A 115,343-nucleotide genomic window follows, 5' to 3' on the forward strand; every position below is an offset into this window, starting at 1 on the left:
TAAACAGCCGCTTTAACGAGTGCGTGAGAGAGGTGCGTGAAAATATCGACGCCTACCGCTTTAATGACGCGGCAAACACACTTTATAAATTCCTTTGGGATGAGTTTTGCGACTGGGGTATCGAGCTTAGCAAGGCTGATAAAGCGAGCGTAAAAGAGCTTGGAAGCATATTTAAAGAGGCGATGAAGCTGCTAAATCCTTTCATGCCGTTTCTTTCAGAGTATCTATTTCAAGAGCTTAGCGGCACACAGCTTGAAAATGCAAAATCAATAATGGTGATGAACTACCCAGAGATAAAAGAGCGAAATTTAGAGGTTGAGAAGAAATTTGAACTAGTTATCGAGGCGATCGTCGCTATTCGCCGTGCAAAAGCGACAATAGATCTAGGCAACTCAAAGATCGCAAAAGCCTTTGTTAAATTTAATGAAAAAATAGACCTTGACGAGGTAAAAGAGTATATCAAACTGCTTGCAAAATGCGAAGAGATCGGCTTTGTAGATGAAAAAATAGAAAACTCAATAAGAGATGTGAGCGAAAATTTAGAGGCATTTGTCCCGCTTGAAGGGCTTGATATGAGCGGCATCATCACAAGGCTAAGGTCTCAAAAGACAAAGCTTGAAAAAGAGATCGCCAAGCTTTCAGGTATGCTCAATAACGAGAAATTTGTAGCCTCCGCCCCGCAAGCCGTGGTTGAAGCCAACCGAGAAGGGCTGCAAAGCGCGCAGGAAAAATTCGCCAAAGTATGCGACGAACTAAAGGTGTTTGGCGAGTGAGTTGCTCGCTTAATTTTTAAATTTTAAATGAAGGAGAAAAAAATGTTAAAAACTAGTATTGGTGGATTCACCTTAGGTACAGTAATAGCCGTAGCGCTATCATGGGGAGCCAACAAAAGTATTTTGTGGGCGATAATTCACGGATTTTTAAGTTGGATATACGTGATTTATTATATTTTGATTAAGTAAAATTTTATCAGCGACGCGCCGTTTTACGCACTAAATTTTAAAATTTAAAGGATCAAAAATGAGTGAAAAAATAAAAATAGCAGTTTTAGGATATGGAAATTTAGGTCGTGGCGTAGAGTTCGCGGTGCGAAACAGTAAGGATATGGAGCTTGTGGCGGTTTTTAGCCGCAGAGATCCAAGAGAGGTAAAAACGTGTGGTGCGCCGGTGTTTAGCGTGGATCAAATTTTATCTCACAAGGGCAAATTTGACGTTTTAGTCCTTTGCGGTGGCAGCGCAACTGACTTACCGACGCAGACTCCAGAATTTGCAAAAGAGTTTAACGTAGTTGATAGCTTTGACACGCACGCTAAAATCCCAGAGCACTTTGCCGCAGTGGATGCTGCTGCTAAAAAAGGTGGCAATGTAGGTGTCATCGCTGTTGGCTGGGACCCGGGGCTATTTTCACTAAATAGATTATTTGGCGAGAGCGTGCTTGAAAATGGCAGCAGCTATACATTTTGGGGCAAAGGCGTGAGCCAAGGCCACTCAGACGCCATACGCAGGATAAAAGGCGTCGTGGATGCTCGTCAATACACAGTGCCCATAGATAGCGCCTTGGAGCGAGTTCGCGCTGGGGAAAATCCAAATTTAACCACAAGGGAAAAACATCTGCGTGATTGCTACGTAGTGGCGCAGGACGGCGCTGATAAGGCACGTATAGAGCATGAGATAAAAACGATGCCAAATTATTTTGCCGACTACGACACAAGCGTGTATTTTATCGACCTTGAGACGCTTAAAAAAGAGCATGGCGGTATCCCACATGGGGGATTTGTACTGCGAAGCGGAGTGAGCGGAGAGCATGGCGAGAACAAACACTTGATCGAGTTTTCTCTAAAACTTGACTCAAATCCAGAATTTACAGCAAGCGTGCTTGTAGCCTACGCCAGAGCAGCATATCGCTTGGCGCAAAGGGGTGAGAGTGGCGCATTTAGCGTATTTGACATAGCTCCAGCGCTTCTTTCGCCAAAGAGTGCAGATGAGCTAAGGCGCGAAATTTTATAAGATGACGCACTTTTAAAAATAAGGAAAATTTAGTGATAAAAATAGAAAATTTAACCAAATTTTATGGCGGCACACAGATCCTTTTTGATGTAAATTTAGAGGTTGCAAAGGGTGAAATTTTTGCTATCGTGGGACATAGTGGCGCTGGCAAATCAACACTTTTAAGGTGCATAAATGGGCTAGAGAGCTATCAAGGTGGCAGCTTAAAAGTCTTTGATCAAGAGATAAAAAATTTAGATGAAATGCAACAAAGAATTTTAAGACGAGATGTTGGAATGATATTTCAGCATTTTGCCTTGATGGCTAGAAAAAATGTCTTTGAAAACGTCGCTACTCCGCTTAAATTTTGGGGTTATAAAAGCGATGAAACTGAAAAAAGAGTGAGAGAGCTTTTAAATTTAGTCGGTCTTGAAAGCAAGGCAAAAAGCTATCCAAGCGAGCTAAGCGGCGGCCAAAAACAGCGTGTCGCTATCGCTAGAGCACTTGCTTTAAATCCTAAAATTTTACTAAGCGACGAGGCGACTTCGGCTCTTGATCCAAACACGACAAATCAAATTTTAGAGCTGCTTGAAAAGATAAATAAAGAGCTAGACATCAGCGTCGTCATCGTCACGCACGAGATGGAGGTGGTAAAATCTATCGCAAAACGCGCGATTTTGCTAGAAGGTGGCAAGATCATAGGCTCTGGAAGCATCGAAGAGCTATTTTTAAAGCCAGATGAGAAGATGAAAGAGTTTTTGGGTGAAGTTGAAATTCTACCAAGCACTGGCACAAATATCAGGCTATTTTTCCCAAAAGAAGTGGCTCAAAACAGCGTGATCACACACATGGCTAGAAGCCTAAATATCGACTTTAACATAGTCTGGGGCAAGCTTGAAAAGCTAAACGACAACGTCCTTGGCTCGCTTGTCATAAACATAGATGAAAAAGATAAAGAAAACGTGCTTAACTACATCAAGCAAAGTGGCGTTTTGTGGGAGGTTGCTTAATGTTTGGTATTGATTTTTCTAAATTTCCAGATGTTTTTTCTAGAATACTTTTGCCAGCTATCGGCGAAACGCTATATATGAGTATCGTCTCCACCCTGCTCGCTTTTGCCATAGGCCTTATACCTGCGGTTTTGCTCATCCTTTCAGACAAAAACGGTCTAAAGCCAAACAAACAGCTTTACTTTGTCCTTGATATCATTATAAACGTGCTTAGAAGCTTTCCGTTTATCATTTTGATCATCGTGCTATTTCCAGTCACAAAAATGATCGTAGGTACAAGTATTGGCACGACTGCTGCGATCGTTCCACTAACTATCGGAGCGGCTCCGTTTGTGGCAAGGCTCATTGAAAATGCTCTAAAAGAGGTTGATAAAGGCATCATCGAAGCTGCTCAAAGCTTTGGTAGCTCGAAATTTCAGATCATTTTCCGTGTGATGTTTGTAGAGGCGCTTCCTGGCATCATTTCGGCATTTACACTAACACTTATCGTAAATATCGGCTTTTCAGCGATGGCTGGTGCAGTTGGCGGTGGCGGACTAGGATCAGTCGCTATAAACTACGGATATCAGAGATTTCGCCCAGATATCATGCTCTACACCGTGGTTATTCTAATTATTATGGTGCAAATTTTCCAAGTTTTAGGCAACTATCTCTATAAAATTTCAAAAAAATGATTTTAAAAACATTGCAAATGCTAATGCCACACATAAGATAAAAGCGATAAAAATTGCCATAAATTTTGGCTTAAAAAACCTATTAAGAAGTATGATTTCCGGCAGGCTAACACCTGCCGCCGTTATTACAAACGCTCCAAATGCGGCCGCACTAGCACCAGAGGTAAGAAGCGCTAAGCCAATTGGCACTAGCGCTTCTACTCTAACATAGAGCAAAATTCCAAACAATGCCGAAATAAGTATCGAGGCGATGTCGCTAGAACCAAGATAGTTTGAGATAAGCTTTTGCGGAACAAATCCGTGTATAGCGGCGCCGATAAACATCGCAAGCAGTATGTAATGAAATAGTTTTTTATACTCTTTTACCGAGTTTAAAAGCGCCATTTTGTAAATATTTTTACTATTTTTTATATCCTTGCAAGAGCAAGCTTGTGTCTGATTAACGGGCGTAAAAACAAAGCCTTTGGTTGGATTGTATGGGCTAAATTTTGGTTTTAAAAAATCATCTTTTAAAAATAGATTTTGATCTGCTTTTGATAACAAAAGACCAAAAGCAAGCGATGAGATAAAAATGACCGTAAAATAAATAATGCTAAATTTAAACCCAAAGCTCATAAAAAGAAGCGTTAAAATTACAGGATTAACAAGCGGAGAGCTTAACAAAAATACGCTACTAACGCCAAGTGATACGCCGCTTTTTAAAAACCCATTTAAAAGCGGTATAGTAGAGCACGAACAAAACGGCGTAATAGCGCCAACCAAAAACGCCTTGATAAAGCTTGAAATTTTTGTGCTTATAAGGTGTTTTTTGAGTTTTTGACTAAATTTTTCAGATACGATGAATACCAAAAAAGAGACACAAAAAAATAGTAGTGAAATCTCTGTAAAATAAAGTATGAAAAATTTAATAAACTCAAATATATTGTGTTGATTAAAAAGATCGAGCATTTTTTACCTTTAAATTTTTATATGATTATATACTAATATAGGAATATAGTCAAGTATAAATTTAGCTCTTTTAAGTTAAAATCATAAAAAAGGTATAAAAATGCAATGTGTTGATATTCTTGCGCTAAAAAGCGAATTTATGAGAGTTTTGGCTCATCCTATTAGGATCGGAATAGTTGAGGTTTTAGGTGATAAAAAGATGAGCGTAGGTGAAATTTGCGAGCTTTTAAATAAAGAACAAGCAACGATTTCAAAGCATCTTGGGGTATTAAAAAATGGGGGAATTTTAAAAAGCGAGAAGTCCGGACTTAATGTTTTTTACTCGGTTGATATTTGCTGTTTGCCAAATTTTTTGGAATGTTTAAAAAATATTTTAGAGGAAAAAGCAGCCAAAAACTCAAAAAATGCAAGAGGTGTCATAAAAAGTCTAAGATAAATTTCTAAAATTTATTTTTTTTTAAAGTTTATTTATTTAGAATGCGCGAAATTAATTTAACCGAAAGGATCTAAAATGAAATCAGATATGTGCCAGATGTGCCGCCTACTAAAAAACGCGTCGTCGAAAGACTAATCTCTAAGCACAGAATTTCTTTTTAAGTGCTTAGAAAAAGCTTAAGCACTTAAAAAGAAATTTAATCTTCTAGCTTAAATTTATCCTTTTTTTGGTGCTTGGCAAATTTTAAAAAAGGATAACAAATGAAAAAACTACTTCTTACCTCTTTAGTTGCCCTAGGCCTTAGCGTTAGTGCAAATGCTGCTGACAAGTCAAAAACAATAATCGTCGGTGCTACACCTATCCCACATGCTGAAATTTTAGAGGTTGTAAAGCCTATTTTGGCAAAAGATGGCTACACACTTGAGATCAAAGAATTTAACGACTACACCACGCCAAACCTTGCGACAGAGGACGGCGACCTTGACGCAAACTTCTTTCAGCACATCCCATATCTTGAAGAATTTAACAAAAACAAAGGCACTCACCTTGTAAAAACAGTTGGCGTGCACCTCGAGCCAATGGGCGTTTATTCTAAAAAGATTAAAGATATCAAAGAACTAAAAGATGGCGCAGTGGTCTCTATCCCAAATGACCCAACAAACGAGAGCCGCGCACTTGACATCGTAGCTAGCGCTGGACTTATCAAACTAAATGACAACCCGCTAAAAACTCCGCTTGATATAGTTGATAACCCTAAAAAGCTTAAATTTGAAGAGATCGAGGCTGCTCAAGTGCCAAGAACGCTTGATGACGTTACTATCGCAGTTATCAACACAAACTACGCGCTAAATGCAAATTTAAATCCAACAAAAGACGCGCTTGTGATCGAGGGTAAAGATAGCCCATACGTAAACTACATAGTTGTAAAAGCTGGCAACGAGAACAGCCCTAAAACTAAAGCCCTTGATAAAGCTATCAACTCACCAGAAGTTAAGAAATTTATCGAGACAAAGTATAACGGCGCTATCATCCCAGCGTTTTAATTAAATTTATAAAAAGCGACGTAAAAGCTTTTACCTTTTTAGCGTCGCTTCAAATCAAACCAAAAAAGGAAAAACAATGAAATTTATCAAACTTTTAACCGCATCTTTAGTTGCTCTAAGCCTTCACGCAGCCGACAAAGACCACACTATCACTGTTGGCGTCTCACCTGTGCCACACGCTGAAATTTTAGAATTTGTAAAACCAAAGCTAAAAGATAAGGGCTATGATCTTGTTATCTCTGAAATTTCAGACTATTCGATACCAAATGTCGCCACAGAAGATGGTAGCTTAGACGCAAATTTCTTTCAGCATTTACCATATCTTGAGGAGCAAAACAAGGCTAGAGGCTTGCATCTTGTAAGCGTTGCGAGCGTGCATGTCGAGCCACTTGGCTTTTACTCTAAAAAGATAAAAGATATCAAAGAGCTAAAAGATGGCGCAAAAGTGGCGATCGCTTACGATCCGTCAAATGGCAACAGAGCGCTTAGGATTTTAGAAAAAGCTGGTCTTATAGAGATCAACAAAGGCGTCAAAACAGCTAGCGTAAATGACATAACGAAAAATCCTAAGAATTTGCAGTTTGTCGAGCTAGAAGGCGCTCAGATCCCAAGGACGCTTGATGATGTCGATATCGCAGCTATTAGTACAAATTTCGTCCTTGATCTTGGCATGAGCGTGGCAAAAGACGCACTTTTACTTGAGGACGCAGGTAGCCCTTACGCAAACATCATCGTTACAAAATCTGGCAATGAAAATAACCCTAAGATCAAAGCTTTAGTCGATGCGGTGCTTAGCCCTGATACTAAAAATTTCATCATCACTCGCTACAAAGGCGAGGTCATACCTGCGTTTTAAAACTGGGCGAGCTTTCGCCCTACTTCTTTATAAATTTTACTACCCCATTTAATTTAAATTTTATCACTCCATGTTAGTTACTATTAGTAAATAAAGCTTTGCTACAATGCCTCACTTTAAGATAAATTTCGGAGTAAAAATGCTACATGACATTATTGATTTTATCGTTTCAAGCGTGAGCAGCTGGGGATATGCTGGCATATTTGTGATGATGTTTTTAGAGAGCTCATTTTTTCCATTTCCAAGCGAAGTGGCGATGATACCAGCTGGATATCTAGCTCACAAAGGCGAGATGAGCCTAGTGCTTGCCTTTATCTCAGGCACGCTTGGCAGCCTGCTTGGAGCCATTTTTAACTACTATCTTTGCTACTTTTTTGGACGTGAGATCATCTTAAAATACGGCAAATTTGTCGGCATCACTCACGAAAAGATGGATAAATTTGAAGCATTTTTTAATAAACACGGCGAAATTTCGACCTTTAACTCACGCCTCATCCCAGGAATTCGTCAGTATATCAGCCTGCCAGCTGGACTTGCTAAGATGAATATTTTTAGATTTTGCCTATTTACCACGCTTGGCGCTGGGGTTTGGTGTGCGGTTTTGCTTGGAGTTGGCTACTTTCTAGGTTCAAATCCAGATAAACAGACGCTTCTAACGATCACGATCGCTCTTTTAACTGTGGTTGCGGTAATAAGTGCTATCTATATAGTAAAGCAAAGAAAGAGGTAAATACATATAAAAATACATAAAATTTAGTGTATTTAGCTAAATTTGGCTCAAGTTTTTAGCTAAATTTAGCCTAGCAAATCGCTCTCATTTTTTCTAGGCGAGCTAAATTTCTTGAAATTTTCTCTAGCTCGCTTTGCTCGCAAACCTCGTCGCCTGAGTAGAAAAATTTTACATTTGGAGTTAAATTTGAATTTGAAATTTGAAGTTTAAGCTCACTTATGAGGCGCTTTACCGTCCCTTCGTTGCCGTCTATTATGCTTATATTTGCTGGCAAAATTTCTCTTAAGCTATCTTTGAAATAGTTAAAATGTGTACAGCCAAGCACCAAAAAGTCAAATTTACTTAGATCAAATTTACCTAGCTCATCTTTTAGATATGACTTCACGTTTTCGCTCTCAAACTCAGCCTTTTCAGCGAAATTTACAAGGCGAGGCAGAGCTAGCAGCTCGGTTTTATCTTTTGCGTTTAAATTTGTGATCAGCTCTTTTAGTTTTGTGCCATTTACCGTGACTGGAGTGGCTATGACAAGCGTTTTTAGGGCGTCATCATGGCTTAGATCGTGAGCCTTTTTTACAGCTGGCTCCATGCCTATGATCGGCACGCTTAAATTTGCTCTAAGCTCTTTTATTGCAACACTTGTAGCTGTGTTGCAAGCTATCACGACAGCTTTTGCCCCATTTTTAACAAGAAATTTCACCGCATCAAAGCTAAATTTTAAAATTTCATCTCTGCTCTTTTGTCCGTATGGGACATTTTTCACGTCTGCGTAATATAAAAATTCATGCTCACTAAGCTTGCTTAAAGCTTCGTTTAAGACGCTAAGTCCGCCAAGCCCTGAGTCAAATATACCTATCTTCATGCCCATCCTTAAAGCCTGCAATTATAGCAAATAATATCTTTGTAAGCCGTTTTTTATTATACTTTGGCTCATTTTAAAGTTGGAGCTAAATTTGGCAGTTGATAAGGTTATTTTTTATCTTTGCGCGACTTTGATCGCCATAAGTATCATTTTCTCACTATCTTTGCCAGTTTTTACAGTTTTATTTTTTAACTACGACGAATTTCACTTTTTCATCCGCCAGTTTGCAGTCGGTTGCATAGGAATTTTTCTCATGTGGTGGCTATCAAGGCTAAATCCCGACAAAGCGCTCGTTTGGATAGGCTTTGGACTGCTTATCTCTTGCGGTATCGCTATGGGGCTCATGCACGCCTTGCCAGCTTCGATGGTGACTGACTCTGGAGGTGCTAGACGCTGGATCAGACTGCCTGGCTTTTCGCTTGCGCCTGTTGAGTTTTTCAAAGTCGGTTTTGTCTATTTTTTAGCATGGAGCTTTACTAGAAAATTTAGCGACGGTAAGAGAACTTTGATGGCTGAGCTAAAGATACTTTTGCCTTATATCATTCTTTTTGGTATCGCTATCTTTCTTATCGCCGTTATGCAAAACGACCTTGGTCAGGTTGTAGTTTTGGCACTTACTTTTGTGACGATGGCGCTTTTTGCAGGGGCTAGCGTTAGGCTCTTTGGTATCGGTATCTTGGGCGCTGCCTTTGTCATGACGGTGGCGATCGTTAGCTCAGAGCACAGAATTTTACGTATAAAATCATGGTGGGGCACGATACAAAACATGGTGCTCTCTTTCTTGCCAGATAGCGTAGCAAACGTGCTTAGAGTGGCAGACGCACCAGAGCCTTATCAAATTTCTCACTCACTAAATGCGATCAAGCATGGCGAGTTTTTTGGAGAGGGGCTTGGAGCTGGGATATTTAAGCTTGGCTTTTTAAGCGAGGTGCATACAGACTTTGTGCTAGCTGGCATAGCTGAAGAGGTCGGCGTTTTTGGCATTTTATGCATCACAGCGATCTTTATCACTCTACTTTATAGGATATTTAGAATTTCAGCTAGGAGCGAAAACAAGGTTTATCACCTATTCTCACTTGGTATTGGGCTTATCTTGTCGTTTTCATTTTTGATGAATAGCTACGGCATCACATCGATCACGCCGATAAAAGGTATAGCTGTGCCATTTCTTAGCTACGGCGGCAGCTCCGTGCTTGCTATATGCATCGGCATCGGCATGGTCTTGATGGTTAGTAAAAAGGCGAAACTATGATAGTTATTTGTGGTGGCGGCACTGGCGGACATTTGGCGATCGCTAGAAGCTTTTGCGAGGAGCTAAATAGACGAGGCATAAAGCCAATTTTCATCGGCTCAACTAGCGGTCAGGATAAATTTTGGTTTGAAAATGATGATAAATTTGCAAAAAAATTTTTCTTGCCAAGCAGTGGCGTAGTAAATAAAAGAGGCATAGCCAAGCTAAAATCACTAACAAACATCATAAGTCTAGCTCTAAAATGCAGGCAAATTTTTAAAGAAAATGGCGTTAAAGCGGTCATCAGCGTGGGAGGCTACTCAGCAGCGCCCGCAGCCATAGCAGCCATCATCTCAAAAACGCCACTTTTCATCCATGAGCAAAATGCCGTAACTGGCAAGCTAAATAAAATTTTAAAGCCGTATGCAAAGGGCTTTTTTAGCTCTTATGATGAGCTCTCGCCCTGCCCTTATCCTGTGGCAAATAAATTTTTTGAAAGCCAAAGAGTTAGAGATGAGCTAAAAACTATACTATTTTTAGGTGGCTCACAAGGGGCAAAGGCGATAAACGAGCTGGCTATAAATTTAGCCCCATATCTTAAAGAAAAAGGGATAAAGATCATTCATCAATGCGGCAAAAACGCCCTTGATGAGCTTGAAAAAAGATATGATGAGTTTGGCTTTAGCGAAGCAAATTTAGAAATTTTTGACTTTAGCAAAGAGATAGAAAAGAAGATGAGTGAGGCTGATCTTGCCATATCAAGAGCTGGAGCTAGCTCGCTTTGGGAGCTTTGCGCAAACGCCCTGCCTTCTATCTTTGTGCCATTTCCTTATGCTGCTGGCAATCACCAGTTTTATAACGCTAAATTTCTAAAAGATAAAGGCATAGCTGAAATTTGCCTGCAAAATGGCGAAAATTTAGACAAAGACGAAGTCATAAAAATGATCGAGAGCTTTGATCTAAACAAAAGCAGCAAAGCTCTAAAAGATATCCTTTTGCCAAATGGAGCAAAAGAGATAGTGGATAAAATTTTAAGCTAGATCCTCGCCTATGGCGTAAGCTTTTAGCTCTCGTAGCTCGTAAATGAGGTAGTGATAGATAAGCTCATTTGTCTTTAGGCTTTTGCCTGAAAGCACTGGTCTTATCATCTCGATGATCCTATCTGTGATGCCAGCGATCTCAACCAAAAGTAGCTCGTCGCCTCTTTGTTTGGCCACTCTTATGCAGTTATAAAAAAATGTATAGATAGTTTTAAAATTTTCCAAAACGACGTTTGAGACGATTTGAGAGTCGAGATGTAAAATTTTATTCATCCTATTTTGTAGCTCCATTAGCTCTGCAAGTAGCCCTCTTATCATCGCTGTGTCGCCACTTCTTGAGAAGATGCTCTTTTTCTTTTTTTTATTTTGTATCTGATACTCAGCGACTAAAATTTGCATGATATTTGAGATGCTTGTCAGGCTCTCCTGCAAATTTTGATTAGTCTTTAGGCTCACGCCAGCCTTTTCTATCTTGTAGTATAGGCTTTTGTTTGTCTGCTCGAGGTATGAGCTAATGTTTTCGTAGTAATCTTCAGTATTAAAGACATTTTTAAAAAAACTGCCCTCGTCTGTTGTGCTGTAAAGTCTTTTTTTGATCTCTTCGACATTTTTATTAAAAGTGAGCGCATCGATCTTTGTTTCTGGCTCGACAACGCCGTTGTTTTCGATAACTTCCAAGTTTTTCTTAAGCGTGTTTATCAGCTTTTCAATCTCATTAAAATCCATTTTGCCTCTTTGAAATTTTTGGCTATTTTACTATAAAAAACTGAAGTTTTCGCTTGCAATTCTTAAAAAGATATTTATACTTCTTTTAATAAAATATCTCAAAAAAGGAGCAAAAATGAATGGTGAAGTTTTTAACTCTTGCATTATCGTAGCCTCTATAAAGCAAGCATTAAAGTCAAATTTAGAGCTAAACTACAAAAGCGAAAAATATATAAAAAGCCTAGTTTTTGACTTTATCTTAGGTGATGAGCCAGAAAAAAAAGAGCAAGCTAGCATAAATGAGTGGTTTAAGCACGCCTTAAAGCTTGGGCTAAGCGACGTGAGATATGCCACAAATTTGAGCGTCACATCAGAGGAGCGCTCGCTGCAAGGCTTTTCAAACGTAAGCTACAAGTCGATTCTTTGCATTTATAAAGAGAAGATGAGCTACTTCGTGCCTCACTGGAGCTTTGAAGAAGACAAAAGGGGCTGGGATATAGTCTATAAAGAATTTAGTCTAGATGGCATGCCAGAGATTCAAAAATTTAGTGATAACACTTTGGAGTTTAAAGATATCCTAACAAGGATCTCTAAATTTGCAGATGAGATAGAGTGCGAGAATTTTGGCGACTGCTTTAGGGAAGGGCTAAAAGCGCTAAACGAGCCAGAAAAGATAGAGCAAAATGTCCTAAACGCACCACTTATGCCAAAGCTAAATTTGGCTCTTTTTAATGCGGCAAGTGCGGCAGATGTCTTTGGTGGTATGGGCTCATGGAACGACGACGCAGCAGGCTGGGCGAAGCGTAAAAAGCGTGACAAAGAGTACGATGAGCTTAGTGCAGAGCTTTTTACGCAGATGCATAAAGCCACACTTTTTGCCATAAATGAGTGGTAGCTAGCCGTTTATCTGATAGATCTTTTTTCGCTGACTTGAGCTGCCGATGTTTAGGATTTTGCGGTATTTGGTGATGGTTCGGCGAACTATTTGGATGTTAAATTTAGCTTGGATTAGCTCTTGGATTTTTAGATCAGAAAGTGGCTTTTTGTGGTCTTCATTTTTGATAAGCTCTAGCAAAAATTCCTTTATCGCGGCGTTTGAAGTCTCCTCGTCAAAGCCAGTTGCGAAGAAATTTTTAAGTGCGACCGTGCCTCTTGGGGAGCTTAGATATTTGTTCGCGATCGCTCTTGAGATGGTTGAAGGATTGCGTCCAAGCTCGTCAGCTAGGTCTTTTAGCTTCATAGGCTTTATGTCGCCACCCAAAAAGTAGTCATACTGATACTCAACTATCATGAGCCCTATCTTATAAAGTGTCGCCTTTCTCATCTCAAGGGCGTCTATGAGCTCACTAGCCTCTTTTATGCGCGAGCTTACAAAGGCCTCTTTCTCGTCTAGTCCCTCGGTGTCGATAGAAATTTCAGGATAATACTCGTCATTTATCTGCACGCTTATGCCGCTACTTGTGCTTAGCACGAAGATGTCAGGCACCGCCTCTTTTTCATCTTCAAGATACTCAATGGCCGGGGGATTTTTAAATTTCTTTATTATTTTTAGCGCGTCATCATAGAATTTAAGCTTTCTAAGTTTTTCTATATTTTCAAAATTTAAGATGATCTTTCTTGCGCACTCTATGATCTCTTCGCTTGACTCTACCTCGCCAAGCTGAAACAAAAAGCTCTCTTTCACATCCTTTGCGCCAACGCCACAGGGCTCAAGGTAGGCAAATCTCGCTCTAACTCGCTCCACCTCATTCTCATTAAAACCCGCAAAAATTTCATCATCATAAGAAAAATATCCCTCATCATCTAAGCACTCAATGATCTTATATGCGATATCTTGGGACTTTTGCGTGGGGAAAAGTGGTGGATTTATCTGGCTAATGAGCTTTTCATAAAGGCTTTCTTTATAGATGCTTAAAGCTTCTATGCTTTCGCTAACAGAATTTCTACTAACCTGCTCGAAAAAATTTCGCCTTTTTTCGCTTTTTTCTAAATTTTTATGCTCGATCGTAGCAAATGGGTTTTCTTTTATAAAAGGCTCAAGCGTCTCTTTTAGCTCATCAAGGCCGCTTTGAAGGATAGGAAGCCAGCTTCTTAGCGTTTGGTTTAGTTTGATCTTTGGCGCTAAAGTTTGCTTTTGCCTTAGCATCATCTACTCAAGTAGCTTAAATTCTTCGCCAAGATAGTGCGTTCTAACGAGCTTGTTGTTTGCTACTTCGCTCGCACTGCCGCTTGCTAGCAGCGAGCCATCTTTGATGACGTAGGCTCTGTCGCAAATGGCTAGCGTCTCACGGACGTTGTGGTCAGTTATCAAAACGCCGATACCTAGCTTTTTAAGGTCTCTAACGATGCTTTGTATGTCGCTAACTGCGATAGGATCAACGCCTGCGAATGGCTCATCAAGCAGCAAAAATTTTGGCTTTATGATAAGACTTCTAGCGATCTCACAGCGTCTGCGCTCGCCACCACTTAGGCTAACGCCCTTTCTTAGACGGATAGGCTCGATATTTAGCATATTTAGCATCTCATTTACTCTTTTAGAGATATCTTCTTTGCTTTGATTTAAAATTTCAGCGCCAAGGAGTAAATTTTCTTCTACGCTTAGCTCTTTAAATATGCTTGACTCTTGCGGCAAATAGCCAATACCAAGGTGCGCTCTTTTATGAAGCGGGACATTTGTGATCTTTTCATCATTTAAAAAAACATCTCCGCTAGTTGGCGAGATGAGCCCGCAGATCATATAAAAAGTGGTCGTCTTTCCAGCGCCATTTGGCCCAAGAAGCCCCACCACTTCGCCACTATTTACCTCTAAAGATATACCTTTTATGATCTCACTTTTCTTAATCGTCTTTTTTAGATCTTTTACTTCTAGTTTATGCACTTATAACCTCGTATTTTCTGCCATTTTTGCTAGGAGAAATTTTTACTAACGTATAGCTCTCGCCGTTTTTCTTTAGAGCTTTTTCTAAATTTTCATCGCCCCACTCTACTAGATGAAGCCCCTCTTCAAACAAATTTTCAAAAAGGCCGTTTTTTGCCATCCCGTCAAATCCAATCTGATAGATGTCGTAGTGGTAGATATCTTTACCATAAATTTGCATCAAAGAAAATGTGGGCGACGTCACGCTCTCGTCTATGCCGTGCGCCTTGATGATCGCTTTTACAAGCGTCGTTTTGCCACTTGCTAGATCGCCACTTAGTAGCACCACGCCACTTTTTGGCAGCACCTGCACAAGCCCATCAAGCTCATTTTCTAAAAGCTCAAAAACCATCAAAGCTCTTTTACATATTCGCTCTGGGCGCTTTTTGGTATGCTTTTTGTAGTTGGGATCGCTAGCACCTCATATCTCGCCTCACGAGCTAGAAATTTGATGGTGATCACGTCGCCGATCTTAACATCTTTTGCCGCTTTTGCCTGCACGCCGTTTATACTCACAACGCCGCTTTTGCACATATCTTCGCTAACGGCACGCCTTTTGGTGATATTTACTACGTTTAAAAATTTATCTACTCTCATGCGGCGGATTTTAACAAAAATAGCCTTAAATTTTTAATCCTTTAGATATTTTAAAAGCTCTTTTAAATTTAGAGGTATGACACTGCCATGGGTTTCATTTTTAAAAAACTCAAAGTGAGAATTTACCCCACTTTGCTTTAAAATTTGGGCTAGATCACTCGCCTTTAAAATGCCAGCTTTGTCAGTTTTGCCTTTTCTCTTTTCAAGCTCGCCAACGCTAAGAAAGACAAATTTAGCCTTTAGTTTCTCTTTAAATTTACCTTCGCTCACGTTTTGCTTTAAAATTTCAGACTCACCCCACCAAAGAGATGGTGAAGCGATAAAGAAATTTGAAAATATGCCCTCGTTTTTAAGCAAGGCATAGAGCGTAAAAAGACCGCCAAAAGAGTGTCCATAAAGGCTTTTTTGGCTATTTTGCACGTTAAATTTTTCATCAATTAATGGCACTAAATTTCTTGTTAAAAAGTGGTAAAACGCATCTGCACCCCCACCTTTGCTAAACTCCTCGCCCTCTGCCTTTGGCGTGAGATCTCTTGTGCGTTTTTCTACCTCGTAGCTTTTGTTGCTGTCATATCCTATGCCTATTATTAGTGGGGCAGCCTTGCCATCAAATTCATTTAAAAGCATGTTAAACTGGGCGTTTGCATCAAGCAAGAAAAGCACATTTTTAAACTTATCTTGCCCCTTTAGCTTGGCTGTGTAAATTTTATAAATTTCATCATTTGCGCTCATTTTAAAGGTTGAAATTTCAAATTTACTAGCAGCTTTTTGGCTAAGTGGCTCAGGCGTTTGGCTAGGTCCTGCATGCAAAATTTGCGTCACGCCAAGTGTAAAAAGTAAAAATTTAAAGGCTTTTACCATTTTGCAGCGACCTTAAACCAAAATCTCCTGCCCTCTTGCGGATACCAGTAGTAGTTGCCATCGTCTGCTAGCGTCTCATCGTATCTTACTTTATCAAAGATGTTGTAGGCATTTAGGCTAAGAGTTAGGTGCTTGTTTGCGTCCCAGCTGACGCCTGTATCAAAGGTGAGTAGGTCTTTTGTGTTCTCTCTTACTCTGTTGCCAGCACCAAAATTTACGCTTGTTAGCTTGCTCTCATAGTTTGCGCCAAAAAATGTCTTGACGCTTTTTACAGGCTTATATGTAAGCGTGGCGTGAAGTGTGTGCTCTGGCGTTGCTGTTAGGCTTTTACCATCAAGTCTAGCTAGGTCTGTCTCGCTAAATTTCATAGGACCTCTTGGCGTATTTATCGTTGGGTTGCCAGTTTTTATCTTTGACTTATTATAGGTGTAGTTTGAGCTTAAATTTAGATTTGAAAGGATGTCATAGTCGCCACTTAGCTCCACACCCCAAACGGTCGCACCTTCAATGTTAAAGTAAGTTCCCCAGCCAGGGCAAGTAACGTCTGGTGCATTTGTGCAAGTGCCAAAGGCTGGAATTTTATTTACGTTACTGCCGTCTGTGTCTAGGATCTTATCTTTAAATTCATTTCTAAAAAGCGTTACCGAGCCTCTAAAATCAGCCTGATTGTCATAATATGCCCCGACTTCATAAGTCGTGCTCTTTTCTGGCTTTAGGTCCTTGTTGCCAAAATCAACTATCCTCCAGCCACCTTGGATAGTGCCTACTTCTGGAGAAATTTGATTGACATTAGGTGTTTTATAGCCAGTCGCTACGCCACCTTTTAGGCTTAGCGTATCTGTGGCGTTATAGACTAGATAGGCTCTTGGCGAGAGGTGGTTACCAAAAAATTCGTTGTGTGTGAGCCTTGAGCCAAGCGTTAAAAAGAGCTTCTCATCTAAAATTTGCCACTCATCTTCGATAAATCCCGCATGTTCGCTCATCGAGTAGGTCTTTGGGTCTTTTAAGCCGTTTCTTGAAGCGTTTGAGACGATAAAGGTTGTACCGACATTTTGCTTACTAAAGTCATAGCCAAAAGTTAGAGTGTGTGCGCCAAAAAATGTTGTAAATTTTGAGTTAAAGTTGTGATTTTTAGCTTTTGCAGGTATGAGGCTGTCAAAAAGGCTCGTTCTTTGCGTCTCATCATAAATGTAGCTGATATCGGCATTTAGGCTATCAAATTCGCCAAGATAGCCCACGCCATAGCTCTTTTTCTCGTAGTCATAAGCGTTTAAAACCTTATTTGTCTTTATAGTGGCTGTTTTGCCGACTGTGCGCGAGTAGTCGTGCCTTTCGTTTGAACCAAGGATGAAAAATTTATTGTGTTCATCTGGCGTGATCCAAAGCTTTGCACTCAAATTTCTCTTATCGCTCTTTTGATAGCCGCCTTTGTAATTATCCTCATCTCTTAGCTTTTTGTATCCCCAAAGCTGAAGCGCGAAAAGGTCCTTATAAAGAGGTAAATTTAGATAAAAGTCGCCTTGTCTGCCGTCGCCTATGCCTTTGTGAGTGTTTATCGTGGTTGAGATGCCGACGTTGCCACTAAATTTTGAAAAATCCTTTTTGGTAATGATATTTATAACGCCTCCAACCGCGTCGCTACCATAAAGCGAACTCATAGGGCCACGGATGACCTCTATACGCTCGATAGCCTCAGCTGGCGGGATGAAATTTGAGTTCATATCCCCTGCTCCACCCTTTGGATTTGCGCTGCTTGAATTCACTCTTTTGCCATCAATTAAAACTAGCGTTTGAGACTTCTCCATGCCGCGTATCGAGATACCACTAGCTGGACCATCCTCGCCACCGACAACATTTACGCCTGGCACTTTTTGCGCGATTGAGTGAAGTGAGGTAAAGCTATCTTTTGTAAGCTCATCGCCACTTATCACGCTGATGCTTGCAGGGGCTTCTTTGATTTGCTGCGAAAAGCCACTCGCACTTACTACGACGCCATCTAGCTTAGTTTCGTTGTTCTCTTTCTCTACTGCATAGAGAGAATTTGCCACACAAGCACTAAGGCAAATGGCGATAAATTTTGATCTATTCACGGATATCCTTTTGTTAAATTTAATCATTGATAATGAAAGCGAAACGCAAATTTAACAAAGCAAGCATAAAAACAATATTAATTATCATAATTTTAAATGATAATGTAGAAAAAATTTATGAAAATAAAATTTAAATCAATCTAAGAGGAGCTAGACCCAAAGCGAGTCTAGCAAATTTGAAGTTATTTTGAAGCGACCATTTCGTTGTATGAGCTAAATATCTCTCTGCTAAGATCTTCAAGCTTTCTAAACTCAGTGACAAAATGTTTTAAATTTTTCTCGTTATAGCCCTTGCCAGCTTCTGTCAAGATGGCTTTGATGTTTTTGTTAAACTCATCCACTAAATGGCGTGATTTTTCGTAAATTTTAGTGTGACTAAAGCTCTTTGCGCACTCATTTTCATACCACGCTACAAGATCATCTGCGTCTTTTGCTATATCGTCGCCGTAACCCTGCTCATTTACAGTGTCTGAATAAACACCCACTTTATAAACGATGATAGCTATCTTTGCGATGATGCCAAAGGTCTTGTCTTCTACATATTTTGATCTTTGGGCTGTCTCTTTTGCATTTTGGTTAAAGCTAGCTAAAGTTTGTTTGAAATTTTCGACATTTGCTGTGGCGATCTTTGAAATTTCATCTATCTTTTTAGAGTTTTCATCTATATCTTTGGCTTCTTGCTGAAGTGTTTGGATATTTACGCCGATCTCGTGTGTCGCTTTTTGGGTATTTTCAGCTAGTTTTCTAACCTCATCAGCGACAACAGCAAAGCCGCGTCCATGCTCACCTGCGCGTGCTGCCTCGATGGCTGCGTTTAGAGCTAGTAAATTTGTCTGCTCAGCTATATCTTTTATCAAATTTACAACTGAAGTGATGTCGTCTGTTCTGCTATTTAGCGTGCTTATAGCGTGGCTTGAGCCCTCTATCAGCTCCTCAAGCGAGCTCATATTTACGCTTAGCTCATTGATGCTGTGCGTCGTATCCTCGGCGATTCTAGCCGTATCTTTTGCCATGAGTGCCATTTGGCTAAGGTTTTTGATACTCTCATTTAGATCGTTTCTAACATCTTCTATGCCGTCGTTGCCATTGCCAAGTGTATCAAGCTCTTTTGAAAGCAGACCTCTTACTTTACTTTTGTGACTATCTTTTATGCCAGTTACGCCATTACTCATAGAAATGGCATTTTGTTTAAATATACCGCGAAATCCCTCTGTAAAGATATTTCTATATGTTAGTCCGCTTTGAGCAGCATCTATTGAGGTTGAAATTTCTCTTTGAAGCGCCTCAACTTGATCAAGCAAGTCATTTATGCCAAGTGCTACTTCATAAAGTGGGTCATTTTCTTTTACATTTACTATCCTAGGCTCTAAGATGCCGTTTCTAGCTGAGCCTACTACGCTTAAAATTTCATTTATAGAGTCAAGTTTTTTTCCAAACATATTATAGCCTTTGTAGGTTATTTATAAATTCATCATAACTTATATTTTTTTCTTTTAAAAATTCAGTTAAAAATTTCATCGAAGCATCCATGCCACCGCTCTTTTCTACCGATAATAACTTTTGATATATAGGCTCTATCACCTCAATCGCCTTTGGATTTGGCTTGCGTCTAACTGAGTAGTAGCCAACTGGATTATTTTGTACATCAAGCGAAGTTGTGATATTTGCAAAAACCCAGTAATATCCACCATCAAAGCTTTTGTTTTTAACATAAGCAAAAATTTCTTCTTTATTTTTTATGCGCTCCCAAAGTAGCTTGAAAACTACTCTTGGCATATCTGGGTGTCTTATGATGTTATGAGGCTTACCCAAAACTTCAGCTTGTTTAGCTCCAACTATCTTTAAAAATGGCTCGTTACAATATGTAATACGTCCTTTTAAGTCGGTCTTTGAGACCAAAAAGGCGCTCTCTTCGACCATATGTTCTTTGTTTTCAGACATCTTCTCTCCTTTAAGATTTTAATTATTTTAGTTTTTAACGGCTTTTGATAGATCCCACATCGGCAAAAATATACCAAGAGCTAGTAAAAGCACCATGCCCGCTATAAAAACGAGCAAGATAGGCTCGATATAGTTTGAGATGTTATCAATAATATCGTTAAATTTCATCCTGTAATAGTCAGTAACTTTTCCAGTCATATCGTCTAAGCTACCGCTTTGCTCACCAGCGCTTATCATCTGTATGAGCATATTTTCATATAAATTTGTATCTCTAAAAGCCTCCGTTAGGCTAACGCCCCTACCAACAAGTATCTTAACGCCGCTTAGCTTCTTTTTGATATCCTTGTTTGAGACCGTTATCACAGCCGTATCAAGGGCATCTGCTATAGGCAAACCAGCTCGAACAAGCTCTGTAAAGATGAGGTTAAACCTGCTCATATTTGAATAAAATATGATCTTACCAATGAGATAGACTTTCAAAAGGTATTTATCGACCTTATCTTGAAATTCTTCACTCTCAAGATAGTATTTTCTAAGCAAATATCCGATAAATGCAAGTGCTCCAAGGATATAAAAGCCGTAGTTTGTCATGACATATTCGATATTTAGCAAAATTTTAGTTGGCAGTGGTAGCTCTGCATTTAACTGCTCGAAAATTTCTCTAAACTGCGGCACAACAAGTATCATAAGGATGACAAAGGCTATGATGATCGCGCAGATGACTGTTATCGGATAGCGGATAGCTTTTTTAAATTTTTGCTGATTGTCCCAGACCTCTTGCAAGATAGAGGCGAGCTTTGCAAGCGCGTCAGCCATATTACCAGTGCTTTCCCCTAGCCTTATCATCGCAAGCGTCACGTCGCCTAGCTCTTCTTTAAAATTTTCTATGCTATTTGTGAGGCTTGAGCCTTGATTTAGCTCCTCATCTATAGTCTGAAATATAAATTTCAGGCGCTTATCCTCGGTGGAGTTTGCAACCTCTTTAATGCTATCGTGGATAGAAATTCCAGCATTTGTCATAACGCTAAGCTGTCTTATGGTGGCAACTAAATTTGGGATTTTGACCTTTGGATTAGTAAAAGCCTTTGCGATCACATTTTGTAAATTTTCAAAGTTATTTATGCTAGAAGTTTGCGTCTCCTTGATCTTTACGATCATGCCAGTGACATTTGCTTTATCTTTGATCTCGCTTTTATTGTTCGCTCTTAGGCTCATCTTATGGCGTTTGCCGTTTTGGATGTACTCAACCTCAAAGTATTTCATATCTTAGCAACCCTATAAACTTCTTCAAGTGTGGTTATGCCATTTGCCGCTCTTATGACGCCATCATGAAACATATCTATAAAGCCCTCTTCGTAAGCTACGCTTTTAAGCTCATCTTTAGAAGCACCATTTGCAACCATACTTGCTATATGGTCGCTAATAGGCAAAATTTCACTTATCATCTCACGACCTAGATATCCTGTTTGTGAGCATTGCGGACATCCGACGCTTTTATAAAACTGATAGTTTTCAGGGACAAATTTCTTAACCTCGTCAAATGCCTTTTGAGATAGAGTAATCTTTTGTTTGCAGTGTGGGCAGAGCTTTCTAACAAGCCTTTGAGCCTCTATGCAAACGAGCGCGCCACTTACTAGATAAGGCTCGATGCCCATATCTATCATACGAGGAAGTGCGCTTATGGCGTCATTTGTGTGAAGTGTAGAAAAGACAAGGTGACCAGTAAGTGCTGCTTGTATCGCTATGCGAAGTGTCTCTTGATCCCTGATCTCGCCTATCATTATGACATCTGGGTCTTGTCTCAAAATAGAACGGAGCGCTGAAACAAAGGTAAGACCAGCCTTTTCATTTACATGCACTTGTTGGATCATATTTAGCTGATACTCAACCGGGTCTTCAACTGTTATGATCTTAGTTTTTACGCTTTTTATATCATTTAGCGCACCATAAAGTGTAGTAGTCTTACCTGATCCTGTTGGACCAGTGACTAAAATGATACCATAAGGCGCTTTCATGCTCTTTTTAAATTTGGCAAAGTTATCAGGATGCATGCCGAGGTCTTCTAAATTTATAATGACCTTTGACTTATCAAGAATTCTTAATACTATACTTTCACCGTTTAAGATAGGTAGCGTCGAGATACGAAAATCATACTCTTTGTCTAAAATTTGAGCTGAAAATCTACCATCTTGTGGGCGGCGGCGCTCTGCGATATCCATATTTGAAAGTAGCTTCATACGGCTAACCATCGGCGGATAGATATCTTTATCAAATATAAATGTCTCACTTAGCATGCCATCGATCCTGCTTCTTACGATGCAGTTTGTCTCGGTTGGCTCGATGTGGATGTCGCTGGCTCTGCTTTGGATAGATGTTTTTAAGATGATCTCGATTAGCTTTAAAATTCCAGAGTTTTCACTGTTTTGACCTTGGCTAGCCGAGCTTGAAAGCTCTCTTCTGATCTCTGTTATAACATCTTTTATGCTCTCATTTAGTGCTAGCTTGCTTATATATTTTTCTATCTGAGTTGGCTGAGCAATGGCAACTTTTAGTAGTTTTCTATTAAATAAATTTTGCACCTTATCTTGAGCGATAACGTCAAATGGATTTTTAAAAGCGACATATACGCTTATCTCATCTTCTTTTACTGGGATCGCGCTATATGTCTTTAGTTGAGCGGTGCTTAGCTTTTCGCTGATGCGATAGTCGATGTCGATATCATCAAGATCAAAGTATAAAACCTTAAATTTCTCGCTTATAAATTTAACAAAAGCCTTGATATCAAGCTCAAGGTCGTTTGAAATTTCATCGATATTTACATGCCCCCTCCTATAAATATCAGACAAAATTTCCATAAAGTCATCGTCATTTAGTAAATTTTCATCTCTTAAAATTTTAACAAGGCCTTTGCCTTCTTGCTCGCTTATCTGCTTTATCTTTTCTATATCTGATGTGCTTAGTTTGCCGTTTTGTTCTATATTTTTTAAGATTACATTTTCTACATTTTTCATTATCTATACTCTATTTGTGATTTCAGGTCGTTATTTTTAAAAATTTTAAGCACTAGCTTTGGTATTTGTCCATTTGTCGGACTGATCTCATACCTCGTGTCAGAGTTTGGCTCTTCAAAGATAAATGTACCAAGCTCTTCGACATACTCTTTTTTTACAAATTTATCAAACAAAAATGAAAGTATATAATCACTCTTTGGAAGCCTGATATAGCTTATATCAACGCCATCTATCATAGCGTGAAATAAGAGCTTTTTCTTAAACAATATATCGGCAAAATAGGCAGCATTTTCTCTTGATTTTTCGCTCTTTACTAGCTTATCGATCGGAGTTGCTAGCCTGTTTAGATCGTTCATCTTTATGCAAGCGATGCCAAACATAGAAATTTGCTCTTCGTTATTTTGTGTTTTTAAAAAGTCCTCAACCTTTTGGTTGCAGACTTTTGCGTAGTTTGCGCTGTTAAAGTCATCCCTAATCTCGGTTAGACTAACAGCAAAAACTTCACAAACAAAAACCAAAAAAATAGCAAAAAATCTCATAATGTTCCACTTTTTATCTTATTTATAAGCTCATTTATCGAAGCTTTGTTTAAGTTTTTATTATACTCCCTTAGAGCTTTTACGGCATCATCGCTTTGCTTTAGCTTATATTTTGACTTTGCAAAGATGATCCATGACTCCTCTAAGCTATTATCTATATCGTTTGCAGCAAGCGACCACTTTATAGCTTCTTTGAAATTATTATTTCTAAAATTTAATCTCGCAAGCTCGAGCGCAATAGTTGGATTATTTGTCTTTAAAAATTGTTCTCTTAGCACGCTCTCTTCATTTGATGCTGAAGTTACTTGTATATTTACACGCTTTCTAGCTGGCTTTGACTCAAGATCTATCACTTCATCTTGTGGCACGCTTATGCCATTTATACCATTTTGCTCGGTAAGTGGCTCTTCATCAGGGATGTTTAGCTTAAGCCAACCTTGTGAGTTTCTTTGCCTTTTTGGGTCATTTTTCGAAGTATCGTTTGTCTCGTTTATCTTTACAACCTCTTCAAGCTTTTTAGCTATCTTGTCAGCTAGCTCATCTTGCTTTTTACCCTCTTCAAATTTAGCCTTAGCAACCTCGCTCTTTTGCCTTAGCTCACTAAGAACGCTTACATTTGTCTCATTTTTTTCTACCATTTTTATTGTGGTTGCATTTTTGGCTAAAACTTTATCGCTTTTATTAGCAAGACTTGGAGCTTTTTCTATGCTAAGCACTATCAATGCAGCCAGCAAAATGATGATAAGCAAAAGCTCGATGATTAAAATTTTAGAGTTTTTGGCATTAAAAATTTTATGCAAAAAGCCACCATTTTTTTTCTTGTAGCTCTCATAAAGCTTTTCTAGTCTTTGAATTTCTTGTGGTTCAAGCATCGATTAGCCCCGCATCAAGTGCAGCCATGGTAAGTATCATGATATTTGCCTTATCACCGCTAAGCTTTGAAGGCTGATACTGCTCGTAGTATTCGCAAATTTCATAGAATTTATACATGATCTTGTTTAGCGTTCTTAAATTTCCACCGCAAAATGAGTAGGCGCATTCGTAGTCTTTTTTCTCAAATTTAAGGTATTTATCATAGTTTTTTTGACTAAGCTTTCTTTGCAAGTATATGATGATCTCATTTACATCAGCACTACTTAGCTCGATGCTCTCCCAAATTCTAGTCTGAAAATAATCTTTCGCCAAAATATCTTCATTTTCAGTTTTATGTATCGTAAAAAGAAATTTAAACATCCTAGTATCAGCCATAAGCCTTATCTTCTCGATAAGCTCAGTCGGATAGAGCTGTGCTTCATCTAGGATAACCGTCATTTGATTTTTTAAAATTTCATCTTTACTGCTAAAGTCTTTTGAATAAAATTTTATAAAGCTCTCAAAGTTGTTTATATCTTCAAGCTTTTTTCCATAAATTTGCTCACAAAGTGCCTCGATAAATGTCGCCTCGCTAAAAAATGGATGCGGAAAAAAGATGAGGCTTTTATCTTCTTTTAGATCATTTGCGATCTTGTTTAGCAAAAAGGTCTTGCCGCTACCTGGCTTACCATAAAACAAGATGAGCTTTAGTGGCTTTTTTAGAGCCAAAACTATCTTATTGTAGCAGCTTATAGAGTTGTCTAAATTTACGAAATTTAAACTCTCATCTTCATCTATGAAAACATCTTTTATATGCGTATAAATATTTTCGTTACTCATAGATCGATTTAGAAAATCCTAGATCTTTTAGCGACTGCTGAACTGGTTTTGCATCTTCAAGATCAACAACTCTTGGCGTGATGACAAAGATAAGCTCAGTAGTTCTTACGCCATCTCTTGTGCTTTTAAAGACACTTCCTATTAAAGGTATGTCGGCTAGAAGTGGCACAGCTGTGTTTTGCTTATCTTTGGTCTGTCCGATAAGTCCGCCAAGTATGATCGTATCGCCACTATTTACCTGAACTACGGTTGAGAGTTTTTTCTGAACTGTATCAGGGGCGATCTCTCTAATGGCTGTATTTTGTGATCTTGTGTCATCTTCTGCATACTTAAAGCTGCTTAAGCTTGGGTTGATGCGAAGCATGATCTTATTGTTATCTGAGACTTCTGGAAGCAAATTTAGCAAGATACCGATAAATACAGAGTATTGCTTATAAGTTGTTGTAAGCCTGTTGTTATTGTTATTGTTGCTACCATTATCTGTCTCTTCCATAACGCGGTAGTTTATATTATCACCCACAGAGATTAGCGCTTGTTGGTTGTTTAGAGTGGTTACTTTTGGACTTGAAACGACCTTTGTTTTACCATTTGTTTCAAGGAAATTTATCATGCCATCAAGGCTAAAGTTTAAATTTGCAGCGATGTTTAACGTGCGTCCAAAGCCATCGCTTAAGCTGTTACCCTTGTTTGTCCAGCTTGCATATGAGCTAGTACTAGAACCTGGGTTGCCGATATATGAGTTAAATCCAAGCTCAAATTTACTCCAATCAACGCCTTGCTTATACTCGTTATTTAGATCAACTGCGATGATAGAAACATCGATGATGACTTGCTTTTTAAGCCTTCTTTGCATCTCGGCTATATATTTTTCAACGCGTTTTAGCTGTGATGGGGTCGCTGTAACCGTGATAAGTCCAGCATTTTGGTTTATGATAGGATCTGGCGCCGTGATGTGCTCACTGCTATTATTCAAGATAGCTTTTAGCTCAGCATCAAGCTTCTCCCAGAAGTCAAATTTCTCAGTTGTTCTTATCAAGTTGTTTTCATTTTTTATGTCGTTTGAGCTAGTATCACTGCTTGAGCCACTACCTACTTCTGACGGAGAGGCATCAACAGAAGCTTTTGTAATGGCTGTGCCCTCACGGATAGAGGTTATATAGTCTATTTTAAAAATTTTTGTTTGAAGCGATGAGATTTTTAAGACATTATTTGAAAACTCATAGCTTAAATTTTTCTCATTTAAAAGCAGATCAAAGACTTCGCTTAGGCTCATGTTTCTTATATTTACGCCAAATACTTTATCATCAAGCTCTTTTTTGCTATAAGCATCTTTTGCGACGATACTAAAATCACACATTTCAGAGAGCTGATTTAAAACATCTCCAAGACTTATATCGTCTGTGATCTTCATACTAAAATTTTTACTCAAGCATGTGCTTGGTTTTGCCATCATAGGGGTAGCTAAAAATGAAGCTAACGCCACAGTTATAATAAATTTACTTAATTTTGATACCAACATTTTTACTTCCATTTTTAAGAGTTAGTTCTTGTTTTTCATCATCTTTTATGATGATAACCTTGCTGCCATAAACACTTGTGATATTGTAATCATCAATCATATCTCCCACCTTATACCACTTGCCATTTATATTTGCTTTATTTAGCAAAATGGCTTTTAGCATAAACCCCCTTGCAGAAGAGTATTTTGTAGTGTTTTGATCGCCTTTTGGAGCAACTGGCAAATTTAGCTTAAAAGGATCTTGCAAACTAGAAATTTCACTACCATTAAGCCCTTTTCTTTGCTCTTTTATCTTAATAAAAACTTCATCATAGTTTTTCATCTCGCCTTCAAACTCACTGCCAAATAGACCAAGAGATAAAATTAAAAATAAACCAAATTTTTTCATCAGTACTTCATACCCCACACTGAGATAGAGAGCTTAGCACCTAGATCTTTTTGAGTGGAATTTATATCCATTTTGTGAAGATCTACTACAAGTTTTGACTCTTCAAGTCCATTTATATAGCTAAGCATATCTTTAAAATTTCCAAGGCAAGTGACATCTATATTTAAAATTTGCTCTATCTTTTGGAAATTTGGCTCTTTTATATCACTTTTAAGCTCTAAAATTTTTATATTATTTTGTTTTGCCAAAAGCACGATGCTATCTATATAGTTTGCCCAGTTTTGATTGTCAAAAAGCAAAAATGAAAGCTCTTTAAGCTTTGAGTCAAAATAGGTATTAAATTTCAAAATATTCGTGTAGCGTAGTTTTAGATTGCTTAAATTTCTATTTTCTTCATTTATCTTGAAATCTCTATCGCCATCAGGGGAGCTAACTGAGGCTAGATAGTTTCTAGTGTTTTCTAGCTTTGTAGAAATTCTCGTATGTTTATCAAGCTTTTCATCAAAGAAATTTTGCGCAGGATCAAAGCATAGCATATAGACAAGATAAGCTATGATAAGCGCTGAGCCAAGAAAAATAAGGTTTGTTTCGTTTGGCTTTTTGCTATCGAAGTACTGATCTATTTTGCTTAAAATATCTTGTCTCATTGTCTAATCTCTATGCTTATATTGCTTTCATACTCGTGTTTAGCGTCATCTGAACGAATTTTTTTAGTATTTACCAAGTATTTTTCATCTTTGCTGATATCTTTGATCAACTGGGTTATCCTTTTTTCATTATCGCTAACTGCAGTTATAGTCAAATTTCTATCGTTATTTACGATGTTTGTGATATGAACTGCGTTTAGATTTAAAATATCGGTAATTTTAAAAAGATTTAAACCCTTCATAGCGTAATTATCTTTTTTATTTTCGATCTCAGCAAGCAAACCTTTTCTGAAATTTAGCTTTTCATTCTCTTTTTGAGTCTGCTCTTTTACCGCCTCTTGTTCTCTTGAAATTTTAGCTAGCGTCTCTTTTATCTGCATCTCTTGTGCGTTTAGGACGCTATATTCGTCATTTAGTCTTGCGCTGTCTTTTTCTAAAACAAGACCAGCTATGTAGTTGTAGGCTGGATATAACATACTTAGCGCAAATGCCGCAGCGCAAGTGAGCAAAAATTTGCCACTTTTTCTTTTGACAAATGGATCTGGGCGAAGCATATTTGAGAGGTTAAAATTCTCATAAAATGGCTCTTTGGTATAAAATCTACCAAATAAAGCCATAATGTTATAACGCTCGTTGATAGTGTAGTTTTTGTTGTTTATCGCAACTTTTATATTTATATACTCGGCATCCAAGCCAAGTTTGGTTGAGATAAAATTTGCAAAATTTTTGATCTCATAGTCACAATCTATGTAAATTTTCTTTATGGCTATGCCATTTTGGCTATTTATAATGTTTAAAATATCGTTAAAGTAAAAGATATAATCTTCAAAAACTGTGTTTAGATCGTAGTTAAAGCCATCATCGTCTTTATTTACAAGCCCTCTTTGAGACAAAACTTCGAGAAATTTATCATCGCTTAGGCGGTCGCCGCTTTGCTCTAAGAATTTATCTTTAAGATAGTTTAAGTTATAGCGAATTTCTCTAGCAGTAAAAAAATCACCATCTAAATATATGCTTAAAAATGATTCATCTTTTCTAAGCGCTATAAAGCAGTCTGCTTGTGTGCTAGGCAACAAGCCTTTTTTATAAATAGCAGAGTAGATCAAAGGCTCAGGCGCAAGGTAGTCGATATATGGGACCTTTTTTGCAACTGCTTTAAAGGTCGAATTTATATCTTCATTTGTGATAGCAAAAACAGTAAAAATTCTCTCTTGAGCTTTTGTAGTGCCTTCTGAAAAAAATATCTTATTATCAAGCGCTGGATCAAGTGAGAGCTCCGCATAGACCTTTGAGTAAAGCTCCTCATAAAGGGTGTCGTTATCAACGCTTCTAGGGATAAAAATAGTTGTTGTTTTTAAGTCTTTAAATTTTATGTATGAGATGAAAAAGTCGCGTTTATTGACTGTTTTTGAAAAGTTAAAAGCTTCTACATTGCTGTTGTGATAACGAAATCCTTTATAGTCATACGGATCTAGTGCAACTATAGAAATTTCACTATTTTTTTTAATATTCATCATGAATCAAAAAACCTTCCTAAACGCTTATATTTGGTATTTTAATATCTTTAAAATAAAAAATCAATAGCCGATTATCTGATTTAGGCTCTTTTCTTCTTTACTCCAGCCTTTTTTAACGACTACATCGAGCTTTAGAAAGACCTTTGTGTTGGTTAAATTTTGTATTAACTTTCTTGCAAAAATTCCAATTCTTTTAATAGTTTCACCATTTTTTCCGATGATCATACTTTTATGAATGTCACGCTCCGTGATAATGCTTGCATAAATTTCAGTTATGCCTGTTTTTTCTTTTACGCTTTTTATGATCGCGTCGCTAAGATAAGGGATCTCGTCGCTTAAATTTTCATAGATCGCTTCAAGTATAAATTCTCTAAAAATTTCCTTCTCGTTTGTCGGCGTAAGAAATTCTGGATCATAAAAGTACTCATGCTCTGGCAAAAGCTTGCAAATTTCATCAAGAAGTGGCTTTTTATAGGTAGGCTGCTTGGTACTAAAAGTAAGCAAAGCTGCAAATTTATCTTGAAATTTCTGATACTGAGTGATCTTTTCAAGCACTTTTGCATTTGAGCTCTCATCGACTTTTGTTAGCACTAAGATATGCAGTTTTTCTGGATTTAGAGCTAGAAATTTCTCATAGTCGCTTGTATCATCATGAATAGGCGCTAAAAATACGATGAGATCGCAGTCTCCCATCGATTTTATAGCTTGGTTTATTAGTAGTTGATTTATCGCCTTGTTACTCTCGTGAAGCCCTGGTGTGTCGGTGAATATGATCTGATCTTCACCGTTCATCACGATACCATTTATCTTTCTGCGAGTTGCATTTTGCTTGTGCGAGACAATGGCGATCTTTTCATTCAATAAGGCATTTAAAAACGAGCTTTTGCCAGCATTTGTGCGTCCTATGATGCTAACAAAGCCTGATTTCAAAGTATGTACCTCGCTAGATCTTGATCCTCAACCACGTCTTTTAGGCACTCTTTTACAAGCTCTTTTGTCACATTTATCTTCTCGCCGCTCTTTTCGCTAGCCTCAAAGCTGATATCTTCTATCACACGCTCGATCACCGTGTGAAGGCGTCTAGCACCGATATCCTCCATCTTTTCATTTGCTGCGTGAGCAATCCTTGCTATCTCTCTTATCGCTTCATCGTCAAATTCTAGCTCGACATTTTCGGTTGATAGTAGGGCGATATATTGTTTTAAAAGCGAATTTTTTGGCTGTGTTAAAATTTGATAAAGCGCATCCTCATCAAGGCTATCAAGCTCGACCCTTAGTGGGAAACGGCCTTGAAGCTCTGGGATGAGATCGCTTGGTTTGCTTATGTGAAAGGCGCCAGCTGCGATAAACAAAATGTGATCTGTCTTTAAATTTCCAAATTTGGTATTAACATTTGAGCCCTCAACGATAGGTAACAAGTCTCTTTGCACGCCTTCTTTGCTTGGGTCTTGCCTGTTTGAGCTACCTGAGCCAACGGCAACCTTATCGATCTCGTCTATAAAGATAATGCCCTCGTTTTCAGCTCTTCTTAAAGCCTCAGTTTTTACGCTCTCAAGGTCTAAAATTTTATCATTTGCTTCACTTTGAAGGGCTTTTTTAGCGTCTTTTACCTTCATCTCTTTTTTGATATTTTTACCACCGATGCCAATTATCTTTATAAAGCTCTCTTGCATCTGCGCCATATCAGGTGGCACATTTGAGCCAGCTTCAAGCGGGTTTTGCTGCACCTCTATCTCTATACTTAGCTCGTCAAGCTCGCCATTTCTTAGCCTATTTAGCATTTTATCGTAGCTCTTTGCATATTCTGCTTGCTTCTCTTCGCTTGCACCTTTTGGAAGTGGCGGAAGTAGCTTTGAGACGATCTTTTCTTCGATGTAAGCGTTTATCTTGTCTTGGTTTTTCTCGCTTTGCTCGTTTTTTACGAGATTATATGACGCCATAGCAAGGTCTCTTACCATACTTTCAACGTCACGACCAACAAAGCCAACCTCAGTATATTTGCTAGCTTCTACCTTGATAAATGGCAGCCCCATCATCTTTGAAAGTCGCCTTGCGATCTCGGTTTTACCAACGCCAGTTGAGCCGATCATCAAGATATTTTTTGGCATGATGTCATCTTGCAAACTCTTTTCAAGCTTCATGCGGCGATACCTGTTGCGAAGTGCGATCGCTATGATTTTTTTGGCGTCCTTTTGACCGATCACATAGTCATCTAAAAATTTAACAATTTCTCTTGGTGTTAAGTTCATTTTCTCTCTTATTCTAAAACATAAGTTTTGATGTTTGTATTTGTATAGATGCAAATTTCACCAGCGATCTTGAGACTCTCTTTGACTAGCTCCTCTTCATCGATATCGGCAAATTTATCTAAGGCACGGGCCGCTGAAAGAGCGTAGTTGCCGCCACTTCCGATAGCTGCTATCTTGCCATCTTCTGGCTCAACTACATCCCCAGTGCCACTAAGTAAGAAAATTTTATCCCTATCAAGCACAAGCATCATAGCTTCTAGCTTTCTTAGATACTTGTCTTTGCGCCACTCTTTGCTAAATTCTATCACTGCCTTTAGCAAATCACCCTTTGTATGCTCTAAATTTTTCTCAAACATATCAAAAAGGTTAAACGCATCAGCTGTGCTACCAGCAAAGCCAGCTAAGACTTTGCCGTTGTGAATTTTGCGGATTTTTACAGCATTGCCTTTTAAGACAGTGTTGCCAAAGCTCACCTGTCCGTCGCCACCGATGACCGCTTTATTTTTGCCTTTGTAGGCTAAGATGGTTGTCGCATGAAACATCTACTCTCCTTGCACATCAACCTTTAAGGTCGCATTTATCGAGTGTCCAAGCTTTATAGAGACATCATAAAGACCAACTGCTTTTAGGTGCGTGTCTAGGTCGATAGCCTTTTTCTCAACTACCAAATGATGCGTCTTTTCAAGCTCTGCTGCGATCTCCTCTTTTGAAACTGAGCCAAAAAGCGAGCCATTTGCGCCAAGAGTTTTCTTGACGACGACTGTCACTTTTGCAAGCTCTTCTTTTAGTTTTTCTAAATTTGCGATCTCATATTTTAGCTCTTCAGCCTTTCTTTTTTGAGCTGCCTCATATTGACGAAGGACATCTGGAGTAGCTGCTTTTGCAAAGCCTTTGCCGATTAAGAAGTTGTTACCGTAGCCATCTTTTACCTCTTTTATCTCGCCAGCTTTTCCAAGTCCTTTTACATCTTTTATTAATAATACTTTCATTTTTGTCCTTTTAAAATTTATTTTTAGTCAAATTTTCGCCCATTTTTGCGTGCAATTATAAAGCGAAGAGCATTTAGTTTAATAAATCCTTCCGCGTCTTTTTGATCATAAACGCTGTCTTCTTCAAATGTGCAGTATGCCTCGCTAAAGAGATTATCATTTTTACTGCTTCTGCCAAGGATAGTGACGTTGCCTTTATAAAGCTCAACTTTTACAGAGCCATTTACGTGCTCTTGGCTCTTGTCGATGAGAGCTTGGAGCATATTTCGCTCAGGTGACCACCAGTAGCCGTTATAAACTAGCTCGGCATATTTTGGCATGATCTCATCTTTTAAGTGAGCTGCACCGCGGTCAAGCGTGATGCTCTCTATAGCTCTGTGAGCTTTTAGCATTATCGTGCCACCAGGAGTTTCGTAGCAGCCGCGGCTCTTCATACCAACTGAGCGGTTTTCTACGATGTCAAGTCTGCCGATGCCATGTTTTGCGCCAAGGCGGTTTAGCTCGGTTAAAATTTCAGCTGGGCTCATTTTTTTGCCGTTTATGCTCACTGGATCGCCTTTTTCATAGCCGATCTCGATGATCTCGCTCTTATCTGGAGCATTTTTAGGATCAACGCACCATCTCCACATATCATCTTCTGGTGCGTGGCTCGGGTCTTCAAGCACTAGGCCTTCGTAGCTTATGTGGAGTAAATTTGCGTCCATTGAGTATGGGCTTTTGCCTGGTTTTTTGGTTATATCTATGCCATTTTTCTCAGCATATGCTAAGAGCTTTTCGCGGCTGTTTAGATCCCATTCGCGCCATGGGGCGATGATAGTTAGATTATCGCCAAGCGCGTAGTATCCAAGCTCAAAGCGAACTTGGTCGTTGCCTTTACCTGTTGCTCCGTGGCTCACGCCATCAGCGCCAACAAGTCTTGCGATCTCACTTTGGCGTTTTGCTATAAGTGGGCGTGCGATCGATGTGCCAAGCAGATATTCGCCCTCATAGATGGCATTTGCTCTAAACATTGGAAATACATAATCACGTACAAATTCTTCTCTTAAATCTTCAATAAAAATATTTTCAGGTTTTACGCCAAGCGCTAGGGCTTTTTTGCGTGCAGGCTCTAGCTCTTCGCCTTGTCCGATATCAGCTGTAAATGTGACTACTTCGCATTTGTATTCGTCTTGAAGCCACTTTAAAATAATACTTGTGTCAAGTCCGCCTGAGTATGCTAAAACAACTTTTTTTACATCTTTTTTCATAGCTGTCCTTTTGTTGAAATGGTCGTATTTTAGCCTAAATTGATTAATCTTTAATAAATTAATCTATTAAATAATGTAAGTAAAATTTTATTTTTCTGATAGTTTTTGTCTGCGAAAATTACAAATTTTAGTTTAAGTTAGATTTGCTTGCAAATTTTAAATTTACAAGCAAAGTGTTTTTTTTAAACGCCTAGAAATTTAGCAAGGGCAAAATAAAATATAGCCGATGAGATAGCAGCTGCAGGAAGTGTGATGAGCCAAGCTAATATGATAGGTCTTACCATTTTCCAGTTTGCATTTTTATTTACGATACCGATGCCCAAAACCGCGCCTATTAGGATATGCGTCGAGCTAACTGGTATGCCAAGCTTTGTAGCTAGAAGTATGACGATACTTGAGGCAAGCTCCGCGCTAAAGCCAGTCGTCGGCAAAATTTCAGCTAGTTTTGAGCCAATAGTTGTGATCACCTCTTTACCTAAAAACCAAAGTCCAACAACAAGTGAGATGCCAAAGGTTACCATTGCGATGCTTGGTATGGGTGAGCTTTCGTTTATAGAGCCAGTTTTTAGCACGTCAAGCACGGCAGCAAATGGTCCAACTGCGTTTGCGATGTCGTTTGCGCCATGTGAAAAAGCAAAAGATGAAGCGGTAAAAATTTGAAACCATGAGAAAATTCTATTGATGCTCTTTTCGCTATCGTTTTTGCTCATGACGTTTATGATAGCAAGGCTTGCAAGATACGCTAGAGCGCCGATGACAAAGATGATCCAGACTGTTTGGATGATACTAAAGGCTAAATTTATATGCTCAAGCCCTTTAAAAAGCATCATTGACGAGATGACCATCGCAGCAAATCCAGCGATGATAGGGATGTGCTTTTTCATCGCTTTAAAGGTATCTATCTCTTTTTCGCTATCTTTCATGATGCGAATTTTTGAGCGGTACTCGCTGTATTCAGTGGTTTCGATCTCGTCCTCATCGATAACTGCGATCTTTGAAAGAGTGGCTATCTGCTCCTCAGCTGGCTTTGTTTTAAGCGCTTTTATGAAGCTTTCTTTATAGGCTTTTCTCTCAGCCTTTAGCGCTTTTAAATTTGTCTTTAGTTCGTGCGTTGGCTCGATTATTTTGCTTTTTACATAGCCAAATATAATGTAAGACATCACGCCACCAAGCAGTGGTGAGATGACCCAGCTAACGGCGATCCTGCCGATCTCACCCCAAGAGACCATATTAAGTGGCTCAGGATCTTTTATCATAAAACCCATGGCAAGTCCTGCGCCAACGATGCCGCCAACGATCGAGTGAGTTGTCGAGACTGGCAAACCCTTTTTAGACGCATAAAATAGCCAAAGACCAGAGCTTAGAAGGGCGGAGATCATGATGATGACAAATTTCATCGGGTTTATGTCACTTGGAAATTTCACGATCTCGTTTCTAATGGTATTTGTAACCTCAGACCCTGCGAATATCGCGCCGCTAAGCTCAAAAATGGCGGCGATTACAAGAGCTTGTTTTAGTGTGAGTGTTTTTGCGCCGACGCTTGTGCCAAAGCTGTTTGCAACGTCATTTCCGCCGATATTAAACGCCATAAAAAGACCAAACATACCAGCGATCAAGAATAAAAAGTAGTTATTTGCCGGGATGTATTGATAGCCCCAAACGAAAAATCCAACGCTGCAAATCGCAAAAATAACTAACGCCAAGAAGTTATCTCGAAGCAATCAAGCCCCCTTGTAAGAGTTTTTAGCAAAATTATATCTTGAAAATTATTAAAGTTTTTAGAATTTTCTCACTTTAAATGATACTAAATTATCATATGTTAGAATTTGGCAAAAATATTAAGGATAAATTTTGGTTATAGCGATCGATCTTGGCTCAAACACCTTTCGCGTGGCACTTATAAAAAAAGAGCAAAATGGCTTTGGTAACGAGCAAATTTATGAAAAGATAGTTGGAGCTGCAAGGGGCTTAAACGAAAGTGGCAAGATAGGCTTGGAGGCTAAAAATAGGCTTTTTGAAGCGATAGTGGAGGCTAAAAGCAAATTTGACTTTACTAAATTTAAATGTGTGGCAGTTGCGACTGAAGCTTTTAGAGTGGCATCGAATAGCGAAGAAATTTTTAGCGAGATAAGAGAGAAATTTGGCATAAATTTTCATATCATTGATGGGCAAGCTGAAGCAAAACTTACATTTTTAGGCGTGCAAAATGCCTTAAGAAAGCTTGGCATAAATGATAAATTTAGCCTGATCGACATCGGCGGTGCAAGCTCCGAGATAGGCGAAGATGGAAAATTTATAAGCTTTAAATTTGGCATCATCACCTTTTACGAGAGGTTTAAAACGCTTGATCTGATGCAAGAAAATGCAAAAATTTATACAAAAGAGGCAAGTGAATTTCTAACAAGTCTTGACAATAGACTTATCGTTCTAACTTCTGGTGTGCCGACCACTATCGCAGCACTAAAGCTTGGGTTAAACTACGAGAGCTATGATCCAAAAAAAGTGAGTGGATATGAGCTTAAAAATGGCGATCTTGCTTGGTTTGTAAATGAGCTTTTAAAGATGGATGACAAAAGCGCTGACGTGGCGGTTGGAAGAAGCAGAAAGTATCCGCTCATCGCTGGGACACTGCTCTTAAAAGAGCTACTAAGCGGGCAAGAAGCGAAATTTATAGTTATCGACGATGGGCTTAGAGAGGGCGTTGGAGCGGCTTATTTAAAAGGCATATTTCAAGAAATTATCACAAAATTTTAGTTATGATTTCAAAAATTTAAAGGAGAGAAAATGAGTATAAGAGAGCAAATTTTAGCTGATATAAAAGAGGCCATGAAAGCAAAAGATGAGTTTAAAAGGGACACTTTAAGAACGCTAAATGCAGCACTTAAGCAAGTTGAAGTCGACCAAAGGATCGAGATGACCGACGAGGTCGTGCTCCCACTACTTCAAAAAGAGATCAAAAAAAGGGCTGACTCGGTTGAGCTCTATCTAAAAGGAGCAAGAGAGGATCTAGCCAAAAAAGAGCAAAGCGAGATTGAGCTTATCAAAGCATATCTGCCAGCTCAGCTAAGCGATGATGAACTAAAAGAGAAGATCAAAAGTATCATTGAAAAGGTTGGTAAAAATTTAGGTGCTGTGATGAAAATGGCAAAAGATGAGATCGGAGCGAGCGCTGAAGCAAAACGCATAAGCATGATCGCAAAAGAGCTTTTGGGTTAAAAACCAAATAGACCCATGCAAATTTTCGCATGGGTTTTAAAAGCTATAGTTAAATTTTATACGCTACAAAAGTATTTCATTTATTTTTAAATTTTAAAAAAGCTACTTTGAAAAATAAAATAAATTTACATATTTTTTTAAAAAACCTTGACAAATGGCATTAAAGTCTATATAATTACAACTCTTAAAAACATTGGGGTATCGCCAAGCGGTAAGGCAACTGGTTTTGGTCCAGTCATTCAGAGGTTCGAATCCTCTTACCCCATCCACCTTTAAAAATCCCAAATAACTCTTATCGCGGAGTAGAGCAGTGGTAGCTCGTCGGGCTCATAACCCGAAGGTCGGCGGTTCAAATCCGTCCTCCGCAACCAAATACCGATTTTATCGGCACTACGAGCCACTTTTTAAAACACTTAAATTAAACTGAAATTGAATTTAGTAAAATTTCGATAGTTTCTTGAGATTTTTTGACGTTTGCAGTAATGTATTTTTGAGTTGTAATTATATTTGTATGCCCTAGAGTAAAAGATACTTGCTCGATAGGAATTTTAAGATAATTAATTGAGTAAGTACCTATTAAATGCCTAATATCGTGTAATCTTATCTTTGGTAGATTATTTCTTTTAAGAAGTGAAGCCCAGCTTTTACGTAAATCTTTAAATTTATCATCAGTCATAGGATTGATAAAGACATAATCATTTAGACGTTTTTGCTCTTTAGCTACTATATACCTTTTATAAAGCCTAGTATATAGCTCATCGCTCATCTTGTAGATCATATCCCTTTTTGCCTTATTGATCTTAAAAGGGATAGTATAAGTTCTTGTTTTAAAATTTATATCACTAAATTTAAGGCTTAATACTTCATTTTTACGCCTACCGTGAAGTAAGAAAAAGAATATATCAGAATTATCATCAGTGTTTTCGCAAATAGCTTTTATAAAGCGTTTTTGAATAGCTATTGAATAATCAAAATATCTCTTATTGTCAAATTTTGGGAGCTCGATAAAATCACAAGGATTTTTATTTATTAGCTCCAGTTTTATACCAAGCTTAAAAATTACTTTAAGCTTAGCAACAATATTTTTAATTGTCTTTATCTTGTAATCTTGTTTGATAAGATCATTGCAAAACTTTTGAATATCGATGAAATTTATCTCTTTTATATCTCTTAAGCCAAGAGAGTTTTTAAAATGCTTGTTGTAGGTAGCTATATCACTTCTAAGAGTAGAAGGGCTCAAGATAAGCTCATAGTAGCTAATATAGTTATCAAAAAGATCATTTAAACACATTTTTAAAACTCATTACAAATCAAAAATCTATCTACAAAACTATCAATGTCAGGGGCATTTAGATCGTGCTTTTCGTGATAGCGCGTAAAATTGTCTAAATTTCTATCGAACATTAAATTTTCAACATAAGCCAAATGTTGAACATTGACATCACCACCCAAGCTTTGATAGTAATTTAATAGCTCGTAATCTCGCATTTTACTTACTGGCTTAACTCTTTTTTCGGTCTTAAATAATTCATCGCAAATTTTTAAAATTTGCCTTTGTTTTAAAGTGCTACCAAAATTCTTTATATCATCGCTTGCATCTTCATCGACTTTATTATTTATCTTAAGCCTATCGTAAAAATTCATTAGCCTACCACCAATGTAATGCTCCAACCTACCATTTAAATAAATGATCTCTTCTTTGTTGAAAGGCAAATTTATGTAAATATAATCATCTTTTTTATTCCACTCTATCAATGCCCTATGATCGTTTGTTAGGTCATTTAAGTGATAAAAGTCTTGCATTGAGCTAATAAAATTTATCTTCCTATACACCCATAAAGGCACTTTAGTGCGTGAGCTTAGAAAACGCCTAACCTTATGCTTTACATACCACGCCGAAAGCTCATCAAAATCCTGCGTTTCTTTTAAGTTGATGAAAGTTTTTTGAATATATTTCATTACATAGCCACTAGGATTATTAATTGAAGTTTGAAAGCCGTTTAATTCGCCGTTTTTCTCTTGCTCGCTTGTAATAGCATTTGTTTTTAAATTTTGCGGGGCGTAAAAGATATTTGTATAAATTCTTTTCATAAAATCCAAAGTGTAAGCTGGAACGTAAAATAAAGCGTGGATATGTGGCACGCCATCTTTTTTGTGTGGCTCAAAGCATCTTATATAACTTCGATCTATTTTTTTAAATCTTCTTGAATATCGCATAATAAACAAATGCCATTGATAATTAAGAACAGCCACTAAATCAGAAATAGACAAAGCAACGGCATTTTTAGCCTTATATTTAACTTCATTAGGCAGATATTTATAATCAATAGGCTTAAATTTAGAGTAATCGCCACTTAAAGCACCCCTAAAACACCCATTTAATGTAATAGTTAAAAATACTGGCACTTGAAAATTATCAATCGCAAATGAGCTAAACACATTAACGCGGTTCGAAACTTCAGCGTAATATTTGGGGCTAAAGTTTGCTGACATTGAAATATCAAGCAAATTTTTAACCTGCCCTAAGCTATTGACAAAAGAAAAAGAGCGCATATACTCCCTTTGACTATCAAGCTTTTCTTGACAAAGCTCTACATCAAAGGGCGAAACACCGTATAAATTCTTTGCTCGCATAGTCACTTCCTTAAAGGTAACAATTTTTTATTAATTTGACAAGAGCCACCATTTGGCGGACTTCGTCCGCACAAATGGTTGGCTTTTTGGCTGCGCCAAAACACACTTAGGCGAAAGGGGGCTTTTATGACCCCAGCTGGCTCGTTTGTTGCACGGCTCGAAAAGGCTGGACGAACTAAAAAGCTTATTACTCGCCTTTTGCAGGGGGAAAGCCCCTGCACCCCTTTAAACTTATAAAATTTGAATTGTGAGAGTTAAAACAGAGTTTATCTCGCTGTCTTGCTCTACTGAAAAAAGATACTTAAGAAGCCAAATATCTTTAAGGATAGGAACGCCGTTACGTTGCTTAGCAATAGTTTTTTTGTTGATGCCACTAAGCACAAGAACGTCGCCACGCTTTAAAGAATACGAACTTTTAAGCTCTTTCTTTGAAACAATGGGAGTAAGTGATGAACTTTGAGAAAGGATATCTTCTAAAATGAGATGTAGATCGAAATCAATATGATCGGATAAAATTATAGGTTTTAAATTTATCTTTAAACCAATGTCTTTATATTCATAGCTATCCGTTTTTTGGTAATTAACGTTTGATATATCAGTTTTTGAAACAAGATAAGGGATATTTTGGACAGAACTAAAATAAACTTCTGTGTGATTTTTAGCTGTCAAGACTGGCGAAGATATAATTTTTGTAATGCCGTTTGTATCAAGAAAATTTAGTATGCCAAAGAATGCGCTATCATCGTTTTTAATGACGTTTGAATTAGTAATGTAAGGGGAAGTAATTAAATTTATGTAATAGGCTAAATCACCGTGATTAAGTGGCTTAAGCAAGCCTTGTAAATTTGTACCTAAATCTTTTATATCTTTTAAATTTGTTTCGGTAATTGTAAGCTTAAATGTTACTTGCTCTAAGCTTTTATCTATCTTAGCGATAGCGTATTTAACTTGATCGAAAATATAATCATCAGCTCTAAAGAAAACAGAATTTGAAGCGGTCGCATAGGTAGCATTTAAGTCAAACTGGCTTAAAATTTTATTGACATCTTCAACAACGTAATTTTTTAGATCGATACGCCTAAGATCATAATCAGGCAATTTTTGAGAGCTTACGTAGTAGAAATTATCTTTTTTATATAAGTATAAATTCTTTGCTTCAAGCATCTTTCTAAACATCGAGATCGTTATCTTAACTTCGTCTTGATAGATAAAGTAGTATTCGCCTTGATGAATGCTCTCATCTGTAACAATAGCTATATTATTAGCCTTGCTGGTAAGACGTGCGAAATCTAGCAAATCAGTGTAAATTTCAGCAGAAAAAAGGCTATTTAATAGCAGACACGGAAGAATTAGAAATTTGATTAAACTTTTCATCGGAAACACCTTTGTTATTTTTTTGTAAATTTTGAAAAACTGGCTTGTCAAATACATAGTAGTATTTAACAAGCTCGTGAGATTTTGGCTCGAAATAAAAATATAATGGGGTATGCGTTGAAGAAATGTAAGAAATCAATGACAATGGGTATAAATGGTAATCATCGCTAAAATGGCAATTATTATTAAGGCAGGTAATATCATAAATGTAAATTTCAGGTAATTCAATATTATTATTTTTAGGCTTTTTGTTATCATAAAATAAGCTGGAGCTGGCTGGAGTTTGAGAAGCTGGAACGTGAATTTTTTCAAAGGCTGGGATATTTTCATCAACAGGCTTTTCAACTTCAAACATTGACATAACAATAAAATAAAAATAAAGTAAAAGCAAAACAAGAACTAATACAGCTAAAAAGAAATAGAAGCGAACAAATGATTTTTTATTTGAGCTTTGCCCTGAATGATAAAGATTAAATACTTCTTGAAGAAATGGAATATTTATAATTTCTAGTTGATCTTTTTTATATAGTCTAAAGCTGGCATATACTTCATAACGAAATTTTTTTGAAAATAATCTTCGAGAGCTATCAACAGCCCTATAAAATTTCTCGGCTATGCGTTTGTATTCATTATTTACGAGCGTTAGATCTTGAGTAATTAAATAGATATCTTGATATAAATGCCTATGATACGTAAGCCACCATACTAAAATTTCATCTTTTTTATCTTTAAAGAAGTTGTGGCACTCGTCAAGGACGAATACACAACCAAATAAATTTAACTCTTTGGCTTTCTCATTTACTTCGTTATCGGTCGCACCAGTTTTATAAAGAGCGTATAAATTTCTTAAGCCTAAATAAAATTCATCAAAATCAAACTTCTTAAATTTATCAGATAACTCAAACTTAAATTCATTAATATTAGTGTAGCAATATGAATAATTAGGCTTTTCTTTAGGTTTAACAAATTTAGTTAAAAATGTCTTCTTAGGCTCATAAAGAAAAAGCCTATATATCATAAAGACAGCGTAATAAGTTTTACCGCTTCCAGGGTTGCCAACTAAATACGTAATCATCTTTATAACTTCGCAATAATAAAAGAAAGTAAAGTATCTCTAGCGTTTTTAAACACAAAAATGCCAATTTTAGTAGCATAGATCACAAAAAAACTAAGAAGAACGGGCGAAAAGATAGCAAAAACATCACAAAGAGCATTCCAAGCGCCAAGAGATTTTAAAACCATCATAGAAGTAGTTACGATCTTATCATTGCCAATGGAGAGATTATTAATATAATCAACAATATAATTAAATTTAGTATAGATGAAATTTAAGATAACCAATACAGCAGCAACGTAAGCAAGTATTGAAGCAAATAAAAGCCCATTTATAATAACCATTTTTGCAAAGGTTATTCCACGAAGAACAAAATCAACAACCTTACCCCATTTAAAGAAACCAAATAAATTAACAATCATTGCGATAATAGCTGGCATATATTACCCCTTTAAAAAATAAATAAAAAAAGCTTAATAGTGACTATTAAGAACAAAACAAAAAACACTACATAAAAGAAATAATAAAGCGTTTGAGAAGCTGGAGCAATAACCTTACAAATATCAAAAGTTATATCTTTTCTAAAATAAGAAAAATCAACATTATAAGTTAAAGGGCAAGTGTTAGGAATAGCGCTTTGATTAAATTTCATCAAACCACCATCTTTAATTTTAGAAATAGTATCATTTAAACTATTCTTAAAATCTTGTGCTTGTGAAATGACACTATCCAAAGCATCTTTAAAATTTGAATTAAATTTATCAGAGTCCTTTTTAAGATCAACATAATCTAATTTTTGAGCTACAGCATCATCGCCCTTACCTTCTTCACCTTTGCCGTCTTCTTTACCGTTGCCGTTATAATTTGGATTTGGCTTCGTTTCTACACCAGTCCCACCGCCACCGCTAGAACCATTACCAGCAGAGCCACCACTATTATTATTTGAAGAGTTGCCACTCTCTCCGCTAGAGTTGTTTGAGTTTTCATTATTGTCCTTTTTATCAGGATTTGAATTATCTTTGTCTTTGTCAGGTTTAGGATTATCTTTATCTTTATCGCTTGAATTTGTAGAATTGTTATCATTTTTCTTATCTTTGTCTTTGTCAGGGTTTTTATCATCTCGTTGCTTAAAATAAATTTGACGACCAGATTTACAACTTCCCAAAACAAAACCTGGACTATCATGATCGTAAAGAAGAACACCAGGGTCATAAGTTGAACCAAAACCAGAGCAAGCACAACGCATTATTTGATCAACACTTAAAGCATTAGAGCAATCAACGCAACCGCCTTGAGCTGTGCCATTTGGATAGCCAAATTTATTTAAATCTTTATCTGAGCAATCAACATAACAAAGATTATTTTCAGTATCCCAAGACTGACCAGCTGGACAAGCTGGAACACATTGTTTTAAAGAAGTATTAAAATTCTCGCCAGCATTACAAGTAGTAAATTTTGAAAGAAAATAGCGCTCAAGATAAGAAAAAGTTATTTTTCTAAAATCACCCTGTCCAACATATTTTTCATATTCATCAGAACAACCAAGATTATCATCCTTATCAAACTGACAATAAGTATATTGTTTTTGGAAAGAAGGATTATAAAAAAATAAATAATCATTTTTAAAATCAGCACGAAAACCAGACCAAGAAATACCTAAAGAATAATTAAAACCGAAATAGGTTGGGGAAGTAGTTTGAAAAACATCATTATCTATTTTAATAAAATTATTAGATAAAAAAGAAGCATTAACAGAAGGTAAAGAACCAGCATAAAAATCTAAAGATGTATTTCGAAACCCAGAAAGACCACGTCCTGTATTTTCAGAAAAACCAAAAGAGCTTAACAAGCTAAGCAGACAAAAAAGTTTTAAAAGAAATTTCATAAGAAATCCTTAAAAAGCCTTTTTTGTAAATAAGACTAAGCCAGCGCAAATCGGCAGAGTTAAGATCATAAACCAAACAAATATAGAAAAGAAGTAGTCAAAAGCTGGGACACCTATAACACTAAACATTTAAACACCTTTTTTAAATTTTGGATAGAACTATAAAAATAAACATACAGAGCAAGAAACCGCACAATGCCCCAGTTAGGGACATCAAGAAGTTATATTGCTCTAATGTTAAATTTAGATAGACTTTATCCATAATATTTATATCCTATTCATAACTGACGCACTTCGTTTGTCGGCTTAAAGCTTTGCTTCGCACTCTGCTTTTAGCTATAAATTTAAGGGCTAATTTTTAAAAAGGCTAAGGGCTGAAGTAATACCAGTAACAAAAGCAAAGAAAACTATAACAGCACCAAAGAAAGAGTTTAAAAATATACCAAACTTCGTAACGTCTATAAAATCAAAATACATTTTTAACCTTTTTAAAAATTAGCCCCAATTAAGGGGCAAACACTTATTTCAAAGAGAAAAAAGCCTTTTATCTCAAAAGAGAGAAACCTTTTTTCACAGCGAAAACGACAGCAAGAACGCCGATAATAGCACCAGCAATCCCCATAAACGGACCAATGTCAGGAGTTCCGCTAACAGTGCCGTCAGCCGCCATTGTCATACCAGCAGCCAAAGCGTTACTTGAAAGAACGCTAACAGCCGCAACACCAGCTAAAACCTTAGATTTAGCAGAAGCAAGAAATTTCATCTGAAATCCTTTTTTTAAGAAATTTAGTAGTCTTTAACTACTTAAAAAAGGAAACACTCTTTTTTAAATAGTTAAAGGGGCTAAACCCCTTTAATTTATTGTTTCTTATCAGCTTTATTAGCTGGCTTTGTGTCAAATAAGAAATATTCAACTGGATTTGCTATTGTGATTATTCTTTGGTCGTTTGGGAAACCGCCTTCAACTGGTATCTCTTCGCCTTTACGAAATTTCTCTTTAATCGCACTTGCTACAAGACCAGCAGTGTTATTATCAGGGCAGATAATTTTAAAGATAACTTTTTGCTCTACTTCATCGGTAAAGCCAGTCTTTTCATTGACAACGTCATAGATATTTGATGAAGAAATACGCACTGAAGAAGAGTAATCATTACCTTCGAACTTGCCAGAAGCTGAACTTCTTACAAGACCGCCTTTTAGAATGTATTTTAAATCATAGTCAGATTTAACGATTTGCATTTTTAACACCTTTTTTAGTTTATTTATTTTTGAAACACCATTTAACATAGCCCCGAAAAGGTGTTTCGTCCAAACGGGGCTAGAATAGTTTAATGCCATATTCAGGGCAAAATTTACATTATTTCGATAAAATCGAAACATATGTAACATTTACATACTTTCAACACGTAAATATTACATAATATAAAATTAAACAAAGCTTAAATATGTAAATTTTACAGGTAAAAAAATGACAAATGCAGAAATCGCAAAAAAGCTAAAAATAGCCGAAAAAACAATATACAACTGGCGAAAAAATAGAAAAGAACTATTTGAAGTAATAGAAGATGGTCTAAATTTAAAGGAAAACAAAGAAAGTATATATGTAAATGATACATATAAAGAATTAATAGATCTATTAGAAAAACTATCGCAACAAGAAATTCAATACTACATATCAGACATAAAAACAAGAATTTTAAAAAAGGAAATCGACAAATGAGAAAATTATTAATTCTTATCATCGCTATAATAAATTTAAATGCAATAAATATAAGACCAGTACAAGAACAAAAATACTGCAAAGAAAATAAAGACAGATCAAAAACCGAACAAGAGAAAATTATTTATGAAATAAGATGCAAAGAAACACTAAGCGAAAAATTTATGAAAGAAATTAACAATAAAGTAAAAGAAGTAAAAGAAGAATTAAACAAAAAAGGCTTAGATACAAGCGAGAAATTTGAAATATCACTAAATGAAAAAGAAGCAGTAAAAAGCATAATTGAAGCAGAAATACAAAAAATATATCTGCAATACAAAGAACGCTACAAAAACAGCCCAGAAGTAATGGAAATAAATTTTTGGAAAATACAAATTGATGAACAAAAAGACCAAAAAAAGAAGCTAGAAATAATAATGAAATAGACTAAGCATAAACAAGCTTAATATCAAGAGCATTCACGACCTTAAATATACTTTCAAATCTAGGCTTTGAATTCTCTTTAAACATCTTATAAAAGCTTTCTCTATTTAAATTTGCCTTCTTTGCAACGTTTTCAATGCCTTTTGACTTTGCTATATAAAATAATGCTCTTTTAAACTCTTCAATATCGCCATCGGCTAAGACTTGATTTAAATACTCTTTTCTTAATTCATCAGTTGTTAAATAGTCTTCTAAATTAAATTTAGTAAATTCTTCTTTCATTTATAATCCTTTAAAATTTCTTTTGCTTTTTTAATGTCATCGCTTTGGCTATCTTTATCACCAGCATTTAACAATATAACTATTTCATTGCCATTAAAAGTAAAAAATATCCTTAACCCACCACGATTAAAAAACCTAAGTTCGTATAAGTCTGTATCAATAAATTTATAATCCCCTAAATGATCTTTTGTTTCTATCTGTTCCAATCTTCTTAATATAGAAACCTTGACAATAGGATTATTTAACTTATGTAACCACTTATCAAATGTTGAGCTTTTTAATACTTTCATAGGGCAAATTTTAACAAATGTAGCTTAATGGCTACTTATAAAAATAGCGCATAACACTCATAACCCGAAGGTCGGCGGTTCAAATCCGTCCTCCGCAACCAAATACCAAGGACTTTTACCACCTTTTAACTAAACACCAACTCCCATACCATCACGTATATCATCAACATTTAGATGGACGTAATGCAGGCTACTTTTAATATCTGTATGACCCATAAAAGCCATCAATTTATGAGCGTTAAATCCCTTCAAACTCACTAACCTAGAAGCCACCGTATGGCGTAATACATAAAGTCCGTGAGTGTTGCTAGTCCCTAAATATCCAAGATGGTTTCTCACAGCCCACCACATACGATTTGCTGTATCGTGATTTAGGTGAGTTATAGGACACTTATCTAGGGGTAAGTCTTTGTAGCTATAATAAAGTTAATTTAAGGCATCAAATTTATTTCGGCAGTGAGGTATTACTTTTTGCAGCTATAATAAAGCTCATTAAGGCATTAAATAGCGCGTATATGAGGTGCACCACTATTTTTACTCTAAAGAGTTTAAATATTTATAATTATGTTTTTTGCTGTTTCAAAATTTCGTTTTAAAATTTTTAACGATAATTTTAATTTGTAAAATTTCATTAACCATCAAATTTAGTAGATAAATTTAAATTAACACAAGGCTTTTTATATCTTATCCGCGACACATCTAGCAAGTTCATCTTCACTATCACCCGGATATTCACTCCAAAAATCAATCTTCAAAATTTTTCCTAATTCCTTTAAATTTTGCAAATAATCCAGCCAACGACCATCTATATAATCAACCTTTTTAACTTCTGAGAGTAGAATTTCTTGTGTTTTTAGCTCGTAAGATTTTCTAATAAATACTCCATCATAACCATCATCTTCTTGCGCATCATTTAAAGATTTATACTTTTCTATACACTCTTTGTATCTCTTGTGCTCTTCATTGCCAGGGTATAGCAAATTTGCACTTTTATCTAGCCTATGATTTACAAAGTCCATTTGCACTATATACTCTGGCACAGGACCATTATTAACATTACTCAAATACTTTACAAGCCTAAAATCTTTTCCGTCTAGCGCAAAAACATATTCCCAGTATCCGTACTTGCCATAACTATAGAAAAATTTTAGTTCGCTATTTTTTATCTCTACTGCAAGCTCTGGTGGAAAATAAGCTCCGCCATCTTCATTTGGGCTCTCAAATATATCTCGCTTAGTTACTACAGCCTCATATTTGTCGCCATTTGAGAGCAAGATCACGATACCACGACGATTTTTATTTACTATTTGACACCATTTATCATCTTTAGTGCTCCCATCACAACTATCACTAAAAGTTAAAAATTTATCCTTAAATGTTTCTTGAGTTACTACAACTGCATCCTCTATGTCATCTTTATTTAGATCACCCTTGATGGCATCATATAGTGCAGTTTGTTTTGGCAATGATGCTTTTACAGCCGCTAGCATCTTATCATCTAGCTTGGATAAATTCTCTATCTCATACTCATCACCAGAAAAAGGTATGTTCATCTGCTTTAAAGTTTTTAGCATAAATGTTGAGTTTTTCTCTACATTACTCGTACTAATATCTTGAGCAAAGGTAAAATTTAGCATTAAAAAAGGAATACAAACGAGAACTCCAAATTTAAACATTTTTATTCCTTTATCTTTATAAATTTAAACCAAAATTTCTCTTTGACCTTTTGCATTGACTGGGCTTAAAACGCCCATTTTCTCCATTTGTTCTATTATATTTGCAGCCTTGTTATAGCCTATTTTTAGGCGTCTTTGTAGGTAGCTGATCGAAGTTTTTTGCTCGCTTAAGATGATCTCTTTTGCCTCTTCATATAGCTCATCAAGCTCTTCTTCGCCTAGCACGCCAGTAGCCGAGCCTGCGCTAGAGCCCTCTTCTGCTAAGAATTTCTCGTCATATATCACATCTTGTTGCTCTTTTAAGAAATTTACGATTGTCTCGATCTCTTTTTCACTAGCAAATGGCGCATGCAGTCTGATCACTCCAGGACTTCCAGGAGGCGTAAATAACATGTCCCCGCGTCCTAGCAAGCTCTCAGCTCCCATTTGATCTAAAATAACCTTACTATCGATCCTCTGCCCCACTCTATAGCTTATCCTACTTGGTAAATTTGCCTTTATAAGACCAGTCACGACATCGACACTTGGGCGCTGGGTCGCTACTATCAAGTGTATGCCACTAGCCCTTGCCATCTGCGCTAGACGGCCTATATAAAGCTCCACGTCCTTGCCGCTAGTCATCATAAGATCGGCTAGCTCATCGATGATCACGACTATGTATGGGAACTGCTCGCCGCCCTCGCTCTTCATCTTTTCGTTGTAGCTCTCAATGTTTTTTGTGCGAGTTTGGCTCATTATCTTATATCTTCGCTCCATCTCAGCGACCATGTTTGAAAGCGCAGTGATCGCCTTTTTTGCTTCTGTGATAACAGGCGTCAAAAGGTGTGGAATGTCGTTATATATACTAAATTCAAGCATCTTTGGATCGATCATCATTAGGCGCAAAGTTTGTGGGCTATTTCTATAAAGCAAACTTAAAAGCATCGCGTTTATGCCCACACTCTTGCCAGATCCTGTTGTGCCAGCGATCAGCAAATGCGGGAGCTTTTTAAGGTCGGTTACAAAAGGAGCGCCCACGATATCCTTACCAAGCGCCATTGTTAGCGGACTGCTAGCGTTTTTAAAGACTTCGCTCTCTAAAATTTCTTTTAGATAGATCGTCTCTAAATTTTGATTTGGAACCTCGATGCCAACGACATCTTTGCCAGGGATCGGCGCTTGGATACGGATAGTTTGAGCCTTTAGCGCCATGGCTAGGTCATCTTGCAAAGTGAGAATTTTACTCACCTTTATGTGTGGGGCTGGGCGAAATTCAAATGTAGTGACGATAGGGCCAGTGTAGGTTCGCACCACGTCGCCATCTATCTTAAATTTACGCAGTTTATCGAGTAAATTTGAAATTTGCTGGTCGATCTCGGCCTCATTTATATTGTGCGAGCGCTTTGGAGGGTCGTTTAGAAATTTAAGCGGTGGCAAAACAAAGTCTTTTGGCTTTTCGACCTTGCCGCGTTCTATCTGATCAAGAAGTTTTTTGTTTTCAGCCACTTCATTTAGAATTTCAACCCCGCTTATAGTTGCAGGTCTGCTCTCTTGTGCCGGCTCCATCTCTGGCTCTGGCTCGCTCTCTAAATTTGGCTCATCATCATTTAGCACCTGAGCATCTATAAGCTCTTCTTCTCTTATCTCTTCGGCTTTTGGCTTTTTGCTCTCTATCTTTGGTATCTGCCTTGCCCTTACCTCTTTTACGCCTCTGCTTTTTTCTTCATAGCTATTTGGCTCTTTATCTACAAAAGCCTTTCTTAAAACGATGATAAAATTTTCTCTAAAAGCAAGCCCAAGCGAGATGATAAATATCATAAGTATAGCAACCGCAGTGCCGATAGCACCGATGACTTCTTTTAGAGCTGAGACTATAAAGCCGCCTATCACGCCGCTATTTGCTCCAGAAGTAGTTAGCGCTTGAAACATCAAAAATGCGACAAAAAATAGAAAAATCCCAACCACAAACTGGGCAAAATCAAAGTCAAATTTCTTAAAATTTTTATATACAAAATAGCCTAGAACGATAAGCAAAAATGGATAAACATAGGCGATAAGTCCAAAATATTTAATATTAAAAACGCCAAGGCTTTGTCCAAGTGAGCCTACAAAATCAGCAGTCGGAGCAGCCGTAGCGATACCAAAATATATAAAAAAACAAACAAAAATAGTAAATAATATATGTCGTAAAATCTTAGATCCTTTATAAAAAAGGCTTATTATAGCACGCCAGAGTTTAATTTTTAAAAAATCAGCAAGCCAAGCCTGCTGATTTAAATTTTAATTTAAGTAGTTTAGCAAGCTTAGTTGGTTTATCTTCGCGCTTGCTTGAAGTGTCGCTTGATATGAGAGTGTAAGCTGTGTAAATTTAAGATATGACTCCGCATAGTCTGCGTCTATGACGTCATTTTTAACGCTTAGTACATTTACTTTCATTATCTCTGCGCGCTCTTTTGTCGATGTCAAAAGCTTGGTTTGAGAGCCGATCTTTGTAAGCTCTTTGTTCGCGTGGTCTATCAGGTGATCAAGCCTTTTTAGAGCACCCTGCATGCCGGTATTTCGCGGATCGTGGTTCTCAGAGTCAGCTCTATAGTAGCCATTTCTAACAGCATATATCATATCATCAAGGTCTTGAAAGACGCTAGTGCTTGGCTCATCGATCGTTAAAGCGTTGTTTTCGTTAAAGCTAAAAACAGAGCCCTTTTCTTGAGCGTGACCAGCAACGCCAGCTGTATTCATACCAGTGCTATCTCCGTCAAATTTATCGCCATTTTTTGCGTCATACATAGTAACTTCGATGTTTGTGACTGATTTTGTCTTGTCAGTTAGCACCATTCTGCCACGATCGTCTAAATTTACCTCTACCGCACCCTTAGTCTTTGATAAGGCGTCTTTGTAGGCGTTGTAGTTTTGATCTCTTCTGACCTTTTCGATGTCTGTGTCGAAATTTGCATTTTCTACGTTTTGAGGGTCAGGGATGTTATCGCTTGCTGCCATCGCGACGATATCCATGAGCTGGCGGTATGTGAAGTCGCTAGCATAGGTTCTGTAGCTGCCAAACTCATCTGAATTATAAACTGTTAAATTTCTAGTTGGTGAGACCACGCCAGCAGTCGTTGTTGAAGTTATCTGAAACTGCACTGGGGTATTTACTCCACCTGCTTCACCCATTTTTACTTTGATGTCATACATTGTGCCAGTTATTGATTTTACTTGAAGACCTATCTCTTGATTATCTATATTGTAAAGCTCTCTCTTTCTTGCATCAACATCTTTTGGGTATAAATTTCTATTGTAACTCTCTTTTGTGCCTGAAACCTCGCTTAGCTTTGTCTGATCAGTTGCAAACTCGCCCGTTCTTCTAGCAACCTGAGGTAAATTTGCGATTAATTCATTGTCCTTTCGCTCAAATCTAACCTTGTCATAGTCAAATGCGTTTGTTAAATTTCCATCTTTATCAAGATATTTGCTCTTTGTAAATTCAGTTATATGAACCGTTTTTGGCACAGCATTTGCCATATTTTCAAGCGTTTGTAGCGAATTTATCGTATCAAGAGTATTGTTTGGAGCTATCGCACCACGATTTGCCGCCACAGAAGTAGCTGCAACCATGTGAAAGTCTATCGTTTGATTGCCTTTTGTGAGGTCTTTTATGTTAAATTGTCCGTCGTTATTTATGCTCACATCGACAACTTTTGTCGTCTTTGTGTTGCCAAATTCCATACCGATCTTCTCCATCAAACCAGCCATTGACGTATCGGCACTCATCTTAAATTTACTTGTAAATGTCGTGCCGTCTGGCTTTTTACCCTGCATAAAAAAGTATGTGTCAGGGAAATTTACATTTGAAGTATCCAAAAAGTCGAAATCTGGCTCGATCGTGCCTTTATAAGAGCCGTCACTACCCACGACTGAGTCGCTAGCGTAGTTTAAACCGATCATATTTTTTATCTTGCTATTTTCATTAAGATATTTTGGCGCATAGGAGATGTCGGTTCTAGTTTGATCAGCTAGCATCACGTTTGTTGTTAAAATTTTGTTGTAGTCGCCATCTTTTCCTAAAAATAGATCAAATCCCGGGATATTGTAAGGAAGCTCTACCTGCGCGCCAGCTGAAGTTTTCATATAGTCGCGGTTGCCTTGATATTTGCCTGAGCCATCTATCGGCTTAGTATCCACAGCACTTCCTGAGAATAAAAACTGCCCATTTATAGAGGTATTTGCGATATTTACAAGGTGGTTTTTGATGCCCTGAAGGTCGTTTGCTAAAGCTTCAAGAGAGGTTGTGCTATGCACGTCGCTAGCTGCTTGAACGACTTTAGTTTTAAAATTTTCAAGCTGTTTTTCAAATTCTTTCAGTGCATTGTCTGTGTTTTTTGCAAAATTTACTGACTTACCAGTAGCATCAGCCACTTGAGCGAGAGTGGTCGCTTCATAATCAAGCCTCATGGCATCGTTATAAACCGCAGCACCGTCGTATGGATCTTGTATTTTAAGTCCGTTTGAGAGCTGCTGGTAGCTTTTATTTACGCCAACCATATTTTTTTGATAGTCGTGCAAAGTCTGACTAAAACGTAGTTGATTTGTAATTCTCATAATTTTTCCCTAAATTTTTATTCACTCTAAGCAAGAATAATTCCGCTTTGTGATATATCGGTGAAAATTTGATTTTTTTTAGTGCAAAAAAGTTTTATTGTATAATCTGCCAAAATTTACATATATAAAATAGGAAAGAAAATGGCGTTAAAAATCCTCTTCTCACCAAGCGAAAGCAAAATTTCTCTAAACACAAGTGATAAATTTGATGGAAAAAATTTGATATTTCCCAAGCTTTTTAGCAAAAGGGCTGAAATTTTAAATAAATATGATGAGTTTTTAAAAAGTGCAAATTTAGACGAGATAAAAAAACTTTTTGGACTAAAAGAGCTTGAAGAGAGCAAGCAGCTACGAGAAAGTCTATCTCAAAAAGGCAGCATAAAAGCTATCTTAAGATATGACGGCGTTGCCTACAAGCACCTAAACTACCGCGGGCTAAGCGATGGAGCTCAAAAATATATAGATAATAATGTTTTGATTTTTTCAAATTTATTTGGGCCAATTTTAGCAAAAGATGAGATAGCTGAGTACAAACTAAAGCAAGGCGAAAAGCTTGCCGGCTTTGATATTTCAAAATTTTATGAGCAAAATTTTAGCAAGGCAGTCGATAGCTTTTTAGAAAATGATGAAATTTTAGATCTTAGGGCTAAATTTTATGAGAAATTTTATGTGATAAAAAAAGAATTTACGACATTTTGTTTCTTGAAAAACAAAAAGATACTAAGCCATCATGCAAAAGCTTATAGAGGCGAGGTTTTGCGCCAGATCGCAAATGCTAAAGTGACAAACAAAGATGAACTAATGGCTCTAAATTTTGAAAATTTAAAACTTGTGGATATGAAAAAGATAGGGCTAAAAAACGAGCTTACATTTGAAATTTGTGAGTGAGAGTTCAAAATTTGGTCTTTTTTACTAAAAAAATGCAAAAAAAGAGCTAAATTTAGGGAAAAAGTATTGTATTTTTTTTTAAAAGAGTGTAGAATTGCCGCATAACTTCTTAAAAGGATGGTTCATGAAAAAAGCTGAATTTATTCAAGCGGTTGCCGACAAGGCTGGTCTTTCAAAAAAAGATACTCTAAAAGTTGTTGATGCTACTTTGGAGACAATCCAAGCGGTTCTTGAAAAAGGCGATACAATTAGCTTTATAGGCTTTGGTACTTTCGGTACTGCTGACAGAGCTGCAAGGAAAGCTAGAGTTCCTGGAACTAAGAAAGTAATCGACGTTCCTGCTAGCAAAGCAGTCAAATTCAAAGTTGGCAAAAAACTTAAAGAAGCAGTTGCTGCTGGTGCTGCTAAAAAAGGTAAAAAGAAATAATTTTCTTTTTCGGGGAGCAAGTCTCCCCTTTTTCTTTCTTCTCACAAAAATAAAATTTCAATCTTAACTTAGCCCGAGTGGTGAAACTGGTAGACGCGTCAGACTCAAAATCTGATAAGGGCAACCTTGTGTCGGTTCGAGTCCGACCTCGGGCACCATTAAATTTCTCTTTCAACTACATCAAGTTTTAAGATCAAAAAGTACGAACGAATTTAGAATGGATGCGAATATAAATTTTATAGTGCAAGTTACTTCAAATTAAAAGACAAAAAATATAAATTTGTGTAAAAAGCTCTTTTTAACATAAAGCACATAATAAATTTTTGAAAAAGTTTATTGTAATTTAATCTTTTGGGGCATATAATCAACTCTTTGTAAATTCCAAACTTAAAAGAGACTGCTATGAATTTCACACCACTTTTTGCAATATTTTTCATAATCGCAACTGGTTTTTTTGCTAAAAAAGTCGGCATTGTTGAGCAAAAGCACTCGATCCCATTTGTGGATTTTGTCCTTTGTTTTGCAATGCCTGCGCTAATCTTTGATAAAATTTACCACGTAAATGTCGATGCCTCGCTTATAAACACGATCCTAATCGGCTTTGCATCAACCGCCATTAGTGCTGCTTTGGCATTTGTTATAGGCAAGGTTTTTAAATTTACCAAAATAACAACCATTAGTATGGTCATGCTAAGCCTTTTTGGCAACACCCTATTTGTCGGTATGCCTGTCATTCAGGGCTTCTTTGGCGATGCGATGGTAAATGAGGTCATCTTTTACGATCAAATAGCCACTGGTATCCCGCTTTCGATCCTTGGACCACTCATCCTATCTTTTGCCGCACCAGAGAAGGTCTCATTGTTTCAAAATACAATGAAAATTTTAAAATTTCCACCATTTATAGCGCTCATTATGGGTCTTATCTTAAAAGAAGTCCCGCTTCCAGATTTTATCTTTGCGCCACTTAGGATGTTTGAAGGTAGCGTCACCCCAGTCGCACTTTTTGCGATCGGCGTTGGTCTTAACTTTAGCAGTATCACAAGCTCATATAAAGGCGTTAGTGTTGTACTTTTGTGCAAGATGATATTGCCAGCTATCGTATTTTTCATCATATTAAAAGTCTCAGGCATCCAGATGAGCAAAACTTGGGTCGTCGGCCTCTTTCAATGTGCGATGCCAACATCAGCCCTTGCAAGTGCGATGGTCATAAAAGCTGGGCTTGATAGCTCACTAGCCATCTCATCAGTTGCCATTGGCGTGCTTTTTTCATTTATCACGCTTCCAGTTATCTATTTTGTATTTGCGTAAATTCACACTTATTTCACACTAAGTGACTACAATTGCAACATAATTTAATTTAAAGGAGACTTTATGAAAAAGTTAATCTTAGTTGCACTTGGTGCTATGTTTATGTTTGGCGGTCTTGCAAATGCTACTGAAATGATGCAAAAGGACAAGATGGGCAAAGATGAGATGATGAAGAAAGAGCAGATGATGAAAGATGATATGTCTAAAAAACATCCTGTCAAAAAACACGAAGCTAAAAAAGAAGACATGGGCATGAAAGACGAAATGAAAAAAGATGACATGGGTATGAAAAAAGACGACATGGGCATGAAAGACGAAATGAAAAAAGGCATGTAAAGGCGCTTGATGGTCAGAATTTTGCTTGTTGAAGATGATGAAACATTACTTGATCTAATAAGCGAGTATCTGGGCGAAAATGGTTACGATGTCACCACTACAAACAATGCCAAAGACGCACTAGATCTTGCATACGAGCGAAATTTTGACCTACTTATACTAGACGTCAAACTCCCGCAAGGCGACGGCTTCTCCCTACTTTCATCGCTACGTGAGCTTGGCGTCACAACACCTAGCATATTTACCACCTCGCTAAACACCATAGACGACCTTGAAAAAGGCTACAAAAGCGGCTGCGATGACTATCTAAAAAAGCCATTTGAGCTAAAAGAGCTACTTATCCGCATGCAAGCTCTCATAAAAAGAAATTTCTCACACCAAAACGGCGAAGATATCAAAATTTTAGATGATCTTTGCTTTCACCCACAGAGCAAAACTCTAAGTAAAAACGGCGAAAATGTAAATATCTCGAGCAAAGAGAGCGACCTGCTCGCCCTATTTTTGCAAAACAAGGGCAAAATTTTAACCAAAGATGAAATTTTTAATAAAATTTGGAAATTTGACGAGGAGCCAAGCGAGCTTAGCCTCCGTGTCTATATCAAAAATCTACGCCAGATTTTAGGCAAAGATGCCATTTTAAACAGGCGTGGAGATGGTTACATCTATGTCTGAAAAGACGCAAATTTTATTTAAAATTTTATCCCTCTATCTTGTTAGCTCCGTGCTCTTTCTGGGCTATTTTTTCATAAATGACTATAAAAATAAAAAAAATGCGCTCATCTTAAACGAGGTAAAAAGCCTAAAAGAGATCAAGATGGGCATATATATGAAAGCCAGGATGAATGGCCTAGACTCGGTCTCAAGCCTCACAAACGAAAAGGGCGTACATGCTTGTATTGTGCTAGAAAATGGCGAGAAAATTTATAAAGACTTTGACTGCCAAAAGATCGACAAAAGCAAAAATGTAAATTTGATAGACGGCAAGGTCTCGATATTTGAAAAGATCCAGTACATGGAGGACAACGCCACAGACGAGCTATCGCACGCTGATATTTTTCTAGTTGGCAAAGATATCAAGGTTGAAATTTTATCTTTGCAAATTTCAACCACGCTAAAGGCGCTCTTTTTCCTTTTTGCCCTGCTCTTTGTCGCCTTTTACCTAGCAAAACTAAGCCTAAAGCCACTTTATGAAAAGATAGATACGCTAAACCGCTTCATAAAAGACTCAACACACGAGATAAATACACCTCTAAGCGTCATTTCTATGAGCATAGAAACGGCCGATCTTGAAAACCTAAATGAGCGAAATTTAAAGCGTTTTAACAACATCAGCCTTGCCGCAAAGAGCCTAGGCAGCATCTACGACGCGCTTGTTCATCTAAGCTTCAACCTTGATAGGCCAAGCAAAAAAGAGCTCATAGATCTAAATTTACTAACCACGCAAAGGTTAAACTATTTTTCACCATTTTTTGCCAAACGCGGACTTAAGATAGATGCCAGCTTAAAACCAAGCTTCATAAATGCAGACCTTGAAGATGTGAGTAAAATTTTAGACAATCTCTTAAGCAACGCCTCAAAATATGCAGCACCAAATTCAAAGGTTAGCATCATTTTAGAGCCAAATTTCTTTAGCATAAGCAACACTGGACGTGGCATCAGTAAAGAGCAGCAGATGAAAATTTTTGATCGTTACACGAGATTTAACGACGATCAAGGCGGCTTTGGCATAGGGCTAAATTTAGTAAAAGAGTGCTGCAAGAAAAACGGCATCGCCGTAAAATGCCAAAGTGAGCTTGATGGCAAGACTACGTTTTCGCTCTCTTGGCAAAGTTAAATTTAAAACACCGCCCTATTCTAAACAATAAAATTTATTAAAAAATAGAATTTATACCAAAAATTTATTTTTGATAAATTTTATTAATATTATAATCCTTTTACAAAATCTTAATCAAGGAGAAAAGTATGAAACTACTTGAAAAATACGGGCTTTTCATAAATGGTGAGTGGCGTGACGCAAAAGACGGCGCTACCCTTGATGCTAAAAATCCAGCAAACGGCGAGCACCTTGCAAAGATCGCTGACGCTACCGAAGAAGATGTAAATGAGGCAGTTCGCGCTGCACGTGAGGCTTTTAAGAAATTTAAACACACCACAATTAGCGAGCGCGCAAAGCTGCTAAACAAGATCGCTGATATCATCGACGAGCACAAAGAGCACCTCGCAAAAGTCGAGAGTATGGACAACGGCAAGCCGATTAGAGAGACGCTAAATGTCGATATCCCCTTTGCAGCTGAGCATTTTAGGTACTTTGCTGGCGTTATCATAGGCGAAGAAGGCAGCGCAAATGTGCTTGACGAAAAACAACTCTCTATCGTTTTACGCGAGCCAATAGGCGTTGTGGGTCAGATCGTTCCTTGGAATTTTCCATTTTTAATGGCAGCTTGGAAGCTAGCTCCTGTGATCGCAGCAGGCGATGCGAGCGTGTTTAAACCTTCAAGCGAGACAAGCCTAAGCGTGCTTGAGCTATTTAGGCTGATAGATAAAATTTTGCCAAAAGGTTTGATAAATATAGTAACAGGCAGAGGTAGCAAGAGTGGCGAGTGGATCAAAAACCACCCAGGCCTTGACAAGCTAGCCTTTACTGGCTCAACCGAGATCGGCCGTGATATCGCCATAGCTGCGGCTCGTCGTATCATCCCAGCCACACTTGAGCTTGGCGGCAAGAGCGCAAATATCTTCTTTAGCGACGCAAATTTAGACAAAGCGCTTGACGGTCTTCAGCTTGGCATTTTGTTTAACCAAGGTCAAGTTTGCTGCGCAGGGTCTAGAATCTTCGTAGAAGAGAGCTTTTATGACAAATTTATCGAGGCTGCAGTTAAGAAATTTAGTACTATAAAAGTTGGCGATCCGCTTGATCCTAAGACTCAAATGGGCTCTCAGATCAATAAAAAACAAGCTGAGCAAATTTTAAACTACATAGAGATCGGCAAAAAAGAAGGTGCAAAAGTGGCAGTCGGCGGCAAAGCCTACACCGCAAATGGTTGCGACAAGGGCGCATTTGTCGAGCCAACGCTGCTAGTTGATGTGACAAACGATATGAGAGTGGCTCAGGAAGAAATCTTTGGACCAGTTGGTGTTGTCATTAAATTTAAAGATGAAGCCGAGCTTATCAAAATGGTAAATGACAGCGAATACGGCCTTGGTGGCGGAATTTTCACGCAAGACATCACAAAAGCACTTCGCGTTGCAAGGTCTATGGAGACTGGCAGAGTTTGGATCAACACTTACAACCAAATCCCAGCAGGAAGCCCATTTGGCGGATATAAAAACTCAGGTATCGGCCGTGAGACGCACAAGATCATACTTGAGCACTACACTCAGATGAAAAACATCATGATAGATCTCACCGGCAAGGTTAGCGGCTTTTACGCACAATGATTTTAGGGGGGCTTATGCTCCCTACTACTCTAAATTTCATAAATAAAATTTCTTTCTAAATTTATCAACAATTAACAATCTTTATTTTTAAGTTTAATAGACTAAAATTTGCACCAAAGGAGAAAATTTGAGCGAGCAAATTTACATTATAGGCGACGTTCACGGCTGTTTTAACACGCTTTTAGAGCTTATCAAGCAGTTTCCGAACAAAGAAAAATCTCAAATTTGCTTTGTTGGCGACGTGATAGATCGTGGGCTTTTTAGCTGCGACGTAGTCGAACTTATCATGCAAAATGACTATAAAATGGTAATGGGAAATCACGAGCGAAGGCTACTAAACAATAAATTTGAGTTTTTAAACAACAAAGTGCCATTTGACAGGAGCTGGTTCTTTGGAAACGGCGGCGAAGCGACATATAGATCATATCTTGGACAAAGCACGGAGTTTAAGCAAAGGCATGTGGATTTTTTAGAAAGCAGGCCAGTTTATCTGGAATTTAAAGATTATAAAACCCAAAATGGCGAGCATCTAGTCGTCTCTCACTCAGCCGTTGGCAATATGTGGGAGCTAAGAAACGATAAATATGCTAGCGAAGAGTTTAGAAGGCACCTGCTCTCAGGCAGAGGCGACGAGATGCAAGTTAGTGGTATATTTAACGTCTATGGGCACACGCCAGTAAGAGAGGTAAAATTTTATAAAAATAGCGCAGATATCGACACAGGCTGCGTTTTTAATGAAGTTGGTTTTGATAAACTAAGTGCGTTAGAGTTTCCATCGATGAAAATTTATACGCAAAGAAATATTGAAAATTTTAACAAAAAGGATAAAGATGTGGTTTTCTAAAAAGAGTTCTAGCTTTGCTAGCAGGGTTGATAAATTTTGGAGCGAGCTTGGTAAAAATTTAGACGTCATCAAGCGTAATTTAGAGGATAAAAATTACGAAACTGCAAGTAAAATGACTGAGGAGGCGCTAAATTTATGTTTAGTCGATCCAACTTTTATGATAGGTCTTGTTGATGGCAAGATCGATCTAGTGCTAACACCAGAAGGGATGAAATATAGGCTTTTTTGGCTTAAATTTACCAAATCACGCATGCCAAAAGAGTATGAGGCAAAACTTACTTGCACACTTGGCAAACCACGTGCACCGCGCGAAGTAGCCACTATACAAATGTATGGCGTGAGTGTTGATGCAAACGAGGTCATGGTCTATGCAAATTTTGAAGAAAAAAGCGTGGATATGTGCCTATACAACGAGACTTTGAGTAAGCTAAAAAGTGAAGATGAAAACAAGGCCTACACGCTAGCTTTCATACTTTGTGACAACGTTGTTGGCGAGACAGCGATGATAAACACGCTTGGCGACTTTGAGATCGTAGATGAGCCAAGAGAGAAAGGCGTCGCGCTTACCGACTTTGCCGATCTTATAGATGATAAATTTGGCAAAGAAGCCTCGAGTGAGCCGCTAAAGCAGTTTAGCTTTTACGAGCTTGAGCCTCGCTCAGACGAGCTAAGAGACGATGTTTTTATGGGATATACAAGCCTAATCTCACTGCTAAATGAATACTATGACGGCAAAAGCGATATCTATAATGAAGCTTATGAGCTTGGTATAAATTTCTGCTTTTTAGTATTGTATCACGGCGGCGACGTGCAGTTTGGCGTTGATAGCAAAACTAAGATAGAAGATGAGCTTGAAACTAGCACTTTTTGCGAGGGCATGGGTGCAGCGACTGGCACTAAGCACTCTTATGTTGATCTTATCTGCTTTGATAAAGACGAGCTTGAAAAGGCTGTTAGCAAATTTAGCAAAGAGCTTGATATCAAGATAGAAATTTGCGAATTTAAACGCTAGATACATAAAATTTCACATAAAATATTACATATTCTGCTAGCTGGTAAATTTAAAATCGCCAGCTAGCAATAAATTTATCCTTTAAATTTAGAGCTGTTTGAGAGATAAGCGCAAAATTTAAGCCCATATAAAAAGATGATCCATGAGATGTAGATCCACACAAAGAAGAAAAGCACAGCTGAAAACGAACCATAGACGCTTAGATATGTTTTGTTGTAAAGGACGTAATAGACAAAGGCTGACTTGCCAAGATACCAAACGAGCGATGCTGCAAACGAGCTAAAAAACGCGCTTTTAAATTTTATCTCGTCATTTACAGAGATGAGATATGTGACACAAAATATAACCCAGATGATGAGATATGGCACGATACTTAAGAAATTTATCGAGCTTGTGATCACGTTTGAATTTAACATCTCTTGAATGAGACTTGAGAGATAAAAACTGCCAGCAAGTCCGAGCGGTGCAAGCGTGATGAGCGTCCAGTACGAGCTAAGTGCCGACCAAAAGCCCCTAGCCTTGCTAGCTCTTGTCACTTTTAAGACTACGTATTCATAATCGCTAAAAAACATAGCCGAAGTAAATATCATCGCCACAAAGCCAACTATGCCTAAATTTCCGCTATTTTGGAGGAAATTTTGCAAGTAGTTTGAGATGATCTCTTGGTTACTTGGCAAAAGAGCTGAGAAGACAAAGTCCTGAATTTTGGCGTAATAATCCTCAAAGCTAGGCAGTTTTGTAAAGATAGAAAACGATATAAGAAGTATAGGTATGATCGATAAGATCGTGTGAAAACTAAGGCTTGCTGCGTAGTGAAAGAGCTCTTTGTCCTTAAGAGCAGCTAGCAAATTTAAACCACTCTTTAAATCGCTCTTGCTTAAGGACAAACGGCTCATTTATCAGTTATCTTCTTCGAAAAGTTTTTCGTAGTGAGCGTCGTAGTTGTTGATGTGCTCACTATTTAGCTTCCAAAACACAGTGTCTATGTCACTAACTCTTGTATAAAATGGTAGTTGATAATACTCAACTTCGCCAGTTTTAAACTCTTTTAGCACCTTAAAGCTTTGGCAATCAGCAAAAACGCTTCTGCCATCCATCGCGACAAAGATAAGACCAGCTGCACTTTGAGCGCACATCTTTCTAAAGTCGTCTCTGCTTGGATTTGGCTTGTATTCGTAGCTCAAGTATGCTCCAACAAGATCTGGGTGGATAAATATCATATTAGGAAATGCGCCCAAAACCTCTTCATAAATTTCTTTATTTGGCACGACGATTAGCGAGCGGTTATAAAGGTAGTTTAGCACGACTATATCGCCACTTGTAGGTGCGATGCCAGGGAGTGGAAGAGCCTTTTGCTCGAGCAGGTCAAACACCTCAAATCTAACCTTCGCAAAGCCGGCATTTTTAGAGACAACGCTCACTCTTGCGATGATAGAACTATCAGTGTCAAATTTATGAAGCACAACACCGCTTGATCCGATCAAAATTTCAGGACTATCAACTATCGTTGCCGTGCCGTCACTCTCGACGCTAATAAGAGGAGTTCTATACTCATTTAAAGAAAAATCAGCCCCAAAAGCAAAGCCAAAAAACAGCGATAAAATCACGATTATACGTTTCAAAAATATCTCCTAAGTTTAAATTTTTAGAGCGATTATAGCCTAAAATGCTTTATCTTTTGCAAAATTAAAGCAAGTTTTAGTTAAAATCCCCTCCAGCTTTTTAAAAGGATATCGATGCCTCGTATATTTGTGATTTTTGCAATATTATGTATAAATTTATATGCCATAAAACCAACTGTCGATGAGCTTAGTTGGCCAAATGGCAGCAGCTTTTTAAATTTCCTTGAAACAAATAAAATCCCACTTTCACTTTACTACAACCTAGCAAGCGAAGATCAAGAGCTAACAGAAGAGATCATCGCTGGCACAAAATATCAAATTTACAAAGACGATAACGGCGAGGTTAAACAAGCTCTCATCCCCGTTAGTGACGAGCTTCAGATACATATTTATAGAGACGACAAGGGTAAATTTCAGCTTGAGTTTATCCCGATCTTATACCAAAGCGAAGATAAAGTTTTAGCCCTAAAAGTCGATAAATCAGTCTCTGAAGATATCTTTGACTACACCGGCTCTGGCACGCTAGCACTTGGTTTTAAAGAGGTTTTTAGCGGCAGCGGGATCGATTTTAAAAAGATAAACAAAGGCGATACGATCGCTATTGTCTATAACCAAAAGCTACGCATGGGTCGCTCTTTTGGCACGCCAGAAATTTACGCAGCGATGATAGAAACTAAAAACAAACGCTACGTGATGTATAAATTTGAAGATAAATTTTATGATAAAAATGGCAAGAAAAATGACAAATTTTTGCTCGTTCGCCCTCTTGCAAACGCTAGGATCACATCAAATTTCACTCTAAAAAGATGGCATCCGATCCTTCAAAGATATAGAGCGCACCTTGGAGTTGATTACGGTGCTCCAAAAGGCACACCGATCAAGGCTGCAGGCGATGGCACGGTCAAATTTGTCGGTCAAAAGAGTGGTTATGGCAGAACCGTCATCATCTCTCACGCTGGCGGCTACGAGACACTTTATGCCCACCTAAACGGCTTTGCAAAGGGCATAAGAAGCGGTCTTAAAGTAAAACAAGGCACGCTAATAGCATACGTTGGCACAAGCGGCATGAGCACTGGCCCACACTTGCACTTTGGCCTCTATCTAGGTGGCAAGCCGATCAATCCAGAAAGTGCCATCAAGGTCGTAAAAAATATAGAAGATAAAAAAGAGTCGGCTAAATTTAAAGCAGTCATAAATAGAAATGATGAGCTGATAAGACAAGCTCTAAGCAATGACAAAGAGTATCACAAGGTGGAATTTTTCCCTAACGTAATAGATTTTTAAAGGTAAAACTTGAGCCAAGAACTAGAAGAAGCAAAAGAGCTGATAGATCAGCACTTAGATGAAAATTTAGAAGACGGCGAGCTCTCTGCTTACGAGCTTGCCCAGCATCTTAAAACACTTAAAAAGCACGATGAAGAGCTTTTTGCCAAGTACCTTGAAAAGCTAGATCCTGAAATTTTGGGTGATGTGGCGATAGAGTTACCTGATCACATGCTAAAAGACGTGATCGACACGCTCCCAGCTGAAAAGATCGTAGAAGCGCTTGAAGAGCTAGAGAGTGACGATGCGACAGACCTACTTCAATATATCGAGGATATCGATGAGGACAAGGCTAGAGAGCTTTTTAACGAGCTAGATAAAGAAAATCAAAACGAAATTTTAAGACTTAGAAGCTATGACGAAGATAGAGCTGGTGCGCACATGCAAACAGAGCTATTTTCAGCTCATCTTGAAGAGAAGCTTGGCAGCGCAGTCGCAAGACTAAGACAAGAGAAGCAAGAAGGCAAACTAGAAAACGTCTCACAGCTTTTCATCATCGATAAAAATAGCATCTTGCAATACGCTATCCCGCTTGAAGATCTCATTCTATTTGACTTTACAAAGACGCTAAAACAAAATATCGAATCAACCCAGATCGACCACTACAAGCCTCACATGGCAAACGATATGGATCTCATGCAAGATGTCGCTGATATGTTTCAAGAGTACGATCTAAACGTTATCGCAGTTACAAGTAGCACTGGAATTTTGCTAGGTCGTATCACGTATGATGATATCCACGACTACATCCAAGAGAGCGCAACAGAGCAAATTTATAACCTAGCTGGCGTTGATGACGAGTCAGAAGAGGACGATACGCTATTTAAAGCTGGTCGTGGCCGTGCGGTTTGGCTTGGTGTAAATTTACTAACAGCACTTTTTAGCTCATCTATCATCGGACTTTTTGATGAGACGATCGCAGCTTACGTCGCACTTGCCGTTTTGATGCCAATAGTTGCTTCAATGGGTGGCAACACTGGCACGCAAGCACTTGCCGTTACGGTTCGTCGTTTGGCACTTGGCGAGATAGAATTTAAAGATGCAAAGAGCGTTTTAAAGCGTGAGGTGACGATCTCACTCGTAAATGGCCTCATCTTTGGCGCTATCATGGGCGTCATAGCCGCTGTTTGGTTTGATAAAGGCATGCTTGGTGTGGTTATTAGCCTTAGTATGGTTACAAATTTATTCTTTGCTGGCTTTTTTGGCACGATCATACCTTTGACGCTAAGGCGCTTTAACATCGATCCTGCCGTTGGCTCGGCGGTCATTCTTACTACATTTACTGATGCGATAGGATTTTTTAGCTTTTTAGGACTTGCAAAATGGATACTACTATAACAAATTTAGAAATTTTACCTCTTGGTGAGTCAAAATACCTAAAGCCATTTAAGATGAAATTTAAACAAAATGGCATGCAAAGAGACTGGGACTGCGTCAAAGTGATGAATAGCGTCAGTATATTTTTATATCACGAGCAAAAAGATGCATTTTTGTTTGTCAAGCAGTTTCGCCCAGCTGTCTGGTACTCGCAAGAAAAAGAAGGCATCAAAACAAACGAGCAAGGCTTTACTTATGAGCTTTGCGCAGGGCTTATGGATAAGGGACTAAGCGAGGAGCAGACCGCTAGAGAAGAGGCGGTCGAAGAGGTCGGATACGAGCTAAAAGAGATGGAGCGCATCACGATGACGTATGGCGCTTTTGGCTTTGGTGGCAACATGCAAACGATGTTTTACGCGAAGATCGATGAGAGCATGAAGGTAAATGCAGGCGGTGGCGTAGATGGCGAGGATATCGAGCTAGTTTTTATAAAACGAGAAGATATGATGAAATTTGCCTTTGACGAGAGCAAGGTCAAGGGCTTTGGGCTCATCTTTGCCTACTTGTGGTGGGAGAAATTTAAAGGCTAAAAAGAGACCTTTTTGATAAGCGCAAAGACAACGACCGCCACAACAAAAATGCCAACTAATATAATATAATCCGACATAAGAAACCTTTACGTTTAAAATTTGCACTATTGTAACTAAATTTTTAACAAAATAAGAACTTTATAACCGCACATATCATAAAATAATCAAAAATTATAAGGAGAAAATGATGAGCGAAAATGAAACTCTTTTTATCAACCGTGAATTAAGCTGGCTACGCTTTAACTCAAGGGTGCTCGCTCAGTGTGAAAAGGATATACCTTTACTTGAAAAGCTAAAATTTTTAGCGATCTATATGACAAATTTAGATGAGTTTTACATGATCAGAGTGGCTGGTCTAAAGCAACTTTTCGCAGCTGGAGTGACGACAAGTAGCAGTGACGGCATGAGTCCGCTCGATCAGCTAAGAGAGATCAGAAAGTATCTGCAAGATGAGCAAAATTTAGTCGAGGCTCACTATAAAAACACCGTCGATGCGCTTAGCAAAGAGGGTCTTTTTATCAAAAACTACGACGAGCTTGATGATAGCTTAAAGCAAAAATGCGACGAATACTTTTTCTCAAACATCCTGCCAGTCATCGTCCCTATAGCCGTTGATGCGACCCATCCATTTCCGCACCTAAACAACCTTAGCTTCTCGCTTGCCGTTAAACTTGCTGACATAGAGCATCCTGAAATTTTAAAATACGGCATGATAAGAATTTCAAGAGTTTTGCCAAGATTTACCCAGCCAAGTAGCAACGTTTTTGTGCCGATTGAAACGATCGTGCACCGCCACGCAGAAGAAATTTTCCCAGGATATAAGCTTATCAGCTCGGCTGCTTTTAGAGTGACAAGAAACGCTGATATCGTCATCGAAGAAGAAGAGGCGGATGACTTTATGATGATACTTGAGCAAGGGCTAAAGCTTCGTAGAAAAGGGGCTTTTGTGCGTATGCAGATAGACAAGGATGCAGACGCTGATATCTTAGAGTTTTTAAATTTTCACATGAAAATTTTTCACAAAGATATCTATTTTTCAAGCATCCCGCTCACACTTAGCTCTCTTTGGGAGATAGCTGGGAGTAAGAACTTCAGCCACCTAGCAAACCCGCCCTACGCCCCAAAAACACTGCCTCCATTTGGCAACGGCATCTCAGTTTTTGACGCCATAGACAAAGAGGATGTGCTGCTAGTTCATCCATTTGAGAGCTTTGATCCAGTCGTTAGCTTTATAAGAGAAGCGAGCAAAGACCCAAAAGTGATCTCGATACGCATGACACTTTACAGGGTCGATAAAAACTCGCCGATCATTCAAAGTCTAATAGACGCTGCAAGCGACGGTAAGCAAGTAACCGTGATGGTCGAGCTAAAAGCTAGGTTTGATGAAGAAAATAACTTGCACTGGGCAAAGGCACTTGAAGATGCTGGCGCGCACGTGATATATGGCATCACAGGCTTTAAAGTCCATGCAAAAGTTAGCCAAGTGATCCGCCAGATCGGCGATAAACTTAAATTTTACATGCACTTTGGCACTGGCAACTACAATGGCAGCTCGGCAAAAATTTACACTGACGTGAGCCTATTTACGAGCAAAGAGGAATTTAGCCAAGATACGACCTCGTTTTTTCACATCCTTTCAGGATATAACAAAAACCGACGTCTAAACGCCCTTAGCATGTCGCCCTTTCAGATAAAAGAGCGCATCATCGAAAAGATAAGAGTGGAGGCTAGCAAAGGCAGCGAGGGCAGGATCATCGCTAAGATGAACGCACTAATAGACGAAGACGTGATAAATGAGCTTAGCCGCGCCTCAAATGCAGGCGTAAAGATCGATCTCATCGTTCGCGGTGTGTGCGGACTAAGACCAGGTGTAAAAGGCAAAAGCGAAAACATCAGAGTTCGCTCGATCATCGGCAAATACTTAGAGCACGCTAGAATTTTATATTTTAAACACGCCGATCCAAAAATTTACATCTCAAGTGCTGACTGGATGCCACGAAATTTAGAGCGCCGCTTGGAGCTCATGACACCTATCTTTGAGCCAAGACTTCAAGAGAGGCTGCTTGAAATTTTAGAGCTTCAACTAAGCGATAATGACTTAGCATTTGAGCTACAAAGCAGCGGCGAATACGCAAAAGTAGCTAGACGCGATGGCGAAAAAGTGATCTCTTGCCATGAAATTTTAGAAAACTACATCTCTAAAATTTATAAATCCGTCAAGAAAGACACCGACAAAGCCAAAGCAGATATGCTTGCGAGCAAGCTTTTAAAAGAGAGCTAAAAGATAAATGGCTTTTAAATTTAAGTTTAGAAGCCATTTTTACTATAAATCATAAATATTAAATTCAAATTTTTAAAATTTCATATACTTTAAATTTACATTCTAAATCTCTATAATGCTAACTTTTATCGCATAATAATTTTTATATATAAATTACTCATAAAATTTCATAATTAATTATCAAATTTTATATTTTAAATATTACATAAGCATAGGCGTTATAATATTTAAACAAATTCCAAATCAAAGGAGGCTTTATGAAAGAGAGTAGTGATACTAAAAAACTCGTCATCGGTACGATCACACTTGCAATTGCGATCGTTTTCTTCGGAGGTTTTTTACAAAACACCTATGGTGGCATCTTTGACTTTAGCAAACTTGCTGGTCAATTTCCAGAATGGTTTAAAACAGGAAGCGGCACTAGCGCAAAAGGCGGCTTTTTATTTGCCCTTAGCCTTGCTCCTGCCGTCATGCTCGCACTTGGTTTTGTCGCTATTTTTGAGAAATACCATGCGCTTTACGCAGCTTCAAGACTGCTAACGCCTGTACTAAAGCCACTTATTGGCATACCGGGATGTTGCTCTATCTCTTTGATAGCAAGCACACAAAGCACCGACGCAGGTAGCTCAACGGCTAAATTTTTGCGCCAAGATGGCCTCATCACACACAAAGAGCTTCTCATCTTTGCAGCCTTTCAGTTTAGCGCTGGTGCGATGATCACAAATTTCTTATCTTCATTTGCACCGGTTTTACTTGTGACTGACAAAGCTGGCAACACAGCCCCTGCTACCATAGCTATGGTGCTTGGTATCGTCTTTGTCTTTAAAATTTTGGGAGCAAATTTGATGAGACTTTATGTCAAAAAATTTGTCAAAGATGATGAGGAGTAAGAGATGACTGAAAATAAACTAATAACCGACGTATTTGTAGAGGGCGCTAGAAAAGGCTGGGACATCGCTGTAAAAAACACCATCCCAAACGTGCTTATGGCATTTGTCATCATCCACATCTTAAAAGTATCTGGCGCGCTTAGCGTGATAGGCAAATTTCTAGGATTTATCATGCTCCCACTTGGTCTTCCAGGTGAGTCCATAGCCGTTTTCATGGCTGCATTTTTGAGCTGGGGCGGCTCAGCAGGCGTGCTAGTCGCACTTGTGGGAGATGGTACGCTAAACGCAAACGATATCGCTGTCTTGCTCCCTGGCATGGCGCTAGTTGGCTCGACTGTGCAGTACATGGGACGAGTTCTAGGCGTGCTTGAAGTACCAGGCAGACACTATCTCGTACTTTTTGGAATTTGCATCCTAAATGCCTATTTAGCGATGTTTGTGATGAGCTTACTCGTATAAGGATAAAAGATGAAAGATAGTGAAATAAATGAATATTTAGCTGACTTAAAAGAGCTAACCGACATCGAAAGCCCAACTTCAAGCATCAACGGCGTAAATGAAGTTGCAGCTTGGTTTAAAAAAAGAGCTGAAATTTTAGGCTTAAAAAGTAGGAGCATAGAGCTTGACACCGACAAAGTTGCTCCTTGCCTTTTTATCTCAAACGACCTTGAGGCAAAAAGCTACGACTTTTTATTCATAGGTCACATGGACACCGTTTTTCCTGTGGGAACAAAGGCTGATGTGCTATTTAAAAAGATAGATGAGCGCATAAATGCACTTGGCGCAATCGACGATAAAGGCGGTAGCCTGCTCTCGCTCTACGTCATCAAAGAGCTTGATTTAAGCAAGCTAAAAATCGGCCTATTTTTAAACTCACACGAAGAGACTGGCTCAAATTTCGCCAAAGACGCCATAAGAGAGCTAGCCAAGAAGTCGCGCTACGCCCTAGTTGTCGAGCCTGCAAGAGAAGATGGTTCGATGGTGGCTACTAGAAAGGGCGTGGTCTCTTATGTGCTAAATTTCCGTGGTGTTAGCGCACACGCTGGTAACCACCCAGAGCGTGGCCGTTCAGCTGTCGTGGAGGCTGCAAATTTCATCGTTGAGCTTTCAAAACTCACTGATTTTAAGGCAGGACATACATTTAATAGCATAATGACAAAAGGCGGTGACGCCCAAAACGTCGTGCCAGACTTTGCTAGCGTGACATTTGAGATGAGATATCGCCACGCTAGCTCGGTGGAGTTTTTACGCAAGAAAATGGACGAAATTTTATCTCATCAGCTCGTGCCAGACATTACTTGCGAGCGCATACTCATAAACGAAGAAGCTCCGATGATAGACGAGATAAATTTACCAAATATCAAAAAGGTCTTTGACGAGGCTGCCGCAACAACAGGCACGAAGGTCACTTGGGTCGATGCTGGCGGACTAAGCGATGGCAACATCAGCGCATCAGCAGGCTGTCCTACGATAGATGGCCTTGGTCCAACTGGCGGCAACATGCACACGAAAAACGAGTATCTAGAGATAAACTCGGTCGTCAAAAAGTGCAACCTCATAGTTGAAGCTATCAAAAAACTTTCGTAGTTTAGGCAAGCTATATGCTTGCCTAATTTTAAATTTATAACGTTACAGCAGTCAAAACCTACCCAAATATCTCAAATTTATGAAAAAGCTTTGGCTCATCTTTCACCACACCACGCTTTACAAGCTCAGCCACCACCTCGCGGTCGCAGTCAGTTTGCATAGGCCAGCCACGAGTATAGCCCTCTAGTTCGTCCTTGCTCGTCGCATCCACGCAGAAATTTTCGCCCTCGATGTAAATATCACGCAAGGCGTCGATGTTATTTGTCACACGCCAAAGTAGCATATATGGGTTTTCTAGATAGTTTTGCATATCCACAACAACCAGTAGCTTGAAAAACTCCTTAAACGCCAAAAACTTGGCAAATAGCTCTTTTACAGGGCGATCTTTCTCAAATTTCAACACACAAATAGGCGTTTTACTCTGCTTTTTAAACTGCCTAAGCTCCCTGACATTTGGCGCAACGCTTTGAAATTTAGCCAAAAGTTCATCGTCGCTTAAGACCGTACATTTAACTCCAAATTTACTGCAAAGTTTTTGCCAAAGTAAATTTTCACATTGACACAAGCTCTAAATTTGCTACAAAAGCAAAACGGCCTAACAAACTGAGTTATCAGTAGTGACGGCTTGGCTATGCGCACACAAAAACTAGCACTCACGAGAAATTTATCCACAATAGCAACGTTGTTTTAGGGATTTTGTAAAGATCAGCGCTTGCGCAGGGTGATAGGACTGCAGCGTTTTTGAAAGCACGATGATTGCAAACTACACAAGGACATAAAGTCTCGTTTAAAAGCCCTCAACTAAATCAAATTTCTAAATTTCCACTCAAGTGGCTTAAATTTAAAACCGCCCTACTCCAAAGCCCTCAAAACTGGTTCTGGTTTTAGCTTTACGCTTGGGGCATTTTTGCTAAAGCTTATGAGATCCTCTGTTGTTTGTATGCTAAATGGCAGGCGAGTTAAGCAGACTTTGAAAATTTCAGCTGCTGCTATCGCGTCATTTAGGGCTCTGTGGTGAGTGTTATTTATGCCAAGAAGCTCTTTTAGCGAGCCAAGACCGTATTTTTGCGAGGCGATGGTGCGGCGGCTAAGATCGATGGTACAAAGTTTTCTATTTAGCAGTATGCCAAGGCCGATCTCATTTAGGCTGTGTGAGATAAATCCGTAGTCAAAATTTACGTTGTGTGCGATAAAAACGCTAGTCCCTAGAAAAATCTTAAACCGCTCAAGCACATTTAGCAAATTTGGCGCACCGACTAGATCGCTAGCCTTTATGCCAGTTAGCTCTGTGATATTTTCAGGCACCACAGGAGCTGCTATAAAGCTTTCAAAGCGCCCTATTTCAGCACCATTTTTCATTTTTATAGCACCAATTTCTATTATCTGACCATTTGTAGTGCCACCAGTCGTTTCGATATCTACAACGCAAAATTCCTGCTCGCTAATATCTCTAAATCTCGTGCCAAGCTCAATCTCGTTGCTTTCATTTCTAGTGATATCAAGCCCGAGAGTTCGCCACATATCAAGGTCACGCACGTCGATGAGCGATGAAATTTCCTCAATATCGCTAAATTTTAAAATAAACTCGTGATAGCCTAAATTTTGCCTAGCTAAAATTTCAATGCTATTTTCTAAACGCTGTTTTTTTGGTTTCAAAACTCAAGCTTTATGGCGCGAATGGCTTGTTCGTATGAATTTGATGAGAAGATATAGCTGCCAGCCACCAAGACATCAGCTCCAGCCTCTTCAAGATCAGGCGCATTTAGTCCATTTACACCGCCATCTACTTCGATGAGACACTTGGCGTTTTTGCGCTCTATTAGCTCTCTTAGTGCCCTTGTTTTCTCAAGCACGACTGGCATAAATTTCTGACCGCCAAAGCCAGGATTTACGCTCATTAATAGTACCATATCGACTTCATCGATGATATGCTCGATCGCGCTAACTGGCGTGTGCGGATTTAGCACGATACCAGGGCCAACGCCGTTTTTTCTGATGTGATCGATAAGTCTCATGGGGTGCTTCTCTTCTTCTATGTGAAAGGTTAGAAATTTTGGCTTTAGTGGCAAGAAAAGGTCAGCAAAAAATGAGTTATTTTCAACCATTAGATGTATGTCAAGTGGCTTTGTAGCAGCCTTTGCAACGGCACTTACCACAACTGGTCCGATGGTTAAATTTGGCACAAAATGCCCATCCATAACATCAACATGTACCAGATCGCACCCAGCCTCGCAAATGGCTCTTATCTCAGCTGCCAAATTTCCGAAATCAGCCGACAAAATACTAGGTGCAACGTACATTTTAAATCCTTATTTGCTTATAAAAATCACGCCAGTTTGGCTCTCTTTTGCATTTAATGTGGCAAAAATTCCACTGCTTGCTCTGTCAAAAAACATCTCATTTTCGTAAAATTTAAAGTTGCTAAGCTTTACCTTTAAATTTCTCTCGATGAAAATGTCTAAAATTTTGCTTGCAATGATACTAAAAATTTGAGAAAATCCGCTTAAACAGCCACACTCCAGATCGCCATTATCTGAAAAAATGGAGCAAATTTTGCTAAGCTTGTCCTTTTTAACACCAAGCAAAATTCTCATCTGTATATCGCCATAAAAGAGCACGCAAGCCCTCAGATAGTCATTTTCACCCTCTACGTTAAAGTTGCTAATCTTTGCATCAAGGCATAAAATTTCACTCTCTATCAAAGGCGAGAGCACGTCTGTGACACTTGAGATCACAAGTGGCAAAAACTCAACTAAGCTTTTATTCATCTTTGTAGGCTCAATGTCGATAAGGCGCTTTTTAAAATAGAGCGTCGAGTCATCTTTGAAAAAATCATCCATCTTTTTATATAAAAGTATCTTTGCTGCTTTTAAATTTGAGGCAAGTGTATCTGAGATGTTGCCCTCATTTAAGCCGCAAATCGCCAATATACCGCCACTTTTTTGGCTCAGCTCAGATAGCTTTATCAAAAAACTAGCACCTATGGTATTTAAAGCACCGACCGAATCAGACCAAAAAACAAAGAATTTAAAGCCTATCTTTTGTAATCTTTCGTGAAATTTATAGTCAAAATTCTGCACAAAAGAGCTATCTATGAGCCCTACTGTCTTGTAAATGACGACGTCGCCTCTTACAAAGGTGCTAAACTCTTTTTTGCCTAAAACGATGTGATTTAGGGTACTGATGGTGTATTTGTAAGCTTGCTTGGCCGCGTTAAATTCTTCCACGCTTTTTACAAATTTACACTTGTAACACTTTTGCTCCAAAAGCGAGTTGATGTAGTCTTTATACTGCTCATTTTTGTTATAAATCACGATGGCTTCGCTACTATCTGCTAGCGTATCGTTTAAAAATAGCGTCGCAACTTTTTCATTTTCAAAGAGTGAAAATCTCAAAATATTTTTTGAAGTCTTTGCCACAAGCTCGTAAAAAGTATCGTCATAGTCGCAAACTGCAAACTCAGCGCCTATCTGCTTAGCTATGCCTGAGAGATGCTCGCACGTGCTATTTAGCCAAAGCGGGCTAAAAAAGGTGACATTTTTTAATGAAAGCAAAATAGCACTTATCTGCCTTGCACAAATTTGCTCCACATCGGCCTTTTTGATACTTGAAGGGGTGATATTAACCTCCAAAAATCCAAATGGCCTAACAATGGCCAAAGAGCCCTCAAAAGTTACTTTCATTTTCTAAGAGCCTTTTTTAAATTTATAACCATATCAGCCGAAGCATGGACGCTAACATCGGTGATCCTATCGATGCCAAAGTCAAAAAATTTAGCAGTGCTAGCCTCATAGGAGAGCAAAATTTTAAAGTATTTTAAAACCAAAACCTCTTCTCTGGTGAGCCTATCGCTCTCCCATCCTGCAAGCTTTAAAAGCACTCCAAATAGCGAAATATCAAACCTTCGCTGCAATATCCTATCAAAGCTCATATCAGAAAAACCAACGATATGTTTAAGCGAGTGCGGATACTTTAAAAAGATCAGCTCGCAAAATATAAGAAGAATGAGCGCGTAGGCAGCTAGAAATAAATTTTTTTGATTTTTTAGCCCAAGGTAGTTTAGAAGCTTGCTCCAGTCAGATAGAAATTTGGCATTAAACTCCATCATCGAGTATAAATTTACACCAAAATTTTTATATCTTTTTGGAGATTTGATAAAAACAAAATAAGAGCAAATTATCATTTTTAGGTTGTCTATGCCTAGCGGATAAGCCATCGCATAGATATCTCTAGTGTGGTTTTGAACGCCAAAATCGCCTAAATTTACTATCGTTGCAAAGTACGCTTTAAAAGTCTCACTCCCCCTAAAAAGCTCCATAGCAGTAGTGATGTCGCCCTCATCCAAGTGCTTTTGGCACTCATAAAAAACATCGGGCATTGTATAGATAAAATTTGAAATTTCATCTATTTGATTTTTAGTTAGCATTTTTGTTTTACCGATTTTTTATTTTGGGGCTATTTTAGCCTTAATTAAATAAAAAATCAACAAAACTTATAAATATAAATCTTCATTTTAAGCAATACTTTGGTTTTGTTTAGATAAAATCAGCAGAAATTTTTGTTTATAAGGAAAAAAAATGTCAAAAAGATGTGCGATAACTGGCAAAGGACCAATGGTAGGCAACAACGTGAGCCACGCCAACAATAAAACTAAAAGAAGATTTTTACCAAATCTTAGAACTATCCGTGTTACTCTAGAAGATGGCACAACAAGAAGAATAAAAGTTGCTGCTTCTACTCTAAGAACCATGAAAAAACAGTCAAACTAAGAGATAAAATGAAGAGGAATTTATGTCTTTTCTCTCAAGACTTTTAAAATTCCTCAACTGGTCAAACTCCGCAAAACCAGAAATAAGCCTAGATACTGAGCTTTACGAACAACTAAAACCTTTTAGATTTCCACTAATTTCAGTCGTACTACTGTTACTTTTTGGAACACTTGGCTATATCTTTATAGATAACTTCTCTCTCATAGATGCCTTTTACCAAGCAGGCATGACCTTCACGACGGTCGGTTTTACCGAAGTTGCGTCTATAACTCCAAAGGGGCGAATTTTTACTATAACATTTATCCTTGTTGGCTTCATCATTTTCACGCTATCAATCGGTATCGTTGTAGAAGTTCTAAAAAGAGGCACATTAATTAGCATTTTAAAGGAAAGGCGCATGCTTTACAAGATCGCAAGACTAAAAAATCACTTCGTTATTTGTTATCACAACCTCTACACGATCGAGCTTAGCGCTCAGTTTCGTGAAAATCACATACCGTTTGTAGTGGTTGACGATAGAGAAGATATCGCAGAAATAGCTCAAATTTACAAGTATCCATACTTCATAAAAGCTCAGCCTCATACTCAAATCGCCTTTTTAAAAACGCATCTATCAAGTGCAAAAGGCTTAATCACTCTTAGCCCAAATATCGCTGATAATATCGCACTTATCGCATCTGTTAGACTTTATGAAAAAGAGATAGACCGCAAAAAACCTTACCACATCATCACAAACTCAGATAGCGAAGATGACACACAAAGGCTAAAAAAACTTGGTGCTGATAACGTCGTAAGCCCATCTCGCCTAGTTGCACAGCGCCTAAGTGCCATGAGCGTAAGACCTGATATGGAAAATTTACTCGAGCAATTTCTATACACAAAAAGCTCGCCTATTGACATAGAAGAAATTCTTGTGCCTGATTACTCTTGGATCAGGTTTAAAAGACTAAAAGAGACACACCTAAGAAATATCACGAATGCTGACGTGGTAGGCATTAGAGACATAAATAACAAATTTATCCCTATGCCAAATGGCGATACTCTAATCGGCACTGGCACAAAGCTTTTAGTCATCGGCACAGTTGATGGCATACGCCTAACCAAACGCCTAGTAAAGAGCAAACACAAGCCAGAAGAACTAAAATACGTTTAGTTTTTGCATTTGGTTTGTGGCATAAATTTGACTCAACCACTATATACTAGAAGCTTTTATAGATCTAAATTTAGATAGCCAAACATTTACAAAGCCTTGTTAGAATTTATAAATTTTTTACAGGAGCTACGTATGTTACACGAATACACTGATCTCATAAATGAGTTGAAAAAAGTAGATGTTCATTTTGCCGCACTTTGCAAAAAGCATGACGAGCTAAATGAAAAAATAGACAGTAAAGCTGCACAAGCCTCTGAGCTTGATGCCTTGAAAAAAGAAAAATTAAAACTAAAAGACGAAATTTACGCCCAAATTTTAAAATACAAAGAGCAAAAATAAGCAAAATTCAAACTAATAGTGGAGCCAAATTTCGCTTAGCTTGCATTATTTTGAGCTTTTACTAGACTACAAATTTAAAAAGCCCAAATTTCTTTGGGCTTACAAATTTTATATAGCTTTTATCATCACTTTTGTTAGAAGTTCTGAAAATTTAGCTGGATTTTCTAGGCTCATACCCTCATTTAGCCTTGCCATATCAAGAAGCAAAGGCGCTATATCATAAACCATCGCCTCGTTTTTCTCAAGTTTTGCGAAAATTTCATGATCAGCATTTATCTCCAAGATCGGCTTAACTTTTGGAGCATTTGCGCCTTGTCCCATCTGTTTTAGCATCTCTTGCATAGCGTAATCAGGATCGTTTTTGTCATATATTAGCACCGCAGCCGAGCTTGAGAGCCTTGAGCTTAGTCTAACGTCTTTTACCTCGTCTTTTAATATCTCTTTCATCTTAACAAGTGTGTTTGCAACCTTGCTCTCATCGACCTTCTCGTCGTTTTTGATCTCGTCGTTGATATCAGCGTGCGAGACTGATTTTAGAGGTGTTTTGTCAAATTCATTGACCATTGGCATGACGATCGTGTCGATCTCTTCATCCATTATTAATACTTCGATGTCGTTTTTCTTAAAGCTCTCAAGAAGCGGCGAATTTCTTAGCATATTTTCGTTGTTGCCGCTGATGTAGTAGATCGACTTTTGATCCTCTTTCATCGCCTCTTTGTACTCTTTTAAACTGATAAGCCCGTCTCTTTTTGAGCTTTTAAACAGGCAAAGATCTAAAATTTGCTCTTTTTCAGCATTAAAGCCATAAAGTCCCTCTTTTAAAACCTTGCCAAATAGTTTGTAAAATTTTATGTATTTTTCGCGGTCGTTATCTTTTACTTTTACAAGCTCACTTAAAATTTTCTTCACACTTTGCTCTTTAACAGTTCGCATTATCGCATTTTCTTGCAAAATTTCGCGGCTAACATTTAGCGGCAGATCCTCAACATCGATCACGCCTTTGATAAATCTTAAATACGGTGGCAAAAGCTCTTTTGCATCGTCAGTTATAAAAACCCTCTTCACATAGAGCTTCACGCCACTTTGATAATCAACCCTAAAGAGATCAAACGGCTCAGTGCTTGGCACATAAAATAGCGTCGAATACTCGATCTTGCCCTCGGCCTTTGTGTGGATATAAAGTAGCGGGTCGCTGCTGTCGTGTGAAATTTGCTTATAAAAGTCGTTGTAGTCTTGCTCTTTGAGGCTTGATTTGCTTACTCTCCAAAGCGCATTTGCCTTGTTTATCTGCTCATTTTTGCTCTCGTATGTGCCTTCTTTTTCGCCTTCTTTTGGTGCGACGTAGCTCTCTTTATCCATAAATATAGGATAAGGGATGTGGTTTGAATACTTTTTGACTATCTCCTCTATGCGCCAAGAATTTGCAAATTCATCGTCGTTTAAATGCAGGATTATATCCGTGCCAAAGCCATCTTTGCTAGCCTCTTCGATCTCGTAGCTTTTTGCGTCAGATGTCCATTTATAGGCTTTCTCACCAAGCGCACGTTTGCTTATGACTTCGATCTTGCTTGCCACCATAAATGCTGAGTAAAAGCCCACACCAAACTGGCCAATGAGCGAGCTATCTTTCTTTGCATCGCCGCTTAAGCTTTGCATAAAGCCCTTTGTACCACTTCTTGCAATGGTGCCTAAATTTGCGATAAGCTCATCTTTATCCATGCCGATACCGTTGTCGCTGATAGTTAAAATTTTGGCTTTTTCATCGACCTTTATGTCGATCCTTGGAGTATAGCTTAAGCTTTTATACTTTTCATCTGTCAAGCATAGGTAGTTTAGCTTGTCAAGTGCGTCGTTTGAGTTTGATATGAGCTCTCTTAAAAATATCTCTTTATTTGAGTAAAGAGAGTGGATCATTAAATTTAAAAGGTCATTGACCTCGGTCTGAAATTCAAATTTATCTGCCATTTTCTTTTTCCTTGTTTTTAAATTTCTTTGGCAGATTATAGCACAAAGTGATAAAAAAATACTCTTAGCATTGATAGTAATGCTATCAAGTTTTTTTATAAAAATTTTTAGACATATATGATAATTTTTTTTAAATAAAAATAAAAATTTATATTTAATTTTTTTATTATTAAAAAAATACTAGTTTGTATAGTATTTATTTAAAAATAATGCAAATCTTTTTATAAAATGTTGCTAGCTTGCTTTACAAAAATAAGAGACAAATATCTATATAAATAGATATCAAAAGAAAAAAACAATAAATTTAAGCCCTTTGGTTAAAAATTCAAATGTTTTATCTATATTTTCTAATACAAGAGGTTGTAAATTTAAAAACTAAAACATAACAGCCCTGTGATGTTTTTAGTTTTAAGGGCACTTAAGTCAAAGCTATTTTAAAAATTTAATTCACCAATAATCACTATGCAAGAAATCTTTAGCGCCATGCTTTGCAAAATTTTTCATCACTCTAGATTTAATCGCAAAATATGACATAAAAGCTATTCTTCATCAAATTTAACAACAATAACAAATCAAAATAAATAAGCAAGCTAAAAACTAGTCAAAAAAAGATACATACGAAAGCAAAAATTAAAATAATAGCTAAAAAGCATCAAATTTAAAGAGGTAGCAGTATATAAACCACCTCTTCATAAAAGCGGTGGCTATAAATTTCAGTGGTTTAACAAATTTTGTTTATGAAATTTTCTTTTGTTTAGGGCGGAAAACTTTCATCACGTTTTCATCAGTCTCGATAAATGCACCCTCTATAAGATCGATGCAGTATGGCACCGCTGGAAATACCGGCTCCAAGCACTCTTTTATCGCCTTTGGCTGACCTGGTAAATTTATGATGAGCGCATGGCCTCTGATGCCTGCTGTTTGGCGTGATAGGATCGCTGTTGGGACGTATTGCAAGCTTGCAGCTCTCATTAGCTCGCCAAAGCCTGGCATCATCTTCTCACAAACTGCCTCAGTAGCCTCTGGAGTGACGTCTCTTACAGCTGGTCCAGTGCCTCCAGTTGTTAGCACAAGGTCGCATCCTAGCACGTCTATCATGTGCACGAGCCTCTCTTTTATGAGATCAAGCTCATCTGGGATCACCTCGTAAAAATACTCTCTCTCGCTTACTATCCAACCATCAAGTACCTCTTTGATCGCTGGGCCTGATTTGTCCTCGTATGTGCCCTCACTTGCGCGATCTGACATAGTCAGAATTCCTATTTTTGCTTTCATTTTTTCTCCTTTATTAGTAGTTTTCATTTAAAATTTTAGCAAGCGTCTCTTTATCTACACTTTCATAAGCAAGCAGATATGAGCTTATCCTTGCGATTTGCTCGTTTGTGCCCTTTAAAAATGACATTATCTCATCTTTTGCTTGTTTTAAAATTTCTTCCACGTCGTTTGGATTTGGCACGAAAGAATTTCCCATGCCATACTCATAAACCATCTTTGAAGCGATCTCTTTTGCTAAATTTAGATCGTTACTTGAGTTTGAAAAGATGTCGTTCTCATCTATCTCAAGCTTGCACATGCCAGAGATAAGCACCTTTATGCGTGAGAGCATCTGCGACTTTGACTCGATCTCTTGCTCAGTCGCCATAAAGCGGTCTTCTATGAGCGAAATTTTTTCAAATTTCACATCAAACCAGTATGCACTTAGCGCTTTTGCGCCTTGATAGATGGCTTGAATTTTCTTCTCGCTCTCGCTGTAGCTTAGCACCTTTTTCTTGCCGAGCAAGACCTTGTTTAAAACAGCCTCAAAGTCCCTCATCCTAAGCACGCTCTCGCCGTTTCTTAGGGCATTTATCGCAGCTTCATTTACAAGCGTGCTAAGTGCTGCACCAGAAAAGCCAACGCTCATCCTAGCGATATCTTCAGCTGGCACTTCGCAATTTTTATCTTTTAGATATGTGTTTAGGATCGCCACCCTGTCGTTATAGTCAGGCATTGATAAAAATATACGCCTATCAAAGCGACCCGATCTAAGTAGCGCCTCGTCGATCATCTCTATCCTGTTTGTCGCAGCTATGACGATGACGCCTGAATTATCTTCAAAGCCGTCCATCTCGGTTAGCAACTGATTAAGCGTGGCTTCTCGCTCGTCGTTTCTAGCCCCACCCCTGCTCTTGCCAACAGCGTCTATCTCGTCGATAAAGACGATTGAAGGTGCGTAAGATTTGGCTCTGCTAAATAGCTCTCTAACTCTTTTTGCGCCCATTCCGACATAAATTTGCACAAAGCTTGCACCATTTTGGTAAAAAAACGGCACATTTGCCTCGCCAGCGACTGCCTTTGCCACAAGCGTCTTACCAACGCCTGGAGGACCTATCATTAGCACGCCTTTTGGCATTTTGATACCAAAATTTCTATATTTTTGCGGATTTTTAAGAAAATCAACTATCTCGCTAAGCTCACTTTTGACCTCACTAATGCCTGCCACATCGCTAAATCTCACGTTTGAGATAACTGGCATCGCATTTTGGTTTAGCACGCTTTCTATCTCTAAAGCGCCATCTTTTTTGTTTAAAAGGCTCTCCTCTTTTTTCTTAATAGCCCTAAAAATATAGGAGTACCAAAGCACAAGGCAAACAAAGATGATGCTTCCCCAGACCATGCCAGGAGTGATATACTGCACGCTTCGCTCGACTGGGACCTTTTTGATGAGCTCTTTTATGTCTATGCCCTCTTTTATGATGGCAAAGCGATTATTTTGCGCATAGAGGATGACCTCGTCTTCGTCGATGACCGCTTTATCGATGAAATTTCCATCCATTAGTTGCATATATTGCGAGTAGGTGATGTTTCGTGGCTCTTTGCTCACAGCAAAAATTAGCGCTATTATCAGAGCCACAGCGGCTATTATCAGGATGTTTTTCTTGTTAAATTTAAATTTTTGCATAATTGGCATCTGGCTTAATTTCATATTCGCTTACCTCCAACCACTCTTTTGTTATGTCGTTTTGACTATAAATTTTAGCTTTGTTGTAAAACTGGTCAAAGCCCTCGTAAAAGTCGCCGTTTTTTTGCTCGACTAAAATTTTTAAAGTCCCGTTATGTTTTTTTCTAAAATTTTCATTATTTTGCAAAGCAATGCCTTGTAAAATTTTGAGCCTACTCTTTGCCACGTCGCCGCTAACGTCGCTTTTTAGCGTCGCTGAGTGCGTATCACGTCTAGGCGAATAGACAAAAGCGTGCAGATGCGTGATAGGAAATTTCTTGAAATTTTCCACCGCCTCTGCCCAAATTTCCTCGCTCTCACCTGGATGACCCACGATATAGTCAGTCCCCAAAGCAAAACCAAGAGAGCTTAGCTCATTAAAAAGCTCTAAGTCGCTAAATGCGTTGTTTCGCCTGCGCATGATCTTTAGCATCGCCTCGCTCGTGTGCTGAAGTGCGATGTGTAGATGGCGCTCCAGCCACTCCTCTTTTAAAATTTCCCTAAAGCTCTCATCTATCTGGCTTGGCTCGATACTGCCAAGTCTTATGCGTCTGATGCCTGAAATTTTGCCTAAATTTGCTAGCAGTTTGCCAAGAGAGCTATTTGTATCATTGCCGTAACTGCCTATGTTTGTGCCAGTTAAAACGAGCTCATTATAGCCATTTTGAGCTAAAATTCTAGCTTCTTTTAATATCATCGCCTCGTCCATACTCCTAGCTCTGCCACGCACTGATGGGATGATGCAGTAGCTGCAGTTAAAGTTGCAGCCCTCTTGTATCTTTATAAATGCCTTTGTATGATTTTCGTAGTTTGTGACGATGTTTTTATCGACTGAGTTTAAATTTCCAAGCTCAAAAAATGGCTTTTCTTGTTTTAAAAGCTCGTTTAGATCACTCTTTTTGCTAGCTCCCAGCACTCCGTAAATTCCGCTTGCAAACAGCTCCTTGCCCTTACTAACCGCCCCACATCCTGTTAGTATGACCTTTGCCCCGCGTCTTTTTACGCCGTTTATATAGTTTCTAACGCCACTATCAGCCGAGTTTGTCACGGTGCATGAGTTTATGACTACGATATCAGCGGCCTCTTCGTCGTTTGTGATCTCGTAGTCTTTGATGTAGCTCTTTAAAAGCTCGGTATCATAGATGTTTGTGCGGCATCCAAATGTCTTAAAAAATATCTTTTGCATTAGATATTTTCGCCCTCTTGCTCAGCGTGAGCTACATGATCGCTTGGCGTTTCTTTCTTGCCTATAAACATAGTTTGTGTTGGGTAAGCTATCTTTATATCATCGTGAGCCAAAAATGCCTCGATTATCTCAGCGCTTATTGTGCTTCTTAGAGCGAGCGTGGCGTATGAGTTGGACATATACCAGCATGAGATGTTGATACCATAAGGCTCAAAAAATGTGTAAATTCTTGGCTCTACATTTGGATTTTTGATGCTGTACTGGCTCCTTAGCTTATTCATCTGGCGTTTTGCGATGTCAGTGTAGCCTTTTGAATATTTTTTTACTATATTTTTTGCTAGATAGGCGGCCTTTTTGTGATTGCTATCAAAGCTTATCACGACATCTATACCGTCCCAAACGGTCTTCATACCGTAGTGCGAGTAGTTTGCGATGAGGTCTGTAAAGATGTAGTTATTTGGCACAAATATGATCCTGCCTGCACGGCGGTTTGTCTTATAGGTAGAGTAGCTAACGTCTTCAAAAACTGTTAGGCGAAGCAGTGAAATGTCTATCACATCGCCTACAAATTCGCTCCCATCGTGATAGACCCTTACGCGGTCTCCCACGTGGATCGTGCCACCAAACATGATAACCATCCAGCCAAGCATACTCATAAACATATCCTTCATCGCGATGGCGATACCAGCTGAGGCAAAACCTAGCACGGTGACTAGATATGTGACGTTTTCGATGTATGAAAAGAGCAGGATTATGATGATAACTGTGATGTTTAGCACGTTTAAAAATTTATTGACCGTGTAAAATCTCTCGTTATCTGTGATCGTTCTTTTAACGATAAATTTAGCGATAAATGTTAATCCGATCGTTAGAAGTATGACGATGGCTGTGTAGCCCATGCTCAAAAACTGAGCCTTGATGTCAGAGGTCGTCAAATTTATCGCTTCATCAGCCCTTTTTTCATAGACGCTATAAGTGGTATCAGCGATCTGTTTTGCTGCTTTGAAGTCGCCTATCTCTTGTTTTACAAGGTTTAGACTTGCTCTATTTTGCTCGCTATCATCTATCAAATTTAGTCTATTTAGCAAATTTTCTTTTGCTTCAAGCTTTTCAAGCAAGGTGTCAAGCTCTTTGATGTGCCTTTGGTACTCGATCTTGTCGCTTCTTATCTTTTTGATGTATGAAAAGCCAGATACTAGCGCAACTGGGCTATTTATCCTAGGCGGCGTCTCCATTTCTGGTGCTGCTAGCATATTTGAAAATGGCGTTTTCTCATACTCTTTTAGCAAATTTATCTGCTCTTTTAGAGTTTGACTTCTCTTTATGAGATCGCCACCTCTTTTTGAGCCTTTATCAAGCTTTTTAAGCTCATTTTCATTTTGCTCTAGCTCATCAAGAAGCTTTTGATAGGTATTGTAGTTGGCGTATCTTGTGATCCAGATGTTGTTTTTTAGGGAGTTATCTAGGTTTGAAATTTCTTTTATAAGCTCGCTATTTTGTAAATTTTGTGAGACATTTTGCTCAAGCGTAGCGTTTTCTTCAGCATAAAGCGCAAAGAAAAAAAGTAGAAAAACTAGGATCTTTTTCATTTAAATTCTCTCAAAGTTTCTAAAACGTCCTCTTTTTTGACGTCATTTTTGATGACCGCACTGCCGATTTTATCTGCGATGATGAAATTTATCTTATCACCTTTTGTCTTTTTATCCATAAAAAACGCCTCGTAAAATGCATATTCATTTTCTATTTTGTAGCTTACAGGCAGATCAAACTTCACTAAAACCTGCTTGATCTCTTCTGCCTGCGCCTCACTCATGAGACCTAGTCTAACGCTTAGGCGATTTGCCATATTCATACCTATCGCCACTGCTTCGCCGTGTAAAAATTCCTTGTAATTTGTCTCATTTTCGATGACATGAGCAAAGGTGTGACCGTAGTTTAGGATAGCTCTTAACCCCTTTTCTTTCTCATCTTGCTCGACCACTCTAGCCTTTAAATTTATAGACTTTTCAACCAGCTTAGCTAAGTTTTCATCGTCTAAATTTACGCTCTTTAGCCAGTCAAACATCTCTTTATCAAAAGTTATTGCCATTTTTAAAGCCTCAGCCACGCCAGCTGCAAATTCTCTCTTTGGCAATGTTTTTAAGAAATTTATCTCACAAAAAACTGCCTTTGGCTGATAAAATGAGCCTATTAAATTTTTACCAAATTTGTTATTTACGCCCGTTTTTCCGCCCACACTAGCATCGACTTGTGCTAGAAGCGTGGTTGGGATATTTATGAAGTTTATCCCTCTTTCATAAATGCTTGCCGCAAAGCCGGTCATATCGCTTATGACGCCACCACCAAGGGCTATGAGCGTAGATGCGCGGTCAAATTTACTAATAAAAAGCTGCTCTAAAATTTGCTCTATCGTTGTTAAATTTTTATACTCTTCGCCGTCTGGCACGCTTATGATAAATTTCTCATCGCACTTTAAAACGCTAAGTAGTTTTTCAAGGTGAAGCCCAGCTACTTTGGCATTTGTGACGATGCCAACCTTGCCTTTTAGCTCCAACTTCTCAAGCTCATTTATGTAAATTTTATAGCTTGAGCCCTTTTCCTTAAGTTTTAGATTTATCTGCATTTTCTACTCACTTATTGGCACAAAAAGCTGTGCGTTTTGGCTTAGTTTTTTATAAAGTCTATTTAAATTTGTCGATAAGAAGGCAAAAGCACTACCATTTGCCACACTCTTGCTAAACATCACAAAATGAAGCAGATCATTTGTGCCTTTTAGCTTCACTAGCGGGTTTTTGAGGCTGTGATTTTCTATCTTTATGCGCTTTGAAAAAAGCGTGCTAATGCTCTCAAAGTGCTCTTTTAGCGCCTCATCATCGCTGTGTTTGTTATCAAAATAGTAAAATTTCATCTCCAAATCAAGCTGCGCGCAGCAGTCTGTGATGACAGCTGATTGATTTTCGACCTCTTGGCTTTGATCGCCAAGTATCACACCCTCTTTTACCTTTGAGAGCAAAATTTTACCCGTTTTTAGCACTGGGATTTTAAGCTCATAAAATAGCTTTTTAAATTTAAAAAAGTATCTATCATCGCTTATGATAAGCCCGATGTCGTGTTTTAAAACGTCATCTTTTATCGATTTATTGTCGCTATTAAAATAATCCATCAAAACAAGGATATTTTTCTCTTTTATCGCCTTTAGTGTCTCTAAATTTTCGCCTAAAGTTGGGTTTATCACCCTAAAGATAAGGCGTTTGTTATTTAGCTTTGAATGCACATATAGGCTATCCTCGATGAGTTTGCTAACGCGCTCTTTGCTCATCGACTTCATATCGATTAAAGTGTAGATGTTGCTACCAAATGGGCTTGGGAACTGCCCGCTCTCGCGTTTTATTGAGCGATAGACGTTTTGAAGCACGTTTGGATCGCCAACGATCAGCAAGATGTCGCTTGGCTGTATCATCAAATTTGGCTTTGGCAAGATGATCTCATTGCCCCTATAAATGAGCGCTATACGCCACTTTTTCTGCGCTACTGAGCTGATATGGCGATACATATATGAGCTGCCAATAGGCACCTTAACCTCCATGATCTCGCCCTCGCTAAAGCCGATATTATCAGCATATACAGGCATGTCTGGCAGATAGTCCATAAGCCTTGAAGCCGCGATATCTCTGATATCAACCACGCTTAGATGCTTATCGCTCGCGAAAGTCTCCTTGCACTTTTCATCTAGCTCCCACGAGTTCATGAAAATGGTCTCTGTCTTTGTGCTGATCTGTCTTAAATTTTCATAAATGACAACCGCCTCTTTTTCATTGTCGCTCACGATACAAAACTGGCTAAAATAGCCGTCGCTTATGCTCTTTAGCTTTGATAGGCTCGTTGAGTCAAACTGATAAAATGTGAAATTTTCATAATTTGCCTTTTGGCTAAGGTCTTCGCTCGAAACGACGATATAGTGGTGTAAATTTGATTTTGCTCCAAGAAGTCTATCTAAAAAATTTCTTGCAAAAGCTCCATCTGCGATTATTAAAATTTTCTTCATTAATTCTCCGTATTTTAAAGCCACATTATAACAAAAGGTCTTTAAAATAAGCTATTTTTGGCTGTAAATTTAAGCTTTCACAGCCAAAAAATTTAAGAAAATTTTAGTAGATTATTTCAGAGATTAAAGTATCGATAGCTAAATTTGCAGCCTTATTTATCGTCTCAAAAATGGTGCTTGAGCTTGGATCTGGGCAGAAAATTTCTTTTGTGATCATGCCTGATTTTAGCGAGGTGTTTGCATTAAATAGCTCATAAGCTAGCGAAACTTCGGCCTTATCGCCTCTTATTTGAAGTGAGATGATGCTAACTTTTAGCCTAAGATCCTTTGCATTTGGCGAAAATATCGGCTTTGCAGCGCAGTTTGAGTATAGTCCTTTTACGAGCGATTTATAGATCATCTCGCTTGGTTCAGAGACAAATTTAGCGTCTGTCAAATACCTTATCTTGTTGTTTTCAGCAACGATCAAAATTTTTCTAGTATCAACCATATCAAGGGCGCTCACGTTTTCTATGAAGACATTTTTTAGCTCTTTCTGCTTGTTTTCAGCCGAGCACTCCTTGTTTGAGTAGTGTATCTCATACATCGTGGCTTGTGGTACGTCGGTCTTTAGCGAGCAGCCAAAAAATAAAAATGCAGCCGCTAGAAAGATTAAATTTCTCATTTTTTGTCCTTTTTATCTATATTTGGCACTGGATTTGTGAAGAAGAACTCGTAAGGATTGTCCTCAAGCCTTTGAAGCGCACCCCTAAACTCACGAAGCGTCTTGTCAAATCCATTTAAAAAATCGCTAGCCTCTCTAAGCAGCGGAGAGACCGTGTTTCTAAGGTCATACTCGCCGTTTTTTACCTTTTTAGTGACGATATCTTGAAGCGAGCTATATCCAGTGACAGCCAAATTTACTGATTTAAAGACTGAATTTGCACTGGCGATTAGTGTGTTTAAATTTTTAGCAAGCTCTTTTGTGTCGGTTTTGTTTAAACTATCGGTGAAATTTTTTACATTTTTAACGATGCTATCAACCTCGCTTAAACCATTTTCATCGGTTAAAACCTGTGTAAATTTATCGATATTTCTTAGGATTGACTCGATGTGAGATATATTTTCAGCCGAGAAAAAGCCATCAACCTTATCAAGGGTTTGATTTATCTTTAAAGTGATGTTTTCTGCGTTGTTTCCGAGCTTTGAAAAAAGGCTCTCTTCAAGCTTTAAAATAGGCTTATCGCCTGGTTTAAAATCCTTTGTGCCTCGGCTTATATTGATACTAGCCACGCCACTAATAGCCTGAACTTCGATGCTTGCCACGCTATCAGCCTTGATAGGCAGATCCTCTCTTATCTTCATCGTGATGTTTATAAGAGCGTTTTTATCATCGACAAAATTTATATCACTGACGCTTCCTGCTGGCACGCCGATAAATTTAACCGTAGAATCCACCTTTAATCCGCTTGGCAGCTCGCTTGTGTGGATGTAATACTCCTTAAAATCAACTTTTGTGTTATTTTTGCTAGTCATCCACCAGATAAATATCGCAAATGCTGTAAGGCAGGCTATGAAAAACATGCCAACAATGGTGTAAGAATTTCTATTTTCCATCTATTTTTTCCTCATTTTAAATAGCTCTTCAAGCGGGTTATTTTCAAGATGCTCAAGCTCTTTTATATCTCCCTCAAAGGCTATTTTTTTGTTATCTATTATCAAAAATCTATCCAAAATATCAAAAATACTATCAGCATCATGAGTCACCATAACAACTGTTACGCCGATGCTATCACGAAGCTCTTTTATGAGCGCGTCCATCTGGCGCGAGCTAACAGGATCAAGACCACTATTTGGCTCGTCCAAAAATAGCACCCTAGGACTTAGCACCAAGGCTCTTGCAAGCGCAGCACGCTTTTTCATACCGCCACTTAGCTCGCTTGGATAAAGCATAGAAACTTCTTTTTTAAGCCCAACTTTTTGTATCCAAAACATCGCTATCTCATCGATCTGACGCTTGTTAAATTTAGAGTACTCATGCAGTAAAACGCCCACATTATCAAGTATCGTCATCGAGCTATAAAGCGCTCCAAACTGAAACATCGTCCCACTTTTTAGCTTTATCTCTTGCTGCTCTTTGGGGCTACTTTTCCACATATTGACGCCGTCAAACGTTATATCGCCCTTGCTTGGCTTTTTTAGATATATCATCGTCTTCATAAGCGTCGTTTTACCAGTGCCACTGCCACCTAAAAAGCCGTAAATTTCAGCCTCTTTGACGCTCCAGCTCACATTATCGTGCATTATCTTATCGCCATAACTTGTAGTTATATTTTTTCCAACTATTATCTCGTTCATATCTTTAGCCACATAAAAATTATCGCAAAAAATGCATCAAGCGCGATGACCCAAAATATCGCATTTACAACGCTAACGGTTGTCATCGCTCCAAGGCTTTGGGCGTTTTGGCTAACACCAAACCCCCTCATGCAGCCAATGATCGCTATTACAGCACCAAAAAACGGAGCCTTTATCATGCCAACAGCAAAGTGCCTAAGCTCGACCATCTCGCGAAATCTATTGAGATAGTCGCTAAAGCTGATATCAAGTATCGTTTGACAAATGATCATCTGCCCTAAAATGCTTATGCCGTCAGCTATAAAGATGATGACAGGCACGCAAAGCACCATGGCGATGATGCGCGGCAGCACCAAGAAGTTAAAGGGCTCAAAGCCCATCGTCTTCATCGCGTCTATCTCCTCAGTTAGCTTCATAGCACCAATTTGTGCAGTAAAGCTGGAGGCCGACCTGCCTGCCACGACGATAGCAGCGATGAGCGGTGCCACCTCTCTAAGCGTTAGCATGCCCATGATCTCTACTATAAATATACTTGCCCCAAAGCTTGCAAGCATCGCACTACCAAGATATGCAAGCACGACGCCTATCAAAAAAGCGGTGAGCGAGACGATGAAAACGGCATTTACGCCACCATCTTTTATGTAGTTGCTAAATTCTCTAAACCTTAAATTTGCAGGATTAAGGAAAATTTTGACGCTTTTTATCAAAAACTCACCCAAAAACGAGCCAAACTCAACTAAATTTACAAAACCTTCACAAATTTTCTCTCCCAAGCGTGAGAAAAAATTTAGGCTATTGTGCGGTGGCATATATCTAAAGTCGATCTTCTCGTCATTTAGCAGTTCGCTCATCGCCTTTATCTTCTCATCACTTGTAACGATCTCAAATTTCTTGCCATTTAGCGTGTTTTTTAAAAGGATCAAAACAGCGTAATCAATGCTCTTTAGCTCGCTAAAGTCAAATTTAACATTGCCGTTAAGCTTTTGGATTTTTTTAAAAATGCTTTGTAAATTTTTTGCGTCTTTATAGCTAAACTCACCTGCAAATTTTATGGTCGCAGTGCCGTTTGCTTCGGTAAAAACGATGTCATTTCTCTTTTGCAAAAAGTTCCTTTGCCTTAAAATTTCTGGATTATATTATAAATTTTGTTAAAATAAAAAATCAAAAATTTTAAGGACTTGGATGAAATTTGAAGTTATAAAAAAAGATGGTAACGCAAGGCGCGGCGTCCTAACAACCGCTCACAGCGTGATACAAACGCCAGTTTTCATGCCAGTTGGCACTGTTGGCGCAGTTAAAAGCCTAGACGCCTTTGATATGAGTGAAATTTTAGACGCAAAGATAATTTTAGCAAACACCTACCACATGTATCTGCGCCCTGGTAGCAAGGTCGTGCGTGAGTTTGGCGGACTTCATGGATTTTCTAAATTTGATCGCTCGTTTTTAACTGATAGCGGCGGATTTCAGGCATTTTCGCTTAGGTCAAACACCAAAAACGACGATGGCGGGATAAAATTTAAAAGCCACATCGACGGCAGCACGCACTACTTCACGCCAAGATCCGTCCTTGACACGCAGTATGAGCTTGGCAGCGACATCATGATGATACTTGATGATTTGGTTGCCTTGCCAGCTGAGCCAAAAAGGATAGATCTCAGCATAAAACGAACGATAAAATGGGCAAAAGAGGCGATTGATTATCACAAATTTATGCAAAGCAAGGGCGTTGGCTTGCAGCAAAATATCTTTGGTATCGTTCAAGGCGGCACCGACTATGAGGCACGTAAATTTTGCGCCGAGGCACTAACTGAAATGCCATTTGACGGCCTTGCCATCGGCGGTCTTAGTGTTGGCGAGAGCAACGAGGCGATGTATGACACTGTTGAGGCGGTTATGCCATTTATGGATGAGCTTAGACCTCGCTATCTAATGGGCGTTGGCACGCCTGAAGACTTGGTCGAAAACGTGGAGCGAGGGGTCGATATGTTTGACTGCGTGATGCCAACAAGAAATGCAAGAAACGGCACGCTTTTTACTAGCTTTGGCAAGATAAATATAAAATCAGCCAAATTTATAAACGACCACGCACCGATCGATCCAGCCTGCCAGTGCTACACCTGCAAGCGCTACTCAAGAGGCTATCTAAACCACCTTTTTAAGGCTAGAGAGCTCACGTTTTTTAGACTAGCAAGCCTTCATAACCTACACTACTATCTAAATTTGATGAAAGAGATGAGAGAGGCGATAGAGGCTGGCGAATTTGCTAAATTTAAGCGAAATTTCTACGCAAAAAGGAGCACATATGAGCTATAAAAACGCACTTAGCGGATATTTTTATGGAGATGAGTTTGACTACATAACACTCATCTCATTATCGCAAAAGCAAGTTTTTAAATTTTTATTTAAAGATGGCAAAATTTACAAAGAAGATCTTGAGCATGAATGCGACAAAAGCACATTTGAAGCAGCTATTAAGGGGATTTGTAACGAATATGCAAATAAAATTTTAGAGCATCAAGACGAGCTAAATGAATATGAGAAAATTTATGCTAGTCAGAGAAATCTTGAGAAATTTATAAAAAGGCACCACTTTTTAAAGTATGAGATCAGAAAATTTCAAAATAGCATCTCACACTTTTACGAAGCACTTGCGATCTGTCAAAGCGAACAACAAGGGCTTAAAAAAGAGCTTAAAAATAGCATCCACGAAGCAAGCGTCTTTAAAACCATAGCCAACGAATACGCCTATAGGGTCGATGACATCTACTTATTTATACAAAGTGACAAAAACGACAAGATAAATAGAAATATCTACCTTTTGACGCTGCTTTCGGTGCTATTTTTACCACTAAATTTTATCACTGGCTTTTTTGGCATGAATACAAACGGCATGTTTTTAAACTCATTTAAAGATGGCACGTTGATAGTCTTTGCCTTTATAGCGATGCTTTGCGTGCTATTTTTTATATTTTATTACAGATCAAATAAGGATATTAGTTAAATTTATTTATGCTTGGCAAGTTGATCCAACCTACCAAGTAAATTTGAAGTTATTTTTTCTTAATGATGATCTTCTCGCCATCGCTATCAATGGTGATCTCATCGCCACTTTCAAGCTCATCTTTTAAGATCATATCAGCGATCTTGTCTTCAACTAGCTCATAAAGTGCTCTTCTTAGCGGTCTTGCACCATAGACTATGTCAAAGCCAGCTTTTGCAATAAATTTCTTAGCCTCTTCGCTTAAAACTGCCTTGATACCGCGGTTGTGAAGAGTTTTTTCAAGCTCTTTAAACATGATCTCTACGATAGATATCAAGCCTTGCTCATTTAGAGGATTAAAGATGATGGTATCATCAAGCCTATTTAAAAACTCAGGTTTAAAGTAGTTTTTAAGCTCGTTTTTAACAGCTACATCGCGGTCTTCGCCCTTTAGCTCCATTATGAAATTTGAAGCGATGTTTGAAGTTAAAATGATGATAGTATTTTTAAAATCAACCGTTACGCCCTTGTTATCAGTCGCGCGTCCATCATCAAGTATGCCAAGAAGTATGTTAAATACGTCCTTGTGAGCCTTTTCAACCTCGTCAAAAAGTATGACTGAGTATGGTCTTCTGCGAACTGCCTCTGTTAGCTGACCGCCCTCATCGTAGCCTACATATCCTGGAGGCGCACCAAGTAGCCTGCTCACGCTGTGTTTTTCCATATATTCGCTCATATCAAAGCGGATAAGCGCCTTCTCATCGTCAAACAAGAATTTAGCCAAAGCCTTAGCAGACTGAGTTTTGCCAACGCCTGTTGGTCCAAGAAATAAAAACGAACCAATCGGCCTTTGACCTTCATTTAGTCCAGCTTTGTTTCTCTTAACAGCACGTGCAAGTGCGTGTAGTGCGTCATCTTGACCGACAACACTCTCTCTTAGATGCTCTTCGATGCGCAGATATTTCTCTTTTTCGCTTGTTAACATCTTTTTAACTGAAATTCCAGTCCATTTGCTCAAAATTTCAGCCACAAGCTCTTCATCGACTTGATTTTTAAGAAGTACGCCCTCTTTTTTCATGTACTCCCATTTTTCTTCAAGCTCGTGTTTGTGCTTTTTGGCGTCTGCTATCTTGCCGTATTCTATCTCGGCAGCCTTTTGAAGATCGCCATTTCTTTTTGCTATCTCAGCTTGTGATTTTAAGCTATCGATCTCTTTTGTTGCTTTTGAAATTCCGCCAAAAACGGCCTTTTCGTTTTCAAATTTAGTATCAAGCGCTAGCTTTTTCTCATTTAGATCAGCTATCTCTTTTTCGATCTCGCCAAGTCTTTCTTTGTTTTTATCCGCATCCTCCATCTTTAGAGCTTCTTTTTCTACTTGAAGCGTTACGACCTCGCGTTTTATCTTTGAAAGCTCGTATGGTTCGCTCTCTATTTGCATCTTAAGCTCAGCTGCTGCCTCGTCAATAAGGTCGATCGCTTTATCCGGCAAAAAGCGGTTTGCGATGTAGCGGTCGCTTAGCCTTGCTGCGGCAACTAGCGCGCTATCAGTTATGGTGATGCCGTGATGAACTTCAAGACGCTCTTTTATACCACGTAAAATTTGAAGTGCCTCATTTACGCTTGGCTCTTTGACGTCTATTGGTTGAAAACGTCTTTGAAGCGCTGCATCTTTTTCAAAGTATTTTCTATACTCTTTTAATGTTGTCGCACCAACAGCGTGAAGCTCGCCACGCGCAAGAGCTGGTTTTAGGATATTTGCAGCATCCATTCCACCCTCGCTCGCACCAGCTCCAACGATGGTGTGAATTTCATCTATAAAAAGTATGATATTGCCAGCTTTTTTGACCTCGTCGATGACGGCTTTTAACCTATCTTCAAACTCGCCTCTATACTTTGCTCCAGCTACAACTGCGCTCATATCAAGCGCGATGACACGCTTGTTTGCAAGGCTTGTTGGCACATCGCGAGCCACTATCTTTTGAGCTAGCCCCTCAACGATAGCTGTTTTACCAACGCCTGGCTCACCAAGCAAGATAGGGTTATTTTTGCTCTTTCTTATTAAAATTTGCATCATTCTAGTGATCTCTTCATCACGTCCGATGACTGGATCAAGCTCTTTATTTAGGGCTTTTTGTGTTAGATCGATACCAAATTTCTCTAAGCTATCAAGAGTATCATCGCCAGTTTGGCTATCTATCTTTTTACCACCTCTTATGCTCTCAAGATTCTTTTTGATCTCTAAGATGTCGCAAAATTTGCTTAAAATTTGTTTGATCTCACTAAGCTCAAGAGCCGAGATGATCCAAGTATCAACAGCTATGTAGCTATCGCCCATGCTTACCATTAAAGCTTTTGCATTTTCAAGCGAATTTATAAGCTCTCTTGAAACTGAAACGTTATCTTTTGTGACGTTTGAGCTGCTTGGGAGTGACGAGATCTTGCTTTTTATCTCAAGCTCGACTGCGTCTTTGCTTATATTCATCTTATTAAATACTTGATTTAAAATAGAATTGCTATCAGCGAGCAAAGCCCAAAAGACGTGAAGTGGCACAACTTGTGGATTTTTAGAAAAGATCGCTAAGCTAACGCCTTTTTCAAGTGTCTCTTGCATCTGCGCTGTTAAATTTTCTGTTATGTCAGCCATTAAAGCTCCTTAAGTTATTTTATAATGACGGCATTATATAACTTTAGTCTTATATTGTCAAGTATTTTTATAGCATTTGTCACTCTTTTTATATAATTGCTAAAATTTGCTGTTATAAATTTGTGTTAAAAATAGACAAAAGCTAAAAATATAAGGTTAAATTTATGCTTTTTTTAGCCAAATGTTAATAAAATTGAGCCAAAAAATATAGGAGATATTTTGAATAAATTTACTAGATCTTTTGCGCTAAAAATAACAGGCGCCATACTCATCTCAAGCGTAGCAGTAAATGCACTTTTTGCTAAAACTGAAGATGAGGCGAGTGCGAAACTTGAAGCACTTTCAAAACTTACAAAAACCATCTCAACTGTTGAAAAATACTACGTTGATGACATTAAATTTAAAGAGATAATCGACAAAGCCATCGCTGGTTTGATGCAAAATTTAGATGCTCACTCGAGCTTTTTAAATGAAAAAGCATATAAAGATATGCAGGTGCAAACAAGCGGAGAATTTGGCGGACTTGGCATAACAGTTGGCATGAAAGATAGCGCACTAACCGTTATCTCGCCTATCGAGGACACTCCAGCTGATAAAGCAGGCATAAAAGCAGGCGATATTATACTAAGAATCGATGGCAACTCGACTATCGGCACAACGATAGATGAAGCCGTAAATAAAATGCGCGGTAAACCAAAAACCCCGATAACAATTACTATTTTGAGAAAAGGCGAGCAAAAGCCATTTGACGTAAAGATCATAAGAGATCTTATAAAAGTTGAGTCTGTCTATGCAAAAATGATAGAAAATGAAAACATCCTTTATATACGCGTCACAAATTTCGACAAAAACGTCGTCACAAAGGTCAAAGATGCTATCAAAGAGCATCCAAAAGCAAATGGCATCATACTTGATCTTAGAAACAACCCTGGCGGTCTTTTAAATCAAGCTGTCGATCTAGTGGATCTTTTCGTAGATAACGGCATCATCGTATCTCAAAAGGGTCGTGATGCATCTGAAAATGTAGAGTATAAAGCAAGCGCTAGCAAAACTCTCTCAAAACTCCCGCTAGTTGTCCTTGTAAATGGCGGAAGCGCAAGTGCTAGCGAGATCGTCAGTGGCTCACTGCAAGATCATAAGCGTGCGGTGATAATTGGCGAAAACACATTTGGCAAAGGCAGCGTTCAGGTGATCTTACCAATAGACGACACTGAAGCGCTAAGACTAACCATTGCAAGATACTACTTGCCAAGCGGCAGAACTATCCAAGCAGTTGGCGTCACGCCTGATGTAGTCGTGCATCCTGGCAAAGTGCCACAAAGCGATGATAGTGCATTTAACATCAAAGAGAGCGAACTAAAAGCACATCTAAAGAGCGAACTAAACAAGATAAATCCAACAAGTGAAGGCAATAAAACTGAAGCAAAAGATGATAAAAACATAATCACACAGAAAAAAGTTGATGAGGATATTCAGTTAAAAACAGCGATTGATACGATCAAAATTTTAAAGATAAAACAACAATAATTTAAAGGAGAACAACATGCAAAAAAGAGAGCTTATCTACGAGGGAAAAGGCAAGAAAATGTACGCCACAGACGATCCAAATCTACTTGTGGCTGAATTTAAAGACGATTTAACAGCATTTGACGCTCAAAAAAGAGGCAACGAAGCTGGCAAAGGCGCACTAAATAACAAAATCTCTACTCAGCTTTTTAAACTGCTAGAGAGCAAAGGTATCGTGACTGACCTAGTTGAAACGATCAGCGACACCGAGCAAGTGGTCAAAAAATGCGAGATCATACCTCTTGAAGTTGTTGTGAGAAATATCGCAACTGGCTCACTTAGCAAAAGGCTTGGCATAAAAGAAGGCACAGTTCTACCTTTTACACTTGTTGAGTTCTACTACAAAAACGACGATTTGCACGATCCACTAGTTACTGACGAGCACTGCATCATCATGGGTCTAGTAAAAAGCGAAAAAGATCTTCAAACTCTAAGACACACAGCAAGAGAGATCAACTCTATCTTATTTAAATTCTTTGCAGAGAGAAATTTAAAACTAGTTGATTTCAAAGTTGAATTTGGTATCGACAAAGATGGCAACATCATCTTAGCTGACGAGATAAGCCCTGATAGCTGCAGATTTTGGGATGCAACAACAAATGAAAAACTTGATAAAGATAGATTTAGACAAGACCTTGGTAGCGTAAAAGTAGCTTACGAAGAAGTTTTAAGAAGAATTCTTTCTTAAGGACAAAGATGAAAGCTGTCGTAAATATAGCATTAAGAAGTGGGGTCTTAGACCCTGCTGGTAAGGCAGTGGAGCACGCGCTAAATTCGCTTGGATTTAGCGGTGTTTCAAATGTCAGGATAGGCAAACAAATCGTTTTAGACATCGACGAGAGCGATAAAAACAAAGCAAAAGAGCAGCTAAAAGTGATGTGTGAAGAGCTTCTAGCAAACACCGTCATCGAAGACTACGAGATCGTGCTATGAAAGTAGCGATCATACTTTTTCCCGGCACAAACTGCGAAGAAGACACAGCTCACGCTTTTAAACTACTTGGCTGCCAAACGCAGATCATCTGGCACAAAGAAGATAAGATCGATGCTGATCTAGTCGTTTTGCCTGGTGGTTTTAGCTACGGCGACTACTTAAGAACGGCTGCGATAGCTAAATTTAGCCCAGCTATGCAGGCTGTAAAAGAGCATGCGAAAAAAGGTGGCTACATATTAGGAATTTGCAATGGCTTTCAGATGCTTCTAGAGCTTGGACTTTTAAAAGGTGCGATGAGAAGAAATGAAAATTTAAATTTCGTCTCAAAATATCACCATCTAAAAGTGATCTCAAATAACAATAAATTCCTAGCAAATTTAGCCAAAAACGAAGTAGTAAATATCCCTATCGCTCACGGCGAGGGCAACTACTATACCGACGAAGATACACTAAAAAGCCTATATGATAACGAGCAAGTCCTGCTAAAGTACTGTGACAGCCACGGCAATGAGATAAATCCAAATGGCTCAGTTGATAGCATAGCTGGGATTTGCGATGAGAGTAAGAGGATTTTTGGTCTTATGCCTCACCCAGAGCGTGCTTGCGAGAAAATTTTAGGCACAGATGATGGCATGAAGATGTTAAAAGGGCTAGTTTGGTAAAACGAACACTTTTTATCGCCCTACTCGCGCTAAATTTATTTGCTGCAAACACTGATGAAGTCAGCGTTTTTGACATGATGGATGAGGCAAGAGAGGATAAATTTGTAAATAGCCAAGCATCAAAGCCACAAACAAAGACTCCAAGCGAAGAAGATATATCAAGAAAACTCGTCTCTCCACGCTCTATAGCCCCACAGCCAGAGCGTATCACTCCAGAGCAGATGCGAAATATCGTCCCGACAAACGAACCAGATATCAGCATCCCTGATAATCAAGTCTATGACAAGATCAAGATAAAAGACCTCCTTTTAAAAGCGACAAATATCCCTAAAAATGTCGTAGTAGGAGAAATTTTTAGCGTTGAGATCGTGGCTGATACGCAAAGTGACCTTGAGTTTGAGTTTGAGACACAGCTTGATGAGACAAATATCAAATGGTTAAATAAGAAGAATTTTCAATGGGTAAAAGGCGATGAGAACAAATATATCGGCACTTTCTACCTTGAAGCAACGAGCATTGACGCAAAGACTTTACGAGTTAGCTTGGATCTAAAAAGAAATGGTGAGAACTATCAAAACTCAAACATAAATATCTTTTTACCAAAGCTAAAAGAGCTTAGAAGTGACGAAAACTACAACCACATCGTCGCTGATAACCTTGAGGTAAAGAAATTTAAAACGACTAAATTTGATGATATAAACAACATCATGGTCGTTGAAATTTATGGCAACAATGTCGATCTAAGCGCCTTTAATATCGAAAATAAAACGATCCTAAAGCAAGGCGTAGATACGATAAATGGCGACTTTAACTCACAAAGTGCATATTATTTTGCAGTATTTAAGCCAAACAAAAAGACACTTGACTTTAACTACTACAACCTAAAAAAAGCTAAATTTGAGAGCTTTTCACTGCCTGTGAGCGTCGAAGAGGACGAGGTTAGCACGCAAATCGGTCTAAATCCAAAGCAAAGCGAATTTAGCACTTACAAAGATATCACGATCTACTCTTTGGTCGCTATCTTTATCTTGCTAGCGATCTGGCGAAGAAAGCTAAGCTACTTCTTTGTGGCAGCTGTTTTTATCGCACTAGGGATTTACACTTACAATCCTTTTGGCAAAGCAGTGCTTAAGCCAGATGTGAGTGTCACTATCTTGCCGACTAAAAATTCAACCGTTTTTTATACATCTCGTAAAAACGAAAATGTTGAAATTTTAGACACAAAAGATGACTACTCAAAAATTTTATTCGCAGATGGCAAAATCGGCTGGGTAAGAAAGGGTGATCTTGTCAAAAATTAGAGCTTTTTTCTTTTCTATTGAATTTGTGATAAGCGTTGTTATCGTCGTATTTTTTATGTGGCTCTTTAACTCTAAAAATAGAGCCATAAGAAAATTTTGGGGCAGATCGCAGAGATTTTTTGGCGGATATAAGCTAGAAGTTATCGGTAAATTTAGCGACGAAGCAAATATCTTGCTGATAAATCACCAAAGTATGCTTGATATCATCGTGCTTGAAGAGATTCATCCTAAAAACATCTGCTGGATCGCAAAGGCGCAGATAGGCAAGATCCCAATCATAGGTAAAATTTTGAGCCTCCCAAAGATGATAGCGGTCGAGCGAGAAAATAAGCACTCGCTAATAAAACTTTTAAGCGAAGCAAAAGACAGAGTAGAAAACGGCCGTGTTTTAGCGATATTTCCAGAAGGCACAAGGTCTCAAACTAAAGAGCTCTTGCCATTTAAAGGTGGCGCAAAGCTGCTAGTTGAAAAGCTAAATTTAAAGGTTCAACCTATCGTAATCGTCGGAAGCGATGCGATGAAAGTAAAAGAATTTAGCTTTAAAAAAGCTGACATCAAGCTCTTTTGTCTTGATCTAGTCGATACTTCAAAACAAAACTGGCTAGAGGCGACTAGAGAGAGCATGCAAAAAGTCCTAGACGAAAATAGAAAATAAATTTAGTTTTGTAAATTTACTATTAAAATTTCATATTTCTAAAGCAAATCACTGTAAAGGTTTAAAGTCATAAGGCTACAAAGCAGATGTTAGTGTGATATTACCTTGCAAGTTTAGGCAAATCATATTAGTAAAATTTTACTCGCCAGCGATTTGTTTGATATCTTTTATAAGTTTTTGTATATCAAAGCATGTGTCCAAATTTACTATATCTTACTAATACATTACCCATATTAGTTCAGCCATTTTGTTATGAGCATTAATTTTTTTTCATATACAAAAATTTGTTTTTACAATAAAAATTCAACCATTTAAACTAGAACTCTTACCGGCTACTTTTTATTAGCAGTGGGCTTTTATTTATCCATAAATATGGTTTATGATTTCAGTGAAATAAAAAAATAGAAAATTTAAATTTAAATTATAGAAGTATGACAACTATTTGGCGGAGAGCTCCGCCAAATTTAGTTTTTCTTAAAAAATCTCAATATCTTTGCTTGAAATTTAAACTGCTCTGAAAGCTCCATTATCGGATAAGCTCCAGCATATTTTTTGCCGCCAGGCAGGTCTTTGCTAACGCCGCCTCGTGCCGCGATCTGAGCGAAGTCTCCGACGCTTACGTGACCAGCTGAACCGCTTTGTCCGCCCATGACGACGTTTCTGCCTAGCACTGTTGAGCCAGCAAGTCCAGTTTGTGAGACGATGAGGCAGCCATTTCCAAGCTCGCAGTTGTGGCCTATTTGAACGAGATTGTCTATCTTTGTGTAGTTTGCGATCATCGTGCTTTCAAAAACGCCACGATCTATCGTCGTGCAAGCGCCGATCTCGACAAAATCACCCAAAACAACGTTGCCATTGTGATAAATTTTCACATGCTCGCCAGTTTTTGTATGCGCATAGCCAAAGCCGTCGCTGCCTATAACGCAGTTTGCTAGCAGGTGGCACTCATTGCCGATGACGCAGTCATTATAGATGACGACGTTTGGATGGATGATGCAGTTTTTACCGATAGTTACGTTATCGCCCAAAAACGCCCCAGCCATCACTATCGTATTTTCGCCCACGCTCACGTTTGAGCCTATATAGACATTTGGCATTATAGTGGCGCTCTGGGCGATATTTGATGGTTTTGGCTCGCAAAAAAGCGGCTTAGCGTAAATTTTACTAAGGATGGCAAATGCAAGGTGCGGGTTGTCGCACACAAGCACTACCATGCCAGCTGGTACTAAGTCTAAAAGCGATTTTGTCACCAAGATAGCTCCAGCGTTTGAAGTGCTTATAAATTTAGCATTTTTCTCGCCATCGCAGTATGTTAGCTCAGCTTTATTTGCATTTTTTAAAGAATTTAGAGCAAAAATTTCAAGATCTTCTCCACTAAAAGTAGCATCTACTTTTAAGGCTATTTCGCTTAGTTTCATCATATATCCATTATCACAGATCCGCCGCGCACGACATCAACTGGGTTAAATTTCTTTATCGATTTTAAAAAGCTCTCTACTCTGCTCGCATCGTCAGCCACCATGACGACGATGTAGTTTTCGTTTGTATTTGTGACGATGCCATTATATGTCTTTAGTATCGCCTCAAGGCCCGCAAAATTTTCACCAAGCGGGATTTTCACAAGAGCCATCTCTTTTTCGACAAATTCGCCACTTTCTATGACTTTGTATGTTGGGATTAGCTTGTGAAGCTGTTTTACGATCTGCTCTAAAACCCTCTCATCGCCGCTTGTGACTATGCTTAGTCTTGAGAAGTTGCTCTCAGGTATCGGAGCGACTGTGAGCGTGTCGATGTTGTAGCCCCTGCCCGCAAAAAGCCCAGAAATTCTAGCCAAAACGCCATGTTCATTTAAAACTATAACCGAAATCGTTCTTCTGATACTCATTTTTCTTCCTTGCTCTTTAATATCATATTATAAATCGCAGCCCCAGCTGGAACCATAGGAAGCACATCCTCAAAGCGGTCGATCCTCACGTCAATAAGAGCTGATTTTTTACTCTTGATCGCCTCTTTTAAAGCCTTTTTAAACTCATCTTTGCTCTTGCATACAAAGCCAACACCGCCAAATCCCTCAACGATCTTGACAAAATCAGGCTGAAGGCTAAGGTCAGTCGATGAGTAGCGCTTTTCATAGAAAAATGTCTGCCACTGGCGCACCATGCCTAGGAAGTTGTTGTTTAAGATGATGTTTATGACAGGGACATTTGTCTCATAAGCAGTCATTAGCTCTTGGATATTCATAAGTATCGAGCCATCGCCTGTAAAATTTACAACCAAATGTTCAGGCATCGCACACTTTGCGCCGATCGCTGCAGGGAGGCCGTATCCCATCGTGCCAAGACCGCCACTTGTGACAAGCTGCCTTGCGCGGTTAAATGGATAAAACTGCGCCACCCACATCTGGTGCTGACCAACGTCAGTTGCGATGATAGCCTCAGGACCAACTATCTTTGCGGTCTCTTCAACTACCCATTGAGGCTTTAAGACCTTGTCGCTATCTGTGTAACCAAGTGGATTTAGCTTTTGATATCTATCTAAAATTTCTCTCCAAGGCGCATAGTTTTTAGGCTCACCTTTCACCTCCTCATAAAGCTCGCTTAGCACGTTTGCAAGGTCGCCAACTATCGGATAGTGAGCATTTATGATCTTTGAGATAGAGCTTGGATCGATGTCGATATGAATGATCTTTGCATGTTTGGCAAACTCGTCAGTTTTGCCTGTGACCCTATCGCAAAATCTAGCTCCAAGCGAGATAAGAAGGTCGCACTCGCTAAGCGCCATATTTGAAGCGTAGCTGCCATGCATGCCTGCCATGCCTAAATTTAGCTCATCTTTTGCATCAAGTACGCCAAGAGCCATAAGTGTCTCGACCGCTGGGATGCCAGTTTTTTTCATAAATTTACGTATGATCTCGCTTGCTCCAGATGCGACTGCGCCGCCACCGATGTAAAGAAGTGGTCTTTTTGCTTCATTTATCGCAGCAGCTGCTTTTTTGATCTGCTTTTGGTTGCCTTTATAGGTCGGCTTGTAGCTTGGGATAGAAATTTCTTTTGGATAGACAAAGTCGCCAAGCTTTGAAGTTACGTTTTTTGGGATGTCGATATGAACTGGTCCTGGACGGCCTGATCTTGCGATGTAAAACGCCTCTTTTATGATGCGAGGTAGCTCCTCGACACTATTTACTAAGAAGTTGTGTTTGACACAGGGGCGTGAAATTCCGACCGCATCGATCTCTTGAAAGGCATCTGTGCCGATCATAAAGGTTGGTACTTGACCGCTTATAAGCACAACTGGGATGCTGTCGCTGTAAGCCGTAGCAAGGCCTGTCACTGCGTTTGTAAAGCCAGGACCGCTTGTTACAAATGCAACGCCCACTTTTCCGCTAACCCTAGCGTATCCGTCTGCTGCGTGCACGGCCGCTTGCTCGTGGCGAACCAAGACATGCTTAAAATAAGTTTGTTTATATGTCTCGTCGTAGATATTTAAAGCTGCACCGCCAGGATAGCCAAAAACTATCTCAACGCCCTCTTCGTGCAAGGCTTCGCTTATCATCTGCGAACCAGAAATTTGTTTTATCATCACTTTAGCCTTTTGATAAATTTATCGCAAATTATATCCCAAAGCATTTTAAATCCATTTTAACTTTTTAGCGAAATTTGGGCGTTATCTTAAATTCTTTGAAAAAATTTTAACGCTGGAGCAAGGATATTACAAAGTATTTTACATATAATTTAACGTAATATTTTTAGTATTTTAAGAAATTTGAGCGGTAAATTTTTAAATTTGAGTTTGTCGGTGTAAATTTTGGCGTGGCTTTTCAGCCAATTCAGCCAATTCAGCCAATTCAGCCAATTCAGCCAATTCAGCCAATCCAGCCAATCCAGCCAATCCAGTAACCAAATTTAACCCAGTAACCCAGAAAATTTGGCTAGAAATTTCACAAAAATAGCAAGAAATTTTATATTGAAGTATAAAAATAGCCTTAAAATAAGCCATTTCTAAGTGCAAAAACCAATATATTTTAAATTTAAAAGTAAATTTGACCAAGCCAAAGAGAGTAAATTTAAATTTATAGATGAAATTTAGCCCAAACAAAGCGTCAAAAGGATTTAAAATTTAGCCTCATCTCTTATCAAATTTAGCTTTTTTACAGCCTCGTCAAGATTATCAGAGCTTACAAAAACATCAATCTTTTCATTTTTCTTATAGACCTTGTCGTAGTATTTTGTGAGTAAAATTTCAGCCACTTTGGCGATGTCGTTTTCGTTAAATTTGGCCACCGCCTCATCTCTGGCCTCTTTGTCGATAAAGGGCGAAATTTTCTTTATGCACTCATCAAAAAAGGTTTTATCCACACTTTCATAGTCGCTTGTGATGCAAGAAATTCTATTTTCCAAGCTCGCGCTAACCTCGACGCAGATGCCACTTCGCATCGCCTCATAAAGACTTTTTGGAAGTGTTAGTGAGCCGATCCTTCTGCTCTCGCCCTCGATAAAGCAAATTTGATCTTTTAGTGCAGAAAGCTCCTCAAACAACGCATCTTCAAAGCTTTTTTGGCTTGGTTGCGCGCCGTTTATCGCGCCAAAAACTGAGCCTAAGTGATTTGCCATCGCTTCAAGGTCTATTGATGGCGAAAGTGCCCTTATGAGCTTACTTTTATAGCAGCCAGTGTTGCCAAAAAGAGTGATAAATTTCGTACTTAAAGGACGCTCTAAAAACTCCAAAACATGGTTTCTATATGCCTTATAGCCACCATTTAGCCTATAAATTCTATATCCTATCATGCTTAGCACAAAGCCAACCGAGCTTGATCTAAGTCCGCCCTTTGCGCAGTATATCCCAACCGCTGAGCCAACCTTAGCCCTTTTATAGACCTCGTCGATGATATTTTGCAAATTTTTGCAGATGTATTTTGCACCAAGGCTCTTTGCTAGGGCTCTGTCGCTTTTGTAGATCGTGCCTACCTCTTTGTGCTCAGCATCATCAAGCGCGTATAAATTTAGAGCATCTTTTATGTGCGAGTAGGCATACTCATGCGGCGATCTAGCGTCTATTAGGACTTCAAACTCGCCTCTTTTTTCAAGCCACTGATCGATATCAATCTCAAATAACGCCACTAAAAGCCTTTTTTAGCTTTTGATAAAGCGGATGAAACGGCGTGCCATTTACCCTAACATCAGCGATCGTCGTGATGAAATTTGTATCCCCGCTCCACCTTGGCACAAGGTGATAGTGCACATGCTCAGCTATGCCAGCGCCTGCTGCCTTACCTAAATTCATACCGATATTTACGCCCTGAGCGTGAAGCTCACGCTTTAAAATTTCAACCCCAAGCCTTACAAATTTACTCATCTCAAACCACGTCTGCTCGTCAAGCTCCTCGATCTTGTCGGTGTGGTGGTTTGGTATGATCATAAAATGTCCTGGCGAATATGGGTATAAATTCATGATCCCAAAGCAGTGCTTAGCACGAAAAAGCACGCCATTTTTCTCGTCGTCTTCTTTTGAGTTTATGACCTCGCAAAAGACGCAACTATCTTTTTTTGCGCTGAAATACTCGCTTCTCCAAGGGGCACAAAGGTGCTGCATCACTCGCCCTCCTTTATCTTTTTAACGGCATTTTTTATATCATCTTGCCTCATAAAATGCTCTCCGATCAAGAAGGCATCAACTCCGATCTTACTTAGCTCGCGAAGCTGCTCATGCTCGTAAAGTCCGCTTTCTGCGACTATTATCTTGCCATTTGGCAAAAGCGGCACGAGCTTCTCGCAAAGGCTCATATCCATCGTAAAATCATCTAAATTTCTATGATTTATACCTATTATATTTGCTCCTGCAAAGACTGCCTTTTTCACATCGCTCGCGTCATGTGTCTCTACTAAGACCTCAAGCCCCAAGTGGTGTGCGTACTCAAGTAGCTCTTTTAGCTCGCCTTGTGTTAGCGCTTTAGCGATAAGCAGGATAAAGTCCGCTCCATAAACAAGAGCTTCTAAAATTTGATACTTATCAACGATAAAGTCTTTTCTAAGGATCGGCCTTGATGCGTAGCGGCGAACCTGAGTGATGTACTCGATGTCGCCCTTAAACCAATGAGGCTCAGTTAGGATACTAAAAGCGTTTGCGTGCTGCTCGTACTCCTGAGCGATCTTGATCGGCTCGAAGTCCTCTCTTATCACACCTTTGCTTGGGCTTGCTTTTTTTATCTCAGCTATGATCTTTATAGGCTCATCTTTACTTGATCTAAGTGCGCCCAAAACGTCTCTTGGCACGTATGGGTTGTATGCTAGAGAGCGACCTAGCCACTCCTGTGGATAGTCAGCTTTTCGCTTTTTTAGATCCTCTTTTGTCTTTTTTATGATCTCATCAAGTATCATTTTTTAAGCCTTTTGTTTAAATTTATTATGCAGCGCTCGATGAGGTGCAAGTGCTCTTTTGCCTCTTTTGAAGCCTTAAAATCAACATCTTTCATCGCGTGCATCATTATGCCCTTTGCCTTTTTGCACTCGCCAAGCTTGAAATAACCCCACGCTAGCGAGTCCTCATAGTAAGGCGAGTCTGGCGAGATCTCAAGCGCTTTTTGCACCATCTCTACGCCCTTTCTAGGGTCTATCTCATGATCAATTAGCAAATAGCCGTAGTAGTTAAAAAACATATCGTTATTAAGCTTTGGCACGCTAGCTTCAAATTTATCTAAGATATCAGCGATCTTTTTTTCATCCAGACTATCTTTGTTCATCTCGTACTCGTAAATGGCCGCCTTTGCTAAGAAATTTAGATCCCTGCTGTCGTTATAAATTTTAACCGCCAAAACGTATGCATCGCCAAAATTTCCAGTCGCAGCGTAAAGATCCATAAGCGTGGCGTCGTTGTAGCCATATTTTTTCAAAATTTCAATAGCCGCTTTGTAATTTTTATCATAGATAAAATACTGCACGATCTTATCAAGATAAGTGGTATCGTGAGTGATGTCGTAGATCTCTTCAAAAAGCTCGATCACCTTTGGGAAATTTCTTTGCTGAGAGTAAATTTCAGCTAAAAGCTCGCATGTTTTTTGAGTGCAGCCCTGCTCCTCGCGGAATTTCTCGAGGTATTTTGTCGCATCTTTTACATTATCCATGCGGTTTAAAAGGATATCAACTATGCGGAGTAAATTCTCCTCTTCAGGCTTTAGCGAGTATGCCTCCTCGAAGTATTTTAGCGCCGTTACCGTATCATTTTGCATCATACAAATAGTGCCAAGCATGAGCAAATTTTGAGCGTTTGGCTCTTTTGTGGCAAGCTCTTGCATCAGCTCTTTTGCATCGTTTAGCTTAGAGAGATTGACCAAATTTGCAACCTTGATCCTGATAAAATCGCTATCGTCTTTTAAACTCTTCTCGCCCTCACTCATAAGGCTATCTAAATTTTCATTTTTTGTGGCAAAAGCTAGCTTGATCGCCTCTTTTAGATAGGTCTTTTGATTTGTCTCTTTAAAAAGCCCTAGATAGGTCTGGATACTAGCATTTACGTCGCCACTATCTTGCGATATGAGAGCTTGCATTAGGCGTAAATTTACACTTTTGTTATCATCTGCAAGTAGATGCGTGCTAAAAAATACGCTTATAAAAATTATTAAAATTTTACGCCAATGCATTCTGCTCTTAGCTCCTTTAAGTTTTTTTTAAAATAATCCCAAAACGGAAATGTCCTGCACTGCTTAGGTCTTAGCTCATAAACCGAGCAGTTTTTGTTTTTCTCATCAAAAAATATGCAAGCAAAACCATCATCATAAGGCTTTTCTTTGATGCTTCGCCTAAGCCCAACACGTATTAAAAATTTGCTCTCAAACTCATCTTTTGAGATACCAAAAGCGGCGCAAAATTTTAAAATTTCACCCTCATCTATCCAGATATAGCCACTCTCGCCAGTGCAACACTTGCCCCCGCAACTCTCGCAAAAGCTAGGATCAAACTCATAGCTAAAACCATCAGCCCTCACGCGATCTCCTTGTAAGAGACGCTGTTTGTATCAGCTTTTTTAAAGATCTCGCTTGCCTCTTTCGTGTGTGAGCCATCTTCGCTCATCACAAGAGGTGGTAGGACTTTTAGCTTTGAATTTGAGTTGTTTCGCACTTCAAGTAAAGCCAAATTTGCTGGCTTATCCTTTTTGGTATGGATAAATTTTAAACTCACCAAATTTAGTTTATACTCTTTTAAGCATGCTACTATCTCGCTAAGATCATCTGGTGCATAGCAAAAAAACGCCCTTTTATGTGGCTTTAAATTTACGCTTATGCCTCTTATAAAATCCTTTAAATTTAGCGAGCTTGCATATCTGCTAACTTTTATGTGTTCATTTTGGCTTTTTGTAACACCGTCATGATAAAAGGGCGGATTTGAGATGATTAGATCAAATTTCTCACTATCTTTAAAATTTGCAAAATCAGCCGTTATGGCTCTAGCCTCTAGGCAGTTGCTCTTTGCGTTAAAGCTAGAAATTTTGCTATTTAGCTCTAAAAGATCAAGCATGCTTAGATCTATCTTTTTAAAGTCACGCTTAAGCAAAAGTCCAAGTATCCCACACCCTGCTCCAACGTCCAAAACTCTGCCAGAAATTTCGCCTACGCTAGAGCAGATAAAATCATAAAGAACGAGCGTATCGCTGTTGTAGCGATAGCCATTTTCAAGCTGGGCTAAGATCATCTATAAACCTTGATGATAAAGCCGCGTGTCACATCTTTTACGATCACTTCGGAGCTAAAGCTGATCCTTGCAAAGTCGCCAAATTCCTCTTTTATAAGCTCAGCAGCCGCCTTTGCACGCTCTTTGCCAACGCCGTAATTTACGTAGTTATTTAGCTTGCCAAGGTCATCTTTTTTGATATTTTGAGCGACATTTGATGGGATGACAAAATTTTTCTTATCCACGATCGGGATGATCTCATACATGTAGTTTGAGTTAAATCTCTGCAAAAACTCACTCACTCTGTTTTTGCACATTATGCTAACCTTGTCCTTTGCGTCCATATCGTCGCACTCGATGCTGGAGATGAGGACTAGCTTTGTTGGGGTTTCAGGCTTTGTCGTAGCTTGCAAGATATTTTTTAAATTTACATTTTCATTTTCAAGCTCATCTTGTCTGTTTAAATTTTGCTCGATATCTTTTTGGAGCTCGACTATCTGGGCATTTACACTACCGCTACCGCCTTTGTGAGTGGTTGAGCTTAGCTCACTTATCTTTGAATTTAGCCTCTCTATCGTCTTGTTACTCTCATTTAGCTTTTGCTTTGCATTTTCTAGTTCATTTTGCAAGCTTAGTAAATTTTTGCCACCACTTTTGTTGTTGTCTGTTAAAAATGTTGAGGTATCGACTATCTTTTTTTGTAGCATGTTTATTTGCTGGCGCAAAATTTCATAGTTTTGCATATCGATCTTTAGCGTTCTTTTTTGAGTTTCTAGCTCGCTTTGCTTAGAAAGGAGCATTTGGCTTGTCTTTGTGACATTTTCTTCAAGCTCTTTTATCTTTGCATCTTTTAGATCGAGCTTTGAGCTCAAATTTTTTAGCTCACCCTCGTTTGAGCCAAGTTTCTGCGACTGCAAAGAGATGGTTTGGTTTTGATCAAATAGCGTTTTTAGAAATTTAGTTGTCTTCGTATCAAACGCTTTTAGCTCTTCTTGGCTCTTTTTAAGGCTCTCTTCACTCAAACTTAGCTTTTTGCTTAGCTCACTTAGAGTTGAGTTTGCGTCTAAATTTTGCTTTTCAAGCTTTTTATTTAGGGCATTTGCCCTCTCAAGCTCTTTTTTAAGCGAGCTTATATTTTCATTTGCAAGTTTGTTCTCTTGCTCGCTTTTTAGACTCTTTTGTTTTAGATCGTCAAAACTCTTATGAAGTGCCGCAAGCGAGGCATTTAGCTCTAAATTTTTGCCATTATAGCTTTGTGCCATTAGATCTTTTGAGTTTAAATTTTTCTTGATCTCTTCAAGCTCGTAAATTCTATCTTTTAGTGCGGTCTTGTTTGACTCAAGAGCCTCCTGCAGATCGATTATCTTATTTGTCTTTTTAGAAAGCTCATCCTCCATAACGCTCTTTTGTGTCTCAAAGCCATCATTTAGCGCATTTATCTCTTTTTCGTAGCTAAATTTTTGAGTGTCGGCGTCATTTTTAACTCGCTCGATCTCCTCTTTTAAAAGCAAAATTTCTTTTTTTTCGCCTCTATCTTTTTCACTTTGAGCTTTTTCATACTCTTTTATAAGAGCCTCTTTTTGCGTAAGCGTCGCATTTAGCTCGTTATTTTGCTCTTTTAAAGCGGTGTAGTTTGCCTCAAAGCTCTCTTTAAATTTATTAAAGCCGGCCTTGGCATCTTTTAGCTTGCTCTCATCGCCATTTCTAGCGTCATTTATCGCATTTTCAAGGTCGATTATCTTTTTCTCATAAGCCTTTGAGCTCTCTATCATATCAGCTTGCGCTTCATTTAGGCGCTTTGTCAGAGCTTGGATATTTTCAAAGTGTTGCGCCTCAAGCTCGCCAAGAGCCTTTTGATTTTTTTCAACTATCTCGTTTTTTTCATTTTCGATATTTCTTTTCATCTCTGAAATTTTGCTTATAAAGTCTAAATTTTTCTCGCTCATATCGACATTATCAGCGGCTAAAATTTCATTTTTTTTGCTTAGCTCGCGCACTTGCTCTTGAAGCTCATTTACATTGTTTGATAAATTTAGATCCTTATCATCAACAAAATTTTGCATGTAGCTTTTTGGCGTGATGTAGCCGCCATACTCGTAAAGATCATCTTTGCTTACATATCTTTGCTTCTCTTCTTCGGGGAGATCATCAAAATTTATAGAATAAATCGTTTGATTAGTATCTTTTGGCGCCTCGTCCTCTTTTTGAAATTTCAAAAACGAGAGAGAAAAGCCAGCTATCAGACAAACAATAGCTAGTGCGATTTTATTTATCAAGCTTGTGCCTTGCCTTTTAAGATGTCTTTGATGACGCTATGAGCGTGATTTAGTGCGACCACGATCGAGCCGCCATTTTTTAAAACGATGTCGCCTCCCACGTATAGTCCTGGCACGCTGCTTTGGTAGCTGCTATCAACTATCGGAGTGCCTTTTTCATCAGTTTTTATCTGACATTTTTGTAAAAAATCAACCGGACTTGAGCCACCGATCGCATAAACAACCCTATCATAGACACGGATTTTGCCATTTTCATAATGCACTCTTACCTTGCCTGATTCATTATCGATCTCGGTTATATCGTGATTTAGCCTTACTTTTATCTTATTGTGCTTCTCAAGCTCCCAAAGAGCGCTTAAATTTGTCTCATTTACACGGCTAAATTTATCTTTTCTGTAAGCGATCGTCGTTTTGTTATACTGACAAAGCTCGATAGCATACTCAACCGCAGAGTTGCCACCACCCACAACTAGCACTTTTTCGCCGTTTGTGCAGTTATCTAGGTTAAAATTTACAACTGAATTTAATGACGGCGGGATCTTATAGTCAGGCTTGTTTGGACGTCCCATTTTGCCGATAGATACCATGACGTTTTTGGCTTTAAAGGTCGCTTTTGAGGTTGTTACTTTAAAAATTTCTCCCTCTTTTTTTACGCTTTCGACCTCTGAGTTGAAAAACGCCTCGATCTTTTCAGAGTCAAGCAGCTTGTCAAAATAATCAAGTGTGCTCTCTTTTGTGCCATCTTCAAACGAAACTAGCCCATGGATCGTGCTATCTTGCCCTTTATACTCTTTATCCACGCGTTTATTGTCTTTATAAAATTTTCTTATAGTCTGGCTGTGGTTGTCACCTTTTTCAAGGAGCAAAACATTACTTAAGCCATTTCTTTTAGCCTCCACTACACTAGCTATGCCGCAAGGTCCGCCGCCAACTACTATCAGATCATAAATATTTGCCATATTTTTCTCCAAATTTTATAAATTTTAAGCTGTAATAAATTGAACGTATTTTACTATCGAGATTCTAAAATTGAACTTTGAGGTAAAAAAAATGTGTGAAATGTCTTTCTATTTTGAGAAAGGTAATTTCGTGCTTAAAACCACAAGAGTCGCTCATATAGAAAGCAATGGAACGCTCGTTTTCCGTAATAAAATGAATTCTATATTGTTTCCAGTAAATTTTACATCTAGGGATTATGATATTTTCTTCACTATTTGCTGGTATGCAAAGCAATTGGGGTATTCGGATAGCAGAAATTATATTGAAATGCCGTATTCTAAGATATCACAATTCTTTGCTGAAGGTCTAAATAAAACTCGTTTTAATAACGAGGTGCTTGAGTTTTGTAAAAAGGTTTTAGGCGAAAACGGATCGGCAATCTACAAAAGTTTAGAGATTACAAATAATGATGAAATTATGACGGCTGGAGTTTTTTTCATTTCTATTAAAGCTTTTAGAAATACGCAAATTTTAAAATTTAAATTAAATACAGAAGCTCTCGATATTTTATTTGGTACTCTAAAATTTATGAGAATAAATTTACACGATTTTATTTCAATTCGAAGTAAATTTGCAAAGTCTCTTTATCGCCTCTTACTACAATATCAAAATATCAGATCCGACAAAGATGGCTTTAAGTGTGTAAATTTTAATAGACCTGATTTCGAAAGATTTATGAGCGTTCCTGAAAAATACGAAACGAGAGATTTGGATCGCCGTGTAATAAATCCTGCCATAGAAGAGTTAAACGAAAACTACTTTAAAAAGATTGTTCTCGAGAAGAAAATTGCTGAAGGCTCTAAAAAGAACGTTATCGGCTACTCTTTTAGGTTTATGTTAAATGAGGATGCTTGATTTTGCTTAGAGCTACGATCACTCTTACTTATCCTAATAATCTAGCTCTAGCTTTTGAACGTCAAAATTTATTTGCTCAGCTTTTGGGGTAGGTAAATTTTGCCTTTTACTATCGCTATCGTTATTTTTATTTTTAAACATTCTTACTAAAATTTTATGGATTTTTATAAGGTTATTTTTAATTTTTTTAGTCATTTTTGTTTCTTGGCTTATCAACCTCTTATTCTCATGGCTATGTACTCTTCCAGATCTAGGTCAAAGTTGTTCGCTTCCGCCTTAAATTGCATTAGTTCATCAAATGTGAAAATATCTTTTAGCTCGTATGTTGCTAGAATTTTAATGTCTGAATAGGTTAAAATACTTATTTCTAGGCTTTCTGCGATTTGTCTTATCTTTTTTTTCTTTGCTTCACTTACAAATACTATATAGTTTTGCTGATGCTCTTTCTCTTTTGCGTCATTTGGCTGTGGGGCTTCTATTAATCCCATTTTAAATCTTACAAATTCGCTCATGCTCGTATTGTGCCATTTTGCTTGGTCATAGATCGTTACAAGCACTTCATCTTTTATATATGGTATAGGTGTTGTTAATGCTAATTCTATAAATTTTGCTAGCGTATACGTTGGATATTTCTTGCGTATTTTTATGCCTAGTTCTTTAGAAAATTTAGTTCCAACCGATACCTTGCCTTTTTTTGTAGATTGCTCCTTTTGACTATCTGCTCCAGCTATAAATTCATCTAATTTGTCAGTAGAATTGCTTATTCTTTTAAAATCCATCTCTTTTTCCCTTTTATTTTTTTAAAATTCTAATCTCTTAATCTTAATAAAAAATAAAATATTAAAAATTAAGATAGCATTATTTTTAATTTTTCACAAAACTAAAAATAATAAATTTCCTAAATTTATACCAAAAAAGCGATAAAAATTATAAATTTTTATATTCTCTTAAAGGCTTCATAATATTTGCTTCCTTATCTCGTCAAGCCTTAGCTTTTCTTGAAAATCGACCTTTATCGTATCGCGAAAATCTGCCAAAATAGCTATATATTTATCTTCTGTTATCGACATCTCTGTTTTGATTATGTCGTTAAATTTGCGTAAGTACTTTGTCCTGTTTTTATCGTCGATCAAAAAATTAAACTCTTCGTCATTAAGTAGCTTCTTTAAATTTTCTATAAGTTCTTTATTCGCCTTTTCTATTTGCTTGGAGCTATAAAATATACAAAATAAGCCTATCGGTATAAATATGGATATTATATACCAGCTGTGTTGATCAAGCCAGCCCAAAATTTCTTTTATCGTCTCTATCGTCATTTTATCTCCTGTCGGTCGCTATCTTTTTTACATTTTGGTTCACCGATCGGCGCATAGTCGCTACCTTTACTATCCTTTTAAAATATCTCTTCGCATATCTGCTTCTTGCTATATTTTAACAATCCGCTGACTACCTTCTTATTGTCCAATTTGGAACACTTAATTCGCCATCGCCATCTACTTTAATGATAGACTTAGGAATTACCTGAGAGTTTTCTTCGTAGTAATCATTTCTCCAACTAACGGTTACATTTGAGCCTTCTATCTTACTAATTCTTACACTAAACTCTACGCCATTCTTTGACTCTATGTAAGCACCAACTTTTATTAGTTCATCTCTTGTGTTTTTTTCCATTTTGTATCCTTTCCTTATTGAATTTAGTTTATTATAGTGAAAATTTGCTTAAAAAATAATAAAATAAGCAAAAATAAACTAATAAATGATTAAAAAATATATAAAATTTAAATAATATAAAAAATATTTTTTTCAGTGAAAATTATAAGTAAAATATAAAAAATGCTTTTCTTCTTTCCCCTTTTTAAATTTACACATCGCTTTTGGCGATGCTACTATTATCTTCATTTCTTTAAAATATCTCACTGCATAAATTTTTGATTTCTTGTTCAGTTTTGTTGCCGTCGTTCATTTCAACTACGCTCAGTCCTAGCTGGGTCGCAATTTTATATCGCTCTCTTTCAAATATAATTGTTTCTGCTAGTTTTATATAGTCTTCTTGAATTTCTTTTATAAAATTCTTGAGACTTTCTACTTTTTTGGCTAAAAATGGATTTGTGGACGCTCTATTGATCACAATATATGTTTGCAGATTAGTGTTTTGTTCCTTTGCCATCTTGATTATATTTACCATTTTATCAAGGACGCTGACGTCAAACTGGCTTGGTATTGTCGGAATTATAACAATATCGCTTAGTGCTATCGCTATTCTCATTTCTCGACTATCTCGTCCGCCTGTATCGATTACTATATCCCTTTTTGTTTTGTTGTCC

At 38.3% G+C, this 115,343-nt stretch carries 118 protein-coding genes and 3 tRNA genes (2 of these 121 only partly in view); 46 read left to right on the forward strand and 75 right to left on the reverse strand.

Annotation, left to right across the window (positions count from 1 at the left end):
* From CVT08_RS04835 to CVT08_RS04850, 4 genes are all read left to right on the forward strand, one after another.
* On the forward strand, positions 1-773 hold the end of the coding sequence (locus tag CVT08_RS04835) for a valine--tRNA ligase (protein WP_107856181.1). It extends 1,849 nt beyond the left edge of the window; 773 of the gene's 2,622 nt are visible here — the last part of the coding sequence; its start codon lies beyond the left edge, outside the window; its stop codon occupies positions 771-773.
* A gap of 247 nt (positions 774-1,020) precedes the next feature.
* Positions 1,021-2,007, forward strand: a complete 987-nt coding sequence (locus CVT08_RS04840) for a diaminopimelate dehydrogenase (RefSeq protein WP_107856182.1) — start codon at positions 1,021-1,023, stop codon at positions 2,005-2,007.
* A gap of 32 nt (positions 2,008-2,039) precedes the next feature.
* Positions 2,040-2,996 carry a methionine ABC transporter ATP-binding protein gene (locus CVT08_RS04845; protein WP_107856183.1) on the forward strand — a complete coding sequence of 319 codons (957 nt, stop codon included), beginning with the start codon at positions 2,040-2,042 and terminating at the stop codon, positions 2,994-2,996.
* Entirely contained in the window at positions 2,996-3,670 is a 675-nt protein-coding gene (locus CVT08_RS04850) for a methionine ABC transporter permease (protein WP_103571991.1), read from the forward strand. Before CVT08_RS04845 ends, CVT08_RS04850 begins: the two co-directional genes overlap by 1 nt.
* On the opposite strand, the gene CVT08_RS04855 is transcribed toward CVT08_RS04850, so the two are convergent.
* A complete protein-coding gene (locus CVT08_RS04855) occupies positions 3,659-4,618 on the reverse strand; it encodes a permease (RefSeq protein ID WP_107856184.1) in 960 nt (319 codons plus the stop codon). The two genes, CVT08_RS04850 and CVT08_RS04855, sit on opposite strands and share 12 nt — an antisense overlap.
* Positions 4,619-4,718: 100 nt before the next feature.
* Here CVT08_RS04855 and CVT08_RS04860 point away from each other — a divergent pair, with 100 nt between their 5' ends.
* The 4 genes from CVT08_RS04860 to CVT08_RS04875 all read left to right on the forward strand — a co-directional run bounded on the left by CVT08_RS04860 (position 4,719) and on the right by CVT08_RS04875 (position 7,683).
* The gene (locus tag CVT08_RS04860; RefSeq protein WP_107856185.1) at positions 4,719-5,054 is read left to right on the forward strand and encodes an ArsR/SmtB family transcription factor; all 336 of its coding nucleotides are present in this window, start codon (positions 4,719-4,721) and stop codon (positions 5,052-5,054) included.
* 260 nt (positions 5,055-5,314) lie between these two features.
* Positions 5,315-6,097: a MetQ/NlpA family ABC transporter substrate-binding protein gene (locus CVT08_RS04865; protein WP_107856186.1), complete on the forward strand. Its 783-nt coding sequence runs from the start codon at positions 5,315-5,317 to the stop codon at positions 6,095-6,097.
* Positions 6,098-6,173: 76 nt separating this feature from the next.
* Positions 6,174-6,953, forward strand: a complete 780-nt coding sequence (locus CVT08_RS04870) for a MetQ/NlpA family ABC transporter substrate-binding protein (protein WP_107856187.1) — start codon at positions 6,174-6,176, stop codon at positions 6,951-6,953.
* Between the two features lie 139 nt (positions 6,954-7,092).
* Positions 7,093-7,683, forward strand: coding sequence for a DedA family protein (locus CVT08_RS04875; RefSeq protein ID WP_107856248.1), 591 nt, complete (start codon positions 7,093-7,095; stop codon positions 7,681-7,683).
* A 70-nt stretch (positions 7,684-7,753) separates the two neighbouring features.
* On the opposite strand, the gene murI is transcribed toward CVT08_RS04875, so the two are convergent.
* Positions 7,754-8,542 carry a glutamate racemase gene (gene murI, locus CVT08_RS04880; RefSeq protein ID WP_107856188.1) on the reverse strand — a complete coding sequence of 263 codons (789 nt, stop codon included), beginning with the start codon at positions 8,540-8,542 and terminating at the stop codon, positions 7,754-7,756.
* Positions 8,543-8,633: 91 nt separating this feature from the next.
* Between murI and CVT08_RS04885 the strand changes: the two genes are divergently transcribed.
* Together CVT08_RS04885 and murG are read left to right on the forward strand one after the other, a co-directional pair.
* Positions 8,634-9,794, forward strand: a complete 1,161-nt coding sequence (locus CVT08_RS04885; protein ID WP_009293817.1) for an FtsW/RodA/SpoVE family cell cycle protein — start codon at positions 8,634-8,636, stop codon at positions 9,792-9,794.
* Positions 9,791-10,813, forward strand: coding sequence for an undecaprenyldiphospho-muramoylpentapeptide beta-N-acetylglucosaminyltransferase (gene murG, locus CVT08_RS04890; protein WP_107856189.1), 1,023 nt, complete (start codon positions 9,791-9,793; stop codon positions 10,811-10,813). Before CVT08_RS04885 ends, murG begins: the two co-directional genes overlap by 4 nt.
* Here the strand turns inward: murG and CVT08_RS04895 are convergent.
* Entirely contained in the window at positions 10,805-11,539 is a 735-nt protein-coding gene (locus CVT08_RS04895; RefSeq protein WP_107856190.1) for an imidazole glycerol phosphate synthase, read from the reverse strand. The two genes, murG and CVT08_RS04895, sit on opposite strands and share 9 nt — an antisense overlap.
* 115 nt (positions 11,540-11,654) lie before the next feature.
* Between CVT08_RS04895 and CVT08_RS04900 the strand changes: the two genes are divergently transcribed.
* A complete protein-coding gene (locus tag CVT08_RS04900; protein WP_107856191.1) occupies positions 11,655-12,413 on the forward strand; it encodes a hypothetical protein in 759 nt (252 codons plus the stop codon).
* On the opposite strand, the gene CVT08_RS04905 is transcribed toward CVT08_RS04900, so the two are convergent.
* The 23 genes from CVT08_RS04905 to CVT08_RS05015 form a co-directional block, all read right to left on the reverse strand.
* The gene (locus CVT08_RS04905) at positions 12,414-13,664 is read right to left on the reverse strand and encodes an RNA polymerase factor sigma-54 (RefSeq protein ID WP_230855967.1); all 1,251 of its coding nucleotides are present in this window, start codon (positions 13,662-13,664) and stop codon (positions 12,414-12,416) included.
* 3 nt (positions 13,665-13,667) lie between these two features.
* Entirely contained in the window at positions 13,668-14,396 is a 729-nt protein-coding gene (gene lptB / locus CVT08_RS04910) for an LPS export ABC transporter ATP-binding protein (protein WP_002940487.1), read from the reverse strand.
* Positions 14,389-14,787: a tRNA (adenosine(37)-N6)-threonylcarbamoyltransferase complex ATPase subunit type 1 TsaE gene (gene tsaE, locus CVT08_RS04915; RefSeq protein ID WP_012001754.1), complete on the reverse strand. Its 399-nt coding sequence runs from the start codon at positions 14,785-14,787 to the stop codon at positions 14,389-14,391. The genes lptB and tsaE overlap by 8 nt, the downstream gene beginning before the upstream one ends.
* Complete coding sequence (locus tag CVT08_RS04920) at positions 14,787-15,032, reverse strand: RNA-binding S4 domain-containing protein (protein ID WP_002940508.1); 246 nt, start codon at positions 15,030-15,032, stop codon at positions 14,787-14,789. The genes tsaE and CVT08_RS04920 overlap by 1 nt, the downstream gene beginning before the upstream one ends.
* Positions 15,033-15,065: 33 nt before the next feature.
* Positions 15,066-15,893 (reverse strand): alpha/beta hydrolase, encoded by an 828-nt coding sequence (locus CVT08_RS04925; protein WP_048809815.1) that lies wholly within the window; start codon positions 15,891-15,893, stop codon positions 15,066-15,068.
* A complete protein-coding gene (locus tag CVT08_RS04930; protein WP_230855961.1) occupies positions 15,887-17,983 on the reverse strand; it encodes a TonB-dependent receptor domain-containing protein in 2,097 nt (698 codons plus the stop codon). The genes CVT08_RS04925 and CVT08_RS04930 overlap by 7 nt, the downstream gene beginning before the upstream one ends.
* Positions 17,984-18,165: 182 nt before the next feature.
* Positions 18,166-19,422, reverse strand: coding sequence for a methyl-accepting chemotaxis protein (locus CVT08_RS04935; RefSeq protein ID WP_012001753.1), 1,257 nt, complete (start codon positions 19,420-19,422; stop codon positions 18,166-18,168).
* A gap of 1 nt (position 19,423) precedes the next feature.
* Positions 19,424-19,924: a PAS domain-containing protein gene (locus CVT08_RS04940; protein WP_107856194.1), complete on the reverse strand. Its 501-nt coding sequence runs from the start codon at positions 19,922-19,924 to the stop codon at positions 19,424-19,426.
* A 27-nt stretch (positions 19,925-19,951) separates the two neighbouring features.
* Positions 19,952-21,187 (reverse strand): type II secretion system F family protein, encoded by a 1,236-nt coding sequence (locus tag CVT08_RS04945; protein ID WP_012001751.1) that lies wholly within the window; start codon positions 21,185-21,187, stop codon positions 19,952-19,954.
* Positions 21,184-22,935: a GspE/PulE family protein gene (locus tag CVT08_RS04950; RefSeq protein ID WP_107856195.1), complete on the reverse strand. Its 1,752-nt coding sequence runs from the start codon at positions 22,933-22,935 to the stop codon at positions 21,184-21,186. Before CVT08_RS04950 ends, CVT08_RS04945 begins: the two co-directional genes overlap by 4 nt.
* On the reverse strand, positions 22,935-23,474 hold the full coding sequence (locus CVT08_RS04955; protein ID WP_107856196.1) for a hypothetical protein: 540 nt from the start codon (positions 23,472-23,474) through the stop codon (positions 22,935-22,937). The genes CVT08_RS04950 and CVT08_RS04955 overlap by 1 nt, the downstream gene beginning before the upstream one ends.
* On the reverse strand, positions 23,471-24,346 hold the full coding sequence (locus tag CVT08_RS04960; RefSeq protein ID WP_107797149.1) for a CDC27 family protein: 876 nt from the start codon (positions 24,344-24,346) through the stop codon (positions 23,471-23,473). Before CVT08_RS04960 ends, CVT08_RS04955 begins: the two co-directional genes overlap by 4 nt.
* Positions 24,339-25,166 (reverse strand): ATP-binding protein, encoded by an 828-nt coding sequence (locus CVT08_RS04965; protein ID WP_012001747.1) that lies wholly within the window; start codon positions 25,164-25,166, stop codon positions 24,339-24,341. The genes CVT08_RS04960 and CVT08_RS04965 overlap by 8 nt, the downstream gene beginning before the upstream one ends.
* Positions 25,159-26,685: a pilus (MSHA type) biogenesis protein MshL gene (gene mshL / locus CVT08_RS04970; RefSeq protein WP_107856197.1), complete on the reverse strand. Its 1,527-nt coding sequence runs from the start codon at positions 26,683-26,685 to the stop codon at positions 25,159-25,161. The genes CVT08_RS04965 and mshL overlap by 8 nt, the downstream gene beginning before the upstream one ends.
* Entirely contained in the window at positions 26,663-27,073 is a 411-nt protein-coding gene (locus CVT08_RS04975) for a hypothetical protein (RefSeq protein ID WP_107856198.1), read from the reverse strand. The genes mshL and CVT08_RS04975 overlap by 23 nt, the downstream gene beginning before the upstream one ends.
* On the reverse strand, positions 27,073-27,720 hold the full coding sequence (locus CVT08_RS04980; protein ID WP_107856199.1) for a pilus assembly protein PilO: 648 nt from the start codon (positions 27,718-27,720) through the stop codon (positions 27,073-27,075). The genes CVT08_RS04975 and CVT08_RS04980 overlap by 1 nt, the downstream gene beginning before the upstream one ends.
* Complete coding sequence (locus tag CVT08_RS04985) at positions 27,717-29,237, reverse strand: C4-dicarboxylate ABC transporter (protein WP_107856200.1); 1,521 nt, start codon at positions 29,235-29,237, stop codon at positions 27,717-27,719. Before CVT08_RS04985 ends, CVT08_RS04980 begins: the two co-directional genes overlap by 4 nt.
* A gap of 60 nt (positions 29,238-29,297) precedes the next feature.
* Complete coding sequence (gene era / locus CVT08_RS04990) at positions 29,298-30,167, reverse strand: GTPase Era (protein ID WP_107856201.1); 870 nt, start codon at positions 30,165-30,167, stop codon at positions 29,298-29,300.
* Positions 30,164-31,486, reverse strand: a complete 1,323-nt coding sequence (gene hslU / locus CVT08_RS04995; protein ID WP_107856202.1) for an HslU--HslV peptidase ATPase subunit — start codon at positions 31,484-31,486, stop codon at positions 30,164-30,166. Before hslU ends, era begins: the two co-directional genes overlap by 4 nt.
* Before the next feature lie 8 nt (positions 31,487-31,494).
* A complete protein-coding gene (hslV, locus tag CVT08_RS05000; protein ID WP_002940451.1) occupies positions 31,495-32,028 on the reverse strand; it encodes an ATP-dependent protease subunit HslV in 534 nt (177 codons plus the stop codon).
* A complete protein-coding gene (rplI, locus tag CVT08_RS05005) occupies positions 32,029-32,475 on the reverse strand; it encodes a 50S ribosomal protein L9 (RefSeq protein ID WP_009293837.1) in 447 nt (148 codons plus the stop codon). It lies immediately after the preceding gene.
* Positions 32,476-32,498: 23 nt separating this feature from the next.
* Positions 32,499-33,722: an argininosuccinate synthase gene (locus tag CVT08_RS05010; RefSeq protein ID WP_107856203.1), complete on the reverse strand. Its 1,224-nt coding sequence runs from the start codon at positions 33,720-33,722 to the stop codon at positions 32,499-32,501.
* A gap of 182 nt (positions 33,723-33,904) precedes the next feature.
* Positions 33,905-35,443 carry an inorganic phosphate transporter gene (locus CVT08_RS05015; RefSeq protein ID WP_103615305.1) on the reverse strand — a complete coding sequence of 513 codons (1,539 nt, stop codon included), beginning with the start codon at positions 35,441-35,443 and terminating at the stop codon, positions 33,905-33,907.
* A gap of 130 nt (positions 35,444-35,573) precedes the next feature.
* On the opposite strand from CVT08_RS05015, the gene CVT08_RS05020 reads away from it, so the two are divergent.
* The 4 genes from CVT08_RS05020 (at position 35,574) to CVT08_RS05035 (ending at position 37,309) form a co-directional block, all read left to right on the forward strand.
* Positions 35,574-36,476 carry a disulfide bond formation protein DsbA gene (locus CVT08_RS05020; protein ID WP_107856204.1) on the forward strand — a complete coding sequence of 301 codons (903 nt, stop codon included), beginning with the start codon at positions 35,574-35,576 and terminating at the stop codon, positions 36,474-36,476.
* A 30-nt stretch (positions 36,477-36,506) separates the two neighbouring features.
* Positions 36,507-36,938 (forward strand): GatB/YqeY domain-containing protein, encoded by a 432-nt coding sequence (locus CVT08_RS05025; protein WP_103586352.1) that lies wholly within the window; start codon positions 36,507-36,509, stop codon positions 36,936-36,938.
* Positions 36,939-37,132: 194 nt separating this feature from the next.
* Positions 37,133-37,207: transfer RNA gene (locus CVT08_RS05030), tRNA-Gln, on the forward strand.
* A 27-nt stretch (positions 37,208-37,234) separates the two neighbouring features.
* Positions 37,235-37,309, forward strand: a tRNA-Met gene (locus CVT08_RS05035).
* 47 nt (positions 37,310-37,356) lie between these two features.
* Here CVT08_RS05035 and CVT08_RS05040 read toward each other — a convergent pair.
* The 8 genes from CVT08_RS05040 to CVT08_RS05075 form a co-directional block, all read right to left on the reverse strand.
* Complete coding sequence (locus CVT08_RS05040; protein WP_107856205.1) at positions 37,357-38,229, reverse strand: tyrosine-type recombinase/integrase; 873 nt, start codon at positions 38,227-38,229, stop codon at positions 37,357-37,359.
* Positions 38,230-38,231: 2 nt separating this feature from the next.
* Positions 38,232-39,572, reverse strand: a complete 1,341-nt coding sequence (locus CVT08_RS05045) for a rolling circle replication-associated protein (protein ID WP_107856206.1) — start codon at positions 39,570-39,572, stop codon at positions 38,232-38,234.
* 231 nt (positions 39,573-39,803) lie between these two features.
* Positions 39,804-40,946 (reverse strand): type II secretion system protein GspD, encoded by a 1,143-nt coding sequence (locus CVT08_RS05050; RefSeq protein ID WP_107856207.1) that lies wholly within the window; start codon positions 40,944-40,946, stop codon positions 39,804-39,806.
* Positions 40,897-42,021, reverse strand: a complete 1,125-nt coding sequence (locus CVT08_RS05055; RefSeq protein WP_107856208.1) for a zonular occludens toxin domain-containing protein — start codon at positions 42,019-42,021, stop codon at positions 40,897-40,899. Before CVT08_RS05055 ends, CVT08_RS05050 begins: the two co-directional genes overlap by 50 nt.
* A gap of 2 nt (positions 42,022-42,023) precedes the next feature.
* Positions 42,024-42,440, reverse strand: a complete 417-nt coding sequence (locus tag CVT08_RS05060) for a fatty acid synthesis protein (RefSeq protein ID WP_107856209.1) — start codon at positions 42,438-42,440, stop codon at positions 42,024-42,026.
* 11 nt (positions 42,441-42,451) lie between these two features.
* Complete coding sequence (locus CVT08_RS05065) at positions 42,452-43,885, reverse strand: hypothetical protein (protein ID WP_107856210.1); 1,434 nt, start codon at positions 43,883-43,885, stop codon at positions 42,452-42,454.
* Positions 43,886-44,429: 544 nt separating this feature from the next.
* Entirely contained in the window at positions 44,430-44,648 is a 219-nt protein-coding gene (locus CVT08_RS05070; RefSeq protein WP_107856211.1) for a hypothetical protein, read from the reverse strand.
* 95 nt (positions 44,649-44,743) lie between these two features.
* Entirely contained in the window at positions 44,744-45,124 is a 381-nt protein-coding gene (locus tag CVT08_RS05075) for a hypothetical protein (RefSeq protein ID WP_230855901.1), read from the reverse strand.
* Positions 45,125-45,353: 229 nt separating this feature from the next.
* On the opposite strand from CVT08_RS05075, the gene CVT08_RS05080 reads away from it, so the two are divergent.
* Positions 45,354-45,605, forward strand: a complete 252-nt coding sequence (locus CVT08_RS05080; protein ID WP_107856213.1) for a hypothetical protein — start codon at positions 45,354-45,356, stop codon at positions 45,603-45,605.
* The gene (locus CVT08_RS05085; protein WP_107856214.1) at positions 45,602-46,030 is read left to right on the forward strand and encodes a hypothetical protein; all 429 of its coding nucleotides are present in this window, start codon (positions 45,602-45,604) and stop codon (positions 46,028-46,030) included. Before CVT08_RS05080 ends, CVT08_RS05085 begins: the two co-directional genes overlap by 4 nt.
* 1 nt (position 46,031) lies before the next feature.
* On the opposite strand, the gene CVT08_RS05090 is transcribed toward CVT08_RS05085, so the two are convergent.
* The 6 genes from CVT08_RS05090 to CVT08_RS05115 form a co-directional block, all read right to left on the reverse strand.
* Positions 46,032-46,310: an addiction module antidote protein gene (locus CVT08_RS05090; RefSeq protein ID WP_009293986.1), complete on the reverse strand. Its 279-nt coding sequence runs from the start codon at positions 46,308-46,310 to the stop codon at positions 46,032-46,034.
* Positions 46,307-46,600 (reverse strand): type II toxin-antitoxin system RelE/ParE family toxin, encoded by a 294-nt coding sequence (locus CVT08_RS05095; RefSeq protein WP_107856215.1) that lies wholly within the window; start codon positions 46,598-46,600, stop codon positions 46,307-46,309. Before CVT08_RS05095 ends, CVT08_RS05090 begins: the two co-directional genes overlap by 4 nt.
* Before the next feature lie 129 nt (positions 46,601-46,729).
* Positions 46,730-46,984 (reverse strand): site-specific integrase, encoded by a 255-nt coding sequence (locus CVT08_RS10425; RefSeq protein ID WP_223227513.1) that lies wholly within the window; start codon positions 46,982-46,984, stop codon positions 46,730-46,732.
* A 293-nt stretch (positions 46,985-47,277) separates the two neighbouring features.
* On the reverse strand, positions 47,278-48,276 hold the full coding sequence (locus tag CVT08_RS05105) for a hypothetical protein (protein ID WP_107856216.1): 999 nt from the start codon (positions 48,274-48,276) through the stop codon (positions 47,278-47,280).
* Positions 48,277-48,300: 24 nt separating this feature from the next.
* On the reverse strand, positions 48,301-50,496 hold the full coding sequence (locus CVT08_RS05110) for an FtsK/SpoIIIE family DNA translocase (RefSeq protein ID WP_413784344.1): 2,196 nt from the start codon (positions 50,494-50,496) through the stop codon (positions 48,301-48,303).
* Between the two features lie 39 nt (positions 50,497-50,535).
* Positions 50,536-52,851, reverse strand: a complete 2,316-nt coding sequence (locus CVT08_RS05115) for a flagellin (RefSeq protein WP_107856218.1) — start codon at positions 52,849-52,851, stop codon at positions 50,536-50,538.
* A 141-nt stretch (positions 52,852-52,992) separates the two neighbouring features.
* Here CVT08_RS05115 and CVT08_RS05120 point away from each other — a divergent pair, with 141 nt between their 5' ends.
* The 10 genes from CVT08_RS05120 (at position 52,993) to CVT08_RS05165 (ending at position 61,104) form a co-directional block, all read left to right on the forward strand.
* Positions 52,993-53,739 (forward strand): YaaA family protein, encoded by a 747-nt coding sequence (locus CVT08_RS05120; RefSeq protein WP_107856219.1) that lies wholly within the window; start codon positions 52,993-52,995, stop codon positions 53,737-53,739.
* Between the two features lie 124 nt (positions 53,740-53,863).
* Positions 53,864-54,166, forward strand: a complete 303-nt coding sequence (locus tag CVT08_RS05125; RefSeq protein ID WP_012001719.1) for an HU family DNA-binding protein — start codon at positions 53,864-53,866, stop codon at positions 54,164-54,166.
* Positions 54,167-54,237: 71 nt separating this feature from the next.
* Positions 54,238-54,324 (forward strand) — tRNA-Leu (locus CVT08_RS05130).
* Between the two features lie 244 nt (positions 54,325-54,568).
* Complete coding sequence (locus CVT08_RS05135; RefSeq protein ID WP_103567496.1) at positions 54,569-55,474, forward strand: AEC family transporter; 906 nt, start codon at positions 54,569-54,571, stop codon at positions 55,472-55,474.
* Between the two features lie 63 nt (positions 55,475-55,537).
* Entirely contained in the window at positions 55,538-55,810 is a 273-nt protein-coding gene (locus CVT08_RS05140; RefSeq protein ID WP_103578618.1) for a pyruvate kinase, read from the forward strand.
* A gap of 9 nt (positions 55,811-55,819) precedes the next feature.
* Positions 55,820-56,482, forward strand: a complete 663-nt coding sequence (locus CVT08_RS05145; RefSeq protein ID WP_021089189.1) for a response regulator transcription factor — start codon at positions 55,820-55,822, stop codon at positions 56,480-56,482.
* Positions 56,475-57,644, forward strand: coding sequence for a sensor histidine kinase (locus CVT08_RS05150; RefSeq protein ID WP_107856220.1), 1,170 nt, complete (start codon positions 56,475-56,477; stop codon positions 57,642-57,644). Before CVT08_RS05145 ends, CVT08_RS05150 begins: the two co-directional genes overlap by 8 nt.
* A 128-nt stretch (positions 57,645-57,772) precedes the next feature.
* Positions 57,773-59,248 (forward strand): aldehyde dehydrogenase family protein, encoded by a 1,476-nt coding sequence (locus CVT08_RS05155; RefSeq protein ID WP_107856221.1) that lies wholly within the window; start codon positions 57,773-57,775, stop codon positions 59,246-59,248.
* Between the two features lie 127 nt (positions 59,249-59,375).
* On the forward strand, positions 59,376-60,092 hold the full coding sequence (locus CVT08_RS05160; RefSeq protein WP_107856222.1) for a metallophosphoesterase: 717 nt from the start codon (positions 59,376-59,378) through the stop codon (positions 60,090-60,092).
* Positions 60,079-61,104 carry a hypothetical protein gene (locus CVT08_RS05165; RefSeq protein WP_107856223.1) on the forward strand — a complete coding sequence of 342 codons (1,026 nt, stop codon included), beginning with the start codon at positions 60,079-60,081 and terminating at the stop codon, positions 61,102-61,104. The genes CVT08_RS05160 and CVT08_RS05165 overlap by 14 nt, the downstream gene beginning before the upstream one ends.
* A gap of 74 nt (positions 61,105-61,178) precedes the next feature.
* Here CVT08_RS05165 and CVT08_RS05170 read toward each other — a convergent pair whose 3' ends face one another.
* Both CVT08_RS05170 and CVT08_RS05175 read right to left on the reverse strand, forming a co-directional pair.
* Complete coding sequence (locus tag CVT08_RS05170) at positions 61,179-62,000, reverse strand: YihY family inner membrane protein (RefSeq protein WP_103639446.1); 822 nt, start codon at positions 61,998-62,000, stop codon at positions 61,179-61,181.
* 3 nt (positions 62,001-62,003) lie between these two features.
* Positions 62,004-62,726 carry a plasminogen-binding N-terminal domain-containing protein gene (locus CVT08_RS05175; protein WP_107856224.1) on the reverse strand — a complete coding sequence of 241 codons (723 nt, stop codon included), beginning with the start codon at positions 62,724-62,726 and terminating at the stop codon, positions 62,004-62,006.
* A gap of 114 nt (positions 62,727-62,840) precedes the next feature.
* On the opposite strand from CVT08_RS05175, the gene CVT08_RS05180 reads away from it, so the two are divergent.
* The 7 genes from CVT08_RS05180 (at position 62,841) to CVT08_RS05210 (ending at position 70,714) form a co-directional block, all read left to right on the forward strand.
* Complete coding sequence (locus tag CVT08_RS05180) at positions 62,841-64,010, forward strand: peptidoglycan DD-metalloendopeptidase family protein (RefSeq protein ID WP_087581705.1); 1,170 nt, start codon at positions 62,841-62,843, stop codon at positions 64,008-64,010.
* Positions 64,011-64,019: 9 nt separating this feature from the next.
* On the forward strand, positions 64,020-65,387 hold the full coding sequence (mgtE, locus tag CVT08_RS05185; RefSeq protein ID WP_107856225.1) for a magnesium transporter: 1,368 nt from the start codon (positions 64,020-64,022) through the stop codon (positions 65,385-65,387).
* Complete coding sequence (locus tag CVT08_RS05190; protein ID WP_107856226.1) at positions 65,372-65,956, forward strand: NUDIX domain-containing protein; 585 nt, start codon at positions 65,372-65,374, stop codon at positions 65,954-65,956. The genes mgtE and CVT08_RS05190 overlap by 16 nt, the downstream gene beginning before the upstream one ends.
* Before the next feature lie 163 nt (positions 65,957-66,119).
* Positions 66,120-68,237, forward strand: a complete 2,118-nt coding sequence (locus CVT08_RS05195; protein WP_265094272.1) for an RNA degradosome polyphosphate kinase — start codon at positions 66,120-66,122, stop codon at positions 68,235-68,237.
* A gap of 257 nt (positions 68,238-68,494) precedes the next feature.
* Positions 68,495-69,127: a nucleoside recognition domain-containing protein gene (locus CVT08_RS05200; RefSeq protein ID WP_103570668.1), complete on the forward strand. Its 633-nt coding sequence runs from the start codon at positions 68,495-68,497 to the stop codon at positions 69,125-69,127.
* 3 nt (positions 69,128-69,130) lie between these two features.
* Complete coding sequence (locus CVT08_RS05205) at positions 69,131-69,586, forward strand: YjiG family protein (RefSeq protein WP_002942766.1); 456 nt, start codon at positions 69,131-69,133, stop codon at positions 69,584-69,586.
* 9 nt (positions 69,587-69,595) lie between these two features.
* Positions 69,596-70,714 carry a M20/M25/M40 family metallo-hydrolase gene (locus CVT08_RS05210; RefSeq protein ID WP_107856228.1) on the forward strand — a complete coding sequence of 373 codons (1,119 nt, stop codon included), beginning with the start codon at positions 69,596-69,598 and terminating at the stop codon, positions 70,712-70,714.
* Positions 70,715-70,772: 58 nt separating this feature from the next.
* Here CVT08_RS05210 and CVT08_RS05215 read toward each other — a convergent pair whose 3' ends face one another.
* The 5 genes from CVT08_RS05215 to CVT08_RS05235 all read right to left on the reverse strand — a co-directional run bounded on the left by CVT08_RS05215 (position 70,773) and on the right by CVT08_RS05235 (position 75,140).
* Positions 70,773-71,279, reverse strand: a complete 507-nt coding sequence (locus tag CVT08_RS05215; protein ID WP_230855903.1) for a UbiD family decarboxylase domain-containing protein — start codon at positions 71,277-71,279, stop codon at positions 70,773-70,775.
* A gap of 287 nt (positions 71,280-71,566) precedes the next feature.
* Positions 71,567-72,370 carry a 3'-5' exonuclease gene (locus CVT08_RS05220; RefSeq protein ID WP_107856229.1) on the reverse strand — a complete coding sequence of 268 codons (804 nt, stop codon included), beginning with the start codon at positions 72,368-72,370 and terminating at the stop codon, positions 71,567-71,569.
* Positions 72,367-73,014: a ribulose-phosphate 3-epimerase gene (rpe, locus tag CVT08_RS05225; RefSeq protein ID WP_103567484.1), complete on the reverse strand. Its 648-nt coding sequence runs from the start codon at positions 73,012-73,014 to the stop codon at positions 72,367-72,369. Before rpe ends, CVT08_RS05220 begins: the two co-directional genes overlap by 4 nt.
* A 9-nt stretch (positions 73,015-73,023) precedes the next feature.
* Entirely contained in the window at positions 73,024-74,397 is a 1,374-nt protein-coding gene (locus CVT08_RS05230; RefSeq protein ID WP_107856230.1) for a prephenate dehydrogenase, read from the reverse strand.
* On the reverse strand, positions 74,394-75,140 hold the full coding sequence (locus CVT08_RS05235; RefSeq protein WP_107856231.1) for a hypothetical protein: 747 nt from the start codon (positions 75,138-75,140) through the stop codon (positions 74,394-74,396). Before CVT08_RS05235 ends, CVT08_RS05230 begins: the two co-directional genes overlap by 4 nt.
* A 151-nt stretch (positions 75,141-75,291) precedes the next feature.
* Here CVT08_RS05235 and rpmB point away from each other — a divergent pair, with 151 nt between their 5' ends.
* From rpmB to CVT08_RS05250, 3 genes are all read left to right on the forward strand, one after another.
* On the forward strand, positions 75,292-75,483 hold the full coding sequence (gene rpmB / locus CVT08_RS05240) for a 50S ribosomal protein L28 (RefSeq protein ID WP_002942221.1): 192 nt from the start codon (positions 75,292-75,294) through the stop codon (positions 75,481-75,483).
* Positions 75,484-75,505: 22 nt separating this feature from the next.
* Positions 75,506-76,636, forward strand: coding sequence for a potassium channel family protein (locus CVT08_RS05245; RefSeq protein ID WP_107856232.1), 1,131 nt, complete (start codon positions 75,506-75,508; stop codon positions 76,634-76,636).
* A 132-nt stretch (positions 76,637-76,768) separates the two neighbouring features.
* Positions 76,769-76,975: a DUF465 domain-containing protein gene (locus CVT08_RS05250; RefSeq protein ID WP_002942218.1), complete on the forward strand. Its 207-nt coding sequence runs from the start codon at positions 76,769-76,771 to the stop codon at positions 76,973-76,975.
* 108 nt (positions 76,976-77,083) lie between these two features.
* On the opposite strand, the gene htpG is transcribed toward CVT08_RS05250, so the two are convergent.
* The 11 genes from htpG to CVT08_RS05305 form a co-directional block, all read right to left on the reverse strand.
* Complete coding sequence (gene htpG / locus CVT08_RS05255; protein ID WP_107856233.1) at positions 77,084-78,940, reverse strand: molecular chaperone HtpG; 1,857 nt, start codon at positions 78,938-78,940, stop codon at positions 77,084-77,086.
* 735 nt (positions 78,941-79,675) lie between these two features.
* Positions 79,676-80,215: a molybdopterin adenylyltransferase gene (mog, locus tag CVT08_RS05260; RefSeq protein ID WP_002940911.1), complete on the reverse strand. Its 540-nt coding sequence runs from the start codon at positions 80,213-80,215 to the stop codon at positions 79,676-79,678.
* A 13-nt stretch (positions 80,216-80,228) separates the two neighbouring features.
* Complete coding sequence (locus tag CVT08_RS05265) at positions 80,229-81,881, reverse strand: ATP-dependent metallopeptidase FtsH/Yme1/Tma family protein (RefSeq protein WP_107856249.1); 1,653 nt, start codon at positions 81,879-81,881, stop codon at positions 80,229-80,231.
* A complete protein-coding gene (gene mtaB / locus CVT08_RS05270; protein WP_107856234.1) occupies positions 81,868-83,106 on the reverse strand; it encodes a tRNA (N(6)-L-threonylcarbamoyladenosine(37)-C(2))-methylthiotransferase MtaB in 1,239 nt (412 codons plus the stop codon). Before mtaB ends, CVT08_RS05265 begins: the two co-directional genes overlap by 14 nt.
* A complete protein-coding gene (locus CVT08_RS05275; protein ID WP_107856235.1) occupies positions 83,106-84,695 on the reverse strand; it encodes a mechanosensitive ion channel domain-containing protein in 1,590 nt (529 codons plus the stop codon). The genes mtaB and CVT08_RS05275 overlap by 1 nt, the downstream gene beginning before the upstream one ends.
* Complete coding sequence (gene aroB / locus CVT08_RS05280; RefSeq protein ID WP_107856236.1) at positions 84,692-85,729, reverse strand: 3-dehydroquinate synthase; 1,038 nt, start codon at positions 85,727-85,729, stop codon at positions 84,692-84,694. Before aroB ends, CVT08_RS05275 begins: the two co-directional genes overlap by 4 nt.
* A 3-nt stretch (positions 85,730-85,732) precedes the next feature.
* Positions 85,733-87,151: a COG3400 family protein gene (locus tag CVT08_RS05285; protein ID WP_107856237.1), complete on the reverse strand. Its 1,419-nt coding sequence runs from the start codon at positions 87,149-87,151 to the stop codon at positions 85,733-85,735.
* A gap of 103 nt (positions 87,152-87,254) precedes the next feature.
* Positions 87,255-87,815, reverse strand: coding sequence for an ABC-type transport auxiliary lipoprotein family protein (locus CVT08_RS05290; protein ID WP_103571328.1), 561 nt, complete (start codon positions 87,813-87,815; stop codon positions 87,255-87,257).
* A complete protein-coding gene (locus CVT08_RS05295; protein ID WP_107856238.1) occupies positions 87,812-88,747 on the reverse strand; it encodes an MlaD family protein in 936 nt (311 codons plus the stop codon). Before CVT08_RS05295 ends, CVT08_RS05290 begins: the two co-directional genes overlap by 4 nt.
* Positions 88,748-89,488, reverse strand: a complete 741-nt coding sequence (locus CVT08_RS05300; RefSeq protein ID WP_107856239.1) for an ABC transporter ATP-binding protein — start codon at positions 89,486-89,488, stop codon at positions 88,748-88,750.
* Complete coding sequence (locus CVT08_RS05305) at positions 89,485-90,591, reverse strand: MlaE family ABC transporter permease (RefSeq protein WP_107856240.1); 1,107 nt, start codon at positions 90,589-90,591, stop codon at positions 89,485-89,487. Before CVT08_RS05305 ends, CVT08_RS05300 begins: the two co-directional genes overlap by 4 nt.
* 79 nt (positions 90,592-90,670) lie before the next feature.
* On the opposite strand from CVT08_RS05305, the gene tgt reads away from it, so the two are divergent.
* The gene (gene tgt, locus CVT08_RS05310; protein ID WP_107856241.1) at positions 90,671-91,801 is read left to right on the forward strand and encodes a tRNA guanosine(34) transglycosylase Tgt; all 1,131 of its coding nucleotides are present in this window, start codon (positions 90,671-90,673) and stop codon (positions 91,799-91,801) included.
* Positions 91,791-92,489: a CorA family divalent cation transporter gene (locus CVT08_RS05315; protein ID WP_107856242.1), complete on the forward strand. Its 699-nt coding sequence runs from the start codon at positions 91,791-91,793 to the stop codon at positions 92,487-92,489. Before tgt ends, CVT08_RS05315 begins: the two co-directional genes overlap by 11 nt.
* A 49-nt stretch (positions 92,490-92,538) precedes the next feature.
* Here the strand turns inward: CVT08_RS05315 and CVT08_RS05320 are convergent, their stop codons facing one another.
* On the reverse strand, positions 92,539-95,112 hold the full coding sequence (locus tag CVT08_RS05320; RefSeq protein WP_107856243.1) for an ATP-dependent Clp protease ATP-binding subunit: 2,574 nt from the start codon (positions 95,110-95,112) through the stop codon (positions 92,539-92,541).
* Positions 95,113-95,364: 252 nt separating this feature from the next.
* Between CVT08_RS05320 and CVT08_RS05325 the strand changes: the two genes are divergently transcribed.
* Genes CVT08_RS05325 through CVT08_RS05350 form a run of 6 tightly spaced genes read left to right on the forward strand, consistent with a single transcriptional unit; the run spans position 95,365 to position 100,229 of the window.
* Positions 95,365-96,639 (forward strand): S41 family peptidase, encoded by a 1,275-nt coding sequence (locus CVT08_RS05325; protein ID WP_230855968.1) that lies wholly within the window; start codon positions 95,365-95,367, stop codon positions 96,637-96,639.
* 16 nt (positions 96,640-96,655) lie between these two features.
* Positions 96,656-97,366, forward strand: coding sequence for a phosphoribosylaminoimidazolesuccinocarboxamide synthase (purC, locus tag CVT08_RS05330; RefSeq protein WP_009293856.1), 711 nt, complete (start codon positions 96,656-96,658; stop codon positions 97,364-97,366).
* Between the two features lie 8 nt (positions 97,367-97,374).
* On the forward strand, positions 97,375-97,611 hold the full coding sequence (gene purS, locus CVT08_RS05335) for a phosphoribosylformylglycinamidine synthase subunit PurS (protein ID WP_009293857.1): 237 nt from the start codon (positions 97,375-97,377) through the stop codon (positions 97,609-97,611).
* Complete coding sequence (gene purQ / locus CVT08_RS05340; protein ID WP_012001682.1) at positions 97,608-98,273, forward strand: phosphoribosylformylglycinamidine synthase I; 666 nt, start codon at positions 97,608-97,610, stop codon at positions 98,271-98,273. The genes purS and purQ overlap by 4 nt, the downstream gene beginning before the upstream one ends.
* Positions 98,267-99,574 carry an SH3 domain-containing protein gene (locus tag CVT08_RS05345; protein ID WP_107856245.1) on the forward strand — a complete coding sequence of 436 codons (1,308 nt, stop codon included), beginning with the start codon at positions 98,267-98,269 and terminating at the stop codon, positions 99,572-99,574. Before purQ ends, CVT08_RS05345 begins: the two co-directional genes overlap by 7 nt.
* Entirely contained in the window at positions 99,561-100,229 is a 669-nt protein-coding gene (locus CVT08_RS05350; RefSeq protein ID WP_009293860.1) for a lysophospholipid acyltransferase family protein, read from the forward strand. Before CVT08_RS05345 ends, CVT08_RS05350 begins: the two co-directional genes overlap by 14 nt.
* A 464-nt stretch (positions 100,230-100,693) precedes the next feature.
* Here CVT08_RS05350 and lpxD read toward each other — a convergent pair whose 3' ends face one another.
* The 12 genes from lpxD to CVT08_RS05410 form a co-directional block, all read right to left on the reverse strand.
* Positions 100,694-101,647, reverse strand: a complete 954-nt coding sequence (gene lpxD / locus CVT08_RS05355) for a UDP-3-O-(3-hydroxymyristoyl)glucosamine N-acyltransferase (protein ID WP_107856246.1) — start codon at positions 101,645-101,647, stop codon at positions 100,694-100,696.
* Entirely contained in the window at positions 101,647-102,108 is a 462-nt protein-coding gene (ilvN, locus tag CVT08_RS05360) for an acetolactate synthase small subunit (protein WP_223227413.1), read from the reverse strand. The genes lpxD and ilvN overlap by 1 nt, the downstream gene beginning before the upstream one ends.
* Before the next feature lie 2 nt (positions 102,109-102,110).
* Positions 102,111-103,805: an acetolactate synthase large subunit gene (locus CVT08_RS05365; protein WP_230855969.1), complete on the reverse strand. Its 1,695-nt coding sequence runs from the start codon at positions 103,803-103,805 to the stop codon at positions 102,111-102,113.
* Between the two features lie 201 nt (positions 103,806-104,006).
* Positions 104,007-104,225: a hypothetical protein gene (locus tag CVT08_RS05370; protein WP_230855904.1), complete on the reverse strand. Its 219-nt coding sequence runs from the start codon at positions 104,223-104,225 to the stop codon at positions 104,007-104,009.
* 113 nt (positions 104,226-104,338) lie between these two features.
* Entirely contained in the window at positions 104,339-105,346 is a 1,008-nt protein-coding gene (gene mnmH, locus CVT08_RS05375; RefSeq protein WP_107856889.1) for a tRNA 2-selenouridine(34) synthase MnmH, read from the reverse strand.
* Entirely contained in the window at positions 105,333-105,818 is a 486-nt protein-coding gene (locus CVT08_RS05380; protein WP_002942290.1) for an HIT family protein, read from the reverse strand. The genes mnmH and CVT08_RS05380 overlap by 14 nt, the downstream gene beginning before the upstream one ends.
* Positions 105,818-106,603: an indole-3-glycerol phosphate synthase TrpC gene (trpC, locus tag CVT08_RS05385; RefSeq protein WP_107856888.1), complete on the reverse strand. Its 786-nt coding sequence runs from the start codon at positions 106,601-106,603 to the stop codon at positions 105,818-105,820. The genes CVT08_RS05380 and trpC overlap by 1 nt, the downstream gene beginning before the upstream one ends.
* Positions 106,600-107,862 carry a tetratricopeptide repeat protein gene (locus tag CVT08_RS05390; RefSeq protein ID WP_107856887.1) on the reverse strand — a complete coding sequence of 421 codons (1,263 nt, stop codon included), beginning with the start codon at positions 107,860-107,862 and terminating at the stop codon, positions 106,600-106,602. Before CVT08_RS05390 ends, trpC begins: the two co-directional genes overlap by 4 nt.
* Positions 107,841-108,206 carry a YkgJ family cysteine cluster protein gene (locus CVT08_RS05395; RefSeq protein WP_107856886.1) on the reverse strand — a complete coding sequence of 122 codons (366 nt, stop codon included), beginning with the start codon at positions 108,204-108,206 and terminating at the stop codon, positions 107,841-107,843. Before CVT08_RS05395 ends, CVT08_RS05390 begins: the two co-directional genes overlap by 22 nt.
* Positions 108,203-108,910: a tRNA1(Val) (adenine(37)-N6)-methyltransferase gene (locus CVT08_RS05400; protein ID WP_107856885.1), complete on the reverse strand. Its 708-nt coding sequence runs from the start codon at positions 108,908-108,910 to the stop codon at positions 108,203-108,205. Before CVT08_RS05400 ends, CVT08_RS05395 begins: the two co-directional genes overlap by 4 nt.
* Entirely contained in the window at positions 108,907-111,165 is a 2,259-nt protein-coding gene (locus tag CVT08_RS05405; RefSeq protein WP_107856884.1) for a vesicular transport factor Uso1p, read from the reverse strand. Before CVT08_RS05405 ends, CVT08_RS05400 begins: the two co-directional genes overlap by 4 nt.
* Positions 111,162-112,124 (reverse strand): NAD(P)/FAD-dependent oxidoreductase, encoded by a 963-nt coding sequence (locus CVT08_RS05410; protein WP_107856883.1) that lies wholly within the window; start codon positions 112,122-112,124, stop codon positions 111,162-111,164. The genes CVT08_RS05405 and CVT08_RS05410 overlap by 4 nt, the downstream gene beginning before the upstream one ends.
* Positions 112,125-112,254: 130 nt before the next feature.
* On the opposite strand from CVT08_RS05410, the gene CVT08_RS05415 reads away from it, so the two are divergent.
* Complete coding sequence (locus CVT08_RS05415) at positions 112,255-113,019, forward strand: replication initiation protein (RefSeq protein ID WP_223154259.1); 765 nt, start codon at positions 112,255-112,257, stop codon at positions 113,017-113,019.
* A 212-nt stretch (positions 113,020-113,231) separates the two neighbouring features.
* Here the strand turns inward: CVT08_RS05415 and CVT08_RS05425 are convergent, their stop codons facing one another.
* From CVT08_RS05425 to CVT08_RS05440, 4 genes are all read right to left on the reverse strand, one after another.
* Complete coding sequence (locus CVT08_RS05425) at positions 113,232-113,798, reverse strand: hypothetical protein (protein ID WP_107857005.1); 567 nt, start codon at positions 113,796-113,798, stop codon at positions 113,232-113,234.
* A gap of 177 nt (positions 113,799-113,975) precedes the next feature.
* On the reverse strand, positions 113,976-114,335 hold the full coding sequence (locus CVT08_RS05430; protein ID WP_021092013.1) for a hypothetical protein: 360 nt from the start codon (positions 114,333-114,335) through the stop codon (positions 113,976-113,978).
* Between the two features lie 130 nt (positions 114,336-114,465).
* Positions 114,466-114,690: a hypothetical protein gene (locus CVT08_RS05435; protein WP_103560437.1), complete on the reverse strand. Its 225-nt coding sequence runs from the start codon at positions 114,688-114,690 to the stop codon at positions 114,466-114,468.
* Between the two features lie 232 nt (positions 114,691-114,922).
* On the reverse strand, positions 114,923-115,343 hold the 3' portion of the coding sequence (locus CVT08_RS05440) for an AAA family ATPase (protein ID WP_021092016.1). It continues 224 nt past the right edge of the window; 421 of the gene's 645 nt are visible here — the last part of the coding sequence; its start codon lies off the right edge, out of view — the gene reads right to left on this strand; its stop codon occupies positions 114,923-114,925.

The organism is Campylobacter concisus (assembly GCF_003048835.2).
GTDB lineage: Bacteria > Campylobacterota > Campylobacteria > Campylobacterales > Campylobacteraceae > Campylobacter_A > Campylobacter_A concisus_D.

Bases quoted from the DNA above. Each gene is read 5' to 3' on its own strand.
- CVT08_RS04840 (WP_107856182.1), top strand. From the start codon at position 1,021: ATGAGTGAAAAAATAAAAATAGCAGTTTTAGGATATGGAAATTTAGGT.
- CVT08_RS04850 (WP_103571991.1), top strand. From the start codon at position 2,996: ATGTTTGGTATTGATTTTTCTAAATTTCCAGATGTTTTTTCTAGAATA.
- CVT08_RS04855 (WP_107856184.1), bottom strand. From the start codon at position 4,618: ATGCTCGATCTTTTTAATCAACACAATATATTTGAGTTTATTAAATTT.
- CVT08_RS04860 (WP_107856185.1), top strand. From the start codon at position 4,719: ATGCAATGTGTTGATATTCTTGCGCTAAAAAGCGAATTTATGAGAGTT.
- CVT08_RS04865 (WP_107856186.1), top strand. From the start codon at position 5,315: ATGAAAAAACTACTTCTTACCTCTTTAGTTGCCCTAGGCCTTAGCGTT.
- CVT08_RS04870 (WP_107856187.1), top strand. From the start codon at position 6,174: ATGAAATTTATCAAACTTTTAACCGCATCTTTAGTTGCTCTAAGCCTT.
- CVT08_RS04875 (WP_107856248.1), top strand. From the start codon at position 7,093: ATGCTACATGACATTATTGATTTTATCGTTTCAAGCGTGAGCAGCTGG.
- murI (WP_107856188.1), bottom strand. From the start codon at position 8,542: ATGAAGATAGGTATATTTGACTCAGGGCTTGGCGGACTTAGCGTCTTA.
- murG (WP_107856189.1), top strand. From the start codon at position 9,791: ATGATAGTTATTTGTGGTGGCGGCACTGGCGGACATTTGGCGATCGCT.
- CVT08_RS04895 (WP_107856190.1), bottom strand. From the start codon at position 11,539: ATGGATTTTAATGAGATTGAAAAGCTGATAAACACGCTTAAGAAAAAC.
- CVT08_RS04900 (WP_107856191.1), top strand. From the start codon at position 11,655: ATGAATGGTGAAGTTTTTAACTCTTGCATTATCGTAGCCTCTATAAAG.
- CVT08_RS04905 (WP_230855967.1), bottom strand. From the start codon at position 13,664: ATGCTAAGGCAAAAGCAAACTTTAGCGCCAAAGATCAAACTAAACCAA.
- tsaE (WP_012001754.1), bottom strand. From the start codon at position 14,787: ATGGTTTTTGAGCTTTTAGAAAATGAGCTTGATGGGCTTGTGCAGGTG.
- CVT08_RS04920 (WP_002940508.1), bottom strand. From the start codon at position 15,032: ATGAGAGTAGATAAATTTTTAAACGTAGTAAATATCACCAAAAGGCGT.
- CVT08_RS04925 (WP_048809815.1), bottom strand. From the start codon at position 15,893: ATGGTAAAAGCCTTTAAATTTTTACTTTTTACACTTGGCGTGACGCAA.
- CVT08_RS04935 (WP_012001753.1), bottom strand. From the start codon at position 19,422: ATGTTTGGAAAAAAACTTGACTCTATAAATGAAATTTTAAGCGTAGTA.
- CVT08_RS04940 (WP_107856194.1), bottom strand. From the start codon at position 19,924: ATGTCTGAAAACAAAGAACATATGGTCGAAGAGAGCGCCTTTTTGGTC.
- CVT08_RS04945 (WP_012001751.1), bottom strand. From the start codon at position 21,187: ATGAAATACTTTGAGGTTGAGTACATCCAAAACGGCAAACGCCATAAG.
- CVT08_RS04950 (WP_107856195.1), bottom strand. From the start codon at position 22,935: ATGAAAAATGTAGAAAATGTAATCTTAAAAAATATAGAACAAAACGGC.
- CVT08_RS04955 (WP_107856196.1), bottom strand. From the start codon at position 23,474: ATGAGATTTTTTGCTATTTTTTTGGTTTTTGTTTGTGAAGTTTTTGCT.
- CVT08_RS04960 (WP_107797149.1), bottom strand. From the start codon at position 24,346: ATGCTTGAACCACAAGAAATTCAAAGACTAGAAAAGCTTTATGAGAGC.
- CVT08_RS04965 (WP_012001747.1), bottom strand. From the start codon at position 25,166: ATGAGTAACGAAAATATTTATACGCATATAAAAGATGTTTTCATAGAT.
- mshL (WP_107856197.1), bottom strand. From the start codon at position 26,685: ATGTTGGTATCAAAATTAAGTAAATTTATTATAACTGTGGCGTTAGCT.
- CVT08_RS04975 (WP_107856198.1), bottom strand. From the start codon at position 27,073: ATGAAAAAATTTGGTTTATTTTTAATTTTATCTCTTGGTCTATTTGGC.
- CVT08_RS04980 (WP_107856199.1), bottom strand. From the start codon at position 27,720: ATGAGACAAGATATTTTAAGCAAAATAGATCAGTACTTCGATAGCAAA.
- CVT08_RS04985 (WP_107856200.1), bottom strand. From the start codon at position 29,237: ATGATGAATATTAAAAAAAATAGTGAAATTTCTATAGTTGCACTAGAT.
- hslU (WP_107856202.1), bottom strand. From the start codon at position 31,486: ATGAACTTAACACCAAGAGAAATTGTTAAATTTTTAGATGACTATGTG.
- hslV (WP_002940451.1), bottom strand. From the start codon at position 32,028: ATGTTTCATGCGACAACCATCTTAGCCTACAAAGGCAAAAATAAAGCG.
- rplI (WP_009293837.1), bottom strand. From the start codon at position 32,475: ATGAAAGTATTATTAATAAAAGATGTAAAAGGACTTGGAAAAGCTGGC.
- CVT08_RS05010 (WP_107856203.1), bottom strand. From the start codon at position 33,722: ATGAAAAAAGATGTAAAAAAAGTTGTTTTAGCATACTCAGGCGGACTT.
- CVT08_RS05025 (WP_103586352.1), top strand. From the start codon at position 36,507: ATGAGTATAAGAGAGCAAATTTTAGCTGATATAAAAGAGGCCATGAAA.
- CVT08_RS05040 (WP_107856205.1), bottom strand. From the start codon at position 38,229: ATGTGTTTAAATGATCTTTTTGATAACTATATTAGCTACTATGAGCTT.
- CVT08_RS05045 (WP_107856206.1), bottom strand. From the start codon at position 39,572: ATGCGAGCAAAGAATTTATACGGTGTTTCGCCCTTTGATGTAGAGCTT.
- CVT08_RS05050 (WP_107856207.1), bottom strand. From the start codon at position 40,946: ATGAAAAGTTTAATCAAATTTCTAATTCTTCCGTGTCTGCTATTAAAT.
- CVT08_RS05055 (WP_107856208.1), bottom strand. From the start codon at position 42,021: ATGATTACGTATTTAGTTGGCAACCCTGGAAGCGGTAAAACTTATTAC.
- CVT08_RS05060 (WP_107856209.1), bottom strand. From the start codon at position 42,440: ATGCCAGCTATTATCGCAATGATTGTTAATTTATTTGGTTTCTTTAAA.
- CVT08_RS05065 (WP_107856210.1), bottom strand. From the start codon at position 43,885: ATGAAATTTCTTTTAAAACTTTTTTGTCTGCTTAGCTTGTTAAGCTCT.
- CVT08_RS05070 (WP_107856211.1), bottom strand. From the start codon at position 44,648: ATGAAATTTCTTGCTTCTGCTAAATCTAAGGTTTTAGCTGGTGTTGCG.
- CVT08_RS05075 (WP_230855901.1), bottom strand. From the start codon at position 45,124: ATGCAAATCGTTAAATCTGACTATGATTTAAAATACATTCTAAAAGGC.
- CVT08_RS05080 (WP_107856213.1), top strand. From the start codon at position 45,354: ATGACAAATGCAGAAATCGCAAAAAAGCTAAAAATAGCCGAAAAAACA.
- CVT08_RS05085 (WP_107856214.1), top strand. From the start codon at position 45,602: ATGAGAAAATTATTAATTCTTATCATCGCTATAATAAATTTAAATGCA.
- CVT08_RS05090 (WP_009293986.1), bottom strand. From the start codon at position 46,310: ATGAAAGAAGAATTTACTAAATTTAATTTAGAAGACTATTTAACAACT.
- CVT08_RS05095 (WP_107856215.1), bottom strand. From the start codon at position 46,600: ATGAAAGTATTAAAAAGCTCAACATTTGATAAGTGGTTACATAAGTTA.
- CVT08_RS05105 (WP_107856216.1), bottom strand. From the start codon at position 48,276: ATGTTTAAATTTGGAGTTCTCGTTTGTATTCCTTTTTTAATGCTAAAT.
- CVT08_RS05115 (WP_107856218.1), bottom strand. From the start codon at position 52,851: ATGAGAATTACAAATCAACTACGTTTTAGTCAGACTTTGCACGACTAT.
- CVT08_RS05120 (WP_107856219.1), top strand. From the start codon at position 52,993: ATGGCGTTAAAAATCCTCTTCTCACCAAGCGAAAGCAAAATTTCTCTA.
- CVT08_RS05125 (WP_012001719.1), top strand. From the start codon at position 53,864: ATGAAAAAAGCTGAATTTATTCAAGCGGTTGCCGACAAGGCTGGTCTT.
- CVT08_RS05135 (WP_103567496.1), top strand. From the start codon at position 54,569: ATGAATTTCACACCACTTTTTGCAATATTTTTCATAATCGCAACTGGT.
- CVT08_RS05140 (WP_103578618.1), top strand. From the start codon at position 55,538: ATGAAAAAGTTAATCTTAGTTGCACTTGGTGCTATGTTTATGTTTGGC.
- CVT08_RS05145 (WP_021089189.1), top strand. From the start codon at position 55,820: ATGGTCAGAATTTTGCTTGTTGAAGATGATGAAACATTACTTGATCTA.
- CVT08_RS05150 (WP_107856220.1), top strand. From the start codon at position 56,475: ATGTCTGAAAAGACGCAAATTTTATTTAAAATTTTATCCCTCTATCTT.
- CVT08_RS05155 (WP_107856221.1), top strand. From the start codon at position 57,773: ATGAAACTACTTGAAAAATACGGGCTTTTCATAAATGGTGAGTGGCGT.
- CVT08_RS05165 (WP_107856223.1), top strand. From the start codon at position 60,079: ATGTGGTTTTCTAAAAAGAGTTCTAGCTTTGCTAGCAGGGTTGATAAA.
- CVT08_RS05170 (WP_103639446.1), bottom strand. From the start codon at position 62,000: ATGAGCCGTTTGTCCTTAAGCAAGAGCGATTTAAAGAGTGGTTTAAAT.
- CVT08_RS05180 (WP_087581705.1), top strand. From the start codon at position 62,841: ATGCCTCGTATATTTGTGATTTTTGCAATATTATGTATAAATTTATAT.
- CVT08_RS05190 (WP_107856226.1), top strand. From the start codon at position 65,372: ATGGATACTACTATAACAAATTTAGAAATTTTACCTCTTGGTGAGTCA.
- CVT08_RS05200 (WP_103570668.1), top strand. From the start codon at position 68,495: ATGAAAGAGAGTAGTGATACTAAAAAACTCGTCATCGGTACGATCACA.
- CVT08_RS05205 (WP_002942766.1), top strand. From the start codon at position 69,131: ATGACTGAAAATAAACTAATAACCGACGTATTTGTAGAGGGCGCTAGA.
- CVT08_RS05210 (WP_107856228.1), top strand. From the start codon at position 69,596: ATGAAAGATAGTGAAATAAATGAATATTTAGCTGACTTAAAAGAGCTA.
- rpe (WP_103567484.1), bottom strand. From the start codon at position 73,014: ATGTACGTTGCACCTAGTATTTTGTCGGCTGATTTCGGAAATTTGGCA.
- CVT08_RS05230 (WP_107856230.1), bottom strand. From the start codon at position 74,397: ATGAAAGTAACTTTTGAGGGCTCTTTGGCCATTGTTAGGCCATTTGGA.
- CVT08_RS05235 (WP_107856231.1), bottom strand. From the start codon at position 75,140: ATGCTAACTAAAAATCAAATAGATGAAATTTCAAATTTTATCTATACA.
- rpmB (WP_002942221.1), top strand. From the start codon at position 75,292: ATGTCAAAAAGATGTGCGATAACTGGCAAAGGACCAATGGTAGGCAAC.
- CVT08_RS05245 (WP_107856232.1), top strand. From the start codon at position 75,506: ATGTCTTTTCTCTCAAGACTTTTAAAATTCCTCAACTGGTCAAACTCC.
- CVT08_RS05250 (WP_002942218.1), top strand. From the start codon at position 76,769: ATGTTACACGAATACACTGATCTCATAAATGAGTTGAAAAAAGTAGAT.
- htpG (WP_107856233.1), bottom strand. From the start codon at position 78,940: ATGGCAGATAAATTTGAATTTCAGACCGAGGTCAATGACCTTTTAAAT.
- mog (WP_002940911.1), bottom strand. From the start codon at position 80,215: ATGAAAGCAAAAATAGGAATTCTGACTATGTCAGATCGCGCAAGTGAG.
- CVT08_RS05265 (WP_107856249.1), bottom strand. From the start codon at position 81,881: ATGCAAAAATTTAAATTTAACAAGAAAAACATCCTGATAATAGCCGCT.
- mtaB (WP_107856234.1), bottom strand. From the start codon at position 83,106: ATGCAAAAGATATTTTTTAAGACATTTGGATGCCGCACAAACATCTAT.
- CVT08_RS05275 (WP_107856235.1), bottom strand. From the start codon at position 84,695: ATGAAAAAGATCCTAGTTTTTCTACTTTTTTTCTTTGCGCTTTATGCT.
- aroB (WP_107856236.1), bottom strand. From the start codon at position 85,729: ATGCAGATAAATCTAAAACTTAAGGAAAAGGGCTCAAGCTATAAAATT.
- CVT08_RS05285 (WP_107856237.1), bottom strand. From the start codon at position 87,151: ATGAAGAAAATTTTAATAATCGCAGATGGAGCTTTTGCAAGAAATTTT.
- CVT08_RS05290 (WP_103571328.1), bottom strand. From the start codon at position 87,815: ATGAGAAATTTAATCTTTCTAGCGGCTGCATTTTTATTTTTTGGCTGC.
- CVT08_RS05295 (WP_107856238.1), bottom strand. From the start codon at position 88,747: ATGGAAAATAGAAATTCTTACACCATTGTTGGCATGTTTTTCATAGCC.
- CVT08_RS05300 (WP_107856239.1), bottom strand. From the start codon at position 89,488: ATGAACGAGATAATAGTTGGAAAAAATATAACTACAAGTTATGGCGAT.
- tgt (WP_107856241.1), top strand. From the start codon at position 90,671: ATGAAATTTGAAGTTATAAAAAAAGATGGTAACGCAAGGCGCGGCGTC.
- CVT08_RS05315 (WP_107856242.1), top strand. From the start codon at position 91,791: ATGAGCTATAAAAACGCACTTAGCGGATATTTTTATGGAGATGAGTTT.
- CVT08_RS05320 (WP_107856243.1), bottom strand. From the start codon at position 95,112: ATGGCTGACATAACAGAAAATTTAACAGCGCAGATGCAAGAGACACTT.
- purC (WP_009293856.1), top strand. From the start codon at position 96,656: ATGCAAAAAAGAGAGCTTATCTACGAGGGAAAAGGCAAGAAAATGTAC.
- purS (WP_009293857.1), top strand. From the start codon at position 97,375: ATGAAAGCTGTCGTAAATATAGCATTAAGAAGTGGGGTCTTAGACCCT.
- purQ (WP_012001682.1), top strand. From the start codon at position 97,608: ATGAAAGTAGCGATCATACTTTTTCCCGGCACAAACTGCGAAGAAGAC.
- lpxD (WP_107856246.1), bottom strand. From the start codon at position 101,647: ATGAAACTAAGCGAAATAGCCTTAAAAGTAGATGCTACTTTTAGTGGA.
- CVT08_RS05370 (WP_230855904.1), bottom strand. From the start codon at position 104,225: ATGGCTTATTTTAAGGCTATTTTTATACTTCAATATAAAATTTCTTGC.
- CVT08_RS05380 (WP_002942290.1), bottom strand. From the start codon at position 105,818: ATGCAGCACCTTTGTGCCCCTTGGAGAAGCGAGTATTTCAGCGCAAAA.
- trpC (WP_107856888.1), bottom strand. From the start codon at position 106,603: ATGATACTTGATGAGATCATAAAAAAGACAAAAGAGGATCTAAAAAAG.
- CVT08_RS05390 (WP_107856887.1), bottom strand. From the start codon at position 107,862: ATGCATTGGCGTAAAATTTTAATAATTTTTATAAGCGTATTTTTTAGC.
- CVT08_RS05400 (WP_107856885.1), bottom strand. From the start codon at position 108,910: ATGATCTTAGCCCAGCTTGAAAATGGCTATCGCTACAACAGCGATACG.
- CVT08_RS05410 (WP_107856883.1), bottom strand. From the start codon at position 112,124: ATGGCAAATATTTATGATCTGATAGTAGTTGGCGGCGGACCTTGCGGC.
- CVT08_RS05425 (WP_107857005.1), bottom strand. From the start codon at position 113,798: ATGGATTTTAAAAGAATAAGCAATTCTACTGACAAATTAGATGAATTT.
- CVT08_RS05430 (WP_021092013.1), bottom strand. From the start codon at position 114,335: ATGACGATAGAGACGATAAAAGAAATTTTGGGCTGGCTTGATCAACAC.
- CVT08_RS05435 (WP_103560437.1), bottom strand. From the start codon at position 114,690: ATGGAAAAAAACACAAGAGATGAACTAATAAAAGTTGGTGCTTACATA.